Annotated in this window: 105 protein-coding genes, 1 tRNA gene and 1 pseudogene (1 of these 107 only partly in view); 69 read left to right on the top strand and 38 right to left on the bottom strand. The window is 59.2% G+C overall.

The window, feature by feature from the left end; all coding sequences use genetic code 11:
• Positions 1-684: 684 nt before the first annotated feature.
• From DXT96_RS00380 to DXT96_RS00450, 15 genes and pseudogenes are all read right to left on the bottom strand, one after another.
• A complete protein-coding gene (locus tag DXT96_RS00380; RefSeq protein ID WP_153513167.1) occupies positions 685-1,887 on the bottom strand; it encodes a flagellin in 1,203 nt (400 codons plus the stop codon).
• 372 nt (positions 1,888-2,259) lie between these two features.
• A complete protein-coding gene (gene fliP / locus DXT96_RS00385; RefSeq protein ID WP_052817083.1) occupies positions 2,260-2,997 on the bottom strand; it encodes a flagellar type III secretion system pore protein FliP in 738 nt (245 codons plus the stop codon).
• Positions 2,994-3,497, bottom strand: coding sequence for a flagellar basal body-associated FliL family protein (locus DXT96_RS00390; RefSeq protein WP_149898555.1), 504 nt, complete (start codon positions 3,495-3,497; stop codon positions 2,994-2,996). The genes fliP and DXT96_RS00390 overlap by 4 nt, the downstream gene beginning before the upstream one ends.
• A 27-nt stretch (positions 3,498-3,524) precedes the next feature.
• Positions 3,525-4,244 carry a flagellar basal body L-ring protein FlgH gene (flgH, locus tag DXT96_RS00395; protein ID WP_046800576.1) on the bottom strand — a complete coding sequence of 240 codons (720 nt, stop codon included), beginning with the start codon at positions 4,242-4,244 and terminating at the stop codon, positions 3,525-3,527.
• Positions 4,241-4,777: a MotE family protein gene (locus tag DXT96_RS00400; protein WP_153513168.1), complete on the bottom strand. Its 537-nt coding sequence runs from the start codon at positions 4,775-4,777 to the stop codon at positions 4,241-4,243. The genes flgH and DXT96_RS00400 overlap by 4 nt, the downstream gene beginning before the upstream one ends.
• Positions 4,774-5,829, bottom strand: a pseudogene (locus DXT96_RS00405) (flagellar basal body P-ring protein FlgI); the annotation flags it as partial. The pseudogene DXT96_RS00405 and the gene DXT96_RS00400, both read right to left, overlap by 4 nt.
• A gap of 62 nt (positions 5,830-5,891) precedes the next feature.
• A complete protein-coding gene (gene flgA, locus DXT96_RS00410) occupies positions 5,892-6,380 on the bottom strand; it encodes a flagellar basal body P-ring formation chaperone FlgA (protein WP_153513169.1) in 489 nt (162 codons plus the stop codon).
• 20 nt (positions 6,381-6,400) lie between these two features.
• Complete coding sequence (gene flgG, locus DXT96_RS00415) at positions 6,401-7,189, bottom strand: flagellar basal-body rod protein FlgG (protein WP_003503427.1); 789 nt, start codon at positions 7,187-7,189, stop codon at positions 6,401-6,403.
• An 18-nt stretch (positions 7,190-7,207) separates the two neighbouring features.
• The gene (locus DXT96_RS00420) at positions 7,208-7,543 is read right to left on the bottom strand and encodes a flagellar hook-basal body complex protein FliE (RefSeq protein WP_149898559.1); all 336 of its coding nucleotides are present in this window, start codon (positions 7,541-7,543) and stop codon (positions 7,208-7,210) included.
• The gene (gene flgC / locus DXT96_RS00425) at positions 7,540-7,959 is read right to left on the bottom strand and encodes a flagellar basal body rod protein FlgC (protein ID WP_153513170.1); all 420 of its coding nucleotides are present in this window, start codon (positions 7,957-7,959) and stop codon (positions 7,540-7,542) included. Before flgC ends, DXT96_RS00420 begins: the two co-directional genes overlap by 4 nt.
• Positions 7,960-7,962: 3 nt before the next feature.
• Positions 7,963-8,355 carry a flagellar basal body rod protein FlgB gene (gene flgB, locus DXT96_RS00430; RefSeq protein ID WP_149898561.1) on the bottom strand — a complete coding sequence of 131 codons (393 nt, stop codon included), beginning with the start codon at positions 8,353-8,355 and terminating at the stop codon, positions 7,963-7,965.
• 160 nt (positions 8,356-8,515) lie between these two features.
• Positions 8,516-9,079 carry a hypothetical protein gene (locus tag DXT96_RS00435; RefSeq protein ID WP_371418755.1) on the bottom strand — a complete coding sequence of 188 codons (564 nt, stop codon included), beginning with the start codon at positions 9,077-9,079 and terminating at the stop codon, positions 8,516-8,518.
• Positions 9,080-9,083: 4 nt separating this feature from the next.
• Entirely contained in the window at positions 9,084-10,490 is a 1,407-nt protein-coding gene (gene fliI, locus DXT96_RS00440; RefSeq protein WP_153513171.1) for a flagellar protein export ATPase FliI, read from the bottom strand.
• 11 nt (positions 10,491-10,501) lie between these two features.
• Positions 10,502-11,236: a flagellar basal-body rod protein FlgF gene (gene flgF / locus DXT96_RS00445; protein WP_149898564.1), complete on the bottom strand. Its 735-nt coding sequence runs from the start codon at positions 11,234-11,236 to the stop codon at positions 10,502-10,504.
• A gap of 1 nt (position 11,237) precedes the next feature.
• Positions 11,238-12,017, bottom strand: a complete 780-nt coding sequence (locus DXT96_RS00450; protein WP_149898997.1) for a DUF1217 domain-containing protein — start codon at positions 12,015-12,017, stop codon at positions 11,238-11,240.
• 185 nt (positions 12,018-12,202) lie between these two features.
• Here DXT96_RS00450 and motA point away from each other — a divergent pair, with 185 nt between their 5' ends.
• From motA to DXT96_RS00595, 29 genes are all read left to right on the top strand, one after another.
• Positions 12,203-13,075 carry a flagellar motor stator protein MotA gene (gene motA, locus DXT96_RS00455; RefSeq protein WP_149898565.1) on the top strand — a complete coding sequence of 291 codons (873 nt, stop codon included), beginning with the start codon at positions 12,203-12,205 and terminating at the stop codon, positions 13,073-13,075.
• Positions 13,072-14,031: a FliM/FliN family flagellar motor switch protein gene (locus tag DXT96_RS00460; protein ID WP_174373094.1), complete on the top strand. Its 960-nt coding sequence runs from the start codon at positions 13,072-13,074 to the stop codon at positions 14,029-14,031. The genes motA and DXT96_RS00460 overlap by 4 nt, the downstream gene beginning before the upstream one ends.
• 63 nt (positions 14,032-14,094) lie before the next feature.
• Entirely contained in the window at positions 14,095-14,634 is a 540-nt protein-coding gene (fliN, locus tag DXT96_RS00465) for a flagellar motor switch protein FliN (RefSeq protein WP_149898567.1), read from the top strand.
• Positions 14,635-14,661: 27 nt separating this feature from the next.
• A complete protein-coding gene (gene fliG, locus DXT96_RS00470) occupies positions 14,662-15,705 on the top strand; it encodes a flagellar motor switch protein FliG (protein ID WP_149898568.1) in 1,044 nt (347 codons plus the stop codon).
• A gap of 127 nt (positions 15,706-15,832) precedes the next feature.
• Complete coding sequence (gene flhB, locus DXT96_RS00475; protein WP_153513174.1) at positions 15,833-16,915, top strand: flagellar biosynthesis protein FlhB; 1,083 nt, start codon at positions 15,833-15,835, stop codon at positions 16,913-16,915.
• A 5-nt stretch (positions 16,916-16,920) separates the two neighbouring features.
• Positions 16,921-17,358 carry a hypothetical protein gene (locus DXT96_RS00480; RefSeq protein ID WP_046800591.1) on the top strand — a complete coding sequence of 146 codons (438 nt, stop codon included), beginning with the start codon at positions 16,921-16,923 and terminating at the stop codon, positions 17,356-17,358.
• Between the two features lie 306 nt (positions 17,359-17,664).
• Positions 17,665-18,981, top strand: coding sequence for a flagellin (locus tag DXT96_RS00485; RefSeq protein ID WP_153513175.1), 1,317 nt, complete (start codon positions 17,665-17,667; stop codon positions 18,979-18,981).
• 248 nt (positions 18,982-19,229) lie between these two features.
• A complete protein-coding gene (locus DXT96_RS00490; protein WP_153513176.1) occupies positions 19,230-19,880 on the top strand; it encodes a hypothetical protein in 651 nt (216 codons plus the stop codon).
• A complete protein-coding gene (locus DXT96_RS00495; RefSeq protein WP_153513177.1) occupies positions 19,877-21,157 on the top strand; it encodes a MotB family protein in 1,281 nt (426 codons plus the stop codon). The genes DXT96_RS00490 and DXT96_RS00495 overlap by 4 nt, the downstream gene beginning before the upstream one ends.
• Positions 21,154-22,443 carry a chemotaxis protein MotC gene (motC, locus tag DXT96_RS00500; protein WP_207134842.1) on the top strand — a complete coding sequence of 430 codons (1,290 nt, stop codon included), beginning with the start codon at positions 21,154-21,156 and terminating at the stop codon, positions 22,441-22,443. Before DXT96_RS00495 ends, motC begins: the two co-directional genes overlap by 4 nt.
• Positions 22,440-23,801: a flagellar hook-length control protein FliK gene (locus DXT96_RS00505; RefSeq protein WP_153513178.1), complete on the top strand. Its 1,362-nt coding sequence runs from the start codon at positions 22,440-22,442 to the stop codon at positions 23,799-23,801. Before motC ends, DXT96_RS00505 begins: the two co-directional genes overlap by 4 nt.
• Positions 23,749-24,315, top strand: a complete 567-nt coding sequence (locus tag DXT96_RS00510) for a lytic transglycosylase domain-containing protein (protein WP_153514118.1) — start codon at positions 23,749-23,751, stop codon at positions 24,313-24,315. The genes DXT96_RS00505 and DXT96_RS00510 overlap by 53 nt, the downstream gene beginning before the upstream one ends.
• 282 nt (positions 24,316-24,597) lie before the next feature.
• Positions 24,598-25,269: a transcriptional activator Rem gene (rem, locus tag DXT96_RS00515; protein ID WP_149898575.1), complete on the top strand. Its 672-nt coding sequence runs from the start codon at positions 24,598-24,600 to the stop codon at positions 25,267-25,269.
• Positions 25,270-25,373: 104 nt separating this feature from the next.
• Positions 25,374-26,654, top strand: coding sequence for a flagellar hook protein FlgE (locus DXT96_RS00520; protein ID WP_153513179.1), 1,281 nt, complete (start codon positions 25,374-25,376; stop codon positions 26,652-26,654).
• Positions 26,655-26,676: 22 nt separating this feature from the next.
• Entirely contained in the window at positions 26,677-28,170 is a 1,494-nt protein-coding gene (gene flgK / locus DXT96_RS00525) for a flagellar hook-associated protein FlgK (RefSeq protein WP_149898577.1), read from the top strand.
• Positions 28,171-28,173: 3 nt separating this feature from the next.
• Positions 28,174-29,277, top strand: coding sequence for a flagellar hook-associated family protein (locus DXT96_RS00530; protein WP_149898578.1), 1,104 nt, complete (start codon positions 28,174-28,176; stop codon positions 29,275-29,277).
• A gap of 34 nt (positions 29,278-29,311) precedes the next feature.
• A complete protein-coding gene (flaF, locus tag DXT96_RS00535; protein WP_045021979.1) occupies positions 29,312-29,656 on the top strand; it encodes a flagellar biosynthesis regulator FlaF in 345 nt (114 codons plus the stop codon).
• On the top strand, positions 29,653-30,102 hold the full coding sequence (gene flbT / locus DXT96_RS00540; RefSeq protein WP_046800601.1) for a flagellar biosynthesis repressor FlbT: 450 nt from the start codon (positions 29,653-29,655) through the stop codon (positions 30,100-30,102). The genes flaF and flbT overlap by 4 nt, the downstream gene beginning before the upstream one ends.
• The gene (gene flgD / locus DXT96_RS00545; protein WP_153513180.1) at positions 30,093-30,563 is read left to right on the top strand and encodes a flagellar hook assembly protein FlgD; all 471 of its coding nucleotides are present in this window, start codon (positions 30,093-30,095) and stop codon (positions 30,561-30,563) included. The genes flbT and flgD overlap by 10 nt, the downstream gene beginning before the upstream one ends.
• Positions 30,564-30,612: 49 nt before the next feature.
• Positions 30,613-30,879, top strand: coding sequence for a flagellar biosynthesis protein FliQ (fliQ, locus tag DXT96_RS00550; protein WP_046800603.1), 267 nt, complete (start codon positions 30,613-30,615; stop codon positions 30,877-30,879).
• 158 nt (positions 30,880-31,037) lie between these two features.
• Positions 31,038-33,125 (top strand): flagellar biosynthesis protein FlhA, encoded by a 2,088-nt coding sequence (flhA, locus tag DXT96_RS00555; protein WP_153513181.1) that lies wholly within the window; start codon positions 31,038-31,040, stop codon positions 33,123-33,125.
• Positions 33,122-33,877 carry a flagellar biosynthetic protein FliR gene (gene fliR / locus DXT96_RS00560; protein WP_153513182.1) on the top strand — a complete coding sequence of 252 codons (756 nt, stop codon included), beginning with the start codon at positions 33,122-33,124 and terminating at the stop codon, positions 33,875-33,877. The genes flhA and fliR overlap by 4 nt, the downstream gene beginning before the upstream one ends.
• Positions 33,878-33,890: 13 nt before the next feature.
• Positions 33,891-34,310, top strand: coding sequence for a hypothetical protein (locus DXT96_RS00565; protein WP_153513183.1), 420 nt, complete (start codon positions 33,891-33,893; stop codon positions 34,308-34,310).
• Positions 34,311-34,424: 114 nt separating this feature from the next.
• Complete coding sequence (locus tag DXT96_RS00570; protein WP_046800607.1) at positions 34,425-34,982, top strand: rod-binding protein; 558 nt, start codon at positions 34,425-34,427, stop codon at positions 34,980-34,982.
• Between the two features lie 29 nt (positions 34,983-35,011).
• Complete coding sequence (locus DXT96_RS00575) at positions 35,012-35,380, top strand: hypothetical protein (RefSeq protein WP_046800735.1); 369 nt, start codon at positions 35,012-35,014, stop codon at positions 35,378-35,380.
• On the top strand, positions 35,380-35,916 hold the full coding sequence (locus tag DXT96_RS00580; RefSeq protein ID WP_153513184.1) for a flagellar basal body-associated FliL family protein: 537 nt from the start codon (positions 35,380-35,382) through the stop codon (positions 35,914-35,916). The genes DXT96_RS00575 and DXT96_RS00580 overlap by 1 nt, the downstream gene beginning before the upstream one ends.
• A 199-nt stretch (positions 35,917-36,115) precedes the next feature.
• A complete protein-coding gene (locus DXT96_RS00585) occupies positions 36,116-36,814 on the top strand; it encodes a WecB/TagA/CpsF family glycosyltransferase (RefSeq protein WP_153513185.1) in 699 nt (232 codons plus the stop codon).
• Positions 36,815-36,902: 88 nt separating this feature from the next.
• A complete protein-coding gene (locus DXT96_RS00590; RefSeq protein WP_153513186.1) occupies positions 36,903-38,675 on the top strand; it encodes a GumC family protein in 1,773 nt (590 codons plus the stop codon).
• 77 nt (positions 38,676-38,752) lie between these two features.
• Positions 38,753-39,652 (top strand): bifunctional methylenetetrahydrofolate dehydrogenase/methenyltetrahydrofolate cyclohydrolase, encoded by a 900-nt coding sequence (locus tag DXT96_RS00595; RefSeq protein WP_153513187.1) that lies wholly within the window; start codon positions 38,753-38,755, stop codon positions 39,650-39,652.
• Between the two features lie 22 nt (positions 39,653-39,674).
• On the opposite strand, the gene DXT96_RS00600 is transcribed toward DXT96_RS00595, so the two are convergent.
• Positions 39,675-40,700 carry a LacI family DNA-binding transcriptional regulator gene (locus tag DXT96_RS00600; RefSeq protein WP_153513188.1) on the bottom strand — a complete coding sequence of 342 codons (1,026 nt, stop codon included), beginning with the start codon at positions 40,698-40,700 and terminating at the stop codon, positions 39,675-39,677.
• Positions 40,701-40,976: 276 nt separating this feature from the next.
• On the opposite strand from DXT96_RS00600, the gene DXT96_RS00605 reads away from it, so the two are divergent.
• The 8 genes from DXT96_RS00605 (at position 40,977) to DXT96_RS00640 (ending at position 48,702) form a co-directional block, all read left to right on the top strand.
• Entirely contained in the window at positions 40,977-42,338 is a 1,362-nt protein-coding gene (locus tag DXT96_RS00605) for an ABC transporter substrate-binding protein (RefSeq protein ID WP_153513189.1), read from the top strand.
• Between the two features lie 107 nt (positions 42,339-42,445).
• Positions 42,446-43,459 carry a carbohydrate ABC transporter permease gene (locus DXT96_RS00610; protein WP_194287513.1) on the top strand — a complete coding sequence of 338 codons (1,014 nt, stop codon included), beginning with the start codon at positions 42,446-42,448 and terminating at the stop codon, positions 43,457-43,459.
• A gap of 1 nt (position 43,460) precedes the next feature.
• The gene (locus tag DXT96_RS00615) at positions 43,461-44,621 is read left to right on the top strand and encodes a carbohydrate ABC transporter permease (protein WP_153513190.1); all 1,161 of its coding nucleotides are present in this window, start codon (positions 43,461-43,463) and stop codon (positions 44,619-44,621) included.
• A 37-nt stretch (positions 44,622-44,658) separates the two neighbouring features.
• The gene (locus tag DXT96_RS00620) at positions 44,659-46,314 is read left to right on the top strand and encodes an alpha-glucosidase family protein (RefSeq protein ID WP_153514120.1); all 1,656 of its coding nucleotides are present in this window, start codon (positions 44,659-44,661) and stop codon (positions 46,312-46,314) included.
• Between the two features lie 20 nt (positions 46,315-46,334).
• The gene (locus tag DXT96_RS00625; RefSeq protein ID WP_149898590.1) at positions 46,335-47,423 is read left to right on the top strand and encodes an ABC transporter ATP-binding protein; all 1,089 of its coding nucleotides are present in this window, start codon (positions 46,335-46,337) and stop codon (positions 47,421-47,423) included.
• 242 nt (positions 47,424-47,665) lie between these two features.
• Entirely contained in the window at positions 47,666-48,022 is a 357-nt protein-coding gene (locus DXT96_RS00630) for a hypothetical protein (protein WP_174373143.1), read from the top strand.
• Positions 48,023-48,142: 120 nt separating this feature from the next.
• Positions 48,143-48,406: a type II toxin-antitoxin system ParD family antitoxin gene (locus tag DXT96_RS00635; protein ID WP_153513191.1), complete on the top strand. Its 264-nt coding sequence runs from the start codon at positions 48,143-48,145 to the stop codon at positions 48,404-48,406.
• Entirely contained in the window at positions 48,403-48,702 is a 300-nt protein-coding gene (locus DXT96_RS00640) for a type II toxin-antitoxin system RelE/ParE family toxin (protein ID WP_371418756.1), read from the top strand. The genes DXT96_RS00635 and DXT96_RS00640 overlap by 4 nt, the downstream gene beginning before the upstream one ends.
• A 56-nt stretch (positions 48,703-48,758) precedes the next feature.
• On the opposite strand, the gene DXT96_RS00645 is transcribed toward DXT96_RS00640, so the two are convergent.
• From DXT96_RS00645 to DXT96_RS00670, 6 genes are all read right to left on the bottom strand, one after another.
• A complete protein-coding gene (locus tag DXT96_RS00645; RefSeq protein ID WP_153513192.1) occupies positions 48,759-50,123 on the bottom strand; it encodes a metallophosphoesterase in 1,365 nt (454 codons plus the stop codon).
• 219 nt (positions 50,124-50,342) lie between these two features.
• Complete coding sequence (edd, locus tag DXT96_RS00650; protein ID WP_153513193.1) at positions 50,343-52,163, bottom strand: phosphogluconate dehydratase; 1,821 nt, start codon at positions 52,161-52,163, stop codon at positions 50,343-50,345.
• Between the two features lie 123 nt (positions 52,164-52,286).
• Positions 52,287-52,985 (bottom strand): 6-phosphogluconolactonase, encoded by a 699-nt coding sequence (gene pgl, locus DXT96_RS00655; protein ID WP_153513194.1) that lies wholly within the window; start codon positions 52,983-52,985, stop codon positions 52,287-52,289.
• Between the two features lie 11 nt (positions 52,986-52,996).
• Positions 52,997-54,472, bottom strand: coding sequence for a glucose-6-phosphate dehydrogenase (zwf, locus tag DXT96_RS00660; protein WP_149898597.1), 1,476 nt, complete (start codon positions 54,470-54,472; stop codon positions 52,997-52,999).
• 136 nt (positions 54,473-54,608) lie between these two features.
• Positions 54,609-55,895: an FAD-binding oxidoreductase gene (locus tag DXT96_RS00665; RefSeq protein WP_153513195.1), complete on the bottom strand. Its 1,287-nt coding sequence runs from the start codon at positions 55,893-55,895 to the stop codon at positions 54,609-54,611.
• A 12-nt stretch (positions 55,896-55,907) separates the two neighbouring features.
• Positions 55,908-57,344, bottom strand: a complete 1,437-nt coding sequence (locus DXT96_RS00670) for a glutamine synthetase family protein (RefSeq protein WP_149898599.1) — start codon at positions 57,342-57,344, stop codon at positions 55,908-55,910.
• A 123-nt stretch (positions 57,345-57,467) separates the two neighbouring features.
• Here DXT96_RS00670 and DXT96_RS00675 point away from each other — a divergent pair, with 123 nt between their 5' ends.
• A complete protein-coding gene (locus DXT96_RS00675; RefSeq protein ID WP_153513196.1) occupies positions 57,468-58,652 on the top strand; it encodes an NAD(P)/FAD-dependent oxidoreductase in 1,185 nt (394 codons plus the stop codon).
• Positions 58,653-58,765: 113 nt separating this feature from the next.
• Here DXT96_RS00675 and DXT96_RS00680 read toward each other — a convergent pair whose 3' ends face one another.
• Complete coding sequence (locus DXT96_RS00680) at positions 58,766-59,212, bottom strand: hypothetical protein (RefSeq protein ID WP_246670513.1); 447 nt, start codon at positions 59,210-59,212, stop codon at positions 58,766-58,768.
• Here DXT96_RS00680 and DXT96_RS00685 point away from each other — a divergent pair.
• Entirely contained in the window at positions 59,199-60,071 is an 873-nt protein-coding gene (locus DXT96_RS00685; RefSeq protein ID WP_153513197.1) for a LysR family transcriptional regulator, read from the top strand. The genes DXT96_RS00680 and DXT96_RS00685 overlap by 14 nt on opposite strands.
• Positions 60,072-60,077: 6 nt before the next feature.
• Here the strand turns inward: DXT96_RS00685 and DXT96_RS00690 are convergent, their stop codons facing one another.
• Positions 60,078-60,335 carry a hypothetical protein gene (locus DXT96_RS00690; protein WP_003515151.1) on the bottom strand — a complete coding sequence of 86 codons (258 nt, stop codon included), beginning with the start codon at positions 60,333-60,335 and terminating at the stop codon, positions 60,078-60,080.
• A gap of 84 nt (positions 60,336-60,419) precedes the next feature.
• Positions 60,420-61,709: an isocitrate lyase gene (gene aceA, locus DXT96_RS00695; RefSeq protein WP_153513198.1), complete on the bottom strand. Its 1,290-nt coding sequence runs from the start codon at positions 61,707-61,709 to the stop codon at positions 60,420-60,422.
• Between the two features lie 254 nt (positions 61,710-61,963).
• Between aceA and DXT96_RS00700 the strand changes: the two genes are divergently transcribed.
• The 5 genes from DXT96_RS00700 (at position 61,964) to DXT96_RS00720 (ending at position 67,695) form a co-directional block, all read left to right on the top strand.
• The gene (locus DXT96_RS00700; protein ID WP_371418757.1) at positions 61,964-63,379 is read left to right on the top strand and encodes a short-chain fatty acyl-CoA regulator family protein; all 1,416 of its coding nucleotides are present in this window, start codon (positions 61,964-61,966) and stop codon (positions 63,377-63,379) included.
• A 151-nt stretch (positions 63,380-63,530) separates the two neighbouring features.
• Positions 63,531-64,628: a polyamine ABC transporter substrate-binding protein gene (locus DXT96_RS00705; protein ID WP_153513199.1), complete on the top strand. Its 1,098-nt coding sequence runs from the start codon at positions 63,531-63,533 to the stop codon at positions 64,626-64,628.
• Between the two features lie 172 nt (positions 64,629-64,800).
• Complete coding sequence (locus DXT96_RS00710; RefSeq protein ID WP_153513200.1) at positions 64,801-65,958, top strand: ABC transporter ATP-binding protein; 1,158 nt, start codon at positions 64,801-64,803, stop codon at positions 65,956-65,958.
• Positions 65,959-65,969: 11 nt separating this feature from the next.
• A complete protein-coding gene (locus DXT96_RS00715; protein WP_153513201.1) occupies positions 65,970-66,878 on the top strand; it encodes an ABC transporter permease subunit in 909 nt (302 codons plus the stop codon).
• Positions 66,879-66,882: 4 nt separating this feature from the next.
• Positions 66,883-67,695: an ABC transporter permease gene (locus DXT96_RS00720; RefSeq protein WP_046800630.1), complete on the top strand. Its 813-nt coding sequence runs from the start codon at positions 66,883-66,885 to the stop codon at positions 67,693-67,695.
• Between the two features lie 312 nt (positions 67,696-68,007).
• Here DXT96_RS00720 and DXT96_RS00725 read toward each other — a convergent pair whose 3' ends face one another.
• Both DXT96_RS00725 and DXT96_RS00730 read right to left on the bottom strand, forming a co-directional pair.
• Positions 68,008-69,672, bottom strand: coding sequence for an iron ABC transporter permease (locus tag DXT96_RS00725; protein ID WP_194287514.1), 1,665 nt, complete (start codon positions 69,670-69,672; stop codon positions 68,008-68,010).
• Between the two features lie 75 nt (positions 69,673-69,747).
• Positions 69,748-73,485, bottom strand: coding sequence for an ATP-binding protein (locus tag DXT96_RS00730; protein WP_153513202.1), 3,738 nt, complete (start codon positions 73,483-73,485; stop codon positions 69,748-69,750).
• A 314-nt stretch (positions 73,486-73,799) separates the two neighbouring features.
• Between DXT96_RS00730 and DXT96_RS00735 the strand changes: the two genes are divergently transcribed.
• From DXT96_RS00735 to DXT96_RS00745, 3 genes are all read left to right on the top strand, one after another.
• Positions 73,800-73,876: transfer RNA gene (locus DXT96_RS00735), tRNA-His, on the top strand.
• A gap of 227 nt (positions 73,877-74,103) precedes the next feature.
• Positions 74,104-75,738: a Ppx/GppA phosphatase family protein gene (locus DXT96_RS00740; RefSeq protein WP_153513203.1), complete on the top strand. Its 1,635-nt coding sequence runs from the start codon at positions 74,104-74,106 to the stop codon at positions 75,736-75,738.
• Positions 75,735-76,475 carry an RlmE family RNA methyltransferase gene (locus tag DXT96_RS00745; RefSeq protein ID WP_153513204.1) on the top strand — a complete coding sequence of 247 codons (741 nt, stop codon included), beginning with the start codon at positions 75,735-75,737 and terminating at the stop codon, positions 76,473-76,475. The genes DXT96_RS00740 and DXT96_RS00745 overlap by 4 nt, the downstream gene beginning before the upstream one ends.
• Here DXT96_RS00745 and DXT96_RS00750 read toward each other — a convergent pair whose 3' ends face one another.
• Positions 76,476-77,873 (bottom strand): MDR family MFS transporter, encoded by a 1,398-nt coding sequence (locus DXT96_RS00750; protein WP_149898611.1) that lies wholly within the window; start codon positions 77,871-77,873, stop codon positions 76,476-76,478.
• Between the two features lie 209 nt (positions 77,874-78,082).
• Here DXT96_RS00750 and DXT96_RS00755 point away from each other — a divergent pair, with 209 nt between their 5' ends.
• From DXT96_RS00755 to DXT96_RS00780, 5 genes are all read left to right on the top strand, one after another.
• Positions 78,083-79,084 (top strand): MBL fold metallo-hydrolase, encoded by a 1,002-nt coding sequence (locus tag DXT96_RS00755; RefSeq protein ID WP_194287583.1) that lies wholly within the window; start codon positions 78,083-78,085, stop codon positions 79,082-79,084.
• 180 nt (positions 79,085-79,264) lie between these two features.
• Positions 79,265-80,770 (top strand): IMP dehydrogenase, encoded by a 1,506-nt coding sequence (gene guaB, locus DXT96_RS00765; RefSeq protein WP_153513205.1) that lies wholly within the window; start codon positions 79,265-79,267, stop codon positions 80,768-80,770.
• Positions 80,771-80,884: 114 nt separating this feature from the next.
• A complete protein-coding gene (locus DXT96_RS00770) occupies positions 80,885-81,286 on the top strand; it encodes an MAPEG family protein (RefSeq protein ID WP_174373139.1) in 402 nt (133 codons plus the stop codon).
• A 150-nt stretch (positions 81,287-81,436) separates the two neighbouring features.
• Entirely contained in the window at positions 81,437-82,465 is a 1,029-nt protein-coding gene (gene adhP / locus DXT96_RS00775) for an alcohol dehydrogenase AdhP (RefSeq protein ID WP_149898614.1), read from the top strand.
• Between the two features lie 121 nt (positions 82,466-82,586).
• Complete coding sequence (locus DXT96_RS00780) at positions 82,587-83,462, top strand: dienelactone hydrolase family protein (RefSeq protein ID WP_153513207.1); 876 nt, start codon at positions 82,587-82,589, stop codon at positions 83,460-83,462.
• 265 nt (positions 83,463-83,727) lie between these two features.
• Here DXT96_RS00780 and moaB read toward each other — a convergent pair whose 3' ends face one another.
• The 4 genes from moaB to DXT96_RS00805 form a co-directional block, all read right to left on the bottom strand.
• Positions 83,728-84,273, bottom strand: coding sequence for a molybdenum cofactor biosynthesis protein B (moaB, locus tag DXT96_RS00790; protein WP_153513208.1), 546 nt, complete (start codon positions 84,271-84,273; stop codon positions 83,728-83,730).
• A 10-nt stretch (positions 84,274-84,283) separates the two neighbouring features.
• Positions 84,284-85,168: a 4-(cytidine 5'-diphospho)-2-C-methyl-D-erythritol kinase gene (locus DXT96_RS00795; RefSeq protein WP_153513209.1), complete on the bottom strand. Its 885-nt coding sequence runs from the start codon at positions 85,166-85,168 to the stop codon at positions 84,284-84,286.
• A gap of 6 nt (positions 85,169-85,174) precedes the next feature.
• Complete coding sequence (locus tag DXT96_RS00800) at positions 85,175-87,070, bottom strand: tetratricopeptide repeat protein (protein WP_174373061.1); 1,896 nt, start codon at positions 87,068-87,070, stop codon at positions 85,175-85,177.
• A gap of 142 nt (positions 87,071-87,212) precedes the next feature.
• Complete coding sequence (locus DXT96_RS00805; protein WP_149898619.1) at positions 87,213-88,229, bottom strand: polyprenyl synthetase family protein; 1,017 nt, start codon at positions 88,227-88,229, stop codon at positions 87,213-87,215.
• A 111-nt stretch (positions 88,230-88,340) separates the two neighbouring features.
• Between DXT96_RS00805 and DXT96_RS00810 the strand changes: the two genes are divergently transcribed.
• The 11 genes from DXT96_RS00810 to DXT96_RS00860 all read left to right on the top strand — a co-directional run bounded on the left by DXT96_RS00810 (position 88,341) and on the right by DXT96_RS00860 (position 99,154).
• On the top strand, positions 88,341-88,571 hold the full coding sequence (locus DXT96_RS00810) for a DUF2007 domain-containing protein (RefSeq protein ID WP_142841218.1): 231 nt from the start codon (positions 88,341-88,343) through the stop codon (positions 88,569-88,571).
• Between the two features lie 6 nt (positions 88,572-88,577).
• Positions 88,578-89,378: a tRNA1(Val) (adenine(37)-N6)-methyltransferase gene (locus DXT96_RS00815; RefSeq protein ID WP_371418758.1), complete on the top strand. Its 801-nt coding sequence runs from the start codon at positions 88,578-88,580 to the stop codon at positions 89,376-89,378.
• Positions 89,379-89,464: 86 nt separating this feature from the next.
• Entirely contained in the window at positions 89,465-90,334 is an 870-nt protein-coding gene (locus DXT96_RS00820; RefSeq protein WP_371418807.1) for a S49 family peptidase, read from the top strand.
• Between the two features lie 20 nt (positions 90,335-90,354).
• Complete coding sequence (locus tag DXT96_RS00825) at positions 90,355-90,549, top strand: NfeD family protein (protein WP_149898621.1); 195 nt, start codon at positions 90,355-90,357, stop codon at positions 90,547-90,549.
• Between the two features lie 100 nt (positions 90,550-90,649).
• Entirely contained in the window at positions 90,650-91,612 is a 963-nt protein-coding gene (locus DXT96_RS00830; RefSeq protein ID WP_194287515.1) for a glycine--tRNA ligase subunit alpha, read from the top strand.
• Positions 91,613-91,811: 199 nt separating this feature from the next.
• Complete coding sequence (locus DXT96_RS00835; RefSeq protein ID WP_236776548.1) at positions 91,812-92,105, top strand: hypothetical protein; 294 nt, start codon at positions 91,812-91,814, stop codon at positions 92,103-92,105.
• A 120-nt stretch (positions 92,106-92,225) separates the two neighbouring features.
• On the top strand, positions 92,226-92,777 hold the full coding sequence (locus tag DXT96_RS00840) for a LemA family protein (protein ID WP_137037139.1): 552 nt from the start codon (positions 92,226-92,228) through the stop codon (positions 92,775-92,777).
• Between the two features lie 87 nt (positions 92,778-92,864).
• The gene (locus DXT96_RS00845) at positions 92,865-94,142 is read left to right on the top strand and encodes a 3-phosphoshikimate 1-carboxyvinyltransferase (RefSeq protein WP_153513212.1); all 1,278 of its coding nucleotides are present in this window, start codon (positions 92,865-92,867) and stop codon (positions 94,140-94,142) included.
• A 22-nt stretch (positions 94,143-94,164) separates the two neighbouring features.
• Complete coding sequence (locus DXT96_RS00850) at positions 94,165-96,105, top strand: DUF2207 domain-containing protein (RefSeq protein WP_371418759.1); 1,941 nt, start codon at positions 94,165-94,167, stop codon at positions 96,103-96,105.
• A gap of 100 nt (positions 96,106-96,205) precedes the next feature.
• Positions 96,206-98,428, top strand: coding sequence for a glycine--tRNA ligase subunit beta (glyS, locus tag DXT96_RS00855; protein ID WP_153513214.1), 2,223 nt, complete (start codon positions 96,206-96,208; stop codon positions 98,426-98,428).
• A gap of 231 nt (positions 98,429-98,659) precedes the next feature.
• The gene (locus DXT96_RS00860; RefSeq protein WP_149899004.1) at positions 98,660-99,154 is read left to right on the top strand and encodes a DUF523 domain-containing protein; all 495 of its coding nucleotides are present in this window, start codon (positions 98,660-98,662) and stop codon (positions 99,152-99,154) included.
• A 58-nt stretch (positions 99,155-99,212) separates the two neighbouring features.
• Here DXT96_RS00860 and DXT96_RS00865 read toward each other — a convergent pair whose 3' ends face one another.
• From DXT96_RS00865 to purD, 3 genes are all read right to left on the bottom strand, one after another.
• The gene (locus tag DXT96_RS00865) at positions 99,213-101,036 is read right to left on the bottom strand and encodes a methyl-accepting chemotaxis protein (protein WP_153513215.1); all 1,824 of its coding nucleotides are present in this window, start codon (positions 101,034-101,036) and stop codon (positions 99,213-99,215) included.
• 327 nt (positions 101,037-101,363) lie between these two features.
• Complete coding sequence (locus DXT96_RS00870) at positions 101,364-101,873, bottom strand: plant virulence effector HPE1-like domain-containing protein (protein WP_153513216.1); 510 nt, start codon at positions 101,871-101,873, stop codon at positions 101,364-101,366.
• A 156-nt stretch (positions 101,874-102,029) separates the two neighbouring features.
• Positions 102,030-103,301 carry a phosphoribosylamine--glycine ligase gene (gene purD / locus DXT96_RS00875; RefSeq protein ID WP_153513217.1) on the bottom strand — a complete coding sequence of 424 codons (1,272 nt, stop codon included), beginning with the start codon at positions 103,299-103,301 and terminating at the stop codon, positions 102,030-102,032.
• A gap of 201 nt (positions 103,302-103,502) precedes the next feature.
• Here purD and DXT96_RS00880 point away from each other — a divergent pair, with 201 nt between their 5' ends.
• From DXT96_RS00880 to ubiA, 4 genes are all read left to right on the top strand, one after another.
• Positions 103,503-105,827, top strand: coding sequence for a Tex family protein (locus DXT96_RS00880; RefSeq protein WP_153513218.1), 2,325 nt, complete (start codon positions 103,503-103,505; stop codon positions 105,825-105,827).
• Between the two features lie 169 nt (positions 105,828-105,996).
• On the top strand, positions 105,997-107,253 hold the full coding sequence (locus tag DXT96_RS00885; RefSeq protein ID WP_153513219.1) for a cyclopropane-fatty-acyl-phospholipid synthase family protein: 1,257 nt from the start codon (positions 105,997-105,999) through the stop codon (positions 107,251-107,253).
• 235 nt (positions 107,254-107,488) lie between these two features.
• Positions 107,489-108,289, top strand: a complete 801-nt coding sequence (locus DXT96_RS00890) for a MipA/OmpV family protein (protein ID WP_153513220.1) — start codon at positions 107,489-107,491, stop codon at positions 108,287-108,289.
• 118 nt (positions 108,290-108,407) lie between these two features.
• Positions 108,408-109,361, top strand: a complete 954-nt coding sequence (gene ubiA / locus DXT96_RS00895; RefSeq protein WP_153513221.1) for a 4-hydroxybenzoate octaprenyltransferase — start codon at positions 108,408-108,410, stop codon at positions 109,359-109,361.
• A gap of 78 nt (positions 109,362-109,439) precedes the next feature.
• On the opposite strand, the gene DXT96_RS00900 is transcribed toward ubiA, so the two are convergent.
• Complete coding sequence (locus DXT96_RS00900) at positions 109,440-110,006, bottom strand: DUF6101 family protein (RefSeq protein WP_046800659.1); 567 nt, start codon at positions 110,004-110,006, stop codon at positions 109,440-109,442.
• Between the two features lie 367 nt (positions 110,007-110,373).
• On the opposite strand from DXT96_RS00900, the gene DXT96_RS00905 reads away from it, so the two are divergent.
• Positions 110,374-112,812, top strand: coding sequence for a DUF1217 domain-containing protein (locus DXT96_RS00905; RefSeq protein ID WP_153513222.1), 2,439 nt, complete (start codon positions 110,374-110,376; stop codon positions 112,810-112,812).
• Between the two features lie 68 nt (positions 112,813-112,880).
• On the opposite strand, the gene DXT96_RS00910 is transcribed toward DXT96_RS00905, so the two are convergent.
• Complete coding sequence (locus DXT96_RS00910; protein WP_149898634.1) at positions 112,881-113,831, bottom strand: LysR substrate-binding domain-containing protein; 951 nt, start codon at positions 113,829-113,831, stop codon at positions 112,881-112,883.
• A 203-nt stretch (positions 113,832-114,034) separates the two neighbouring features.
• On the opposite strand from DXT96_RS00910, the gene DXT96_RS00915 reads away from it, so the two are divergent.
• A complete protein-coding gene (locus DXT96_RS00915) occupies positions 114,035-114,328 on the top strand; it encodes a DUF1127 domain-containing protein (RefSeq protein WP_149898635.1) in 294 nt (97 codons plus the stop codon).
• A 190-nt stretch (positions 114,329-114,518) separates the two neighbouring features.
• Here DXT96_RS00915 and DXT96_RS00920 read toward each other — a convergent pair whose 3' ends face one another.
• On the bottom strand, positions 114,519-114,652 hold the 3' end of the coding sequence (locus tag DXT96_RS00920; protein WP_153513223.1) for a glutamate--cysteine ligase. It continues 1,240 nt past the right edge of the window; 134 of the gene's 1,374 nt are visible here — the last part of the coding sequence; its start codon lies off the right edge, out of view; its stop codon occupies positions 114,519-114,521.

A 114,652-nucleotide genomic window follows, 5' to 3' on the forward strand; every position in this document is an offset into this window, starting at 1 on the left:
AGAGACGCGGTCCTGCGTCGTTTCCATGTTCTGGCCGATGGAGCGCAGGGTCTGGAGCGCAGACATGGCTGCGACGTTGGTAAGAATGCTTGTCATGATAAATTTGCCCCTTGAATGGCTGATTAGAAAAGGGACATTCCGGTTTCACCGGGAACAGCGCGCAGCGTCATGCCTGCTAACCGGCTGATTTTTAAAGGTTAGCTCACCGTTTCGATGGCTCTAGCTAACCTTCATATAGTTAATTAACATCTAATGACTCTCTAAAAAAGTGCATTCAGAGTAATTGATCTTCAACCTTTGCGCGTGCGCGCGTGTAACCGCAAATGCTTAAAAAACAATAAAGCCGCACCCGTTTCCGGATGCGGCTTTGGTAGAGGAACAATACGCTCGGGTCAGCCTCCGTCGCGTTTGCCTTTTCACCTGATTGAAAGACGGTCAGCCCCCGCTTGCGATCCTGTGTCTCATGTCATTCCGGCCAGCGGCTATCCGCTTGTCCATACGCAAAATCTGACAGCCGATGCTTGCCAATTTCCTAATTTCACAGGGCATACGGCCCTTCGTTCAATTCGTGGTAAATGCTTTGAAAGCAGGGATGGTAAACGAAACATTGCGGTTTGCGGACCACTCCATAAAGCAAAACCGCGCCCTTTCGGGCGCGGCTCGGTTTTTGTAATTTCGGTCCGATTAACGGAAGAGCGACAGGATGTTCTGCGAGTCGCTGTTGGCGATCGACAGGGCCTGAATTGCCAGCTGCTGCTGCGTCTGCAGAGCCTTGAGGCGGGTGGACTCTTCGTTCATATCGGCGTCAACCAGGCGGCCGATACCCTTTTCCATCGTATCGGACAGCTTGGAGACGAAGTCTTCCTGCAGGGAGATACGCGAAGAAAGAGCACCGAGCTTTGCAGCGGCGGAGTTCATGCCTTCCAACTGACCATCGACATGCGAGATCAGGCTGTCCAGTACGTCTTCGTTAGTCGCCGTGGCGGCAAGGCCGAGACCGGTCTTGATGGTGTCGAGCTTGGTGATGTCGACCTTGGCGACCGAAGTGTCCGTTACGAACACGGCAGCCGTCGTGGTCAGAGCGGTCGGTGTGCCAGCGAGCGCAGTACCGGTTGCGTCCGTTACTTCCAGGAACTTGTTCGGTTCAACTTCCTTGAAGAACTTCGGAGTAGCGGCACCGTCCGTCCAGACGCTGTCCGATACCTTGGAAGCGGTCGCAGCAGCGGGCGGGGTCGTCGTTGCGGTGTAGTACTTGCCGTCCGTCCACTGGGCAACGGTTGCCTTCGTAGCGTTCTTGTCGAGAAGGCCCTGGTTTTTGCCGCTGGAGTCGACCAGCACGTTCGTGCCGTCAAGCTTGATATCCACAGCCTGCGTCTGGACGTTGCCGGAAGCGTCACGGGTGAACGAGCCAACGATCTGCTTGTCGATCGATACGCCGACTGCCAGATCGGCAGCAGCAGCACCGGCCTTGCCGATCGAGCCCTTCAGCCAGTTTTCACCGGAGAACGATGCGGAAGAGGTGATGGACGTCAGCTGATCCTGAAGCTGGGTGATTTCAGCCTGGATCTTTGCCTTGTCGGCGGTGGATTCCTTGGCGGTTACGAGCTTCTGCTTGATCTGGTCAACGACCTTGATCGCAGATTCCATACCTGCGTAGGCAGTGTCGATCTTTGCAGCGCCGAGGCCCAGAGCGTCGGAAACGGAGCCGAGGGCTGCATTGTCGGAGCGCATCGTGGTCGCGATCGACCAGTAAGCAGCGTTGTCGGAAGCGGTAGCGACCTTCATACCCGAAGAAATACGGCCCTGTGTGGTTTCCATGTTGCTGCCGATAGAACGCAGCGTCTGGAGAGCAGCCATAGAGGAGGCGTTGGTGAGAATGCTTGCCATAATATATTGTCCCTTGTTTTTACGAGATACTGGAATTGGGGACATTCCGGACTTCGTATTACCGGTCACAACGTTTCGGCTTCATGCCACTCGGTTCAGAGTTACTTGTCTCTTGAAACCAAACCCGCTGTGTGTAGGGAGAATTTCGCAGCGAAAAATTGCGTAATTATTAATTTGAGCACTAAGAACTACTGGAAAATACTTATGGTTACTGCGAAGTGTATTTAAATGGTAAGTTTTTAATTTAAAATTATAGTTATCCGACCCCTAGCAAAACTGGTAACCAAAGCCTTAAAACGCGAAAACCCCGCTGCCGTGGGGCTGCGGGGTTAATAAACAGGATTAACGAAGTTTATTTCGGCACAGATGCCGTCAGTTGAACGATCTGACGAGGCTGCCGACGAGCAGGTTCCAGCCGTCGATCAGCACGAAAAACAGGATTTTGAACGGCAGGGAAATGGAGGTGGGCGGCAGCATCATCATGCCCATGGCCATGGTGATGGTGGCGACGATCAGATCGATGACCAGAAACGGCAGGATGATCAGGAAACCGATCTCGAAACCGCGCCGGATTTCCGACAGCATGAAGGCCGGAACGAGCACGCGGTAGTCGACGACATTGTCGGTCATCACTTCCTGTCCGCGCTCGCGGGCGATATCCACGAACAGCTTCAGGTCCTTGTCACGCGTATTGGCGTTCATGAAGGTGCGGAAGGGCTCGGCGATGCGTCCTATCGCCTGCTGCTCGTTGATCTGGTTCTGCAAGAGCGGCTGCACGCCGTCGGTCCAGGCTTTGTCGAAGGTGGGCGACATGACGTAGAAGGTCATGAACATCGCCATCGACAGCAGGATCATGTTGGACGGGGTAGAGGCCAGTCCCATGCCGGAGCGCAGGATCGAAAAGGCGATCACGAAGCGCGGAAAGCTCGTGACCATGATCAGGATGCCCGGCGCGACGGAGAGAACCGTCAGAAGGCCGAAAGTGCGTATGATCCATGCCGCGACGGATCCGTCTATCTGTGTATTGAACAGATCAGACGGGAATTGCTGGGCGTTGGCAAGGCCCGGCAAGGCGAGGAGGACAGCGATGGTTACAAGAAATCGAATCATTCGATGACAAAGGTCCGGAACATGACCTTGGATACGCGCCCTTTCGAGCGCAGGTCAACTCGTTCCTGAAGGTCATCCTTAAGATATTGAAAGCCGCGCGGCCCTTCCAGCTGCTGAAGGGAAACGGTGCGCACATAGGCCATGATATCCTGATGGATATCCTCGGCCAGCCCAACTTCCACCGGCCCCTTGAACATCAGCGCCACTTCCAGCCGTACCCAGTTGGTCGAGGGGTAGGCGAGGTTGGTGGTGATGGGGTCGAGCTGAACGATGCCGTTCGCTTCGGCGGAGATTTTTTCGATGCCCTCGGCGCCCTTGCCCTTTTCAGCCGAAGCGGCCGGCGCGTGTGCTGCGGCTTCCGCGCCGGCGAGCTTGGGGGCGATCATGCCGCCCACCAGCCAGCCGCCGCCCGCACCGAGCAGCGTCAGGATCACCACGCCCACGATCGTCATGACGACCGGGGAGGACTTTTTCTTGCTCTCAGCCTGTTCGTTTTCCATGGTCAGTCCCGCTCCCGCAAACCGGCGTCAAAGCGGCGAGAACAGGTCGACGACCTGCTGACCGACCGGGGGTTGCTGCACTTCCGTCAGGCGGCCACGACCGCCGTAGGAGATACGTGCCTCGGCAATGCGCTCGTAAGAGATCATGTTCTGCGCATCGACATCCTGCGGCCTGACGATACCGCCGACATTGAGGATGCGGATTTCATGGTTGACGCGCACTTCCTGCGAACCGCTGATGATGAGGTTGCCGTTTTCCAGAATGCCCGTGACGACGGCGGCCACCATCAGCGTCAGCTTTTCGGAACGCTTGGTCTTGCCCTTGGCCTGGGTGTCGGTGTCGGAGCCGTATTTGATGTTGGAGTCCGCTTCCGGCGTCCAGCCGAAGATTTCCGCCTTGGCCTTCCAGTTCAGACCGCTGGAATTGGTGCGGTTACGCTCGGTCTCGTTGTCGAAATCGGCCTTGTCGTTGATCTGGATGTTGACGGTCAGAATGTCGCCGATGTTCAGCGCGCGCAGATCCTTGAACAAGGCGCCCTGGCTGTCGCTCCACAGCGAATAGCCGCTGGCCATATGTTTCGGCTGCTTGGGATACATGCCCATCTGCGGCGTCTGGCTGAATTGCAGGCCGCTGCCGATCGGGCTCATCGCCGGTGCGTTGCCGATTTCCTTCAGGGTCTGGTTGTTCTGGCAGCCAGCAAGCAGGGCAAGCGGCAGGAGGAGGGCCGGAAGACGACGCGTGCTCATGAAGGATCCTTCGAAGTGTTTTTGTCGGTTGCCTGCGACATGATGCCGGCGACGGTGGCGGCTTTCTGCGCATCCATCTCGCTGAGGATGAGGCCGGATTGGCGCGGCGGCAGCTGCATGATGATGGCGGCCGCAATCTCCACATGCATCTTCTCGAGCTGGGGTGCGGCGGCATCCGCCTTCATCGTCTTGTAGACATCGACGAGATTGGCTTTTGCCTGGGCTAGGAAATGTTCGCGGCGCGCCAGCCAGTCCTCATATTCCGCCTTGCGGTCTTCCAGCACGGAGATGCGCTCATTGACGTCGGCCTGAAGCTTTTCAAGCTCCTGCTTTTGCATCAGGTACCGCTGGTCGCGGGCCGCATCGGCGATATTGGTGCAGAATTTCTGGATTTCATCCTGCGTGCTGAGTTCCGAGACCACGTTCTGCTGGCTTTCGGCAGAAGCGGCCGGCAACAGCAAAAGCAGCGAGGCGACGACCGCGAACCGGGCAAGACCATTCGGAAAAGCTTTGTTTTTAAGATGTTCCATCATTGCAGCACAAGCTCCGCCTGAAGGGCGCCGGCGGATTTGATGCCTTGCAGGATGGATATGATGCCATCCGCCTTGAGCCCGATGCTGTTGAGACCGGCAACCAGCGTGCGAAGGTCAGGACCTTCGACGATGGCGACCTTGCTGCCTTCCTGCAGCGCCATGATATCCGTCTGCGGCTGCACGGCGGTCTGGCCGCGCGAGAAGGGCGCCGGCTGGATGACCTGCGGTGATTCCGTCACCTGCACGGTCAGTGTTCCATAGCTGACGGCAACGCGGGAGATGCGCACATCCGCGCCGATGACAATCGTGCCGGTGCGTTCGTTGATTACGACCTTGGCGGGCGTATCCGTCTCCACCGTCAGGTTCTCGATTTCCGCCATCAGCCGGGTGAGGTCAGCGGTGCGGGGTTTCTGTACCGCGATTTCCTGCGAATCGCGCGGCTCGGCGATACCATCGCCGTAACGGGCGCGGGCAAAGGCGTTGACAACGTCCGCGACACGCACCGCAGTCGAAAAATCGGGATTGCGCAGCTGAAGGACCAGATTGACTGAATCCTTGAATTTGGACGGCAATTCGCGCTCGATGATCGCGCCGTTCGGCACGCGGGCAGAGGTGGTCACACCCTGAGTCAGCGTCGCTGCATCGCCCTGCGCCGAAAAGCCGTTGACGATCAGTGCGCCCTGCGCGACCGCATAGATCTGCCCGTCAGCACCGGAAAGCGAAGTCATGATCAGCGTGCCGCCACGCAGCGAGGTGGCATCGCCGAGAGAACTGACCGTCACGTCTACACGGCTGCCGGGGCTGGCGAAGGGCGGCAGATTGGCCGTCACCATCACTGCGGCGATGTTCTTGGCGTTCGACTGGCCGCCCTGCGTGGTGATGCCGAGATTCTGCAGCATCGCGCGCATGGATTGTTCGGTGAATGGCGAGGAGCGCAGGCTGTCGCCCGTGCCCTGCACGCCAACGACGAGACCGTATCCGATCAGCTGGTTGTCGCGTCCGGCCTGCAGCGATGCGATATCCTTGATACGGGATGTATCGGCATGGGCCGCAGGTACGGGAAGGAACGGCTGGGCCGAAAACAGAATGGCCGCGGCCAGGATACGAAGCAATCTCATTTCGCCATCACCTGAATGGTTCCGTCTTTCATGACAGTGCCGCTGACCATCACGCCGGAATCGATGTTGCGCACCCGCACCACTTCACCAAGCGAGCCGTCCGTCATCGGCGTTCCCGACGCCATCAACGTCATGTTGCCGATGGTGAAGACGAGCTTGACGCTGGTGCCGCGCACGACCAGAGACGCTTCGCGCAGTGCGGCGACCGGGATCGTGCGGCCGGGAAGCAGGGTCTGCTTGGAGATCATGCCTTCGACTTCGCTGATATCGGTCGCGTAACCTGAGGAAATATTGGGATTGGTCACTTCCACCGGCTTCACCTGGTCGGACGAGATGGTCTCGCCCGGATAGATGGTGCGTGTGGGAACCAGCGCCATCGGCGCCTGCGCGAGAGCCGGCGCCATGGCAACCAATGAAAAGGCAGACGCCAGGCACATACGGACGAGCACCGTTCTGCAGCTGTTATTGTTTCGGCCAAACCTCATGTCCGCCTGCCTTTCCGTTCTTATTTCAGGTTCTTACTGACAATCGATGCCATTTCGTCAGCGGTGGTGATGACCTTGGAATTCATCTCATAGGCGCGCTGCGCCGTGATCAGGTCGGTGATTTCCTTGACGGCATCGACGTTCGAGCCTTCAAGATAGGACTGCTTGATGTAGCCGTAGCTCGGATCATCAGGCACACCGATGACCGCGTCGCCGGAAGCCGGCGTCTGGGCAAAAAGGTTGTCACCGAGCGGCTTCAGGCCCGCTTCGTTGGCGAAGTTGGCGATGGTCAGCTGGCCAAGTTCGGTGAAGTCAGCGGCGTTGCCGATACGGGCCGTCACCTGACCCGTGCGGGTAACGGTGATGTCCTGCGCGTCGGTCGGGATATTGATGTTCGGAATGACGTTGTAGCCGTCGACCGTCACCAGATTGCCGTCGGCATTCTTGTTGAAGGCGCCGGCGCGGCTGTAGAGCGTCGAACCGTCGGCCGCCTCGATCTGGAACCAGCCCTGTCCGATAATCGCCACGTCGAGCTTGTTGCCGGTTTCGATCAGGTTGCCCTGGGTGTGGATGTTACGCACGGCCGAAGTCTGCACGCCGAGACCGATATTGGCGCCTTCCGGCACGATGGCCTGATTGGCGCGGTTCGGCACGCCCTGCATGCGCTCGGTCTGGTAGAGCAGATCGGTAAACTCAGCACGCGCGCGCTTGTAGCCTGTGGTGTTGATGTTGGCGATGTTGTTGGCGATGACTTCCAGATTGGTCTGCTGGGCGTCCATACCGGTGGCGGCGATTGCAAGAGCTCTCATATCAATATTCCCGCTGGGCTAGATCTGCATCTTGGTAATGTCGAGATAGGCCGACACGATCTTGTCGCGCAGCGCGATGGCGGTCTGCAGCGATTGCTCGGCCGAAAGCACGGCATCGACCACTTCACGCGTGTTCGCCTTGCCCTGAATGCCTTCGAAGGAGGCGACTTCCGCCTTCTTCAGGTTGTTCATCGCATCCAGCGATACGTTGCCGAGAACGCTTGCGAAGCTTGCGCCCGTCTGCTGGGCCGGCGTCGTCTGCTGGCTGCCGAAGACGCTTTCCGTCAGCGAGGAGATGTCGCTCGCGCCGCGCGTGAGCGAAAGAGAACCGAGTTGCTTGATGCCGTCGATCATTGTGATGCCTTCAGAAGGTCGATGGTGGAAGCGACGAGGTCGCGTGTCTGGCGGATGACCTGAAGGTTGGCGTCATAGCTGCGGTTGGCTTCGCGCATGTCGGCCATTTCAATCAGGATGTTGACATTCGGCATCTTCACCATGCCGTTGGTGTCGGCGGCCGGGTTGCCGGGATCGTATTCGTGAACGAAATCGCCACGGTCGACACCGAGCTTCTTCACCGTCACGCGGTCCACGCCGGTGGCGCGGTCGAGCTCCTGGCCGAAGGTGACCGTCTTGCGGCGATAGGGGTCGGCGCCGGGGGTGTCGCCGGTCGATCTGGCGTTGGCGATGTTTTCGGAAACGACGCGCAGTCGGGTGGACTGCACTTCCAGGCCGCTGCCCGCGATCTTGCTCGCCGCACTCAAGGGATCCATAGCTTACCTCTTAACCGTCATCAGCATCATGCGATGGAAGGATTTGACCAGATTGGCGTTCAGGTCGTACTGCCGCTTGATCTCGCCGGTCTTGGTCATTTCTTCAGCAAGCGCGACCGAATTGCCGGATTCCTGCATGCCGATCTCGTTATTGATCGGGTTGTCGCGCACGGCGATAGTTTCGCTGAGGTCGCTTGCACCGAAATGGGCGGGATGTGTCTTTGCCATGCCGACCTGCTGGCTGGTGGCCTGCATGACCGCTTCGAAAGGGTTGACATCCTTGGCGTGGAACTTGGGGGTGTTGGCGTTGGCGATGTTGGTCGCCACGACTTCCTGCCTCACGCTCAGCCATTCCGCTTGGCGGGATGCCAGATCGAACAGTTGAATCGGTTGCATAGACTTCTCCATCTCGTATGGCCCGAACCTACGGGGCTAATCTTGCGTCAGACTTGCGGAGAAGGGCGAAGGCACCAAACGGCGGAAGAACCGGTATGTGTGAAACAAAAAAGGCGCGCCGGCAGATGCGGCGCGCCTTTTTTGAGGGAAGAAAAACCGTCTATTTTTCAGGACGATAGGTTTTTCCGGAAGAAGTCTCGATCTGCCATTCACCGCTGCGCTGCTCGATCTTGGTCAGAAGCGCATTGTCGGGCAGGGTGGAGCCGACCCGCACCATATACATGCCTGATCCATCCTCGATCAGCGCGCGACCGTTTGAAACATGCAGCAGGCGGAACGAGGTCTGGCCGGGGAAGGGCTGATCTTCCACACCGGCGGCGAGATCGTTCTGCTTTTCCTTGCCGCTGGCGTTGACTGTCGCCGTCGTCAGCATGTCCGGCAGTTCGCCCGGCGGCGGCATGTCTTCCTTGTTGCGGTTGGTCATGGCCATCGGCGAAACGCTGAAGACCTCCCGGGGGCCTGTGTGAGGCAGGTCGCGTGTACGGTCACCGCCCGCCACCTTTATCCCAAACTTGTCTTCGTTGAAGAACACGTACCAGGGAAAAAATGCGGCGGCAGCGGCAAGCCCTATTCCCGTCCAGGCCAGAATGCGGTCGAGCGTGAAGAAAGGCGGCTGCGGCCGTGCGTCCTCGACGTCGCCATTGTCGATTTTTTTCTTTTTCACGGCGTCAGCCTCTCATTCTCGGGTTTACCTGCGGCTGATTATTCTGCGCTCCGCCCCGTAACGCCGTCGCCAGATCGGCATAGGCGTCCTGCGCTGCCGGTTCGTTCGGAAGCTGTTTCAGCGTTTCGTAGATGATCGGGACCTGCTTTATCGCCATGTCGAGATCAGGATCGGTGCCGGGCCGGTAACCGCCGATGAGGCGCAGATCCCGCGTTTCCTCGAAGCGATGCACCAGCGCCTTCAGGCGCGAGACCAGTTTTTCCTGATCCGGCGTCCATGCCTTCTTGGCGAGACGCGAGATCGAGGCGAGCGGATTGATCGGCGGATAACGGCCTTCTTCGGCAAGGCTGCGGTCCAGCACGATATGACCGTCGAGAATGCCACGGGTCGAATCGGCGATCGGATCGTTGTGATTGTCGCCATCCACCAGAATGGAGACGATGGCGGTGATGGTGCCGGTGCCTTCAGCGCCCGGTCCCGCCCGCTCCAGAAGGCGCGGCAGCTCAGTGAAGACCGAGGCCGGGTAACCGCGCGCCACCGGCGGCTCGCCGGAAGCAACCGCCACTTCGCGGATCGCATGGGCGAAACGGGTGACGCTGTCGATGATGAGAAGGACGTTATCGCCCTTGTCGCGGAAGTGCTCGGCAATTGTGACGGCGGAAAGCGGGGCCATCTTGCGCAGCATCGGGCTTTCATCGCTGGTCGCAACGACTGCGATGGACTTGCTCATATTCTCGCCCATCGTGTCTTCGATGAATTCGCGCACTTCGCGTCCGCGTTCGCCGACCAGCGCAATCACCACCTTGTCGAAAGCGTCGGCCTTGGCGAGCATCGACAGCAGCGTGGATTTGCCGACGCCCGAACCGGCGAAAATGCCGAGACGCTGGCCGAGGCACAAAGGCGAGAAAATATCGATTGCCCGCACGCCGGTCTTGAAAGGCGTCTCCACCCGCTTGCGCGTCATCGATGGCGGCGCATTGTTGGAAATCGACCGGCGTTCTGTACCGGAGGAAAGCGGCCCCTGGCCGTCGATGGGTTCGCCCAGCGCATTGATGGTGCGCCCACACCAGCTGTCGTCAGGCGCAACACGGAAAGCGCCCTTGCGGATGACGGTGTCGTGGATGCCGATCGGTTCGCCCGGTTCGATGGGGCAGACGTAGCAGATGTCCGGCTCCACGCGCACCACTTCGCCGAGATGGATGCCGGTCGCACTGCGGTGGGCGACGAACTCGCCGAGCCGCACATGCCGCGACAGGCCGGACACCGTATAGTGTCCTGCGGCAATGGTGCGGACATGGCCGCCCGGCGCCACCGAAAACTCCGGATCGGCATAGTGCCCGGTGAGACTCGCCAGTTGCGCGAGCTTCGGTGAAATGGCCTCAGCCGAGAGCATGGGGTCCGGCATTGTCATACATCAGTTCCTTAACGCGCGCCGCCAAGCGTCTTGATGCCTTCGCCGAAGGTGGATTCGGTGTCGCGCATCAGCGAGGAAATGCTCTCAAAGGCCCGGTTGACCTGAATGAGCTGCGTCATCTGGGAAATGCCGTTGACGTTCGACTGTTCGAGATAACCCTGAACGACGCCGACCTCGTGATCGTTGACGACCGGTGTCGGCTGAGCAACGGGTTTCACGCCGCTATTGGGATGGCGCAGGAAACCTTGCGAGAAATCCGCCTTGAAGATGCCGAGCGTGGCGACGATGTTTTCGTTCTGCCTGATGGCACCGTCGAGGCCGACGGTGATCGGTCCGCCATTCGGATTGAGCTGGATGGGACCGCCGCCGGAGTCAAGAACGGGATAACCGTTCGAGGAGATCAGCGCGCCGTCCGGGCGCATGGTGAAACGGCCGTCACGGCTGAGAATCGGGCCATCAGGCGTGTCCATCGAGAACCAGGCGTCGCCCTTGATGGCAAAATCAAAGGAATTGCCGGTCTGCTCGAAAGCACCCTGGCGAGTGGAGAGATAGTCGTTGCCCTGTGAAACGAAGGCCACTTTGGCATTCATGTCATTGTGGTTCTTGGCGACCATTTCGTCGAATTTCACTTCGGAGCCACGGAAGCCGACCGTGTTCACATTCGCCATATTATCGGAAATGGTGGTGAGACGGCGCTCCAGCGCGATCTGCGAGGACAGGGCGACATATAGTCCGGATTGCATATCATTTGCCTCCGAGTTTCAGGGAGTTGATGGAAATCAGCAGGTCCGGGGAAATACCGTAGCCGCTGGAGGAGCCGAAAACGGCCAGGGGGTCGTAGGTCGTCGAGGGGTTTTGCATTTCCCACATGATGGTGAAACGCTCGAGCAGCTTGCCGACCTTCTCAGGATCCTGCAGATCCTTGATCTTGATGGATTTTTCGATAAGAGCGGCCTGTTTCTCGACACTCGCAGCGGCAAATTCGTCGGGCAGGTTGAAGGCTGTGCGGAACACCTGCGCGAGCGCATCGTCGGCCAGGAAATCCATGCCTGATTTGATCGTCGGCGCCTTGCGCTCGAAATAAAGGGCAAGCCGGACACCGTTATTGTCATCGCCGGCTGTCTGTTCCAGCGTCTGGCGGGTATATTTCTCGATGGTGCCCGATTGTGCCGCCTCAGTCGCGGTCGCAGCTTTTCCCAACTCCGCAAAATTCAGCGATTTCGCCAGATCCGCGTAACGATTGTCGGAAAGCTTGTTGGCGAAGGCATTCTTGTCCGACGTGCCTTCGGTCAGCACCTTGCGGATGAAGGCTTTGGCATAGGCCATATCTTCGAGGCCGTGAGCTTTCAGCGCGTAATTATAAAGGCGTGTATCGGCCATGAAGTCGTCGATGGATTTCACATCGCCGATTTTTGCGCGGTAATATTCGGTTTCGCGCGCCACGTCGGGCTGCTTCGACACGCGCTCAAGCGACTTGCCGATGTCCTGACTGATCAGTCTGTAGCTGGTGTAGGTGGAAGTCACTGAACCGCCGCTCTCGTTTGATCCCGATCTCAAGGCGCACGTCCGCCTTTGCCGGCATATTGCCGTAGCTTGCTTGTGCGAAACTGATTGCTGGAGAAGCATGAAAGAGGCGTAGCGGACAGGTTCACGCAAGCCACATTTTCTAGAGATGTCGGCATGGAACACTGTTCGGGCGTGGTCGATCAATGAATATTGTAATTGGACTTATAATCACCTTCGGCTGCATCATCGGCGGCTACATGGCGATGGGCGGCCATCTGGACGTCCTCATTCAGCCGTTCGAACTGTTGATTATCGGCGGAGCGGGGCTTGGCGGCTTCATCATGGCGAACCCGATGAAGGTCGTGAAAGATTCGGGCAAGGCGCTCGGCGAGGCCTTCAAACACTCGGTTCCGAAGGAGCGCAACTATCTCGACGTGCTCGGCGTGCTTTATTCGCTGATGCGCGACCTGCGCACGAAATCGCGCAATGAGATCGAAGCCCATATCGACAATCCGGAAGAATCCTCGATCTTCCAGTCGGCGCCTTCGGTTCTGAAGAACAAGGAACTGACCTCGTTCATCTGCGACTATGTCCGCCTCATCATCATCGGCAATGCCCGCAGTCATGAGATCGAGGCGCTGATGGATGAGGAAATCGAGACCATCCTCAATGACAAGCTGAAACCTTACCACGCGATCACCACCATGGGGGATTCCTTCCCCGCCATCGGGATCGTCGCGGCGGTTCTCGGCGTCATCAAGGCCATGGGCAAGATCAACGAATCGCCCGAAGTGCTGGGCGGCCTCATCGGCGCCGCACTCGTCGGCACCATGCTCGGCATCATCCTATCCTACTCGATCTGCAACCCGCTCGCGTCGCAGGTCAAGATCGTCCGCTCCAAGCAGCACCGCCTCTACATCATCGTCAAGCAGACACTGATCGCCTACATGAACGGCTCGGTGCCGCAGGTCGCACTTGAATATGGCCGCAAGACCATCTCCAACTACGAGCGGCCGTCCATCGACGCCGTCGAGCAGGAGATGATGAATCCCGGCGGCGAAAACAAGGCGGCATGACCATGGCAAAAGCTGCAGCGCAAAGAGCCCCCGCCATCGACACGGCCCTGCTCGCGCAACTCACCGGCGGGCTTTCCGATCGCAAGACGATCGCCAGGATCGGCTCCGATATCGGCCACCTCTACAGCGAATTCCTGCCTGATATCTTTCACAGCGAGACCGGCATCGCGATCGACGTCGAATATATCGGTTCCGAATCGGGGCTGATGACCGATCTCATCGCCAATGTCGGACAGAACGTCTCGATTGCCGATTGTTCGCTGCGCAACTGGTGCCCCAATTTCATGATGGCGGTCGGCAACGGCTTCGTCATCGCGCTCATGGAGCGCATGCTGGGTGCGGCGCCAGACACCATCGGCGACCCGGATGAACGCAGCCTATCGCATATCGAGCTTGACCTTGCGGCCATGGTTCTCGGCCGCATCGCGGGTGTCCTGCGTTCGGGCGTCAACGCGCCGGGCGGCTTCGAGGCGACAATCGACCCGCCGTTCAGCGCCAACGGAAAGAGCGCCTTCGACGAGATGATTGCCGGCCTTTACGGCGTCACCATCCGCATGAAGATCGATATCGGCAAGGTTTCGTCCGAGTTTTCTCTCATCGTGCCGCAGCGGCCCCTGCTCAAGACCTCCATCGTCGCGCCCAAAGCTTCGGCCCAGGCGCTGAAGAAGCAGGAGGAATGGATGGAGATGATCTCGCAGCAGGTGAAGAGATCGCAGGTAACGCTCGAGGCGCGCATCAAGCTTGAAACGCTGACGCTGCGGACAATTTCCAAACTGGTGGCCGGCGACGTCATTCCGTTTCAGGATCTGAAGCAGGACGATATCGGCGTCGAGGTCAGCGCCAACGGCTCCAAGCTTTATAATTGCGAATTCGGCAAGTCCGGTGACCGCTACATGGTTCGGGTGAAGAACAATGTCAGCACGGACGACGAGATTTTGCGACATCTGATGGGTTAAATCCTGCCCGCCCTTTTGGGTTCTGGGCAGGCTGACGCAAGTTTCAAAGGGAATAATCAGCGCATGGCTACGAAGAAAACACCTGTGACCGATGATGCGGAGCTGCCGTCGCTGGAAGATGCCGGCGACCTCGACCAGGCTATCGGCGATCTGCGTGGCGTCCTCAAGACGGATGCGGAAGGTTCGCTGTCCGATTTTGGCGACTTCGGCGATTTCGGAAGCACGGAAGATGCTTCCATTGATACCGATCTTTCCGCCTTCGGTGGCGGAGCGGCCGGTTTTGCGATGGACGATTTCACTGCGGCCCCGCAGGTCGCGGGTCTGAAGGCGCCGCTCGGCAGCGGATTGTCCGAAAACATGGAAATGATCATGGACATCCCGATCGATGTCCAGATCGTTCTCGGCACCAGCCGTATGCTGGTTTCGGGCCTGATGAACCTCGAAGAGGGTGCGACGATTGCGCTTGACCGCAAGATCGGCGAGCCGGTCGAAATCATGGTGAATGGCCGCCGTATTGCGCGCGGTGAGATAACGGTACTTGAAGACGACGATACGCGCTTCGGCGTAAAATTGATTGAAGTAATGAGTACGAGAAAAGCCTGATCCCTGTGGGGACGGAGAGGAAAGACCATGATGGACTTCGAGGATTTCGGTAACCCGCTGGCAGGGAAGCCGTTGTCTCAGACCGACAAGGCGGCCGCGGTGCTGCTTGCCATGGGCAAGGGCGTCGCCGGCAAGCTGCTGAAGTTTTTCACGCAGCACGAATTGCAGATGATCATTTCCTCGGCTCAGACCCTGCGTGTCATTCCTCCCGACGAACTTGCCCAGATCGTCGCGGAGTTCGAAGACCTGTTCACCGAAGGAACGGGTCTGATGGACAATGCCAAGGCAATCGAAAGCATTCTCGAAGAAGGTCTGACCCCTGAAGAGGTGGACAGCCTTCTCGGCCGCCGTGCGGCCTTCCAGGCCTATGAAGCGTCGATCTGGGATCGCCTGCAGGAAGCCGAGCCGGAATTCGTCGGCAAGTTCCTGCTGCGCGAGCATCCCCAGACCATCGCCTACATCCTCTCCATGCTGCCCTCGTCCTTCGGCGCCAAGGTTCTTCTGACCATTCCCGAAGAGCAGCGCGCCGATATCATGAACCGCACGGTGAACATGAAGGAAGTGAGCCAGACGGCCGCCCAGATCATCGAGAAGCGTGTGGTCAACCTCATCAACGAGATCGAAGCGGAACGTAATGCAGGCGGCTCCACCAAGGTTGCCGATCTGATGAACGAGCTGGAGAAGCCGCAGGTCGACACGCTGCTCAGCTCGCTCGAAACGTTGAGCAAGGAAGCAGCAAACAAGGTAAAGCCGAAGCTCTTCCTCTTCGACGACCTCATGTTCATGCCGCAGCGCAGCCGCGTCATGCTGCTCAACGATGTTTCTGCCGATGTTCTGACGATGGCGCTGCGCGGCGCCACGATGGAAATCAAGGAATGTGTGCTGTCCAGCATCAGCCCGCGCCAGCGCCGCATGATCGAATCGGATCTCGCCGTACCGCAGGCCTCGATCAATACCCGCGAAGTGGCGATCGCCCGCCGCGCGGTGGCCCAGGAGGCGATCCGTCTGGCCAATTCCGGCCAGATCCAGCTGAAGGAAGCCGGAGCGGACGAACAATCGGCGGCTGCCTAAGCGGAAGCCGGTTGATAACTCGCCCTTCGGGCAGAGCCGGCCATTGCGATGGCCGGTCTCGAGCGCTAGTTTCGGGATGACGGCCTGCCGGGATCGGCGGGCCTTTTTTTGATCCCGGGAACGTGCCTTGGCAGACGATGAGGACAAGGACAGTAAAACAGAAGCCCCGACGGAGAAAAAGCTCCGCGATGCGGCTGAGAAGGGCAATCTTCCCTTCTCTCGGGAAGTGCCGATCTTTGCTTCGTCGCTCGCATTTTACTGTTATCTGGTCTTCTTTCTGCCCGATGGCGCCGGCCGTCTTGGCGTCACGCTGAAAGACCTGTTCGGCCAGCCCGACCAGTGGGACCTCAGCACCCGGCCGGATGCCCTGTCGCTGCTTTATTTCCTCGGCACTTCCATGGCCTATCTGCTCATGCCGGCCATGATCATGTTCATCATCTTCGGCCTTGCCTCGTCGTTTCTCCAGAACCTGCCGTCGCCAGTGCTTGAGAGGGTGCGCCCGCAATGGTCGCGCATCTCGCCCGCGAAGGGGTTCACGCGCATCTACTCCAAGCAGGGCTTCGTGGAATTCGGCAAGTCGCTGTTCAAGATATTGATCGTATCGATCATCATGTTCATGTCGCTGCGCGGCGATTTCTACGGCCTGATCGACCTGATGTTTTCCGATCCGCAAGTGATTTTCGTCAAGGTTGTCGAACTCGTCAAAAAAATGATGGTCGTGATCCTGTTTTCGACCGCATTGCTAGCCGCCGTCGACCTTTTGTGGACCCGCCACCACTGGTTTAGCCAGCTGAAGATGACGAAGCATGAGGTGAAGGAAGAGTATAAGCAATCGCAGGGCGACCCGGTGGTCAAATCCCGCCAGCGCTCAATCGCCCGCGATCGCGCCCGCCGTCGCATGATCAACAACGTGCCGCGCGCAACACTTGTCATCGCCAACCCGACACACTTTGCGGTGGCGCTGCGTTACGTGCGCGAAGAAGGCGATGCGCCTGTCGTCGTCGCCAAGGGTCAGGACCTTATCGCATTGAAAATCCGCGAGATTGCGGAAGCAAACAATATCCCCGTTTTTGAAGATCCGCCGCTCGCACGCTCCATGTTTGCGCAAGTCTCGATCGATAGTGTGATTCCACCAGCCTTTTACAAGGCTGTGGCTGAGCTCGTTCATCGGGTTTACGCCATGAAGTCATCGAAAATACGGGTTCAATAAAACCAATGAAAAAATCCGCCTATTCTGAACAGCGGGAAATGATCGTCGCAGAGGCGATCAACCCGATCGCCACCGAATTACGATTGCTAGACCCGGCAGACCTGATTTCGCTGCTCAGATTCGAGTGCTATGGCAGCATCGCCGACCTCGTCTCTTCAGCCGCGGAGCTTTATTATCATCCCGGCACGATCAATTTCGGTGCGGGTGGCGAATACAAGCTCGAATGGGAAGGCGCCCCGGAGATCGTTCTTGATCTCGAAATCAAACCGAAGGGCGCCACGGTTTATGCGCAATTGATCCTCGCCAATGAACATGCGGCGGTCGAGATCAATCATGTTTCGTTTCAGAATCCTTCGGAAAACCCGGATGAGAACACCGAGTTCCTGCGCAGAAGCCTGATGGCGGCCCGATTCGTTCCGGCCCATCAGGGCGAAGCGGCCTGAACCACACCACCGATATTGTCATCGATTGATCGTTGCGACCGCTAAAATGGCGGCCGCGACGGTTTTGTTTTATCGCTTTTTCGCCCGACCTTGCCTGAAGCCTGCCGCTTTATGCAAAACCGCTCTGGGGAAGCGAGGAACGCCTTGCAAATCAGCGTTGTTGTTTGGTACCTATCGAATTAACGATTTGTTAACGAACGGCAGGTCGCGGTGGCTCATTTCAACCATCGCCGATGCGCATGATGCTCCTGCTCGTTTTCGGCGCTGCGCCGGATTTTTTCTTATATTTTGAATTGGGTGGAACCCATGACCAGCATTATGACCAATGCGGCGGCAATGGCCGCGCTGCAAACCTTGCGCATGATCGACAAGAGCCTTGAGACAACGCAGGCGCGTGTCTCCTCCGGTTACCGTGTCGAGACGGCGGCGGATAACGCGGCCTATTGGTCTATCTCAACGACCATGCGGTCCGACAATACGGCGCTTTCGGCCGTACAGGATGCGCTGGGTCTTGGAGCCGCCAAGGTCGACACTGCTTTCGAGGCCGTTGAAAGCGCCATCGAGACGGTCAAGTCTCTTAAGGCGAAGCTGGTCGCCGCCTATGGTGTGGGCAGCAACCGAACGAAGATCCAGGAAGAAATCAAGCAACTTCAGGATCAGCTGAGAAGCATTTCCGAATCGGCCTCCTTCTCCGGCGAAAACTGGCTTCAGGCGAAAATCGGCGATGGCAAGACGCCGGCGGCCGAAGAGCCGATCATCAAGAAGATCGTTGCTTCGTTTACCCGCACCGCTGCAGGCGCGGTGGGCGTAACGACGGTCGATTATTCGCTTGATTCGAGCACCGTGCTGTTCGATCTGAGCGGCGGAAAATTTGGCATTCTCGACACCGAGGCCCGCTTCCTACGTAAGAATGAAGCGACAGTGACGATGCGCACGACGGACACGCCTGCATCACCTGCGCTTCCTACGGTCACCGACAAGAATTATGTGGTCGCTACGCTGAATGACAGCGAAGTGGCTGCTTTGGCTGGCTTCAGTCTCAAGGCAACAGGCATCTACACCAATGCTGGCAGTACCCAGGGATATTTGAAGATCGGTGATGGCGTCTGGGTGAAACTCACCTCCACGGATCCCGCAAGTGCCGCCGCTCCAACCACCGACAGCACCACTCTGGTCGCAACGACGACATCGCCGAACACCAACTGGTACTACGACGTTTCCGCTGCAGTCGATCCCGACACCCGCAAACTCGGTATCTCGGTATCGACGCTCGACATCAACAAGCTGACCGACCTCGCCCAGAAAATGGGAACGATGACCGGAGAGCAATATACCGAAGCCAACGTGCTGGATGCGATGATGTCCTTTGTCGACGGACAGCTTGAAGCGATGACCAGCGCGGCATCCAGCCTTGGTTCGCTGCAGAGCCGCATCGACATGCAGGAGAACTTCGTCTCGAGCCTGATGGACGTGATCGACAAGGGCATCGGCCGTCTCGTCGATGCGGATATGAACGAGGAATCGACCAGGCTGAAGGCGCTGCAGACGCAGCAGCAACTCGGCATCCAGTCACTTTCGATCGCCAATGCCAATGCGGAAAATATCCTCCAGCTCTTCAAATAACGGGTCTGGCCCGGCGTGGGCGGGTGCGAAGACAAGGCGCGGGCTTCCGGAACAGGCCGCCTTCATCCTCGCACAAGTTTGAACACCTAACGTCGGGGTAATATCGGCTGGATCGCATGGCGTGATCCGGCCGGAATAATCGAAGAGACGGGCAGGGTAGCAAGGATGACGATGGTGCCGCCAAACGGCTTAAATCGCAGGCAAAGAAACATGTCTCGCCTCTCTGGCCAGTTTTGCCGGGGGCGTGCATGAGCGCCTCCATTGCAAGATATCTCAAGGATTTCGGTGACAGCCAGCCCGCCGGGCTGGCGTTTGGCGATCCGCTGGCGGATGCCGAGGGCATGTCCGGTTTCGGCGATGTCGCTACCGGTTTCGATGAATTCGAGACCGTCGATGTCGAAAGCGAAAAGCAGGCTGCCTATGCCCGTGGCCGCGACGATGCGACCCGGGAAATCACCGAGAAGATGCAGGCCGAGCGGGACGCGTTATTGGCTTCCCATGCGGCCGAACTGGAGGCCCTGCGTTCCGTCTATCTCGAAGAAATCGCGGTTTTCCTGTCCCGCGGGCTGCGCGAAGGCATCGATGCGATCGCGGCCAATCTCAGCGAACAGACTGCCGGTATCCTTGCCCCGGTTCTGACGGAAGAGCTGTCGCTCAAGGCGGTTTCGGCGCTGGCGGATGTCGTGCGCGCTTCCATGCCGGATGGCGAGGCTGTCACGATTGTCGTCAAAGGTCCCAGAGATTTGTTCGAGCATTTGAAGGCCCAACCGGGCTTCGAAGAAGAAACGATGAAATTTACCGAGACCACGGACATCGACCTTTCCGTCGAACTGGGTGAAAGCGTGTTTGTGACCCGCATGTCGGCCTGGGCGTCCAGTCTTCGCAAGGTGATGAAATGAGTGAAGGCGAAAATCACCACCACGGCAAAAACGAGATCATCATCGTCAAACGCCACAAAGGCGGGCACGATGGCGCCCATGGCGGCGCGTGGAAAATCGCTTACGCCGACTTCATGACGGCCATGATGGCGTTCTTCCTCGTCATGTGGCTGGTCAATGCCGCCAACGAGGAAACCAAGGCCTCGGTCGCCAGCTATTTCAATCCGATAAAACTGTCCGATGAAAAACCCTCGTCCAAGGGGCTGGAAAAGCCCGTGGACAAGGAAGAGGGTGTTGAGAAAAAGGACCAGTCGAATATCAAGGCGGAAAAGGTAACCCAGGGCTCTGCCGCGGCGACGGGTGAGGATCTGACGTCCCAGACTGGCGAACAGTCGAATTTCTCGGAAGCCGACTTCTTCGAGAACCCCTATTCCGTGCTGGCGGAAATTGCCCAGCAGGTCGGGCAGCAGGCCAATGTCAGCGCCAAGGGTGAGGGCGGTGCAGCTGATTCCGGCCCGGCGACGGGCGCAAGCGGCGGCGAGGCCTATCGCGATCCCTTCGATCCCGATTTCTGGACCCAGCAGGTGAAGATCACCCGCGCCGACCAGCAGCAGAACCCGACGGAGCCGCAGCAGACGGCGGAGAAGCAGCAGGATGCGGCCAAGGACGCCGAAGCGGTGTTAGCCGCAGCATCTCAAAAGCCCGCTGATCCTTCGCAAGATGGCAAGCCGATGGAAGTTGCGGCCGTTGTGCCGCAGCAACGCCCGGATGCCATCGAGCAGGCAGCACTTGTAAAACCGCAGCCGGATGAGAAGCAGGCGACTGACGCCGAATGGCAAAAAGCCGACACGCTGCGCGAAGAGATCGAGAAGCAGATTTCAGGCATTACCGGCAAGCTCTCTGAAGGCCTGGTGGTGACGCCGGCCGAAGGCGGATTGCTGCTGACCATTTCCGACCAGTCGGAGACGCCGATGTTCAACGTCGGCTCGGCCGTGCCTCGCGGCGAAATGGTTCTGGCCATGGAAAAGATCGGTAAATTGCTTCAGGAGCGGGGCGGCAGCGTGGTGATCCGCGGCCATACCGATGGGCGGCAGTTCAAGGGCGAGGCCAATGACAACTGGCGACTTTCGATGGATCGTGCGCACAGCGCCTATTACATGCTAGTGCGCGGTGGTCTCTCCGAAGAGCGGGTGAAGCAGGTTTCTGGTTTTGCCGATCGCAGATTGCAGGTGCCGGCAGACCCTCTGGCGGATGCCAACCGCCGTATCGAAATCCTGCTTGAGGCCGATCGGGGGTGAGTGTGACGAAATCCTCGAAACGCTGGCTTTTTCTCGCGGCGACGCTTTGCGGTCTCGGTGCCGAGCCGATCAAGGCATTCTCGCAATCGCAAGACAGCCTCATGCCCTATGCCATGTTGCGCTCTCTGCAATTCGTGCAGGATTCGGTCGCCATGGGCGACCATTCGGCAACGGAAATGCAGCGGTTCCTGCTCCAGACGATCGATGAGCGGCTTAAAAGCGCGCCGTCGGCGATCTTCAAGGATCCGCGTAATGTCGATGCGGCGCTTGTCTATGCCATGAGCGGCGGCAATCCGGCGACGCTGGAATTGCTGGTCGCGCGCGATGTGGACGGCAATTTCGACAGCCGCGTCGCCGATATCCTGCGCAAATACCTCTCGGGCAAGGGTACGCTGGTGGCGCAGAGCATTGCAGCCATGGTGCCTGAATATCGCGGCACGCGGATCGGTGCCTACCTGGCACTGATCGGCGGCAATGTGACGATCCCGCGTGATCCGCTGGCCGCACTCGGTTTTTACGACATAGCCCGGCTGGAAGCACCCGGCACCATCGTGGAGGAGGCGGCCCTTCGCCGCTCGCTGGCAATTGCGGTTGAAGACGGCGATGCGGCGCGCGGTGTCGATTATGCGCAGCGCTATGCGCGGCGCTTCCTGCATTCGCCCTATGCCAGCCAGTTTGCGGATCTTCTGGTCTCGCTGGTGATCAAGCGCGCCGATTCCATCGGGGAAGAGACGATCCAGGAAACATTCGCCATGATGGACACGGAAAGGCAGAAGGAAGCCTATCTGCGTCTCTCCCGTCTTGCGGCGATCAGCGGCAAGGACGGGCTGGCGCGTATGGCGGCGCTGAAAGCGAAAGCTCTGTCTCCCGCCCTGCCGGACCAGCCGGAAGTGCAGGCAAATCTTTATGAAAGCCTTTCCAACATCGGCACGCCCGATGTGGTGAGCGCAATCGAGACAATCGTGCAAATCCCCGAAGGACAGCTTTCAGATCGCGACAGGGCGCTGCGGGATGCGGCAAGGACGATCGCCGAGCAGGTGGTCCGCCCACCCTCGTTGCAGCCGGGGCTTCCTGGCACCGAGGCCGGCGCTGCGATTACCCAGCAGGACGCCAGACAGAACCCATCCTCGAATGGGACAGCTGGCACTGAAGAAAAGAGCATATGGCGGGTTGAAACCCACAAGGCTGACGATGAGGGCGAGGATGTGCGGCAACTCGTAACGAGCGGCCGCAGCAAGCTTGATGAAATCGACAGCCTGTTGAAGAAAGGCGAGGGGGCACCATGATCGACGGAACCGTCAACGCGATAGTGAATGCACCATATAATGATCCACGCGCCGGCAGCGCCGGGGTGAGGGACGACGCCAAGGGCGGAAGTTTCGGCGAGGCGCTGTCCACCATTCGCGACGAGCGCCCAACGCAGGCACCGCATTCGCGGCATCAGCAGGAAGCAGGTTCGGCTGAGGAGCAGCACGCGCAGCCCGAAGGTGGCGAAGAAGAAGCAAAGACGCCGGTCAAGCGGCCTTCGACCTTCCTGAATGTAATCGGCAACGACCATTCCGCAGAAGGCCGCAGCCATGAGACGGCAGGCGAGCTTCAGAACGCTGGGAAGCCGGCGCGCACACCGGCTGAAAACGGCAAGACCGGCAAGAAGCTAAAGGACGACGCCGACAAGGATACGGAAACGACGGCGGATGCCATTGATCCAAAACTGGCGGATCTGAATACGATCGCGACCAATGTCGGCGATATCGCAACAGCCAAGACACCGCTTGAGGAAATCGCGCAGGCGATCGCCGGCAAGGCCGACCCGGTAAAGTCCGACAGGACCGAGACCGTCCGTGGCAAAACGGAGCCTTCGCCCAAGGACATGCCGACACGAGCCGAGCTTGCTGGCAATGAGGCCGAATCCGACTCGGATAGCGAAAACGGCGCTTCGGCATTCCGCTTCGCCTCCGCGCGTTCAGGCACGTCCCGCGCACTCGATATGAGCACGGTCCAGCGCGAAGGCCGCGTTGAATTCGATGCCCGGGAAAGAACCGGCAAGGCGGCCGATACCATAACTGTTCTCGATTCACGGCGGTTCATCGGCCTGGCGCCCTCGACCAACGCATCGGCATTGACCGGTCTCATCGCTAATGATCCGGAATGGGTCAGCGCCATGCAGCCCGGTTCGTCGCTGTCCAACGCCGCTGCCCAGAGCAGCACCGGTAAGGTCGTCCATACGCTGAAGCTGCATATGACGCCGATCGAGCTTGGATCGGTGACGATGTCGCTGCGCCTGGCCGGTGACGAGCTCGCCGTTCACATGACGGTGGAGAGCGTTGCGGCCTATAAAAAGCTTCAGGAAGACAGCAAGAGCATTCTTGATGGCCTGAAAGCGCAGGGTCTGACGGTCGATAACATCACCATCAGCATCGCTTCTTCCGACAAGAGTGACCAAACGGGCACACAAGGCAACAATCAGCAAAATCAGCAGGCGCAGCAACAGGGCCAGCAGGCCGCCGCAGGCCGCAACCGTGACGAGTCCGGCGCACGGGACGGCCGACAGGGCAATGGTGATAATTTGGGGGTGCATAATGAAGGCATGGATGGCGCTCTCGGCTCTGGCCGTTCTTCTGCTGACAATGGCGTCTACCTCTGAAAAAGCCTCGGCTTCGGCAACATCAGGTGTCTGTGAAAGGGAAATCCAGTCCGCCGCCCGCAAATATGGCGTGCCGGAGGGAATTCTCTATTCCGTTGGCCTGACTGAGACGGGCCGCAAGGGGCGGCTCGATCCCAATGCTATGAATATTGAAGGAAAACCGGTATTTGCGGCATCCACGGAGGAGGCATTGACCACTTTCGAGGCGGCGAAGCGCAATGGCGCCAAGCTGATCGATCTCGGATGCATGCAGATAAACCACTATTTCCATGGCGAAAACTTCACATCGGCGCGCGAAATGTTCGACCCGCGCCGCAATGTCGAATATGCCGCCATGTTCCTGCGCAATCTCCACAACAGGCATGAAACCTGGACCATGGCGGTCGCCCGTTACCATGCCGGCCCCAATAACGATCCGGCGCAGAAGAAATATGTCTGTCGGGTGATCGCCAATCTGGTGGCGACGGGCTACGGGAAATGGACCGTCAACGCGAAAAATTTCTGCGACGGATAACAATCTTTGGTTGTTTTCGGGTGTCCCGAGACTCGTCATGATAAATGTGGCCAGAGATTGATCGAAAAAAGGCGCTGCAAGCGGTTTTTTTGGGATTTTGAAATTTTTACACAAAAATTTTGTGCCATATATGGTTAACAACCACTATATATAGATCAAATCGGCACAAAATAGTTAATCAATTATTAATATCTATCGATGATTTCCTACAGTTGTCGCTGAATCCCCCGATTCTTATCAATGCCTCATTGGAAAACACCACACTGATTCGGAGGCGGACGAATGATCGTAGTGGTTGATGAGCGCGAGCTCGTTAAAGACGGCTATACATCTCTATTTGGGCGTGAGGGCATCCCCTCAACCGGGTTCGATCCGGTTGAATTCGGGGAGTGGGTCTCGACGGCTGCGGACAGCGATCTGGCGGCCGTGGAGGCCTTCCTGATCGGCCAGGGCGACCGGAGCTTCTCTTTGCCGAAGGCGATCAGGGATCGCACGACGGCGCCGGTTATCGCGGTCAGCGACCAGCCCTCGCTGGAATCGACGCTGGCGCTGTTCGACAGCGGCGTCGACGATGTCGTGCGCAAGCCGGTTCACCCCCGTGAAATCCTGGCGCGTGCGGCGGCGATCCGTCGCCGGCTGCAGGTCATCTCCAACTTCACCGATGCCGGGCCTATCAGGGTTTTCTCCGATGGCCGTGATCCGGAAGTCGGTGGTGAAGTATTTCCCTTGCCGCGCCGCGAGCGCCGCATCCTTGAATATTTGATCGCCAATCGCGGACGCCGCGTTTCCAAGACGCAGATTTTCAATGCCATCTACGGCATCTTCGATGATGACGTCGAAGAGAATGTCGTTGAAAGCCACATCAGCAAGCTGCGTAAGAAGCTGCGCAAGAAGCTCGGTTACGATCCGGTCGATTCCAAGCGGTTCCTCGGCTACAGCATTGATTGGCAATGATCTTCATTGACCCGCGTGGTCTTTTTCAAGCGCGGTATTTCAGACAGCTTCACGCAAGCCAAACGCTTTACCTTATCCCTGAAGATGACCACGAGGGTTTTTGAATGAGTATTTTCGGCACTATGCGAACCGGTGTGTCCGGCATGAATGCGCAGGCGAACAAGCTGGGCACCGTGGGCGACAACATCGCCAACGCAAGCACCACCGGTTACAAGCGCGCATCGACGTCGTTCTCCTCGCTCGTTCTGCCCTCCTCGTCGGGCAGCTATGCCTCCGGCGGCGTGCAGTCCAACGTACGCTACAGCATTTCGGAGCAGGGCAACCTCTCCTACACCACCTCGAGCACCGACCTTGCCATTCAGGGCAACGGCTTCTTCGTGGTTCAGGATGGTGCAGGCACGCCTTACCTCACACGCGCCGGCTCCTTCGTGAAGAATGCCGAAGGTTATCTGGAAAACGCAGCGGGCTTCCAGCTGATGGGTTACCCCTACGGCTCCAACCCGCCGGCTGCCGTCGTTAACGGCTTTACCGGTCTTGAGGCCATCAACGTCAACAATTTCGGTCTGACGGCATCGCCCTCGACGCAGGGTAGCTTCCCGGCCAACCTGAACCGTGATGATCCGATCGTGCCGGGGGCATCGCTTCCGAGCACCAATTCCGCGACTGCGACGGTTGGTAGCAAGACGTCGTTGACGGCATTCGATAGCGGCGGTGCTAAGGTTCTCTACGATTTCTACTACACCAAGACCGGTGCTAACACCTGGGAAGTGGCAGTTTATCGTCAGGATCAGTCGACTAACGGCGGTTTCCCCTATACGGCGACAGCACCGGTTACCCTTGTTCAGGCAAAAGTGGATCTGACCTTTGATCCTGCCACCAACAAGCTTACGACCGCCTCGCCCAAGTCCATCACCATCAATGACGGTAACAGCGGTGTGGCGCAGTCGATCAATATCGACCTGTCGGAAATGACGCAGTTCTCCTCGAAGTTCACGCCCGGCACGGCGATCCTGAACGGTAATGGTCCGAGCCAGATCAAGGATGTCGAAATCGGCAAGGACGGCGTGGTGACGGCAGTCTATCAGGATGGCGGCCGCCGCAACATCTATCAGCTGGCAGTGGCCACGGTGCCAAGCGTCGACAACCTCAGCCCGCAGAACGGCAACGTTTATCTGCCCAGCAACGAGTCGGGTGTCGTCACCATCGGCTTCCCGCAGACGGGCAGCTTCGGCTACATCCAGAAGGGTGCACTGGAAGGTTCGAACGTCGATATCGCCAGCGAACTCACCGACATGATTGAATCCCAGCGTATCTATACTGCGAATTCGAAAGTCTTCCAGACCGGGTCGGATTTGATGGATGTCCTGATCAATCTGAAGAGATAAGAATTCTCACGAGGACAAATGAATGTCGCTCACGTCAGCAATGAATACTGCGCAGTCGATTTTCAATAATACAGGTAAGCAGACAGACGTTACTTCGAAAAATATTGCCAATGTCGGCAATGCGAATTACGTCAAGCGAACCGCCATTCTCGGCACGACCATGGCCGGAGCGAGTATCGTCTCCAATGGCCGTGCCCAGAATGAAAGTCTTCTCAGGCAGACGATCTCCAGCGCCTCGCTGGCCACCGGTCAGAACACCGTTCTGACCGGCCTTGAGGAGATGAAGAGCATTTTCGGCGGCAACAATTATGAAAGTTCGCCGTCTACCTACATGAAGGAATTGCTGAAGAGCCTTAGCGGTTACGCCGCCAAGCCGAGCAATGCTGCCCTTGCGGCGACGGCTGTGACCTCGGCTGCGGATGTCGCCAGTTCCCTGAACAAGGCGTCTTCCGAATTGCAGGCGATGCGTCTGCGTGCCGACAAGGAAATCTCCCTTCAGGTCGACAAGCTGAATGGCCTGCTTGCAAAATTCGAGGAAGCCAATAACGAGGTCAAGGCGCAGACGGCGATCGGCGGTGATCCGAGCGATGCCCTTGATCAGCGCGAGACCTTGTTGAAGGACATTTCGTCCATCATGGGCATCAATGTCGTCAATCGTCCAAACAATGATGTGGCGCTTTATACGACGGAAGGCGCGACCCTGTTTGAGGTCGTGCCGCGCAAGGTCACCTTCAAGGCACAGCCGGGCTACGATGCGACGACCACGGGCAATGCGATCTACGTAGACGGCGTGGCGCTCAAGGCCGGCAACGGCAGCAACACGACAGCGGAAGGGTCGCTGCAGGGTCTGATGCAGGTTCGCGACGATCTGGCGCCGACCATGCAAAGCCAGCTCGACGAAATCGCCCGCGGCCTGATCAGCATGTTTGCCGAAAAGCCGATCACGCAGCCGGCGCCGCCCGCGACGCCCCTGACGGCGAAGCCTGGCCTGTTCACATGGGCGGGAGCAACGGCAACAAGCGAGATTCCTCCCGCTGGCGTTATCGTTCCGGGACTTGCTGCCAGCATTAACGTCAACTCCGCGTTAATTATTTCGAAAGGTGGAAACCCGGAATTGTTGCGCGACGGCGGCATCAACGGTACCGCTTATATTGTCAATACCACAGCGACGGGTGGAACCGGCTTTTCCAACCTGATCGACAGCTATGTGACCGCATTCGACGCGCCCATGAGTTTTGCCGCGTCGACACGTATCGATACGAATACCAGCATCCTGAAATACGGCACCAACTCGATGGGTTGGCTCGAACAGGAACGGTCCGGTGCGACTTCGGCGAACGAAGCGAAAAGCGCGCTTTATGAGCGCTCCGCCGCCTCCTATTCGAACAACACGGCGGTGAGCCTGGATGAGGAGCTGTCGCTGCTCATGGATATCGAGCAGTCTTACAAGGCAGCCACCAAGCTGGTGACCACAGTCGATGAAATGCTCAAGTCCTTGATGGACATGGTGAGGTAAAAGATGAAAACGTCCTTCATTTCATCGCTGGCGATGCAAAACAGCATGCGCAGCACCATCCTCAAGGCCCAGCTTGAGATGACCAAGCTCAATACCGAACTGACGACGGGCAAGCATGCGGATCTCGGCGTCACGCTCGGCGCCAATACGGCCCGCAGCCTCGATCTCAATCGGGATGTGGAGCGGATTTCTTCGCTTGTCACGGTCAATTCCTTTGCCACGCAACGTCTTGAATCGTCGCAGACGGCATTGGATGGCATGGCAAAGGCTGCCCAGGAGATCCTCGGCGTTCTGGTGCCGAATACGAGCAGCGCGCAGCCCACGCTTGCCACCGTCAACCAGAAAATTACCAATGCGCTCAACAATTTCACCAGCTTCGCGAACACCGCTGTCGATGGCGAATATCTGTTTTCCGGTACGAATACGGATGTGAAGCCGGTCGATGACTACTTCGCCGATGGTTCGACGCTGAAGACCGCTTATAATGATGAGCTGAACCATTTCATGGCGACGCAGACGCCGCCGGTGGGCAGCATCGCCAACCTGTCCAAGGATCAGGTCAACGCCTTCATGACCCATATGGAAGGCGTATTCAACGGCACGACGACGGTCACCAACCCGCCGCATGGCAGTCTCACCGCCGGTCAGAACGTTGATTTCTGGACGACGTTCGGCTCCAAGGCCAGCGACACCAACATGACGAGCCGGATCAGCCAGAACGAAGTGATCGAGACATCGACCAACAGCAATTCGCAGGGCATGCGTTATTTCGCGATGACGGCAATGACGGCGATGACCTTCCTCGACGACAAGGTTCCGAGCGGCGTTCGTGAAGCTGTCGCCACCCGCGCAGTTACGACGATCGGTACCGCGATCGATGGTTTGAACCAGCAGGCCAGCGGCCTCGGCCTCTCGCAGGAACGCGTCAAAAAGTCGAACGACTCTTTGGCCGCGCAGAAGAAGATCATCGAGACGCATCTGCTGGATATCGAAGGTATCGATACCTACGAAGCGAAGACCCGTCTCGACCTGCTGCAGCAGCAGATCGAAATCGCCTACAGCCTGACATCGCGTCTGCAAAAAATGAGTCTGGTGAACTACCTCTGATGAACAGGGGTGGCGGCAGATAAAGGATACATGAATGTACCAGTTTTCCTACGCCGAAATCATGGAGGATGGTGTCGCAGACGCGAAAGATCGCGAGCGACAGGCGTTGACCAAATCGATCGAACTGCTTGTGGAGGCAAAGGATAGTTCTTCCCAGCGCCATACGATCGAAGCACTTTTTTACACTCGGCGGGTTTGGATCCGCTTCATTGAGGACCTCAAGCAGCCGGATAACCAACTGGCTATGGAACTGAGGGCCAATCTGATCTCGATCGCGATCTGGATTTTGAAAGAGTGCGAACTGATCCGGAAACGTCAGTCGACGAATTTCCAGGGCATAATTGACGTGACAACCATCATCAGGGATGGACTGAAATGAAAAGTACACTTCGAATCTCGCTGAAATCTGGCGAAAAGATTTTCATCAACGGCGCGGTCTTGCGGGTGGATCGCAAGGTGGCGCTCGAATTCCTGAACGATGTCACGTTCCTGCTTGAAAACCACGTGTTGCAGCCGGAGCAGGCGACAACCCCGCTGAGGCAGCTTTATTTCATCGCACAGATGATCCTCATCAACCCGGAAGGGCGTGAACAGTCGACGAACATGTTCCGCAAGTCCGTTAGCATGCTGCTGAACTGCTTCCAGCATGATGAGATATTGGCGGAACTCAAGCGGATCGACGGGCTGGTTGCCTCGGGCAAGGCTTTTGAGGCGCTGAAGGCTATTCGCGGTCTTTATCCGACCGAGGAAAAAATCCTCAACAATCAGGAAATGACCCCCGCAACGATCGAACAGATTCGCAAGGAGATCGCACCATGGCGGTAGATGCAGTCACGTCGGCAGCCTCCAATCCCTGGGCTAATGCCGGGGCGAGCAGCAATGACAAGAGCGCGGCCTCGCTGAATTACGACAGCTTCCTGAAGCTTCTCATCGCCCAGATGAAGAACCAGGATCCGACCAGCCCGATGGATGCCGGCCAGCAGATGTCGCAGCTGGCAAGCTTCTCGCAGGTCGAGCAGACGATCAAGACGAACACCCATCTGAAGAGCATGCTGCAGGCGGAAGCCCTCACACGCGCTTCCGATCTGGTCGGCAAGACGGTCAAGAGCGCCGATGACAAGGTCACCGGTGTGGTGAAGGAAGTCGAGGTCTATTCGGACGGCGTTGTCGCCATTACCGAAGCTGGTGACAAAGTGCTGCTGCAGGCCGGTGTGAGCTTCTCGAACGGCCCGATCGCGACTACATCTGATGGCGATACCGATTCGGATAAGCCTGCCGGTTCGTGATAATGTAGGGGCGGTATGACACCGCCCTTCTGGAATAAAGGATGCGACGATGAACGAGGCCGATGCGCTTGATATCATGCAGGCAGCAGTCTGGACTGTTCTCGTCGCGGCCGGTCCGGCCGTTCTGGCTGCCATGATCGTCGGTGTCGCCATTGCCTTCATACAGGCCCTGACCCAGGTTCAGGAAATGACGCTGACGTTTGTTCCTAAAATCGTGACGATCATGCTCGTCCTTGGCATTGCCGCCCCCTTTGTGGGTGCGCAGATCGGCCTTTTTTCCAATCTCGTCTTTTCGCGCATCCAGTCCGGCTTCTGACATTTGTGCGCTGCGGATGCCACCCTCGCGCAAGCTTCAGCGGCTAGTGATAGGCTGAAGCATCGGACCGAATTGCGCGCGTAATTTCGAAAAGCCGATGCCGCGAACCGTGCGGCGGCTTTTCCGTCGCCCTTCTCATGAAGAGACAGGACGATTTTATGGCGCAACCACCAGTCATCTCCTTGCCCAAAGTAAGTCCGAGCATGCGTGATGTCGGTTTCGCATTGGGCATCATTTCGATCCTTTGCGTCCTGTTCCTGCCCATTCCGGTCTTTCTGGTGGATATCGGACTGGCGTTTTCGATCGCACTTTCCGTCCTTATCCTCATGGTGGCGCTCTGGATTCAGCGCCCGCTGGATTTCTCGTCTTTTCCGACCGTGTTGCTGATCGCGACGATGATCCGCCTGTCGCTGAACATTGCGACGACGCGTGTCATCCTTTCACATGGCAATGAGGGAGCGACGGCGGCGGGTGGCGTGATCGCCGGTTTCTCCAGCCTCGTGATGTCTGGCGACTTCGTCATCGGTCTGATCGTCTTTCTGATTCTGATCACCGTCAACTTCATCGTCATCACCAAGGGTGCGACGCGTATCGCCGAAGTCGGCGCGCGCTTCACGCTCGATGCCATCCCCGGCAAGCAGATGTCGATCGATGCGGATCTGTCCGCCGGTATCATTGATGAAAAGGAAGCGCAGCGCCGCCGCCGTGAGCTGGAAGAGGAAAGCTCGTTCTTCGGTTCGATGGACGGTGCCTCGAAATTCGTCCGCGGCGACGCGATCGCCGGCCTCATCATCACCGCGATCAATGTTTTCGGCGGCATCATCATCGGTTATTTCCGTCACGGTATGCCCATCGGCGAAGCTGCCGACGTTTTCGTCAAGCTTTCGGTCGGTGACGGTATCGTCTCGCAGATCCCGGCCCTTATCGTCTCGCTGGCGGCGGGCCTTCTGGTGTCTCGCGGCGGCACAGCCGGCTCCACGGATCAGGCTGTCGTCAATCAGCTGAGCGGTTATCCTCGCGCTTTGATGGTTTCGGCCATGCTGATGGGGCTTCTTGCGATCATTCCGGGCCTGCCCTTCCTGCCCTTCATGTTCCTGGGCGGCATCATGGCTTTCGGCAGCTGGTATATTCCGCGCCAGGCCGAGGCCGAAAGCGCCCTGCTGCGCCAGGAAGAAGCGAACAAGGTTTTCCAGACCAGCGAAGCGGAGAAGGATTCGGTCAAGCAGGTGCTGAAGACGTCCGAAATCGAACTGGCGCTGGGCAAGCAGGTTTCGACACGGCTTCTCGGCGCACATCAGGAACTGGCCTTCCGCGTCGGCAAGATGCGCAAGAAATTCGCAAGCCAGTACGGTTTCGTCGTGCCGGAGATCAAGGTCTCCGACGACATCATGATCCCGGAAAAAGCCTATCAGATCCGCGTCCACGGCACGACCATCGCATCGAGCAATCTGCGTGTCGGCGATGTTCTTGTCGTGACCGGGGCAGGGCGCAAGCCGAGCATTCCCGGCGACGAAATCCGCGAACCTGCTTTCGGCATGCCGGCCGTCTCGATCCTTGAGACCTTTACCGAGGATCTGAAGCGCGAAGGCTTCCACCCCATTGATAACGTCTCGGTGGTGCTGACGCATCTGAGCGAAGTCATCCGAAACAACCTGCCACAGCTCCTGTCCTACAAGGACGTCAAAATCCTCATCGACCGGCTTGATCCCGAATACAAGAAGCTGGCCGACGAAATCTGCTCGTCGCACATGTCCTATTCCGGCCTGCAGGCGGTTCTGAAACTGCTGCTTGCCGAACGCGTGTCGATCCGCAACCTGCATCTCATTCTGGAAGCGGTTGCCGAACTTGCGCCGCATGTGCGCAAGACCGAGCAGATCGTCGAGCATGTGCGGGTGCGCATGTCGCAGCAGCTCTGCGGCGATCTTGCCGACAATGGCGTGCTGCGCGTCCTGCGTCTCGGCAACAAGTGGGACATGGTCTTCCATCAGGCGCTGAAGCGCGATCAAAAGGGCGAGATCGTCGAATTCGACATCGATCCCCGCCATCTCGAAGAGTTTTCCGAGCAGGCGTCGAAAGTTATCCGTGAATTCATGGATCGCGGACTGCCCTTTGTCCTTGTAACCTCGCCGGAAACGCGGTCCTATGTGCGCATGATTATCGAGCGACTCTTTGCGACCCTGCCGGTTCTTTCACATGTGGAACTGGCGAAGGGGCTGGAGATCAAGATCCTGGGCGCCATTTCATGATAACCGACCCGCAAGGGACAATTATCGCATTGTTCCTTGCCATTTGCCGTATCGGCGCCTGTTTCATGACCATGCCGGGCTTTTCCAGCTCGCGTATTTCGCCGCAGATCCGCATGTTGCTATGCGTCGCAGTGTCCATGGCGCTTCTGCCGATCCTTTGGGATTCGATCTACCCGAAAATCTCCGGTGCAAGCCAGGGTACCGTGGTCGGCATCATCGCCTCGGAGATCGCCATCGGCGCGATGTATGGCTTGATCGCGCGGTTTTATACGCTCGGTTTTCAGTTCACCGGCGCGCTCATCGGCAACTCCATCGGTCTCAGCGCTCCGGGTGGTGCGGATGTCATCGAGGACGTGCAGGAAAACCAGATATCCAACTTCATCACCTTCGGTGGTTTGCTGGTGCTGTTCATGCTGGATTTCCACCATATCGTCCTGAAGGCGCTGGTGGATTCCTATACCGCTACGCCGGTCGGTGCGCTTATCAGCGGCCAGAAAATGCTGATCACGCTCACCGATACGCTGCGGGCGACCTTCTCCATCATGCTGCGGCTCGCCAGCCCCTTCGTGATCTACGGTCTGATGTTCAACGTCGCGGTTGGTCTCATCAACAAGCTGGCGCCGCAGATTCCGGTTTACTTCATCTCGACGCCTTTCGTTCTGGCAGGCGGTCTTTTCATGCTTTATTTGTCGGTCGCGGCCCTCATCCGTCAGTTCGTGGATGGTTTCGGCCCGGTCTTCATCGGTTTTTGATCTGGAGAAAGCCATGGCTTCGGACAAGCGCTCAGCAAAACTCAAGCGTCTGGTAACGGTCCAGCGCCACATGGAAAAAATGGCCGAGGTGGAGCTTGCCGATACCACCCGCGTGCGTACCGAAGTGGCGCAATCCATGGACAACGTGCTGGAAGCCATGAGTTCCATGGAGCCGGTGCATCAGACGTTTTCCAGACATTATTCGGATCGTTACGGCCGCCTTGTCGTCAAGGACCGCCAGCTTGCCGGCGTGCAGCAATTGCAGGAAAACAAGGTGCTGAAGGAAAAGACCAAGGCCGATCGGCTTGAGGACAGAATGCATCTTGCCCGCGATCTCGAGGATCGCGAGGCCGACGACAATGCAATCTATGATCTGCTTGAAATAACAAACGCATCTCGGACACCAGCCTCCAGCAAGGTTGGCGATCCATAGTCCGTTCCATTGTTGCATCGCGGGCGTTCGAAAGACGTCTCCGGCGATGTTTCTTGATTGAACGGACGTGTCGGCTTTCCATGCCACACGTTCGTCAGCTCGGGAGATCGGGACGTGGCGATATCGGTTATAAGTGATCTGGTGATGGATGTGGTGCGCGCTGCGGACCCCCAGGAAGTACAGATCGCCCAGGAAAAACTCAAAGCGAACAAGGCGGCTTTTGCCGCAACCAGCCTTGCAGATGCGGGCAAGGGCTTTGGCGCCGCCGTCGATATGCTGGATGGCGCCTCTTCGAAGGCGGGCCTGGGCGATACCAATATTCGCTCGGCGCGCACGGAGATTCCTGAAACCTACCGCAAATATGAAGCCTCGGTTCTCCAGACCTTCGTTGCCAACATGCTGCCGAAAGACAGTGAGGAAGTTTATGGCAAGGGTAATGCCGGCGAAATCTGGAAAAGCATGATGGCGGAACAGTTTGCCGACACGATCTCCCGAAATGGCGGCGTCGGCATTGCGGAGCAGGCCTACAAGGATGCGTTGCGGAAAGCCGAAAGCAAAGGCATCACCGACGTATCGATGAATGAAAAAGACCATAATGCTGCAATTCGGATGGTGGCGGAGTTCGAGCGGCAGGTCCTCGGCGTTTCCAATGATAAAACGGACGAGGCTTGAGAATGAAAAACCTTAACGAGGAGACAAGCATGGACCTTATGTCGAACGACCACCGTATCCAATCCGTTCTCGGCCGCCTTGAGATGATCATCGACAATGAGAACGATAATATCGGTAAGGATCCGCAATTCGACTTTAAGGTTTCCAACGCCCATAAAAGCCGCTGCCTCTATGAACTCACCATGCTGTTTCGCGACACACCGCGCGAAGACATCGCCGGTGGTTATCTGGAGCAGGTAAAGGGCATCAAGTCCAAGCTCGCAACCAATGCCAGCCGCGTTGAGGCGCATCTGAACGCTGTTCGTGCTGTTGCGGACCTGCTGAAGAACGCGATCCAGGAAGCCGATACGGACGGCACCTATTCGCAGGAACAGTTCATGTACGGTGCCGCCTCCTGATGTTGAAGCTTCTTCTCACCGGCGTCTGGGTTTGCGCCGTCACGCTCGGCGCGGTGTATTTCTCCGTCCAGATGGCGACGGCGCCGGGAGATGAGGCGGGCGCGAAAAAGACCAATCTGCAATTGGTCAAGGGTGAAAGCATCACCATTCCCGTCATCAATGATGGCGGGGTGAACGGCTATTTCCTCAGCCGGATTTCGCTGCGCGTCGACAAGGACAAGATGGCGAAGATCGAGCTGCCGGCAACGCAGCTGATGACCGACGAATTGTTCACCCTTCTGGCGGGTTCCTCCATGGTCAACATCGCCAATATTTCCACCTTCGATCCCGAGGCCTTCAAGCAGCGCATCCGCGAGGGGCTGAACAAGAGGCTGGAAGACGAGGTGGTCGAGGATGTGCTGATCGAACAGCTGGATTATCTGTCGAAGGCCGATATTCGCGAGCAGAACGGCAATGGCACACCCCGTTCGGTCAAGATCGTCGAGGGCGAGAAGGCCGAAGCTGGAAAAGAAGCCGCCGCCGCGCCCAGCTACTAACGTCGCAGGGGGCGGCTCACGCGCCCGCCGACGGACGGTTTCCCGGTCTGGTTAACCGTTCCTTTGCACGAGCCCGAATATTCGAGCGATTGCTTTCAGCATAACTTCAACCTGCACCTGTATAAACAAACCCATGAGCCGCCGTCCCGCTACCATGCGCCGGATTGGCGGTGGTGGGTTTGGCATTCGGGGGTTGGCAATGAGTTTCGCGTCAGGTTTTGCGCGGCCGGGATCGCAACGGAATATCCACGGACTGCGTGTCTGTGATCTCGACTGGAATGGGGCACTGGAACTGGTCAGCGGCCGGGCTTCGGCTTGCGAAGGGCACACGATGCTCTCTTTCCTCACCATCGATAAAGCCAGACTGTCGCTTAAAGATATCGCTTACCGCGAGATTCTGGAAAGCTGCCTGCTTCTGCCGCAGGGCAAGGCGATGAATGCCGCCGCCCGTGTGGAAAATGGCAAGCCTCTGCCTGTTGTCATCGATGGTGTCGCTTTCGTCATGGCGCTTCTGACCTATATGGCGGTGCCGAAACGGATTGGTGTTGCAGGCGACGATGCGGCGCAGCTTAGTGAAGTGCTGGCAAAGCTGCGCGCCCATGCGCCATGGCATGATTTTGTGATGCTGGGCCGGGACGCCTCCGGGGTGAAGGTCGATATTCTGCTTGCCGGCATGAGCGGTGAAAATCAGGAAAAATGGTTGCACCGAACCGTCAGCCGTCAGGATGTGCGCGTCGCAATCGCGGTCGGCCCATTGTTCAAGGTGCTGTCGTCCGAAGTGGCGGGCATGCCGGAAATCTTTCGAAAGCTGCATATGAGCTGGCTTTACAGCCTCTGTGCTGAACCGTGGCACATTGCGCTCGGTAAAGCTGAGACGGGCTCTCGAAGCCCACGTTAACCATTTGTTTGCCACGATCCTTTAACCTCTCGTAAGGTTTTGACAGTCGCCCGTTGCGGGCGGCACCGAGCGTGGCAGACGGCTTCAGATGGTTGATAACAGTCCGGATATGATGGCGATCCGCCCCGACGAGGACGATGTCGCCGTACCCCCGTCGCAATGGCGCAGACATTGTCTGCGGCTTTTGACTGCTGGTTGCGTCGTTGCCGCTACCGTTACCTGCGCGGCCCTTCCGTTGCTGCTGATCGATTCCGGCTTTCGCGGATATGTTTCGCAGGCCCGGATCGAGGTCACCCAGGCGTCCTATGATGCGCCCGATGCGACCCGCTTTTTGGCGATGGCGCGACGCACCCTGTTATCTCCCGCCGGGCTTGACCGGATCAGCGGCGATCTGAAGCTGAAACCCGCCGATATGGTGGGCGTTCGCAATCAGGGTGAGCTTGGCCTGCTCGTCGATCTTTTGACAGGCGCGGACGCACGTCCGCTTTCGCCGCGAGAAGCACTGAATGGCGCGGTGGGTGAGGCGATACGGCTGGAACTGACGCCGGATGAAAATACGCTGATCGTGACTGCGAAGGCCGCGACGCCGGAAGGCGCGATGCGGCTGACCGATTATCTTTCGATGCGGGTCATGGCGGATGGCAAGGCCGGCACCATGACGCCCGCCATGCGTGAGACCGAGCGGGCAAGGACAAGGCTGGACGAGGCGGAAGCGGCATTGAACGGCTTCCAGATGCGCCATGGCGATGCCGTTCTCTCGGAAGTGCAGCAGCTCGAACAGCAATTGCGTGAGGTGAACGACAGCCTTGCGGGCAGCACACAGTACCAGCAGTCGCTGCAGGCGGATTTGACGCTGGCCTCCGCCCTCAAGCCGAATGATGTTTTGTCGAAGCCTTTGCCGGCCGGCACGGCTTTCGCAGCGCTTGAGGATATCAGGCAGAAACACGCGACCGCCAGCATGGCGCTTGCCAGTGTCTCGGTTGATTATGGCCCGAAACACCCGCGCCGCATCGCCGCCCAGAATGCGGTGGATGCCGTACAGGCGCTGGCGGCTCCCGCATTGCGCCAAGTGGTTGAAGGTTTGCGGGTGGATGAAAAGCGCATCGCCCAGGAGATTGCGACCGCGAATGGCGAGCGTAAGAAGCACCTTGACCGCTTAGAGGCTCTGGGCGTCGCTCCCGGTGAGCTTTCGCGATTGCAGGCTGAGCTTGAGACAGCGAGAAATGCCTATCTGGAAGCGAGCGAGCGCCGTGAGCTGTCCTCTTCCTCGACGCCCGCCATCGAAACCCGCCTTGCAAAGAAGGCTGGACCGGGCGAACTGTCGCGTGATCTGACGCAGGCGGCGATGATGGCAGGTGGCGGCGGACTGATCGGTCTGCTGGGCAGCCTTTATCTTCTGAGCTATCGTCGCCATGACGAGGAGCAAGAGGACGCGCTGGTCGTCGAAAATGAAGCGCAACTTCCCGCTTCCATGGATGGGCCGGAGCAATCGCTGCAATTTTCCGAATTCGAGCAAATTGAGCCGGCGGTTTTCGATGATCTGGAAGTCCTTGCCGCAGACGATTACGTCCAGCCTGAAGACGCCTTCGCAGACTATTATGCCGAAGCTGCAAATGATGCCGATGATATGCCGCTGGACGAGCGCGTGCGGCAGGTGCTGATGGGTAACCGAACGGTCAGAAGCGCCACTCAAATGTCATCGGAGCTCCCGCCATTGCTCAATGAAGCCCTTGCCGGACACTTCGATCATGAACAGGCCGAAGCCGAGGAGTTGGCGGAATTGAGACGCGAGCTGGCGCATCTAAGAGAGCGTCTCGCCGATTACGCCGATCACCAGGACGACTACCGCAAAACTGCCTGACGAGGCTGTATTTTTGCTTGCATTCCTGCAAAGGGGGCACCATACGGGGCCAACGTAATCCAGCAGGAGCAAGACGCATGGCAGTTGTGATTGACGGGAAGGCGAAGGCGGCTTCGGTAACGGAGGCGGTCCGCATATCGGCAGAAGCGCTTGAGACGGAAAAGGGCGTGAAGCCCGGTCTCGCGGTTGTCATCGTCGGTAATGATCCGGCCAGCCATGCTTACGTGAACTCCAAGAGCAAGATGGCCAAGCAATGTGGTTTCAACTCCGTCCAGCACACGCTGCCGGAAGAGACGACGCAAAGTGAGCTTCTGAAGCTGGTTGGCGAACTGAACGCCGATGCCTCCATTCACGGCATTCTGGTGCAACTTCCCCTGCCGAAACACTTCAATTCCGATGAGATCATCCAGTCGATCCTGCCCGAGAAGGACGTAGACGGCCTGAGCGTGTTGAACGCCGGCAAGCTGGCGACGGGCGATCTCGCCACCGGGCTTATTTCCTGCACGCCGGCCGGCGCCATGCTTCTGGTGCGCGGCATTCACGGCGACGATCTCTCCGGCCTGAATGCCGTCGTCATCGGCCGCTCGAACCTGTTCGGCAAGCCGATGGGCCAGCTTCTTCTCAATGCCAATGCCACGGTGACGATGGCGCATTCGCGCACCAGGGATCTCGCCACCGTCTGCAAGACGGCCGATATTCTCGTGGCGGCCGTTGGCCGCGCGGCGATGGTGAAGGGCGACTGGGTGAAGCCAGGCGCAACCGTCATCGATGTCGGCATCAACCGTATTCCTGCTCCCGAAAAGGGCGAAGGCAAGTCGAAGCTGGTGGGTGATGTCGCCTTTGACGAGGCAAGCGCCGTTGCCGCTGCCATTTCGCCCGTTCCGGGCGGTGTCGGCCCGATGACGATCGCCATGCTGATGGCCAACACCGTCATCGCCGCTTATCGTTCGCTGGGCAAGACAGCGCCGACGTTCTGAGTTTTTGCGATCAGGCCGGCTGCTACGCTTTTGGAGCCGGCCCCGTCGAAGAGCGCACCACAAGCTCCGCCTTCCAGAGTTCCTGATGCGGTTCCATTTGCCCGAACTTGATCCGATTGATCAGGCGTTGACCGACGCGCACGCCCGCGGCCCGGAGCGATGAGCGGGTGGTGGTGAGCGGCACGGAAAAATTATCCGGCTTCAGCAGCGGCAGCACGTCGTCATGGGCGATCAGCGAAATATCCCTGCCGGGTTTTAAGCCGCGCTGGTTGAGCGAGCGGATCGCGCCGAGCGCAAGCGCGGTACTGGCGCAGAGAATCCCGGTCGGCTTTTCCGGCCGGGACAGCAGCGCCTCCATACCGAGATAACCTTCCTCATCCGTCATGCTGCCATGTCTTTTATTGTTCGGGTGCAGGGTCAGGCCGTTCGCAGCCAAGGCCTTCTCCACCCCGAGACAGCGCCGATAGGTGAAATCATAACCCTCCGGGCCGTTCAGAAGCCCAATGCGCGTATGGCCAAGCTGGAGGAGAAGCTGGGTCGCATCGCGAAACGCACCCTCATTATCCACATCGAGATAGGGATAATTCTCCTCCACGCCGACGGACCTGCCATGCACGAGGAAGGGCAGGGAGAGCGACTGCATCATGGCGATGCGCGCATCGTTCTTTTTCATATAAGCGAGATAGATGCCATCGACACTGCCGCTTGCCGCCAGCCCGCGCAGCGCTTCGCGTTCCTTCTCCGGCTCCGTCGGCATGATGACGAGGTGAAATCCGCTGCGCGACGCTTCTTCGCCAAGGCCGCTCAGGAATTCGCCGAAATGCACGTCGGAGCGGTGGTGTTCGCCAATCGGCATGACAAGCCCGATGGAGCCGACCTTACCGGTCGCCAGCCGTTGTGCTGCGGCATTCGGGCGATATCCCGTCTTTTCGGCGGCCTCCATGACACGGCGGCGTGTCTCGGCGCTCACCTCGGGATAACCGTTGAGCGCCCTGCTGACGGTGGTCTGCGAAATGCCGAGCAGTTGCGACAACTGTTTCAGGTTCATGTCCGTATTTCCTCCATGCGCGCGCCTCGGGAAACGGCAAAAGCCTCTCCTCAGATTCCCAAAGCGCTTTAGATTTTTACCAGCCTCTGCCGCTTTTCTCAATCGAAAACGATAGCCGCCTTTCTAAATAAATATGACTATTCGCAAGGCATCGTAACCTTTCCGTAGAAACAGCCTCTTGACTCTTTCTCAATGACAATGAGATGAATAGGCAGCCAAAGCGCTTTGATTGGAAGAGGACGCTTTGAGGCTTTTATGTGATGGGAGGTAAATCACATGCGGAAGACTCTTTTGGCGACGGCGGCTTCGATGTTGCTGCTGTCGGGTGCGGCTTTTGCCGCCGACCTGAAATTCGCGCCCGGCGGGGACGCCAAGTTCAACTGGAAAAGCTACGAAGACTTCAAGGCGGCCCATGCCGACCTGAAGGGGCAGACGCTGACGATTTTCGGGCCATGGCGTGGTGAGGACGAGGCCCTGTTCCAGTCCGTGCTTGCCTATTTTTCCGATGCGACCGGCGTGAATGTCCGTTATTCCTCGTCGGAAAATTACGAACAGCAGATCGTCATCGACACGCAGGCGGGCTCGCCGCCCAATATCGCCATCCTGCCGCAGCCCGGCCTTCTGGCCGATCTCGCCGCCAAGGGCTTCCTGGTGCCGCTCGGCGACGACACGGCCAAATGGGTCGAGGAAAATTACGGCGCCGGCAAGTCCTGGGTCGATCTTGGCAGCTACAAGGGCAAGGACGGCAACAAGGCTTATTTCGCATTCCCGTTCAAGGCCGACGTGAAATCGCTCGTCTGGTACGTGCCTGAGAACTTCGAGGAAGCGGGCTATAAAGTTCCCGAAACCATGGAAGACCTGTTCAAGCTGACGGACCAGATCGTCGCCGATGGCGGTACGCCCTGGTGCATCGGTCTCGGTTCGGGCGGTGCGACCGGCTGGCCGGCAACCGACTGGGTGGAAGACTTGATGCTGCGCACGCAGCCGCTCGACGTCTACCAGAAGTGGACGACGAACGAGGTCAAGTTCACCGATCCGGCTGTAGTCGAAGCGATCAACGAATTCGGCAAATTCGCCAAGAACGAAAAATACGTGAGCGGTGGCGTGGCGGCGGTCGCCTCCACCGACTTCCGCGATAGCCCCAAGGGCCTCTTCGACATTCCGCCGAAGTGCTACCTGCATCATCAGGCGTCCTTCATTCCGTCCTTCTTCCCTGAGGGCACCAAGGTCGGAACGGATGCGGATTTCTTCTACATGCCGACTTACGCGTCCAAGCCTGAACTCGGCAAGCCGGTTCTCGGCGCTGGCACGCTCGTCACCGTCACCAAGGAAGCGCCTGCCGCCAAGGCATTCGTCGAATTCCTGAAAACCCCGATCGCCCATGAAGTGTGGATGGCGCAGTCCAGCTTCCTGACGCCGTATAAGGGTGTGAATGTCGACACCTATGCCAACGAGCAGATGAAGCGCCAGGGTGAAATCCTCACCACGGCGACGACCTTCGGTTTCGATGGTTCCGACCTGATGCCCGGCAAGATCGGTGCCGGCGCATTCTGGACCGGCATGATCGATTTCGTCGGCGGCAAGTCCGCCGATCAGGTCGCGGCCGATATCCAGAAGGCCTGGGACGGCCTGAAGTAAACATACCGGATCAGGCCCGGCGGCTTGCTGCTGCCGGGCCTTTACCAAAGGAACGGCCCGACGACCGCATAAATCAGCGCGGCGCGGAAAGGATCAAGGGAGGGACCATGGCTCAACAACTCGTTTCTGCCATCGGCGTCATGGTGGCAGGGGTTTTTGCCTGCGCCGCCTATTATTGGCTATCCGACAAATTGTTGCAGGTCATCTTTCCCGTCCGCTCGGGAGACGTGCTGCAGGCATCGCGCAATCTCAACCGCCGCGCGGCGGTTCGGCCATGGCTGTTTGTTGGCCCCGCCTTGATCCTGCTTCTCGTCTATCTGGTTTATCCCGTTGTCGCGACGCTGATCCTGTCGTTTTACGACCGGACAGGCAGCGAGTTCGTCGGCCTTGCCAATTACCGCTGGGCGTTCTTCGATGCCGGTTTCCGCCAGTCGATCTTCAACAACATCCTCTGGCTCGCCGTCGTGCCGGCCGCCTGTACCTTCTTCGGCCTCGTCATCGCCGTCATGACCGACCGCATCTGGTGGGGCAATATCGCCAAATCCATCGTCTTCATGCCGATGGCGATCTCCTTCGTCGGCGCGTCCGTCATCTGGAAGTTCATCTACGAATACCGTGCCGAAGGTCAGGTGCAGATCGGCCTTCTGAACGCCGTCGTCGAGTTTTTCGGCGGCAGTCCCGAGGTTTGGATTTCCATGCCCTTCTGGAACAATTTCTTCCTGATGGTCATCCTGATCTGGATTCAGACCGGTTTCGCCATGGTCATCCTTTCGGCAGCGCTACGCGGTATTCCGGAAGAGACCATCGAGGCTGCGGTCATCGACGGTGCCAATGGCTGGCAGATTTTCTGGAAAATCATGGTTCCGCAAATCTGGGGCACCATCGCCGTCGTCTGGACGACGATCACCATTCTCGTTCTCAAGGTCTTCGACATCGTGCTGACCATGACCAACGGCCAGTGGAACACCATGGTCCTCGCCAACCTCATGTTCGATTGGATGTTCCGCGGCGGCGGCGATAGCGGCCGAAGTGCCGTCATCGCGCTCATCATCATGGCGGCCGTCACCCCGATCATGGTCTGGAACATCCGCCAGGCCAACCGCGAGATGGAGGGTCGCTGAGATGAATATCGTCAAACGCCTGCGCCGCGTCGGCCTGCCGCGCCTCATCGTCCATGCCAGCGTGCTGGTCGTAGTGCTTCTCTGGCTGTTGCCGACACTCGGCATTCTCGTCAGCTCGCTGCGCGACAAGGACCAGATCACCGTCTCCGGCTGGTGGACGGCCTTCTCAAGCTCTGAACAGACGGCGGCCGTTCGCCTTGCCGATGCCACCGTCCAGAAGCAGGATGGCAGCCGTTACGTCATATCAGGCAATGTCTTCGAAAACGGGAAGGGCGGCAAGGTCGCAGCCTTTGGCGTTCGCGTGCAGGAACCGACGGCTTTCAAGGCCGGCGAAGCCGCGGACATTGGCGATGGCGAGACGCTGCTCGTCAACGAAGACGGCACTTACGAATATAGCAAAGCCTCAAGCTTCGAAGGCTCTCGCGGCAAGCGCGTCTATATTTCCGTCGCCACGCCGCCTGTCTTCACGCTCGACAATTATCGCACGGTCCTGACCTCGGAAGGCATCGGCCAGTCCTTCGTCAACTCGCTGACGGTGGCCGTTCCCGCAACCGTCATCCCGATCCTCATCGCCGCCTTTGCCGCCTATGCTTTGTCATGGATGAACTTTTCCGGCCGTAATCTCCTGATTGCCATGGTGGTGGGCCTGATCGTCGTGCCGTTGCAGATGTCGCTGATTCCGCTGCTGCGGCTCTATAATGAAATCGGCACTATCTTCGGCGTGCCGTCCAAGACCTATGCCGGCATCTGGCTGGCGCACACCGCCTTTGGCCTGCCGCTCGCCATCTATCTGCTGCGCAACTATATTTCCGGCCTGCCGAAAGAGATCATCGAAAGCGCCCGGGTGGATGGCGCGAGCGATTTCGAAATCTTCGTCAAGATCATCCTGCCGCTGTCCTTCCCCGCACTTGCCTCCTTCGCCATCTTCCAGTTCCTGTGGACCTGGAACGACCTGCTCGTTGCCATGGTTTTCCTCGGTACGCAGAAAGACGAGCTGGTGCTGACCGGTGCGCTCAACGCGTTGCTCGGTTCACGCGGCGGCAATTGGGAAATCCTTACCGCCTCGGCTTTCGTCACCATCATCGTGCCGCTCGGCGTCTTCTTCGCCCTTCAACGTTATCTCGTGCGTGGCCTGCTGGCAGGCTCCGTCAAGGGAGGCTGATAATTCCATGAACGCCCATACCAAACAGGACACTTCCATGATCGCTCCGGTGACTTCCGCTTTGACGCCCAACAAGGACTGGTGGCGTGGTGCGGTTATCTATCAAATCTACCCGCGTTCCTATCAGGACTCCAATGGCGACGGCATCGGCGACCTCAAGGGCATCACCGACCGGCTGGCGCATATTGCCGGCCTCGGTGCGGACGCCATCTGGATTTCCCCCTTCTTCACTTCGCCAATGAAGGACTTCGGTTACGACGTCTCGAACTATGTCGATGTCGACCCGATGTTCGGCACGCTCGCCGATTTTGACGGCCTGATTGCCGAAGCCCACCGCCTCGGCATCCGCGTCATGATCGACCTCGTTTTGTCGCACACCTCCGACCAGCACCCATGGTTCGTGGAAAGCCGCGCCAGCCGCAACAATGCGAAATCGGACTGGTATGTCTGGTCTGACGCCAAACCGGATGGCACGCCGCCCAACAACTGGCTGTCGATCTTCGGCGGTTCGGGCTGGCAGTGGGATCCGACCCGCATGCAATATTACATGCACAACTTCCTGACCTCACAGCCGGACCTCAACCTGCATAACGCAGAAGTCCAGGAAGAACTGCTGAACGCCACCCGCTTCTGGCTGAAGCGCGGCGTCGATGGTTTCCGCCTCGACACCATCAACTTCTATTTCCATGATCTGGAATTGCGCGACAACCCGGCGCTGGCACCCGAGCGCCGCAATGCCTCCACCGCGCCTGCGGTCAACCCCTATAACTTCCAGGAACATCTCTACGACAAGAACCGCCCTGAGAATATCGCCTTCCTGAAGCGCTTCCGTGCGGTGCTGGACGAATTCCCTGACATTGCCGCCGTCGGCGAAGTGGGCGACAGCCAGCGCGGCCTCGAAATCGTCGGCGAATATACCTCCGGCGACGACAAGATGCAGATGTGTTACGCCTTCGAATTCCTCGCACCCGATGCGCTCACCCCGCAGCGCGTTGCCGATGTGCAGGCGGATTTTGCCAGAGCAGCACCGGAAGGCTGGGCCTGCTGGGCTTTCTCCAACCACGATGTCGTGCGCCACGTCAGCCGCTGGGGCGAGCATGTCGAGGACAAGCACGCCTTCGCAAAGGTTCTCTCAGCACTTTTGATGACGCAGCGCGGCTCCGTCTGCATCTATGAGGGTGAGGAACTCGGCCTTACCGAAGCCGATATCGCGTTTGAGGATTTGCAGGACCCCTACGGCATCCAGTTTTGGCCGGAATTCAAGGGCCGCGATGGTTGCCGCACGCCGATGGTGTGGGATGCGGGCCATGCACAGGCCGGCTTCTCGACGTCGGACAAGACCTGGCTGCCCATTCCGGCCGAGCACAGGCAGAATGCCGTCAGCGCCCAGCAGGGCAACGAGGCCTCGGTGCTGGAGCACTATCGCCGCTTCCTCTCCTTCCGCAAAAAGCATCCGGCATTCGCCAAGGGCGGCATCGAATTCCAGCCGGTTGAGGGCGAGATTTCGAGCTACACCCGCACGCTCGGCAATGAAACCGTTCTGTGCCTCTTCAATCTGTCTGCAACGCCGGCAAAAGCCACGCTGCCGGAAGGGAACTGGGAGGTTCTCGAAGGCCACGGCTTTGCAAGCGGCCTTGAGGGCAGAAGCGTCGAACTTCCAGCATGGGGCGCTTTCTTCGCCCGTTACGCCTGACAGATGAGGGAGGAACACCCATGACAAGTCTCGTTCTCAAGGACATCCGCAAATCATACGGGCAGGTAAAAGTCCTGCACGGCATCGATCTGGAGATCGAACAGGGCGAATTCATCGTCTTCGTCGGGCCATCCGGCTGCGGAAAATCGACACTGCTGCGCATGATCGCCGGTCTGGAGGAAATCACCGGCGGCGAGATGTTCATTGATGGCCAGCTGGTCAATGAAATCCCGCCGTCGCGCCGGGGCATTGCCATGGTGTTCCAGTCCTATGCGCTTTATCCGCATATGACGGTTTACGACAACATGGCCTTCGGCATGAAGATCGCCAAGGAGAGCAGGCAGGAGATTGATCGCCGCGTCCGTGCCGCTGCCGAAATCCTGCAACTGACGCAATATCTGGAGCGTCTGCCCAAGGCTCTGTCCGGTGGCCAGCGCCAGCGTGTCGCCATCGGCCGCGCCATCTGCCGCAATCCCAAGGTCTTCCTGTTCGATGAACCGTTGTCGAACCTCGATGCGGCGCTGCGTGTCGCCACACGCATCGAAATCGCCAAGCTCAACGAGCAGATGGCCGAAACGACGATGATCTACGTCACCCACGATCAGGTGGAGGCGATGACGCTGGCGGACCGCATCGTCGTGTTGAATGCCGGCCGGGTGGAACAGGTCGGCCCGCCGCTGGAGCTTTACGAAAGGCCGGCCAATCTCTTCGTGGCCCGCTTCATTGGCTCGCCCGCCATGAACATCATTGCGGCAAAGATTGCCGGAACCGGTGAACGCACCTCGATCGAACTGGCTGGAGGCAAGACACTCGCCGTCACTGTTCCGACGCCCGCAACCGAGCAAGGCAAGGCCGCGAGCTTCGGTGTCCGGCCGGAAGATCTGAGCATCGTCACCGGCGATGACTATCTTTTCGAAGGCAAGGTCTCGATCGTCGAGGCTCTGGGCGAAGTGACGCTGCTCTATCTTGAGGCTCCGAAGGGGCAGGAGCCGATCATCGTCAAGATACCGGGCATCCTTTCCGTCGCAAAGGGTGAAACCCTGCGGTTTGCAGCACCGCAGGAAAAGCTCCATCTCTTCGACGCCGAGGGCAAGACCTACCGTCCGTAATCGCTGGCGATATCTACAGACATGCCCCGGAACCTCGCCGTTCCGGGGCTTTTTTGTGAGTTTTTGCCACTGTGGAAAAACATAGGGAATGTCCCGCTTCCGGTCTGTTTGAGACAAGTCTGATATGAATTGTTAAAGACTATGGCCTAGTCTTGATCTCTCAAGAGAGCATGGGAGTCCGGGACGTGCAGAGCAGTGCGGGTGTCATCAGGAACAATTACCTGAGCAAGGAAGAATCCTTCATGTACGACCGCGAAGGCCGGTTTCGTATGGAAGACACCATGAATGCGGCGCGCATCGAATATACCGAAAAAGCCGTCATGCACATGGCGGCGCGGCGCTGCGATGTCATCCGCATCTCCCAGACCGAAGCGGTGCTGGCGCTGCTGACCAAATACAGCCTGCCGAACCAGTTCTATCTCGATATTCCCGACGCCCGCATCACCAAGATCGGCTGCGTGATGTTGCGCGTCAACGCCAACAACACCATCCACGTCCGCTTCCTGCGCATGTTGACGCAGAAGGAACTGGACCGCGTTTTCGTGTTCAGCACGCACCCAGGGCACAAAGACCGGAAGCTCGATATCCGGTCTTTCTGAGCAATCTTCCAGCTATCGGTAGAACGGCCGGATCGGCCAATCTGTTGCTCACCGACATCTCCCGTCATTGCTAACTATTATCACTGGATGGTATAAGCAAAGGATAGAGAGGATATCGGCATGTCGAGCAGTGCGAATCTCGGTGATCACCTTGAAAACTATGTTTCCGATCTCGTGAAGTCGGGGCGATATAATTCCCGCAGTGAAGTACTGCGCGAAGGCGTTCGGCTGGTGGAAGAGCGTGAAAAGAAACTGGCCGCTCTGGATGCCGCCATTGCGCGTGGCGTCGCTGATGCCGATGCGGGCCGCGTCACGCCGATCGGGGACGTCGTATCGGAGCTGAACGCCAAGTATCGGAAAATGGCAAGAGAACGCGGCTTGTGATCGTCGTTCTGACCGACGAGGCCAAAACTGACCTTGAACGTATCGGTGACTTTATCGCATCCGACAATCCGCGGCGGGCTGAAACATTCGTCGGCGAATTGCTTGACCGGTGTTTAAGGCTGGCGGAAATGCCGCGCGCATTCCCGCTTGTACCCCGCTACGAGCAAACTGGCATCCGCCGTCGTCCTTATGAAAACTATCTCGTTTTTTATCGCATCGCTGAGGCACGTGTGGAAATTCTGCATATTCTGAATGGTGCGCAAGACTACGAATCTATTCTTTTTCCGCAAGATTAGGGTCACGCAAACCCGCAATGATTGCCTCGGCGTTTTGCCGAAGCGAAGAAGCTGGCTTAAGAAAGCCCGCCCAGAACCGTCTGCTTCAGTTTCACATCCGGCACCTCAGCGAAGGTCAGATCGCTGCGCCCGAAATAGGATTTCTGGTTGGTTGCCGACCAGTCGTTGCAGACCAGCTTGTAGCGTTGTTTCGTTTCCGGCTTTTCCGGCATGGCGTAGAGATAGTCGCCGGTGCGCGCAGCGAGCGGAATGTCGCCATCCTGGTTGCAACGCTCAAGGATTTGCGTCAGCGCTTCGCCATCCACTTCCGTCACCATCAGCTTGCCGTCGAAACGCAGCGAGGCGTTGAAATCGTAGCGGCGAATATCGCCCTGCGGCAGACCGGCGCCGAGCGACGTATGGCCGATGAAACCGACATCCGCGCCAGTTTTCGCAGCGATAAGCTGCGCCACATGGCGGCCGGCCTCATCGACAGTCATTGCCTTGGCGGATTTACCGACAACCGCCTGTTCTTCTGCCGTCAGGTGCTTTTCGAGCGTCTGTTCGATCAGGCTTTTGAGGGCCGGGGAGGCGGGAGTGTCGCTATCGATCGCGATCGTTTCAATGGCTGGAGCCTTGCCGGGGGTGGTGATGGTCGCAACCGTCATCGAGGTGCACCATGAGCCGGTATGGACATAACGCGTGGCACCCTGTTCATGCACGAAGTTCAGGTGATCGTGACCGCCGACCAGCAGCGTGCCATCCGGCAGCAGCGGCAGAATATCGCGGTCGGCAACGACGCCGGCATGGCTGAGAACGATGTTAATCGCATCCGGTTTAACGATTTGCGGAAGATTGGCCTTCGCCCATTCGACCGGCTGCGGGATGTCGAGCAGCTCGCGCGTCGCCTTCGGATAGGTGTTGATCGCATTGGTGGCGAGACCCGTCACGATGATTTGCCGCCCGCCGACGCTCACCTCGGCACTATCAGGCGCATAGGGCTTTCCGTTGCGCTTATCGATGATGTTAGACAGAACGGTGATACCGAGTGCCTGGGCGCGGCTGACGAAATTGGCAAGATCATTATCGATATCGGGCTCATGATTGCCGATATTGATGACGGTGGGGGCGAGCTTGGCGAGTGCAGCGAGAAACGTCCATTCGATTTCGCCGGCCGAACGGGTGGCCACCGCATTGCCCAGTTCGAACAGGTCGCCATTTAGCAGAATGATGTGGGGCGCCTTGTCGGCAGCGATGCGCGTTTCGATGGCCGCAAGAAGCTGGCCGATGCGTTCATAGGCCGAATGCAGATCGGAGATGACGATGGTGCGCAGGGCCACGTCCTGCGTCATCGCTGGTGTTGCCAACGCAATCAGCGGCAGCACGGCGGTGCCGGCCATAAGCTTCAGCACATCGCGGCGTTTGCTTGAGAAAATTGTCATGTCCTGGCCCCATCATCCGAAACTGCACCGTCGTCCCACGGTTGCTCGAGAAGGCCCTATAGGGCGATCATCACAGCCGCATGACAAGTGTGACTTTTAAGAAATGGGAAATAAAGCTGTTTCTGCGCCGGATTATCAGGGGCGAGAAAGTGCGGTGAAATGATACCGCAAAGCAGGGTTGAGAGGCGAAAGCCGTATCGGCCTTCGCCTCTCAAAAAATCAATGGAAGAGCACGCTGGCGCCCTGATCGGCCGGGCCGGCATTGCGGCGGAAGGGGGCGAAAAGTTCGCGGCCCATGCCCCATTCATTGCCGGAAAGATCGGCGCGTGCCGGTTCGCGCTTTGCCAGTTCGGCAGCGGAAACGAGAACTTCCAGCGTTCCGGAAATAGCATCGAGACGGATGATGTCGCCATCGCGGATGAGCGAGATCGGCCCGCAATCGGAAGCTTCCGGCGTGACGTGGATGGCGGCCGGCACCTTGCCGGAAGCGCCGGACATGCGCCCGTCCGTCACCAGCGCCACCTTGAAACCACGATCCTGCAACACGCCGAGTGGCGGCGTCAGGCGATGCAGTTCAGGCATGCCGTTGGCCTTCGGCCCCTGGAAGCGGACGACGGCGATGAAGTCGCGGTTGAGCTTGCCGTCCTTGAAGGCATCCTGAAGTGCCTGCTGGTCGTCGAAGACGATCGCGGGTGCTTCGATAATGTGGCGTTCCGGTTTGACGGCGGAAATCTTGATGACCGATTTGCCGAGATTGCCCGTCAGCATCTTCAGGCCGCCGGTCGGCTGGAACGGCGTTTCGATGCTGGAAAGCACCTTCCGGTCGTGGCTCTGCTCGGGGGAGGGCTGACGCGCGACCGCGCCCTTTTCGTCCAGCATGGCATCCACGGTATAGGCTGCGAGACCCTGTCCGAAGACGGTGCGCACATCGTCATGCACAAAGCCCTGTTTCAGAAGCTGCTTGATGAGGAAGCCCATGCCGCCGGCGGCGTGGAAGTGGTTCACATCCGCAAGCCCGTTGGGGTAGACGCGGGCGAGCAACGGCACGATATCCGAGAGATCGGAAATATCCTGCCAGGTGAGAATGATGCCGGCGGCGCGCGCCATGGCGATCAGGTGCATGGTGTGGTTGGTGGAACCACCCGTCGCATGCAGGCCGACGACGCCGTTGACGACCGACCGTTCATCGATCATCTCGCCCGCCGGCGTAAATTCATTGCCCTGCGCGGTGATGGCGAGCGCCCGCTTGGTCGCTTCGCGCGTCAGCGCGTCACGCAGCGGTGTGCCGGGGTTGATGAAAGAGGAGCCGGGCATATGGAAGCCCATGATCTCCATCAGCATCTGGTTCGAATTGGCGGTGCCGTAGAAGGTGCAGGTGCCGGGGCCATGATAGGATTTCGATTCCGCTTCCAGAAGCTCCTCGCGCCCAACCTTGCCTTCGGCATAAAGCTGGCGGATGCGGGATTTCTCGTCATTCGGCAGGCCTGATGTCATCGGGCCGGCGGGAACGAAGACGGCGGGCAGGTGACCGAAGGCGAGTGCCGCGATCACGAGGCCGGGCACGATCTTGTCGCAGACACCGAGATAGACGGCGGCGTCGAACATGTTGTGCGACAGGCCGATGCCGGCAGCCATGGCGATGGCATCGCGGGAAAACAGCGACAGCTCCATGCCGGGCTGGCCTTGTGTCACGCCATCACACATGGCCGGAACGGCACCTGCCACCTGGGCGATGCCGCCAGCTTCTTTGGCCGCATCACGGATGATCGCGGGAAAGATCTCATAGGGCTGATGTGCGGAGAGCATATCGTTATAGGCGGTGATGATGCCGAGATTGGGAACCCGGTCGCCGGCAAGGATGTCCTTGTCGGCGGGGGAACAGACAGCAAACCCATGTGCGAGGTTGCCGCAAGACAGAACGGAACGGTGAACGCCTTTTGAGACCTGCAGCCGCAACCGCTCGAGATAGGTCTCGCGGTAGGGCTTGGAACGTTCGACGATGCGGGCGGTGATGGCCTGAATGCGGGAATCGGCGGACATGGGCGTTCATCCTGTTCGTTGGTCGGCAACCGGCGTTCCGGGAGGTGAACGGCCGGTTGTCGTGTTTCTGTCTTCATGTCTTCGGGCGTTTTCGCGGGCCGCGGTTACGGCAGCCGCGTTGGCTTATGGCGCCCAGTATATGTCGACGGGCGTTTCTGCCCGGTTCAGCAAGGCGCGGATCGGCATTTCGTCCTCATCCTCACCCGACTGCGCTTTTTCAAGCGTCGCTTTCTTGGCCGCACCTTCGATATGCAACACCAGAAAATCGGCGTCATGCAGGCTTGAGAAGTTGAACGTCAGCCGCTCCTCACCCGCATTTTCCGCCGCCATGGTCAGAACACCACGCGGTTCGTCGAGGTCGAGCGCCTCATAGAGATTGTCTCCGCCGGGGAAGAACGATGCCGTGTGGCCATCCGTTCCCATACCCAGAATGACAACGTCGAAAGGATCGCAGATCGCCTCGGTCTTGACGGTCGCGAGCGTTGCCGCATCCTCCGGCGAGGCCGCCGGCTGGAACAGCGGCACGAAATAGGCCGCCTTTGCCTTGTCCTGCAACAGGTTATCGGCAACGAGGCGATGGTTCGAACGGTCGCTTTCCGGCGGCACGAAACGTTCGTCCACCAGCGTCACGCTGATATTGGGCCAGTCGAGATCGTGTTTGGAAAGCGCCTGAAAGAACAGCTTGGGCGTCGAGCCGCCGGAAACGGCGATGCTCGCCGTGCCGCGCTCCTGCGTTGCGGCCGAAAGGCGGCTGGCAACTTCAGTTGCCAGCGCGGAGGCGAGCTCAGTGGCGCTGTCGAAGACATGCAATGTCTCACTCATCTCCGTCATCCTCAATCTCCATCGTGCCAGGTGCGGCCGTCACGCTCGATGAGCGCGATCGAGCCGCTCGGACCCCAGGTGCCGGCAGTATAACCCTGCACGCCCTGCGCCAGATCTTCCCAGCTCTTGAGAATGGGGTCGACCCAGTCCCATGCCGCTTCCACTTCGTCGCGGCGCATGAACAGCGTCTGGTTGGAGCGGATGGTGTCCATCAACAGCCGCTCATAGGCATCGGGGCTGCGCACGTTGAAGGCTTCGGCAAAGCTCATATCCAGCGACACCTGACGCAGGCGCATGCCGCCCGGGCCGGGGTCCTTGATGAGGAGCGACTGCTTGACGCCTTCATCCGGCTGCAGGCGAATGACCAGCTTGTTGGCCTCGATCTTGCCTGCCGCATCGTCGAAGATCGAATGCGGGATCTGCTTGAAGGTGACGACGATTTCCGAAACGCGGGTCGCAAGGCGTTTGCCGGTGCGGATGTAGAAGGGCACGCCGGCCCAGCGCCAGTTGGCGATTTCGGCCTTGATGGCGACAAAGGTTTCGGTGTTGGAAACGCCGCCTTCCAGCTCTTCCAGATAGCCCTTCACCGGACCACCGGCGGAAGCGCCGGCGCGGTACTGGCCACGAACGGTCAGCTTTTCGACATTGCTGGTGTCGATAGGCTTCAGCGAACGCAAAACCTTGAGCTTTTCGTCACGCACGGCTTCCGATTTCATCGAGGCGGGCGGTTCCATGGCCACGAGGCAAAGCAATTGCAGAATATGGTTCTGCACCATGTCACGCAGCGCGCCGGCCTTGTCGTAATAACCCGCACGGCCTTCAAGACCGACGGCTTCTGCAACCGTGATCTGCACATGGTCGATGTGGGCGGAATTCCACAGCGGCTCGTAAAGCGCGTTGGCGAAGCGCAGCGCCATCAGGTTCTGCACTGTCTCCTTGCCGAGATAGTGGTCGATGCGGAAGATCTGCTCTTCCTTGAAGACGTGGCCGATGGTGTCGTTCAGTTCCTGCGCCGAAGCAAGGTCACGGCCGATCGGCTTTTCGACGACGATGCGGGTCGAGCGGGTGATCAGCTTGTGTTCGCGGATCCTGTCGGCAATGTCGCCGAAAATGCCCGGCGCGACGGCCAGATAGAATGCGCGTATGCGCTCTTTGCCCTCATCGAGCAGCTTCTTCAGCACGTCCCAGCCATTGCTGCCCTTGGCATCAACAGGCACATAGAAAAGCCGGTTGAGGAACAGCGTGACCTGCGCGTCGTCATATTCGCCGGCCTTCAGGTGCTCCTTCAGCGCGTCCTGCGCGAATTTGCGATATTCCTCATGGCTCATGACCGAACGCGACGCACCGATGATGCGGGTCGGCTCCGTGAACTGGCCTTCGACCTGCCGGTGATAAAGGGCCGGCAGAAGCTTGCGCTCGGCAAGATCGCCCGTGCCGCCGAAAACGACACAATCAAAAGGTTCAACAGGAATGATCTGACTGCTCATATCGATTCTCTCGATCTTCAAAGGTTGGGGCATCAATAATCTAATCGATTTAAAAATGCCAGACTCAGTTATGTGAAATTATGAATTTTGGCTTTTTTCGCCCGTTCTGTTTCGGTAACCGGCTGTAAACATTATCCTAAAACCTGTCCCGCAATGCGTACCATGACAATGCCAGAAAAAGCAGCGGCGCACGAAGAGATGCCCCGCCGGGGAAGGACGGCACCTTCAGACGCGCGAAGGGCGCCAGCATGTCCTGTCTGCCGAGAACGAGATCGGCATAGAGCTTGCCGCAATAATTCGACAGCATCACCCCATGGCCGGAATAACCGCCGATGGAGGTGACGCCCGGCATGACTTCGCGCACGAACACTTGCCGCGGCAGGGTGATGCCGACGGAGCCGCCCCAGGAATGGGTGATGTCGATATCCTTCAGCGCGGGATAGATTTCAGCGATTTGTCTGCGAATATGACTGGAAATGTCACGCGGCGTATCGGCGGTATAGGCCTCGCGTCCGCCGAACAGCAGCCGGTTGTCGGCCGTCTTGCGGAAGTATCGCACCACGAAACGCGAATCCGCTACGGCTTCCTTGCCGGGAATAATGTCGGGAAAAGCGTCGAGCGGCGCTGTCGCACCGATGAAGGAGCGGATCGGCATAATATGGGCGGCCGTCACCGGTTCCAGATTGCCGATATAGGCATTGGTCGCAATCAGCACCTTTGTCGCGGTAAGCGTGCCGAAGGGCGTTTCGATGATGGTCTTGCCACCGGATTGGTGGATGGAATTCGCCGGTGTCATTTCGTAAATGCCGGCACCCGCAGCTTTCGCCGCCTTTGCCAACCCGACCAGCAGCTTCAGCGGATGGATATGGCCGGTGCCGGTATCACGCGTGCCGCCAAAATAATGGGTGGAGCCAACGCATTTGCGCGCTTCGCCGCGTTCCATGTAGGAAATATGCGGGTAGCCGTAGCGATTGTTCATCGCATCGGCGCTTTTGCGGTAATCGTCCTCATAAGCGGCCTTGTGCGCCACATAGAGCTGCCCCGGCAGATATTCCATGTCGATGCCGCGATTGCTCGCGAAGTCGCGCACGTAGTTTTTGGCATCCTCGGCAATGTCGAACAGCACCTTGGATTGCTCGAAGCCGATCTGTTCTTCCATCTCGTCGGGAAACGAGCGTTGGCCGGTGCCGAACTGGCCGCCGTTGCGGCCCGACGCGCCATCGCCGAAACGATGCGCCTCTATGAGGGCGACCGAGACGCCGTTTTCGGCGAGGTTACACGCGGCTTGAAGGCCGGTATAACCGCCGCCGATGATCGCGACATCCACCTGTTTCGAGCCGTCGAGCGCGGAATAGTCCGGCCGCTCGCCGACGCTTGCCTGATACCAGGAAATTCCGGGCGCAATCGGGCTTTGCCATGTCATGCTCGGGCTACCTCACACGTTGAGAAGCAGGAATTCCCGCTCCCACGGGCTGATAACCTGCATGAAGGTTTCGAACTCCCCGCGTTTCAGGCCGGCGTAAAGGCCGACGAATTCATGGCCGAACACCCGGTCGAACTGCTCTTCGCCTTCCAGCAGCGCCACGGCCTCCAAAAGCCCGCGCGGCAGGTCGATGGAACCTTCGTTGGCCGTCTCGGCGGTCGGTTCGGTCGGTTCGATATTGTTGACGATGCCAAGCCAGCCGCAGCCAAGCGACGCAGCAAGCGCGAGATACGGATTGGCGTCGGAACTCGGCAGGCGGTTTTCGACGCGCCGCGCCTGCGGGCTGGAAATCGGCACCCGGAAGGCGGTCGTGCGATTATCGTAGCCCCAGGCATTGTTGACCGGGCAGGCCATGTCGGGCGTCAGGCGGCGATAGGAATTCACGTAAGGCGCGAGCATGACCAGTGCGTTGGGAACGTAACGCTGCATGCCGCCCACGAAGGAGAAGAACTCCTTGGAGGGGCCGCCATCCTTGTTCGAGAAAATATTGCGGCCGCTATCGATCTCCACCACCGACTGGTGGATATGCATGGCCGAACCCGGCTGTCCCTGCATCGGCTTGGCCATGAAGGTGGCGTAGATACCGTGCTTCAGCGCCGCCTCGCGGATGGTGCGCTTGAACAGGAAAACCTGGTCGGCAAGCTCGATCGGGTCACCGTGGCGCAGGTTGATTTCCAGCTGCGCCGGGCCTTCCTCGTGGATCAGCGTGTCGATCTCGAGGCCCTGTTTTTCCGAGAAATGATAGATGTCGTCGATCAACTCGTCGAACTCGTTGATGCCGGCGATGGAATAACTCTGCCCGCCGACGATGGAGCGGCCTGAACGGCCCTTCGGCGGATGCAGCGGATAATCCGGGTCGTCGTTGACCGCGACGAGGTAAAATTCGATTTCCGGCGCCACGACCGGCTTCCAGCCCTTTTCGGTATAAAGCGAAACCACATTCTTGAGCACGTTGCGCGGCGTGTAGGGAACGGAATTGCCCTCGGCATCCACCACGTCGCAGATCACCTGCGCGGTCGGGTCGCTCTCCCACGGCACGACGGACAGCGTGGACAGATCAGGCACAAGCTTCAGGTCGCTGTCGCGCGGCTCATAGCGGAAATTCGCGGTCTCATCGGGATATTCGCCTGAGATCGTATGGCGGTAGAGCGCAGACGGCAGGGCAAGCGATGTATCGCCCGTGAACTTCGCCGTCGGCATCATCTTGCCGCGCGCCACGCCGGCAAGGTCGGGGGTGATGCATTCTATATCCTCGATCCCGCGTGCTCTCAGCCATTGCGCGGCTTCGCGCCAGGTGGAAACGCCACGGGTGGAGGAAAGGTCGAGGGGAGGTGTCTTTGCCATGGTTGCCTGTTTCTTCGGGCGGAGCATGGTTTTCTTCGGGGGCATGTATCACCGGGTCTGTGTTTCGACTGGCGCCATCATAACCGTAGTTTGGCAATTGGCGAGGGGGAAAGCGCCATTGACAATGGGCGGCACTTCGAAAAGAGGAAAGGAAACGGATCGGATGGAATGATGACAGAGAAATGTGACGTGCTGATTTTGGGGGCGGGCGCCGCCGGCATGATGTGCGCCATCCGCGCCGGCCAGCGCGGCCGCTCCGTCATCATTCTCGACCACGCGAAAGCGCCGGGCGAAAAGATCCGCATCTCCGGCGGCGGCCGCTGCAATTTTACCAATATCCATGCCGGGCCGAAGAACTACCTCTCCGCCAACCCGCATTTCGCCAAATCCGCGCTCGCCCGCTACACGCCGCGCGATTTCATCGCGCTGGTGGAAAAACACCGTATTGCCTGGCACGAAAAAACACTCGGCCAACTGTTCTGCGATGACAGCGCCAAGGATATTATCCGCATGCTGCTTGGCGAAATGCAGGCGGTGAATGCGAAGCTGGGGCTCGAAACGTCGGTTTCGGCGGTCGCCCGTGATGGCGGGCGTTTTCGCGTAACGACTTCTGGCGGCGTCATCGAGGCGGAAAGCTTAGTCGTTGCGACGGGCGGCAAGTCGATCCCGAAAATGGGGGCGACGGGTTTTGCCTATCAGATCGCCGAGCAATTTGGTTTGGCCCTCATCGAGACACGTCCTGGCCTCGTGCCGCTGACGCTCGATCCTGCTGCACTCGAAAAGCTGAGCCCGCTTGCCGGTGTCGCCGTTCCAGCCGAAATTTCCCACGGCAAGACGGCTTTCAACGAAGCATTGCTATTCACCCATCGTGGTTTGAGCGGCCCGTCGATCCTGCAAATCTCCTCCTATTGGCGCGAGGGCGATACGATCCGCCTGAAACTGGAGCCGGGGCGGGATATCGTCGCACTGCTGAAAGAGGCCAAACAGAAGAACGGCCGCCAGTCGGCCCAGACCGCCCTTGCGGAAATCCTGCCGAAACGGCTTGCCCAGCATGTGGTCGAACAATCCGGCCTGACCGGCAATCTCGCCGATATGTCCGAAAAGGCTCTTACAAAGCTGGCCGCACAGGTGCAGGACTGGCAGATCAAGCCTGCCGGTTCGGAAGGTTATCGCACGGCGGAAGTTACGCTTGGCGGCGTGGACACCACTGGCCTCGATTCCCGCAGCATGGCGGCGAAATCGATGGCCAACCTCTATTTCATCGGTGAATGTGTTGATGTGACCGGCTGGCTGGGTGGTTATAATTTCCAGTGGGCCTGGGCATCGGGGCAGGCGGCGGGCGAATTTGCCTGAAACCACGCCCTGTTAACATCTTGTTAATGGGCGCGGAGTCATCCTGATAGAATGCCAGCAAAGCCGGGTCATCCAATGATCCCGCTGCACATGATGTCCTGCTGGAGAGGCTCTTAACAGGGCATGGGTCGGTTGAGTTTTTCGTCAGGAGCCCGCGCATGAACAGATCTGCACATCGCCGCCCTCGCGCCATTGCCATCGCCCGCGCTGAAAGCGAGAGCCGGCAGGTGGCCCTTCGCCTGAGCGTTATCGCAGCCGGCGCTATCGCCACCCTGATCGCTTTCTTTTACTGACCGACCGCTCTTCGCCCTCATCATGCTGATCAGCGCGCTGAAAAGCCGCCACAGCCGTGATGCCTGCGCCATGTCGGTATAAAATTTCTCTTCCTGCTGAATGGCCTCGCGCCGCGTGCGCGGCTGCTGGTTTTCGATGATGGCCCGGGCTGCAAAAATCGCATGCATATCACTCTCCTCGTAATGCGGAGGGCCATGATGCGCGCCGTTTTTTGATTTATCTGCGCAAGAAAATGCGCTACGTTTTTCACCAATGAAAAACGTCACTTGGGATTCCTACCAGCTTTTCCTCGATGTGTCACGCGGCGGCGGCTTGACGGGTGCTGCCGCCGTGACGGGTTTGAGCCCCGCAACCGTGGGACGCCGCATGGTCGAGCTCGAAGAACGCGTCGGCAAGGCCCTGTTCCAGCGCAGCCAGGCTGGATATGCGCTGACAGCGGATGGCCATGTGCTGTTCGACCGGCTGCAGGCGATGGAGAGTGCGGCGAAGGATATCGAAGGGTGGCAGAAGGCGTCATCGGCATCTTCTGTCGTGCGTATTGCCGTCGGCACCTGGAATGCTTGGCTGCTGACCGGAAATTTTTCCGCCATCTGCACGGATCGCGATGATTTCCGCATCGATCTTTTTATTGCCGAACAGAGGGCGTCTCTGGCCCATCGCGAAAACGATATTGGCATCCGCGCTTTCGAACCGCAGGAAAAGAACCTGGCCGCCATCAAGACGGGGGAGGTGGCCTATGCGCCCTACAGGCTGCGCAACGCCGCCACTTCCGTTGCTGACCGTTGGCTGGCGGTGGCGGAGGAAAGCGCGATTTCCACCTATTTGCGCTGGCCGCATGAAAACCGGCAGAATGATATTGTGGTAACGGTGAACCGGCCGACGGCGCTGCTCGATCTGACACTGGCCGGGGCAGGGGTTGCCGTGCTTCCCTGTTTCGTCGGCGATGCCGATGCGCGGCTGATGCGTGAGGGCGGCGAGATCGAACCGCTTCGCCACAATCAGTGGATCGTGATGAACAATGACGATCGCCACCGCCGCGATATCAGGACGGTGGCGGACCGGATGACCCGTCTCATCAAGGGACATTCCGATTTATATGCCGGGCGCAAGAGCCGCCCGGCTTGAAGCATTTCAGGCTGCGGCACTTCCCTGCGCGACGATGACCGGGATCAGCAGATCGCCCCAGTTGCCGCCGCCACCGTGATGGCGGGCCGAGCGGACCAGTTCGACGGAAACGCCGGCCTCGACGGCTTTCATGACGGCCTGGTTGAGGCGGTGCAGATCATTGGCCAGCATGCGGATGGCGACCTGCTGATCCTGCGTCATGGCGGATGACTGCTCCTCGGCGCGTTCCTTAACATGGGTCTTGATGGGGTTATGGGCATTCATGGCATTTCTCCTCTCATTATTGGTTGGGGTTCTTGATGCGATTTGCAAGCCCTTCCCGGCGACGGGAAGGGCATTTAGGGAGCTTTATTCCGCCGCGGGGCGGAACTGGTCGTGCTCGGTGGATTCCTTCATGGCGGTGGTCGAGGACATGCCGCCAGAGATCGCCACGGACACGGCGTCGAAATAGCCGGTGCCGACTTCGCGCTGATGTTTGGTGGCGGTGTAACCGTTCACCTCAGCTGCGAATTCCGCTTCCTGAAGCTCGGAATAGGCCGCCATCTGCCGGTCCTTGTAACCGCGCGCCAGTTCGAACATGCCGAAATTCAGCTGGTGGAAACCGGCAAGCGTGATGAACTGGAACTTGTAGCCCATCGCGCCCAGTTCGCGCTGGAACTTGGCGATCGTCGCGTCGTCGAGGTTCTTTTTCCAGTTGAACGACGGCGAGCAATTGTAAGCGAGTTTCTTGCCGGGATGCACCTTGTGCACGCCTTCCGCAAACCTGCGCGCCTGTTCGAGATCCGGCTTTGATGTCTCGCACCAGATGAGATCGCAATAGGGCGCATAGGCCACCGCGCGGGCAATGCAGGGTTCGAGACCGTTCTTGACCTGATAGAAGCCCTCGACGGTGCGGCCGGCATCGTAATCCACGAAAGGCTGGTCGCGCTCGTCGATATCTGAGGTCAGAAGCTTGGCGGCCTCCGCATCCGTGCGGGCGATGACCAGCGTCGGTACACCCATGACATCAGCCGCAAGCCGCGCCGCCGTCAGGTTGCGGATATGCGCCGCCGTCGGGATCAGAACCTTGCCGCCGAGATGGCCGCATTTCTTTTCCGATGCCAGCTGGTCCTCATAGTGAACACCCGCCGCACCCGCTTCGATAAAGGCCTTCATGATCTCGAAAGCGTTGAGCGGACCGCCGAAACCGGCCTCCGCATCGGCAACGATAGGCGCGAACCAGGTATCGACCGAAAGGCCCTTGCCTTCCGCCGTCTCGATCTGGTCGGCACGCTGCAAAGTGCGGTTGATGCGCTTGGCAAGCTCCGGCGCGGCATTGGCTGGATAAAGCGACTGATCCGGATACATCGCAGACGCCGTATTGGCGTCTGCCGCAACCTGCCAGCCGGAAAGATAGATCGCCTTCAGCCCGGCGCGAACCATCTGCATGGCCTGATTGCCGGAAAGCGCGCCGAGCGCATTGACGAAACTCTCCTCGTTGATCAGCTTCCACAGCCGGTTAGCACCCATTTCGGCCAGCGAATGACGGATTTCGACGGAGCCGCGCAGCCGCTCCACGTCGGCGGCGTTGTAGGTACGCTCGATGCCGTCAAAACGCCCCTGTGGTGCACCCGGAACAAGTTTGTAAAAATCCGTCATACTTCTCTCTCCCATGACAAGTGTAGTTTCGGAAGCGGCCTGTCATCAACATCGTGAAGCGCCGTTCGATGTGACTACATTTACATTTTTGGAGATTTAAGCGCCAGAAGAAACATAAAAACAGTGACTTGAAAGAGGTTATCCTGTAGGATGCATGACAGGGTAGCGCTGTAAAATTGTAAATTTTGTAAAAGCGATGCTCTAGCGAGTTTGTAACAGACTTGTATGAGTTGACGGGATGGAGGGGTGACACTGTGTCGGAAAACAAGATTTTTGCCGGCCCGCGCGTGCGCCGCATTCGCAACGGTCTGGGGCTGACGCAAACCGCCATGGCCGAGGCGCTGGCGATCTCGCCCTCCTATCTCAATCTCATCGAGCGCAACCAGCGGCCGCTCACCGTGCAGCTGCTGCTGAAGCTTGCCTCGGTTTACAAGGTCGATCTTGATGACCTGCAGGGAGAGGGCGCCGGATCCGCCGGGCAATTGCGCGAGGTTTTTGCCGATCCGCTGCTTTCGGGCGAGGTGCCGTCGCCGCAGGAACTGATCGAGGTTGCCGATGCCGCGCCCAATGCGGCGAGCGGCGTCCTCAAGCTCTACAGGGCCTACCGGGAGCAGGCGCAGCGCCTTTCCGACCTGTCGGATCTTCTGGCGCGGGAGGGGCATGAGACCGCGCTCTCCTCCACCCGCCTGCCGATCGACGAGGTACGGCATGTCTTTGAAAACCGGCCGGCCTATTTCCATGCCATCGATGCGGCGGCGGAAGACCTCCATAAACAATTGTCGTCAGGCGACGACCTCGCCTCCGGTCTGCGCGCATGGCTGCAGAAAAACCACGGCATCGTGGCCAGAACCCTGCCGGTGCACGCCATGCCCAATCTGCGGCGGCGTTACGATCGCCATTCCATGCGGCTGTTTTTATCCGAGCGCCTGTCGCAGCCGGATCAGATCAGGGAAATGGCGATGGAGACCTGTCTTCTGGCGCTTCGCGAAGAGATTGGCGGGGAACTGGAGGCGCTGAGCCTGAAAGGCGAGGAGGCGCGGCGCATCGCCCGTTTCGAACTGGCACGATATGCCGCCCATGCCTTGATGATGCCCTATGGTGCATTCCTTGCCGCCGCCCAGCGCGCAAAATATGACCTCGATGTTTTGCGGTCGCGCTTCAATGTGTCGTTCGAACAGGCCGCTAGCCGGCTCGTCAGCCTGCAACGGTCGACAGCCGCGGCAATCCCGTTTTTCCTGATGGAGATCGACAATGCCGGCAACCGGTTCCGCCTTGCGGGTGCCGGCGGTTTTCCGAGGGCGCGGTTCGGCGGCCTCTGTCCGCGGCTCAATATCCATGCGGCTTTCGCCCAGCCGGGGCAAGTGCTGGTGGAAGCGGTGGAAATGCCTGACGGTGACGCCTTCCTGACGGTTTCGCGCACGCTGGAAGGCCCACAGGCCGGGTTTGGCGAAAGGGTAAGGCGCACGGCCATGCTTCTAGGTTGCGATCTCAATCAGGCTGGAGAGACGGTTTATGGCCCCGCTGCTTCGGGCGCGCCACCCGTCGCCGTCGGCCCCTCGTGCCGTCTCTGCGAAAGACAGGGCTGCCTGTCGCGCGCCGAAGCGCCGCTGACACGGCCGCTGGGGCTCGATGAAATGGTCACCGGTCTCAGTGTTTTCGACTTCCAGTAGGTGTTTCCATTCGCTTTTTTGTGACCGGAACACATTTGGTTGAAAATGCTGTGCTGCACATTTCCCGCTTGCTCCCTTTTGTTTTCCTTTCTAGTCTCGCTAAAAAAGGGGATCACGCTTCCGTCGTGAGGATGCGTTAACAGGAGACATCATGAAAAACCGTTCTCTCCGCCTGACCTTGGCTCTCACCACCGCGCTCGTTGCAGCAGGCTCGGCAATGGCCCAGGAGAAGGTCGTCCACGTCTATAACTGGTCGGATTATATCGACGAATCAGTGCTTGCCGATTTCACCAAGGAAACCGGCATCAAGGTTGTCTATGACGTGTTCGACAGCAACGAACTCGTGGAAACCAAGCTTCTGGCCGGCAGCTCCGGTTATGACGTCGTGGTGCCTACCGGCCCCTTCCTCGCCCGCCAGATCAATGCCGGCGTGTTCCAGAAGCTCGACAAGTCCAAGTTGCCGAATCTGAAGAACATGTGGCCTGAAGTCTCCGAGCGTCTGGCGAAATACGACCCCGGCAACGAATATGCCGTCAACTACATGTGGGGCACCACAGGCATCGGTTATAACGTCGCCAAGGTGAAGGCCGCTCTCGGCGATGTTCCCGTCGATAGCTGGGATATTCTCTTCAAGCCGGAAAATGCCGAAAAGCTGAAATCCTGCGGCATCAATATTCTCGATGCGTCGGACGAGACCTTCGCGATTGCCATGAACTATCTCGGCAAGAACCCGGACAGCAAGGAAACGGCCGATCTGGAAGCCGGCGGCGAGGTCTACAAGAAGATCCGTCCCTCTGTGAAGACGTTTAATTCCTCCGCCTATATCGATGAGCTGGCGAATGGCGATAGCTGCATCACCATCGGCTGGTCGGGCGATATCCTGCAGGCGAAGAGCCGCGCCGAGGAAGCCAAGAACGGCGTCGAAGTGAACTACATCATCCCGAAGGAAGGCACCTATATGTGGTTCGACAACCTTGCCATCCCCGCGGATGCCAAGAATGTCGAGGAAGCGCATGCCTTCATCAACTTTCTGATGCGGCCGGAAGTCATCGCCAAGGCGTCGAACTATGTTCAATACGCCAATGGCAACCTCGCCTCGCAGGCGTTGATGGACGAGTCGGTCGCCAAGAACCCCGCTGTCTATCCCGATGCCGAAACGATGAAGAAGCTCTTCACCATCTCGCCTTATGGACCGAAGGAACAGCGTGTTTTGAACCGCGTCTGGACGCAGATAAAGACTGGCAGCTGACACCGCAGCCCGCTGGTTGAGGAACGGCCGGCGGGCCTGTTTCTCTGATGCTTTTGCCGGCAGGTCACGTTACCTGCCGGTGCTGCCCGCCCCAGGCATCCGACCGAAAATAGATGCGGTTTTCGGTCCGATGCTCAAATCGACAAGACCAACGGGATTTGAGGTAGGGTGCATGGCGAAAACTCTGGGGCCGGTCAAACGTAAATTCAGCCCGTGGGACAACCCCGATGCGGTGCCCTTCATCCGCTTTGAAAACGTCACCAAGCGTTTCGGCGATTTCGTCGCCGTCAACAATCTGACGCTTGATATTTACGAGCGCGAGTTCTTTTCGCTGCTCGGTCCCTCCGGCTGCGGCAAGACCACGCTGATGCGGATGCTGGCCGGTTTCGAGGAGCCGACCGAGGGCCGCATCCTGCTGCAGGGCAAGGATATTTCCGGCGTGCCGCCCTATAAGCGCCCGACGAATATGATGTTCCAGTCCTATGCGCTTTTCCCGCATATGTCGGTGGAAAAGAACATCGCCTTCGGGCTGGAGCAGGACGGCCTGCCGAAGGCAGAAATATCTTCCCGCGTCGAGGAAATGTTGCGGCTCGTCAAGCTAACGGAATTCGCCAAACGCAAGCCGAGCCAGCTTTCTGGCGGCCAGAGACAGCGCGTGGCGCTCGCCCGATCGCTTGCCAAGCGACCGAAGGTGCTGCTTCTGGACGAACCGCTCGGCGCGCTCGACAAGAAGCTGCGCGAAGAAACCCAATTCGAGCTGATGGACATCCAGACCAATCTCGGCCTCACCTTCCTCATCGTCACGCACGATCAGGAAGAGGCGATGACGGTATCGGATCGCATTGCGGTCATGGACAAGGGCAACGTCGTGCAGGTGGCGACGCCGGCCGAGATTTACGAGGCGCCGAACACGCGCTACGTCGCTGACTTCATCGGCGACATCAATATTTTCGACGCCAATGTCGTCGCCAACGCCTCAGACCTCGGCAAGCCGGGTCTGGTGACGCTCGATTGCGACGGGTTGAAGGTGACGGTGGAGCAGGAATGCGCCGCTGCGAACGGCAGTCAGGTGGCTTATGCCATCCGCCCGGAAAAGGTCCGCATCTCGCTCGACCAGCCCGCCGACATTGCCGTCAATTCCGCCTATGGCGAGGTTTGGGATATCGGTTATCTCGGTGACTTTTCGGTGTTCATCGTCAAGCTTGCCGATGGCCGTGTCCTACGCGCCGCGCAGGCCAACGTCTCTCGTCTCGTCGATCGCCCGATCACCTTCGGCGATATGGTGTGGCTTAACTGGAAACCGGATTCAGGTCTTGTCCTGACACGCTGAGGGAGGCTTTCATGGCGATCACAACTCCCGAAAACCGGCAAAGCCCCTGGCGCTGGCTGGTCGTTGCGGTTCCCTATTTCTGGCTGCTGCTGTTCTTCGCAGCGCCGTTTTTCATCATCTTTAAGATCTCGCTGTCGGATACGGCCATATCCATGCCGCCCTATACGCCGGTCTTCGAAGGATTTTCGAAGCTCGGCGCGTTCTTCTCGCAGCTGGATTTCGAGAATTACCTGTTCCTGACGGAAGACCCGCTCTACATCGACGCCTACCTGTCGTCGCTGCGTATCGCCTTCATCTCCACTTGCCTACTGCTGCTCATCGGTTATCCCATGGCGCTGGCCATGGCGCGCGCCCCTTCAGCGGTGCGGCCGACACTGGTGATGCTGGTGATCCTGCCGTTCTGGACCTCGTTCCTCATCCGCGTTTACGCCTGGATCGGCATTCTGAAGCCCGAGGGACTGCTGACGGTGCTGTTCCAATGGCTCGGGTTTCTCGGCCCCGACCAGCAGGTCAACATTTTCCGCACCGAGACGGCGATCTTCATCGGCATCGTTTATTCCTATCTGCCCTTCATGGTACTGCCGCTTTATTCGGCGCTGGAAAAGCTGGATAACACGCTTTTGGAAGCGGCCGCCGATCTCGGCTGCCCGCCATGGAAGGCCTTCTGGAAGATTACCTTCCCGCTGTCCCTGCCGGGTGTCGTCGCTGGTGCGATGATCTGCTTCATCCCGATAACAGGCGAATTCGTCATTCCCGATCTGCTCGGCGGCGCGCAGACATTGATGATTGGCAAAACGCTCTGGACGGAATTTTTCGGTAATCGCGACTGGCCATTGGCATCCGCCGTGGCCGTGCTGCTGCTGCTGTTGCTGGTGGTGCCCATCGCCATCTTCCAGAACCAGCAGAAGAAGGTGGGATGAGGCCATGAAGCGCGGAAAATTCGACATCACCGTCCTGACGCTCGGTTTTGCCTTTCTCTATATCCCGATCATCATCCTGATCGTTTATTCCTTCAATGCCTCCAAGCTCGTCACCGTCTGGGGTGGCTTTTCGCTGCAATGGTACAGGTCCATGTGGTCGAACCAGGGGTTGATGGATGCGGCCTGGGTGACGCTGCGCGTCGGTATCCTTAGCGCCACCATCGGCACCATCCTCGGAACGCTGGCGGCGCTGTCGCTCACCCGCTTTGCGCGGTTTCCGGGACGTGTGCTGTTTTCCGGCATGATCTATGCGCCGCTTGTCATGCCTGAAGTCATCACCGGCCTGTCGCTGCTGCTGCTGTTCGTCGCCGTCGGGGTGGATCGCGGTTTCTGGACGGTGGTCATCGCCCACACCACCTTCACCATGTGTTATGTGGCAATCGTCGTGCAGTCGCGCCTGCTGACCTTCGACCGCAGCCTCGAGGAAGCAGCGCTCGATCTCGGCTGCCCGCCGGTGAAAACCTTCTTCCGCATCACCCTGCCGCTGATCTTCCCCGCGGTCATCGCCGGTTGGATGCTGGCCTTCACGCTATCGCTCGACGATCTCGTGATCGCCAGCTTCGCCACCGGCCCCGGCGCAACCACGCTGCCGATCAAGATTTACTCGCAGGTACGCCTCGGCGTGACGCCGGAAATCAATGCCATCTGCACGATCCTCATCGGCCTCGTGACGATCGGCGTCATTGTCACCTCCATCACGTCCAAACGCACCGAACTGCAGAGGATGCGGGACGAACACGCCGCCGCCCGCAACTGATTATCGGCTCGGCTCCGATTTCTTCGCGTTACTGTTGAAATCGCAATAAAATTAGAAACCTATAATTTAGTTTTGGAACTCTACGGTCTCAAAATAGGAATTATCGTCGGTGATTGCTCGATTTTGGTTTTAACCGCTTGTTAATAGGAGTTGGCGGAAAGTAAACCTAACGCAGGGTTGTCAAATTTCTGACGACCGGGATTGATAATTTCCATATGGCGAGGTTGTCCCCCTTTCTCTCGTTAAAAAAAGCACAACTAATACAGGCGGCCGAAAGGCCGCCTTTCTTTTTGCCGAGATACCGGGCGCGGCTCAGCTGTTTTCCGGATGATCCATCGATTTCGAGACGAGAAGCACGGGAATAAGCCCGGCAATGATGATGATGATTGCCGGAACGGCGGCATCCTGCACCCTGGAGCGGGATGCATCCTCATAGACCAGCGTGGCGAGCGTGTTGAAACCGAAAGGCCTGAGCAGGATGGTCGCCGGCAGTTCCTTCATGGATTCGATCAGTACGAGCAGAAAAGCAGTCAGCGCCGCCGGCCGCATGTTCGGCAACAGTACCTTGAACAGCGTTTGCAAACGATTGCGTCCAAGCGTCCGCGAGGCCATGTCGATATGCGGCGAGAGCTTCTGGAAACCGGCATCGAGCGTGCCTTCCGCCATAGTCATGAAACGCACGCTATGGGCATAGATGATGGCGAAGGCTGTGCCGGAAAGCAGCAATCCACTTGAAAACCCGAAATGCGAACGAATGAACCCGTCGACCCCATTGTCGAGGCTGGCGAGCGGAATAAGCACGCCGATGGCAAGCACCGTTCCCGGCACGCCATATCCCATGGAGCCAAGGCGGGCCGCGACCTTCGATGTGCGCGAGCGCTCGGTTCGAATGGCGTAGGAAAAGATGAAAGCCGCGATCAGGGTGACGAAAGCGGCGGAGAGCGAGACCTCGAGGCTGTGGCCCAGCGCTTTCAGAAGTTTCGGTGCAAACAGCGCATCCAGCCGCTTGGCGGCATAACCGCCAAGCACGATGACGGGAATGAAAAACCCGCTTGCCACGGGCAGGAAGCAGAACAGGCTCGCACAACAGCGCCGCCAGCCGGTCAACATCTTCAGCCGGTGGCGCTGCGCCATGCTCGTCGCTTTCGGCGCACCGAAACGCTGTTTCTCACGCGCATTGCGTTCGATGAAGATCAGCGCGCCAACGATGATGAGGATGACGGCGGCGATCTGCGTCGCATTGGCGAGATTGCCGCGATTGAGCCAGGTCTCGTAAATGGTGAAGGTCAGCGTCTGGACACCGAGATATTCGACTGCACCGATATCGTTCAGCGTCTCCATCAAGACTAGCGAAAGCCCGATGGCAATCGCCGGCCGCGCCATGGGCAATTGTACGGAAAAGAACACGCTTAGCGGCTTTGCGCCAAGCGTGCGGGCCGCTTCCGCCGCAAACCGGCCCTGCATGGAAAAAGCGGCGCGAGCCGAAAGATAGACATAGGGATAAAGCACCGAACTCAGGACGATCACCGCGCCGCCAAGCGAGCGTATGTCGGGAAACCAGTAATCGCGGATGCTGTGATAGTCGAAGGCGGCGCGAATTGCGCTCTGAACCGGGCCGGTGAAATCGAGGAATTCGCCGAAAGCATAGGCGGCCAGATAGGAGGGAATGGCCAGCGGCAGCACAAGTGCCGCAGACAACAGACGCCGAAGCGGAAATTCGAATGTCGTGACGAGCCAGGCGCAGGCAATACCGAAAAACGCCGTCGTCGCGGCCGTCATCCCCAGCAACATGAACGTGCGAAACCCCGCACGCGGCAGAACGTTGGCGAGAAGATGTTGCCATCCATCGGTACTGCCGGTGAGCGCCAGCCAGAAGATCGCCAGAATCGGCATGGCGGCAATGGCCGCGACGATGACCGCCGCGACAGGCAGTATCGAAACGCGTTTTGTGGCTGGAAGGGAAACCGTCATGGGCATGCGGGCCTGTCTTGCGAAAGCCGTGATCGGCGATCATGATGCCGGTGGCTTTCGCATTGCTACGCCCGCATGGCCTCAGTTGGCAAGAACCCGTTGCGATGGAAAGGTGATTTCCACCAGCGTGCCTTCATTCGGCGTCGAGGTGATGGAGAAATTTGCCCGGTTGGCATCCACCATCGCCTTGGTCAGTGGCAGGCCAAGCCCGGTGCCGTCGCCGCGCACGCGCTTGCTGGATGAGGCCACCTGCCGGAATGGCTTCATGGCCTGTTCCAGCTCCGCCCGCGTCATGCCGATGCCGGTGTCGCGAATGCGCAGCGCCACGCTGCCATTCGCCTCATAGGCGGTGGAAACGACGATCTGGCCGCCCGACGGCGTGAAGCGGATGGCGTTGGACAGGATGTTCAGCACGATCTGCTTGATCGAGCGCAGGTCGGCAACGATCTGTGGCACGGATTGCGACAGTGCGGTGCGGATGATGACACGCTGATTGTTGGCCTGCGGCTGCACCAGCGAGACCGCTTCGGCCACCGTCTCGTTCAACGGCACGGCGATGAAATCCACATCCATCTGCCCCGCCTCGATCTTGGAAATGTCGAGCAGATCATTGACGATGTCGAGCACGTGCCGGCCGGAACGGCCGATATCATTGGAGTATTCCGCATAACGCGGATGACCGATCGGCCCGAACCGCTCGGTCGCCATCATGTCGGCAAAGCCGATAATGGCGTTGAGCGGTGTGCGGATTTCATGGCTGACGCGCGCCAGGAAATCGGTCTTGTGGGCATTGGCGGTTTCCGCTGCCCGCTTGGCGTTGCGAAGTTCTTCCTCCGTGCGCTTCCACTGGGTGATGTCGCGGATGACGGCGCAATAGCCATGCGAGGATTTAAGCCGCCCGATGGTCATGAACAGTGGCAGGAACCCGCCGGATGCTTCGCGGCCGATCACCTCGCGGCCATCATTCAACACACTGGCCACACCGTTATTGGCAAGGCCGGAGAGATAATCCAGCACGGCGCGCTGGCTCTCATGCGCAAACAGGGTGACGAAGGGCTTGCCGGCGATTTCGCCATTGTCATAGTTGAACAGCGCGCTGGCGGAACGGTTGAGCGAGCGGATTTCGCCGCTGTCTCCCAGTAACACCACGCCGTCGGTGGCGGTTTCCAAAATGGAATGCAGTTCCTCGACTTCACCCTGCAGCACGGAAACGCTGCCGGCTTCTGCACCCGCTGTTGCTGCCGTATTTTCGTTGGCTGCTGCAACAGGCGTCTGTTTTTCTTCCAGCGGAATCAGCGACAGCATCAGTGCCTTGGTTTCTTCCCAGCGGATGGACTGTAACCGCGCCTTGACCGGAATGATGTCGTTTTCGGCACTGACCACGACCATGCCGCCCTCATTGTCAGGCATCTCGTCCAGTTCCTGCCGCTGCAGCAGCGCTTCCAGCCCGCCCACATCCTGGAGTTCCTCAAGCGAGGTGTAGCCCGTCAGCCGCAGGAAATCCGGATTGGCGTGGATCAGCCTGTCGCCGGCATGGACAAGAAGCGCTACCGGCATTTGATCCAATGTCTCGGCCGTCAGGACACCGGCGGGGCGAGGGGGAGGGCTAATCATCGCAGCAGCAATATCGGCCGTCGGCTGCAAGTCCGTAGCGGTTTCTTCCTTCTCGCCGGTATCGATTTCATTTGTCGGTGTGGGGGCAGCAGCCGGCCGCTCACCACGAACATAATCGGCGAAGAGGTCGTCCTCCTCCACTATTTCCGTCGCCTTGGCAGGCTCTTGAACGTTCTGCGTTTTGTCCACCGGCATTTCCGGGGCGATATCTTCGCGACTATCCTGCGGAACCGGTTCGGCGGAACGAGCCTCTTCGTCCGCTTTGCGGTTCTCGTCGGCCAGGGTATCGATGGGTGCAAGCGTCCGGCCGATTTCCCGGAAGGCAGCCTGTTCGCCTGCGGTCAAACCCTCGCGTGAGCGCGAACGGCGGTCCTCCAGATGAACGACCTTGTCGGAATAGGACGGCTCGGGCGCTCGAACGGTCGCCGGCACGGGTGCTTCTAATTCCGGCGGGCTGTAATCGTGACGTTGGTCTTCGGCCGAAGCCTCGCCCGTCGTTTCGTCAGCTTCCACCGCCGGGGCCCCGTCTTCGGCCTCGTCATCCTCATCGATAAAAGCCAGCAATTCGCGGCTTTCATCCACGGCATCCAACTGCGGCGAAGCTTCGGTCTGAAAAACATCTTCCGCGTTCAGGAAGGTAAGGCCGGTGGCATGCGGATCTTGCGCGGCGTCGGCAAGCCGCACGATGCCGAAACCCCGGAAACCGTCGAATTCACGCGAGCGGGTATAGGTGGGCAGGGCGGCGAGGTCGATCGGCACCATCAGGGAGGTGCCTTCCACCGGCCAATAGATCGTCTTGCCCGACCACGTGTCGCGACGGCTAAGAAGTTCGCGAATCTTGCCATCCGGATCAAGGTTGAAAAGTGCGGCCACATCGGCAAAGCCCATGCCTTCGACAGCCGCCGCCTTTGCGCCGACAGCTTCTGCGAATTCATGCGAAATCGAGCTGAAGCGCCCCTCGGCATCGATTTTCCAGACGAAACGGGATGCCCGCGCACCGGCATTAAAGACAAAAGCCGGTGCTTCTTCTGCTGCGTCCGTTTCCGCCGGAATATCCTCTTCCGTCGGCACAGCGGCCTGCGCCGTCACGGTTTCGGCGATCTCTTCCGCTGGTACGCTTTCAGCTTCTTCCGACACCTCTTCAGCATGGTCGTGACCGGTGGCACGGTCGATTGCCGGCGCCTCTGCCTCATCCGCATCGAGTTCGAAGAGATCGGCAATATCGTCGGTCATCGCCTCCTGCGCGGCGGCATCGGCATCTTCGACAGGGATATCCAGTGGGGCCTCGGCCTGTTCTTCTGCCGGCAAGGGAAGGGCGTCCAGTTCCTGTTCGGCCACAATCTCGTCTTCGCCATCGGCGTGCAGTTCCGGCACGTCCTCCACATCCTCGATACCGGCAACGGCATCAAGCACGGAATCAAAGGAGGCCGCGGCGGCGACAACAGGTGCGGCCTCCGCGACTGGCAAATCGGGCTGAACGGCAGCCGGGGTTTCCTGCGGCTTGTCTTCGGCAAAGCCATTGACAGGATCGAGTGTGCCAAGCGCGGTCTCGACCACGAACATCAGGTTGAGTTCGGGCGACGTCGTGATCTGGCCGGTCGCCGCCGGCAGATAACCCTTGCCGGTCGGCACGGGGCGCTTGACGAGATGACCGGACTGGCCGGCGGCCATGCGCACCAGCGTCCTTGCCGTGTGCGGCGTAATGCCGAGAGAGGGGAAGCGCGGCGAAGCAGCAACGATCTCGTTGTCGCCATTCAGAACCGCCATATGAATATCGGGGTCGTCAAAACCTTCGATCATGCGCCGGGCGCATTCCGTGGTGTCCGGCGCGGCCTGGTCGGTAAGGGCGGAAAACAGTACTGCTGGCTGGCCCGGTTCTGCTTCAATGATTTCCGCCCTGGCGGTCACGGCAATGCTGCGGAAACCGGCATTGATGCGAATGGTAAACGGCAGGCTGTCGCCCGCCTGGGAAAGCCGCGCCGCCGTCGCCGCCAGCTGCCGGAAGGTCACATCCTGCCGCTTCGGGCCCTGTTCCAGAAAATCGTAGACCATCGGCGTGCCGAACAACGCCGCACCCCGGCCGTTGGCCCAAAGGGCGCTCTGAAGGTCGAGCGAGAACAAAGCCATCGCCTCGCCGCGCCCGAAACCTTCACGCACCCGTTCATGCACTGCTATATCGATAAAGGGATACTGGACGGCGGGCATGTCGAAACCTATTCTGGCACTACCGGACCTTGCGGGCTTTTCAGCCTCCTCATGAAGCTGAAAGGTAAACCCGCTATGGCACCACGTTAACAGAATTTTAAATAACTTCACAGGCCGGCGGGGTCCACCATCCGGCGGATGAATCGCCAAACAGAGTTAACATGAACAGGCCTTGCCTTCGCCCGTTATCCGTCTCGGCGCAATGAAAGCGCTTGCCTTTCGATGCCTTTTTTCGCAAAATTCACTGAGGCACTTGCAAATGGGGGAAACACCTTTTATGTCACCCCCCGTGACGCCGCTTCGGCGTTTCATGTGCGGTTGTAGCTCAGTTGGTTAGAGCGCAGGTTTGTGGCACCTGAGGTCGGTGGTTCGACCCCACTCAACCGTACCATTCCCTTCTCCCGATAAGTTCAAATGCTACAAGGACTTACCGGGAGATGGGAGTATTTTTCTCCCCGCCTGATATCCCGATTTTCAGACATCCCCGGAAATAATCACAGCGATTTCGGCAGTCAGCACCCGCGCTTCCTATCGCATGTGAACCGTTGCCGTTTTCGGTTCGGGAAAAACCATTTGGCTAAAATCTCTTGCGCTGGTATTGTCCACCCAACGAAACCTATGAAAGCCAGCAGCATAGCGTCTTTGCTTGTGCGCGGCGAAATGGACAAGACAGTGATCGACCCCGGAAACGGCCCAAAGCCGTCGGACCAAGGGGCATCGGTGGCGGACAAAGGGAAAGCGAAGCGATCCCGTCGTGGCAAGAAACACAAGCGTGACGGGAAACCCCGTGACACCGCTGTGCTGTCGCATGATGTTGCCGCGGATGTTCCGGCCGGTTCCCCTTACGTGTCGGCTCTCGAGCCGGATGCCGAACCGCGCAAACGAAAGCGCCGGCGGCGTTCTCGCGGCAAAGGCGCGTCCTCCCAGCAGAGTGCGCCTGCATCTGGTGAACAGGCGCAGGTTCCAATTGCAACGGACGCCATAAATCCAACCACTGCACCGCCCGGCGGTGTTCGCAAATCGCGCAACCGCAAGCGGGTTCACCGCGATCCGCGTGGTCGCGATCCGCAGGGGCGCCCGCTGGTTCCCTCTCCGGCACCAAGACATGTCGGCAAGCAGAACGGTCGTGCCAATGGGGCTTCCCATGAGCCACACCGGCAGCAATCAGACATGTCCGCGCGACACACGGGTCGTCAGCACGAGCATGGCCAGGACACGCCGGCAGATATGTATGCGGCGCTCGATCTCGGCACCAATAATTGCCGCCTGCTGATCGCGCAGCCGACAAGGCCCGGCCAGTTCCGGGTCGTTGATGCCTTTTCGCGTATCGTCCGGCTGGGCGAGGGATTGGTATCGACCGGCCGCCTTTCAGACGATGCTATGGATCGCGCGGTGGAGGCCCTCAAGGTCTGTGCCGCGAAACTCGCGGGTCGTCCCATACGGCGCATGCGGCTCATTGCCACCGAAGCTTGCCGCGCGGCAATCAATGGTGAGGAATTTCTGGCGCGTGTCACCCGCGAAACCGGGCTCAGGCTCGAAATCATCAGCCGTGAAACGGAAGCCCGCCTTGCGGTCTCGGGTTGCGCCTCGCTTGTCGGGCGTGAAGCACGCTCCGTGGTGCTGTTCGATATCGGCGGCGGATCGTCGGAAATCGCCGTCATCAAGGTCGGCGAAAACCGCTCGAACCGGCTCGCCAACCACATCACCCACTGGACCTCGCTGCCGGTCGGCGTCGTCACGCTTTCGGAACGCCATGGTGGCCGCGATGTGACGCCTGACGTGTTTGCGGCCATGGTGCGGGAAGTTGAAGGGCTGCTGGATGCCTTCCATTGCCCGCCTCTCGCACCGCTTGTGCATCACGAGGATTTCCATCTGATCGGAACATCCGGCACGGTGACGACGCTTGCGGGTGTTCATCTCGATCTGCCGCGCTATGATCGCCGCAAGGTGGATGGCCTCTGGCTTTCCGATGCAGAGGTAACCGCCATGCAGGACAAGCTGCTGGCATGGGATTTCGCTGGCCGCGCCGCCAATGCCTGCATCGGTCCTGATAGGGCCGATCTGGTTCTGGCGGGCTGCGCCATTCTTGAGGCCATTCGCCGCCGCTGGCCGTCACGCCGCATGCGGGTGGCCGATCGTGGCCTGCGTGAAGGTCTCTTGACGGATATGATGGCGGATGACGGCGCATGGCGGCGCAACCGCATAAGGCGCATGCAGATCGTACGGCAGGACAGAACAGAAGGTTTGACATGAGCAAGGCGCCGACAAGCACCAATCGTACCGGCCGAAAGATCGGCCAGAAGGTCAAGAAGACCAAGCTCAAGGCCTCATCGCGCCGCTGGCTGGAACGTCATATCAACGACCCCTATGTGCAGCGCGCCAAGCTGGAAGGCTATCGCGCCCGTGCCGCCTTCAAGCTTCTGGAAATCAACGACAAGCACCAGATTCTGAAGGGCGCGACGCGCATCATCGACCTTGGCGCCGCACCCGGAAGCTGGTCGCAGATCGCTTCCAAGGTGACGGATTCGACTGAGGATGATATCCGCGTCGCGGCCATCGATTTTCTCGAAATCGATCCGATCCCCGGCGTGAAGATCCTGCAGCTCGACTTCCTCGACCCGACCGCACCGGACCAGCTGATGGAAGCTGTCGGCGGCACGCCCGATCTTGTCTTGTCGGATATGGCGGCGCCAACCACGGGCCACCAGAAGACCGACCACATCCGCACCATGCATCTGTGCGAAGTCGCGGCCGATTTCGCCGTTCAGGTGTTGGCGGAAGGCGGCCATTTCCTGGCCAAGACCTTCCAGGGCGGCACGGAAAAGGCGCTGCTGGACATGCTGAAGAAGAACTTCAAGCAGGTCCTGCACATCAAGCCGGCGTCGTCACGCTCGGAATCGGTCGAGATGTTCCTGCTTGCCAAGCACTTCAAGGGCCGCAGGAACGAGCCCGCTATCGATGCCGAAGCCGGAGAGGCTGCTGAAGACTGATCATTCCGCCGGTTGCGAAACCTTGCCGCGGTGGCCGGAGACGGCCGCACCGGCCTGTGCGTCCATGCGGATGATCGGCACGATGGCGAACAGCGACACCAGCGCCACGATGGTGAAGGCGATGTGGAAATCGGCAAGCTGCAGATGCGTGCCTGACATTGCACTGCTGACTTCCAGAATGGATGCGGCGAAAGCCACACCCAGCGCCAGGCTGATCTGTTGCATCACCGAGGCCATCGAGGTTGCCTGACTGGCCTGGCTGTCTTCGATATCGGAATAGCTGAGTGCGTTCGATCCGGTGAAAAAGAACGACCGGGCAAATCCCGCCGTGACCAGAAAGATCATGATCAGCGGGTAGGGTGTTTCCGGTGTGAAGAAGCTGTTGGCAAGCGTCGTGAACGCGCCGACGACGCCCGCTCCGATCAGCGTTGACCTGAATCCTGTTGCCGCAAACACGCGCTTGGCCATGAATTTCGTGGTGATCGCACCGATTGCGCCGGCAAAGGTGATCATCCCTGATTGGAACGGGTTAAGCCCGAAGCCGATCTGCAGCATCAGCGGCATCAGGAACGGAATGGCGCCCGTCGAAATGCGGAAGATGGTGCCGCCTACGGAGGCCGCCCGGAACGTCGCATTCTGAAAAATGCGGAAATCCAGAATGGGGGCGGGATGGCGCGCGGCATGGCGCACGTAAAGAAAACCGCAGATAAAACCGATGATCGTCGAGGCGATGCCGATGGCGGGCGGCAGTGCCGGCAGGCTGACCACTGACACGCCGAAGACAACGCCGGAGGCGGCGATACCGGACAGAATGAAACCCTTGCCGTCCATCGGCGGCGGATTGGTGGTTTCGATTTCCGGCAGGAAGATGGTCGACAGCCAGATGCCGATAATACCGATGGGCACGTTGATCAGGAAAATCCAGTGCCAGGAAAAATAGGTGGTGATGAAACCGCCGATCGGCGGGCCGGTAAGCGGCCCCACAAGCGCCGGTATCGTCAACAGCGCCATGGCGGAAACGAGTTCGGTCCGTTTCGTCGTTCGAAGCAGAACGAGACGGCCGACGGGTGTCATCATCGCCCCGCCCATGCCCTGCAGGAACCGCGAGAGCACGAACTCGAACACCGACGACGAGACCGCGCAACAGATCGACCCCACCACGAAGACGCCGATGGCGAAACGAAAGATTTTTTTTGCGCCGTATTTGTCGGCCATCCAGCCGCTGATGGGAATGAAGATCGCCAGCGACACCATATAGGCGGTCAGCGCGAGCTTGAGGGTGATCGGGCCGACATTGAGGTCTGCTGCAATCGCCGGAAGCGAGGTGGCGATGACGGTGGAGTCCATCTGCTCCATAAAGAGAGCGACTGCCAGGATGAGGGGGATGATGCGGTTCATGGGGCTGCCTGCGGCTTTCCGCTGCGACAAAGGTGTCTCTCGTTCCTCCTACGCCTGATGGGACCGCTTGCCAACATGTTAATTGTCTATTTCTAACGCTCCGATCAAACCTGCGTGAGGCCGGTTTCCTTGAAACTTTCTCGCTCTATTGTCCGTTGGGTGAGTTCAGTTGGTGATAACGGCCAGTTGGCGAAATCGGAGACAAGATGATGACCCAATCCTTGAGCATGAGCAGACGCGGCCTCATCGGTGCAGCCGGCGCAACCGTCCTCGGTGCGCCGCTGCTGATGGCGCGCACCGCAACCGCCCAGACCAACCAGCCGCAAACCTCCATGGAGATAAAGCACGCCATGTCGCCGGAAACCAACCGCTTCAAGCTCGGCAATTTCGAGGTGCTGGTGGTGAAGGACGGCGCGCGCGCCGCGCCAAACCCTGGTGAGACCTTCGGCACGGATCAGTCGGCGGAGACGGTCGGTAAATTGCTGGAAGATAATTTTCTGCCGAAGGAGCAATTCGTCAATTCCTTTTCGCCGGTTCTCATCAATACCGGCACAGACCTTGTGTTGTTCGATACCGGTTTCGGCGAGGCCGGCCGTGGGGCCGGCAATGGCCGCCTGATCGAGGGCATGGCGGCGGCCGGTTACACGCCGGAGGATGTGACCGTGGTGGTGCTGACCCACATGCACGGCGACCACATCGGCGGACTGATGGAAAAGGGCGCGCCAGCCTTTTCGAAGGCGCGTTACGTGGTCGGCCAGGCGGAATATGATTTCTGGACGGATGAGAAGCGGGTCGGCACGCCTGCCGAGGGTGGGCACAAGGGCGTTATCGCCAACGTCAAGCCGCTTTCGGAAAAGGCGACCTTCATCGGCGACGGCGCCAATGTCGTGTCCGGCATCACCGGCATTGCGGCCTTCGGCCATTCACCGGGCCACATGATCTTCCGGGTCGAATCGGAAGGTAAACAGCTGATCCTGACGGCGGATACGGCAAACCATTTCGTCCTGTCGCTGCAGAGGCCCGATTGGGAAGTGAAATTCGACATGGACAAGGCGGCTGCGGCTGCCACCCGCAAGAAAGTCTATGACATGATCGCCACCGACCGGCTGCCTTTCCTTGGCTATCACATGCCTTTCCCGTCCGTTGGTTACGCGGAAAAGCTGGATACGGGTTATCGTTTCGTGCCGAAGTCCTACCAGTTCGACATCTGATATCTGCTGCAATGCAGCAACAGGGAGAACCCGGAAGTCCATTCCGGGTTTTTTCTATTCCCTTCCTGTCATGAACGTGTTACCAGCCCTCGCCAACTTCCAAGCAATCCTTGCAGGGCGCCGGGGTGAACTTTTCGTTCCGGGACGGCCACGCATTTTTCATTATGAAGGAATTTGGTCATGGCACGCATCATTCAAACACCCACTGGTTTGGACGCTCTCACATTTGACGATGTGTTGCTGCAGCCCGGGCATTCCGAAGTTATGCCGGGACAGACGAATATCGCCACCCGCATTGCCCGCGATATCGATCTCAACCTGCCGATCCTGTCTTCGGCCATGGATACGGTCACGGAAGGCCGTCTTGCCATCGCCATGGCCCAGGCCGGCGGCATCGGCGTCATCCACCGCAACCTCACCCCCATCGAGCAGGCCGAAGAAGTTCGGCAGGTGAAGAAATTCGAAAGCGGCATGGTCGTCAATCCGGTCACGATCGGCCCGGATGCGACGCTTGCAGAAGCGCAGGCTTTGATGAAGGCGCACGGCATTTCCGGCATTCCCGTGGTTGAAAACGGCGGTTCCGGCGGCCACAAGAACGGCCGCCTTGTCGGCATCCTGACCAACCGCGATGTGCGCTTCGCCTCCGATCCGCAGCAGAAGATCTACGAGCTGATGACCCGGGAAAACCTGGTCACGGTCAAGGAAAGCAGCGTCGATCAACAGGAAGCGCGCCGGCTGCTTCATAAGCACCGCATCGAAAAGCTGCTGGTTGTAGACCCCAAGGGCAATTGCGTCGGCCTCATCACCGTCAAGGATATCGAAAAGTCGCAGCTGAACCCCAACGCCACCAAGGATGCGCAGGGCCGCCTTCGCGCCGCCGCCGCCATCAGCGTCGGTGCCGATGCCATCGAGCGCGCCGAGCGCCTCATTGATGCCGGCGTCGACCTTCTGGTCGTTGATACAGCACATGGCCATTCGCAGCGCGTGCTGGACGCCGTCGCGCAGGTCAAGAAGATGTCGAACTCTGTTCGCATCATCGCCGGCAATGTCGCCACCGCCGATGGCACCAAGGCGCTGATCGATGCCGGTGCTGACGCCGTCAAGGTCGGTATCGGTCCCGGTTCCATCTGCACCACCCGCATCGTCGCCGGTGTCGGCGTGCCGCAGCTGGCGGCTGTCATGGCTTCTGTTGAGGCGGCCAACGCTGCCGATATTCCTGTCATCGCCGATGGCGGCATCAAGTTTTCGGGCGATCTGGCCAAGGCGATCGCCGCCGGCGCTTCCGCCGTCATGATCGGCTCGTTGCTCGCCGGCACGGATGAAAGCCCGGGCGAAGTGTTCCTCTATCAGGGCCGTTCCTTCAAGGCCTATCGCGGCATGGGCTCCGTTGGCGCCATGGCCCGCGGTTCGGCAGACCGTTATTTCCAGGCGGAAGTGCGCGATACGCTGAAGCTCGTGCCTGAGGGCATCGAAGGTCAGGTTCCTTACAAGGGTCCGGTCTCCGGCGTCCTGCATCAGCTGGCCGGCGGCCTCAAGGCCGCCATGGGTTATGTCGGCGGCAGCAACATCAAGGAATTCCAGGAGCGCGCCACCTTCGTGCGCATTTCCAGCGCCGGCCTGCGTGAAAGCCACGCCCATGACGTGACGATCACCCGCGAAAGCCCGAACTATCCCGGCGCGGTTTGATCTTTCAAACCGAATCCGTAAAAAGATAGACTGAGTATTTGGCGCTCCCCGATTCCAGCCGGATCGGGGAGCGTTTTCATGATTGGGAGAGAAAGCATGTCACCGACGACCGCAATGTTCTGGCCGATGATCGCCCATGTCTTTCTCGTTTTCGGACTTTACATACTGCTGCTCTACCGGCGTAAAAAATACACCTTCACGGATCGTGAATCGGCCATCCGGCTTCGCGACAAGAGCGAGGAAGCGCGGGAAAGCTATCTGGTAAACCGCAATATCGCCAACCAGTTCGAACTTCCCGTCCTGTTCCACATCGCCTGCCTGCTGCTTTACATCACCGATGCGGACAATATCGTCACCATCGTGCTGGCCTGGTTGTTCGTGCTGTCGCGTTACGCCCATTCTTATGTTCATGTCACCAGCAATCGTCTCCGCCATCGTGGGGCATTGTTCGGCATCGGCTTTGCCCTTCTGGTCTGCCTGTGGGGCTGGCTCGCCATTTGGTTGGCTCTGGAGTGAAACAGCATCGTCAGGTTGCTCCATAAGTGAGACAGTCGACGCCTCCAAAATAAGCCGATTTGCGATGGGTCAATTCCATGACGCCCCATCCCCGTTAATCTCTGCCCCGCCGTCGAGGATTTCAGGCGAGCAGAGATTGAGGAGTATGTCATGACAAAAACAATGAAGGCAGCCGTCGTCCGCGCGTTTGGGAAACCGCTGACCATCGAGGAAGTAGCGATCCCGGATCCCGGTCCCGGTGAAATTCTCATCAATTACAAGGCGACGGGCGTTTGCCACACCGACCTGCACGCCGCAACGGGCGATTGGCCGGTCAAACCCAACCCGCCCTTCATTCCCGGCCATGAAGGTGCCGGCTACGTAGCGAAGATCGGCGCTGGTGTCACCGGCATCAAGGAGGGCGACCGCGCCGGCACGCCGTGGCTTTACACTGCCTGCGGGTGCTGCATCCCCTGCCGCACGGGGTGGGAGACGCTGTGCCCGAGCCAGAAGAATTCAGGCTATTCCGTGAATGGCAGCTTTGCCGAATATGGCCTTGCCGATCCGAAATTCGTCGGCCGCCTGCCTGACAATCTCGATTTCGGCCCGGCCGCACCCGTGCTTTGCGCTGGCGTCACCGTCTATAAGGGTTTGAAGGAAACCGAAGTCAGGCCCGGTGAATGGGTGGTCATATCAGGCATTGGCGGGCTTGGTCACATGGCGGTGCAATATGCCAAGGCCATGGGCATGCATGTCGTTGCCGCCGATATTTTCGATGACAAGCTGGCGCTTGCGAAAAAGCTGGGAGCAGATGTCATCGTTAACGGCCGTGCGCCTGACGCGGTGGAGCAGGTGCAGAAGGCAACCGGTGGCGTCCATGGCGCGCTGGTGACGGCAGTCTCCCCCAAGGCCATGGAGCAGGCCTATGGCTTCCTGCGCTCCAAGGGTACAATGGCGCTTGTCGGCCTGCCGCCGGGCTTCATCTCCATTCCGGTGTTCGACACGGTGCTGAAGCGCATCACGGTGCGTGGCTCCATCGTCGGCACACGGCAGGATCTGGAGGAGGCTCTGACCTTCGCCGGTGAAGGCAAGGTCGCCGCCCACTTCTCCTGGGACAAGCTGGAAAATATCAACGATATCTTCCACCGCATGGAAGAAGGCAAGATCGACGGCCGTATCGTTGTGGACCTCGCCGCCTGAGGCGAATGACAGGGCCTGCGGCGCTCACGCAAAAGTGTGGCGCCGTCGCCGCCCGCTGCGTTCCCCGCAGGGCGATCTGCGTTATCCTGCCCGTCGCATCCGCGTTCAAGGAGGACAGGCGATGGACAAGCCCAAGATTACGCAGGCCATGATCGACGCTTACGATGAATATACCCATCTCAGCCTCGACCGCCGTAAATTCATGGAAAAGCTCACCCTTCTTGCCGGGTCCGGTGCGGCTGCGGCCGCCATCGCACCGCTTCTTTCCGCCAGCAGCGCCCATGCGGCCATCGTCGCGCCTGATGATGCGGGCATCGTTGCGGAAGAGGTGACCTATCCCGCCCCCGGTGGCGAAATGAAGGGTTATCTCGTTACGCCGAAATCGGTGTCCGGCCCCATCGGCTCCGTCATCGTCATCCACGAGAATAGAGGACTGAACGATCATATCCGAGATGTGGCAAGGCGTGTGGCGCTTGCCGGTTTCCGGGCGCTAGCCGTCGATTTCCTCTCGCCGCAGGGCGGCACGCCGGCGGATGAGGACAAGGCGCGGGAAATGTTCAGCGGTCTCGACATGGACGCAACGGTCGCCAATGCCGAGGCGGGCCGGGTGTGGCTGGCCGCAAGGCAGGGCGCGAACGGCAAGGTTGGCGCGGTCGGCTTTTGCTGGGGCGGCGGGCTCGTCAACCGCCTCGCCACCAAATCCGCAGGCCTGAACGCCGGCGTTGCCTATTACGGCCAGCAAGCGCCGGCAGCCGATGTGCCGGCCATCAAGGCACCCTTGCTTTTGCAATATGCGGGTCTTGATGAACGCATCAATGCTGGCATCGATGCCTATAAGAAAGCGCTGGAGGAAAACGGCAAGACTTTCGAAATTTTCGTCTATGACGGCGTCAACCATGCCTTCAACAATGATACGTCCTCGGCGCGCTATGATAAGGCCGCCGCTGATCTCGCCTGGGGGCGGACGGTGGAGTTCTTCCGGAAGTATCTGGCGTGATGGGTTTTCGGCCACGCATCTCGTCTTCTCGCCGGTGGGGAAGGCGTTGTCCATTGATAGCGAGCCGAAGGCGCGTGTGGCTTACCCCCTCTGCCCTGCCGGGCATCTCCCCCACAGGTGGGGAGATCGATATGCCGTAAGGTCTCGCCCATCTCAAGCTTGAGAATGAAGTGGCGGTAGCGCCTCCTGCCGATCTCCCTCCTTGTGGGGGAGATGCCCGGCAGGGCAGAGGGGGGTAAGCCACACGCACCCTCAATCGGCTGCTCTAAACCCCACCAGCCCCACGCTTCAAATGCTCATCCAGCCTAGGCATGATTTCCACGAAATTGCACGGCAAGTGGCGATAGTCGAGCTGCGCCTTGAGAATGCCATCCCACGCATCCTTGCAAGCCCCCGGTGATCCCGGCAGCACGAAGATGAACGTGGCGTTCGCCACGCCGCCGGTCGCGCGTGACTGGATGGTGGCGGTGCCGATCTTTTCATAGGAAATGCGGTGGAAGATGGCGGAAAAGCCGTCCATGCGCTTTTCGAACAGCGGCTCCAGCGCTTCCGGCGTCACGTCGCGGCCGGTAAAGCCGGTGCCGCCGGTGGTGATCACCACATCCACGCCGTCGGCAAGTGTCCAGTCGCGCACGGTGTTGAAAATGGCTTGTCTGTCATCCGGCACGATGGCGCGGGCGGCGAGGCGATGCCCGGCCTCCTCGATCCGGGCGACGAGCGTATCGCCGGACTTGTCGTTCTCCAGCGTGCGGCTGTCCGACACGGTCAAAACCGCAATGCCAAGGGGAATGAAGGGTCTTTCGCCTGCCATGGCCTAATCCTCAAATGGTTCGCGTCGCCTGAAAATACCAGCCGGGGCGTTTCTTCCGAAGCGATGTTTCCGCGTTTCGGGCGGTATCGAAGGAATGAAAAACCCCGAAGCAGGTCGCACCCGAACCGGACATGCGGACAAGCGCGGCACCTTCCTGCGACAACATGCCGACGATCTCGCCGATTTCCGGCAGCAATGTCTGCGCGGGTGGTTGGAGATCGTTGCGGCTTTGCGCCAGAAAATCCATCCAGCCAATTGTCGCATGTGCCGGCAGGCGGGGATTGGTCTTGTTCTGCAAGCGTCGGAATATATCCGGCGTCGAGACGGCTTTCAGCGGGTTGGCGAGCACCAGAAAGAGGCAGGGCAGATCGATGACCGGTTCGATCTCCTCGCCAATGCCGCGTGCGATGAGGGGCCGGCTTTCAAGGCACATCGGCACATCCGCGCCGAGTGTGAGCGCGATTGAGGCGAGCCCTTCCGGCTCTATCGTAACATGCCAGTGCCGCAACAACGCCCGCAGCGTCGCTGCTGCATCCGCCGAACCGCCGCCGATGCCGGAAGCCACCGGCAGGTTCTTTTCGAGGTGAATGGCAACTGGAGGGCCTGGCTGACCCGTGGCCGCAAGCGTATCACGCAGCCTGTCCCGGGCGCGGGTGACGAGATTGTCGCCGCCATCTCCCGTACGCAGAAGATCGCCGAAAGGCCCCGAAATCGAGAAGCTATCGGCATCGGCATCGCGAATACGGATCACGTCACCGGCTTCAGTGAATGTCACCAGCGTTTCAAGCAGATGATAACCATCCGCCCGCTGGCCGGTTACATGCAGTGCCAGATTGATCTTGGCCGGGGCCGCCTCGATGGTCTCGGTGGCCCCGGAAACTTCATGCACGCGCATGCGGCGTCAGGATTTCTTGTCCGGGGCAGGTGCAGGAGCCGGTGCCGGAGGAGCCGGCGGTTGCGGCGCGGCTTCCTTCTTGGCGGTGTTTTCGGCGTCCTTTTCAAGCGGCGGCAGGCCGTTGGCGATCTTTTCCTTCACCTTGGCCTGGTCCACATCGTCGCTATCGCCGATCAAGGCGCGGTTCCACTGATAGACGGCCTCGATCTTGCGGCCGACACGCCAATAGGCGTCACCCAGGTGGTCATTGATGGTCGGATCGCCGGCCTTGAGTTCGATCGCCCGCTCCAGTTCGGTCACGGCCTCATCGAAGGCGCCGAGGCGATAATGCGCCCAGCCAAGCGAATCGACGATGTAACCGTCATTCGGGCGAAGCTCGACGGCGCGGCTGATCATCTTCATGCCGTCGTCGAGATTGATGCCCTTGTCCACCCAGGAATAACCGAGATAGTTCAGCACCTGCGGCTGTTCCGGGTTCAATTCCAATGCGCGCTTGAAATTCGGTTCGGCCTTGTCCCATTGCTTCAGGCGCTCATAAGCGATGCCGCGCTGGAAGAACACCGACCAGTCGGATTTCTGCGGCACGGCGCCGATCACCTCGATGGCCTTGTCGTAATTCTCGGCCATGGCCTTGTAGTCCTTGGCATCGGAAAGCACGCTGCCATAGGCGAGATAAGAGCGGACGTCCTTCGGATCGGATTCGAGCAGGGATCTGAGATGCTGGCGCGCCTCATCCACCTTGCCGGTCTGCGCCAGCGTCAGTCCGAGCTGCAGCTCGGAGATGCGGTACATCGGCGAATCCTTCGGCACTTCGCGGTAGAACACGATGGCGCGTTCGGGCTGCTTCATGGCCTCGGCAAGACCGCCGAGAAGAATAAGCGTGTCGGGGCTTTTCTTGTCGAGGGCGCGGGATGTCTGCAAATAAAGCGTGACGATCTCTTCGGCACCTTCGCGGTTCAGCGCGCCGGCGATGGAGAACATCACGGAAGCAGCGCCTTCGACGGCATTGGTGATCTGCTGTTCTGGCTTCTCACCCTTTTCGATTGCTTCGCGAAGCGCCTTGAGAGGCGCATAATTCGGCGCGAAAGTGTCGCCGACCGCAATCGCGTCGAGCGCCTTCTGCCTGTTGCCGGCGGAAGCCTCCAGGCGGGCAAGCGCCATCACCGCGCGCATATAGGTGTCGGAAGCAGTCGCACCGCCTTCGCGGTCCGTCACCGCTTCGTTGAGGCTCTTGCGGGCGACGTCGGTGTTGCCGGAGACAAGGGCGATGGCCGCCGCATTGTACTTCTGGAAAATCGAAATCCAGCCCGGACCCTTCATGTTGTTGACCAGCGCCAACGCTTCCTTCGGCTTGCCGGAACCGGCACGCGCCCAGGCGGTCAGCAGCGTGTTGACCATGCGGTCGAGATCGTTGGGGCCGGTATATTTCAGGATTTTCTCGGCCTTGACGAATTCCTTGTCCTTGATGGCGTCGAGACCGCGCACGATGGTCGTCACGCGCTCCACCGACGTATCGTCCTTCATCGAATCGGCGATCTTGGCGCCAGCCTCGAAATTGCCGCTTAGCAGTTCGGCGATCATCAGGCGCTGGCGGATTTCGGTATTGGCCGGATCATATTCCAGCGCCTTCTTGTAGAGCGAAATCGCGGTCGGATAATCCTGATCGACATCGGCATTGCGCCCGGCAAGGAAAGCGCCGGAGAAGGTGTTCACCTTGCCGGGATCGAAAGTGACAGCCTTCTCTTCCGGTTTCGTCTTCGTCTCCGCAAAGCCCGGGCTTGCGCCCGCGCCGATTGCGAGAGCGGCGGCTAGAGCCGCGCTGCAGAGAAGACGGAGTGCTGGTTTACGCCGCATGAGGGAACCTTTGCCTTTGTGCGAATGCACGGAAAAATCAGTTTCCATTGTTTGGTCACGATAGAATGGCTTTTTTGAAGCAACCCCGCAAGAAATTATGGCCCGGCCACAATCCCGCCTTGCGAAGAATCTGGCCCGAAACAGCGGGCGGATGGTCCTGTCCATCCGCCGTTTGTGTGGGCCTTGAGCCTCAGTTCAGACGCTCGATGCAGAAGTCGATCACTTCCAGAAGCGCATTTTTCCATGGGGTCTGCGGCAGCGGCGCAAGCGCATCACGGGCAATGGTGCCGTAGTGCGTGGCGCGGCCGATCGTATCGCCAAGACCATTATATTTGGTGATCAGGCCCAGCGCCTTTTCGAGGTTTTCGTCGCTGCTTTCGCCCTTTTCGATGGCGTTACGCCAGAAGGCGCGCTCATCCTGCGTGCCGCGACGATAAGAAAGGATGACCGGCAGCGTGATCTTGCCCTCGCGGAAATCATCGCCGGTATTCTTGCCGAGATCGGCAGACTTGCCGCCGTAATCCAGCACGTCATCGACGAGCTGGAAGGCGAGGCCGAGATTCATGCCGTAGGATTTCAGCGCGCTGCGGGTGGCCTTGTCGGTTTTCGCCACGATCGGGCCAACTTCTGCCGCCGCCGCAAACAGGGCCGCCGTCTTGGCGCGAATCACCTGAAGATAATCGTCCTCGGTGGTTTCCATGTTTTTGGCGACCGAAAGCTGCAACACCTCGCCTTCGGCGATCACTGACGCGGCGGTAGACAACACGTCGAGCGCATCGAGCGAGCCGACATCCACCATCATGCGGAAGGCCTGGCCGAGCAGGAAGTCGCCGACGAGAACGCTCGCCTGATTGCCCCAGATGGTGCGGGCGGTGGACTTGCCACGGCGCAGGTCACTCTCATCCACCACATCGTCATGCAGCAGCGTCGCCGTATGCATGAATTCCACGCTGGTGGCGAGCTTGATGTGATGGTCGCCCTCGTAACCGAACATCGAAGCCGAGGCGAGCGTCAGCATCGGCCGCAGGCGTTTTCCCCCGGACGAGATCAGATGGTTGGCCACCTCAGGTATCATCTGGACATCGGAACCGGCTCTGGAAAGGATAAGCTGGTTCACCCGTTCCATGTCGGCACGGGTCAGGTCGACAAGCGGCTTGACGGATGCGAGTTTGTTTTTGCTTTCTTCAAGCGGTATGACGACGCCCAAGGGACAGGACTCCTGTTCGAATTTGGATTCGACAATAAAAACTGGCGCCTTGCGCGGCAAGGGGCGAATTGCCGCTAGCCATTCAAAAAGATGGGAATTTAGGGCTTATCCATGCGTGAACTGATCCGTACCAACGATGCCGTGCTGCTCTCCTTCGCCGAAAGCCTGATGAAGGACGCCGGCATCCACTGCCTTGTCGCCGATCAGGCGATGAGCATTCTGGAGGGTTCGCTCGGTCTTTTGCCCCGAAGGTTCCTCGTGGAAGAGGACCGTGCCGATGAGGGCCGGCGCATCCTCATCGATGCCGGGCTGGGGGACGAGTTGCGGGGCGAAGAGGCTTGAGGCGACGTGGGCGACGATATTTCCGAAACGATTGATGCCTTTCACCGGGGTCGGTTTCACATTCTCCAGCCCAAGGGCAGGGGGCATCGGGCGGGCATGGACGCCATGCTTCTGGCCTCGCTGGTGGCGGATGACCGCCCCTGCCGGATCGCCGATCTTGGTGCGGGTGCAGGTGCAGCGGGTTTTGCGGTTGCCGCCCGGCTGGAGACGGCCGAGGTAACGCTTTACGAACGTTCGCCGGAAATGGCGGATTTTGCCCGCCGCAGCCTGTTGTTACCGGAAAACGCTGCCTTTTCTGCTCGGGTGAGCGTGCGCGAGGCCGATGTGACCCTGCGTGCCAGAGCGCGCGTCGAGGCTGGTCTGCCGGACGGGTATTTCCACCACGTCATCATGAACCCGCCCTACAATGATGCGGGTGACCGCCGCACGCCCGATTCTCTGAAGGCCGAAGCCCACGCCATGACGGAAGGCCTGTTCGAGGACTGGATCAGGACAGCAAGTGCGATCGTGGTTCCTGGCGGACAGCTTTCCCTGATTGCAAGGCCGCAATCGGTGGCGGAGATCATCGCCGCCTGCGGCGGCCGCTTCGGCGGCATCGAGATCACCCTCATCCATCCACGTCCCGGTGAGGACGCGGTGCGCATGCTCGTCACCGCCATCAAGGGCTCGCGGGCGCGGCTGTCTTTCCGGGCGCCGCTCATCATGCACGAGACCGGCAGCCATGCCTTTACCCCCTTTGTGGACGACCTGAGCAATGGCCGCACAGCCTATTGCCGTAATGTAAAGGCAATCAGACCCGGCTTATAAATATCGCCGTTCCGCCGGCCGCACCATTGTGTTTTCCGGGGCGATACATACATGCCTGACGAACAGGCATATGCTGCGAGGATTGAATTGTGGGTTTTTTGAAGTATCTGGTACCGAAACGCTTTCGCAAAAAAGAACTCGTCATCCCTGTCGTGCGTATGCATGGCGCGATCATGGCGGGCGGCAGCCAGTTTCGTCCCGCGCTTAATCTAGCCTCCCATGCACCGCTGCTTGAAAAGGCCTTTGCCATCAGGGATGCGCCGGCCGTCGCCATTTCGCTCAATTCTCCCGGCGGCTCGCCGGTCCAGGCGCGGATGATCTATAACCGCATCCGCCAGCTTGCCGAGGAAAAGGAGAAGAAGGTCCTGATCTTCGTGGAGGATGTGGCGGCTTCCGGCGGTTACATGATCGCGCTTGCCGGTGATGAGATCATCGCCGACCCCACCTCCATCGTCGGTTCGATCGGCGTCGTCTCCGGCGGCTTCGGTTTTCCGGAAATGCTGCGGAAGATCGGCGTCGAGCGCCGTGTCTATACCGCCGGCGAAAACAAGGCGATCCTCGATCCCTTCCAGCCGGAAAAGGAAGGTGACATCGATTATCTGAAGTCGCTGCAGGTGGAAATCCACAATGTTTTCATCGACATGGTCAAGATGCGCCGCGGCTCGAGACTAAAGGACGAGCCCACATTGTTTTCCGGCCTCTTCTGGACCGGCATGCGTAGTCTGGACCTCGGCCTGATCGACGGGCTGGGCGACATGCGGGAGGTTCTGCGCCGCCGTTACGGCGAAAAGGTCAAGCTCCAGCTCGTCAGCGGCGGGCGCTCCTTGTTCGGCAAAAGGGTGCCGGGCGTCAATGCGGCACTTGGCCTGAATACCGGGACGCTGGCGGCTGGCGCGGTCTCGGGTCTTGCGGAGGCTGCCGAAGAAAAGGCATTGTGGTCGCGTTTCGGTCTTTAATGTCGCGGGAATAGGGCCTTATGGCGCAGCTTATTACAATCATCCTTCTGGTGGTGGGATCCATCATCCTTTACCGCCGCTTCGTGCGCGACGCGCAAAAGCTATCTGCAAAATCGAAACTGCGCGAAAAAGAACGCGAGACCGGCGCCATCGGCACGCTGATCAAGGACCCCGAAACCGGCGAATATCGCGTCAAGCGCGAGGATGAGGCGTAAGCCGGCGGCTTTACGCATAAAACCTTGACCCTCAGGCCACGCCGTGGCACCAGTCCGCATCCGAAGTAAGTCTATGCTTACTTGTCCTCCAAACGCCGCGATGACTGCAATGACCGATATTCCCGACCATATGAACCCGAAGCGTTCCTTTCAGGCGCTGATCCTGACGCTGCACAATTACTGGGCCGACAAGGGCTGCGCGGTGTTGCAGCCTTACGATATGGAAGTGGGCGCGGGTACATTTCATCCGGCGACGACCCTGCGCGCACTCGGGCCGAAGCCGTGGAAGGCCGCCTATGTGCAGCCTTCGCGTCGTCCTTCCGACGGTCGTTACGGCGAAAACCCCAACCGTCTGCAGCATTATTACCAGTATCAGGTCATTCTGAAGCCCAACCCATCCAACCTTCAGGAACTCTATCTCGGTTCGCTGAAGGCCATCGGCCTTGATCCCCTGCTGCACGATGTGCGGTTCGTCGAAGACGACTGGGAAAGCCCGACGCTGGGCGCCTGGGGTCTTGGCTGGGAATGCTGGTGCGACGGCATGGAAGTGTCGCAATTCACCTACTTCCAGCAGGTCTGCGGCATCGAATGCTCGCCGGTTGCGGGCGAACTGACCTATGGTCTGGAGCGTCTGGCCATGTATGTTCAGGGCGTCGACAATGTCTACGACCTCAACTTCAACGGTCGCGAGGGCGAAGACAAGATTTCCTATGGCGACGTCTTTTTGCAGGCCGAACAGGAATATTCCCGCCATAACTTCGAATTTGCCGATACCGGCATGCTGCATCGCCACTTCATCGACGCGGAAAAGGAATGCCAGGCGCTTCTCGCCGCCGGCGCGCCGGGTGATGATGACAACCAGCGCCTGCACAAATGCGTCTTCCCGGCCTATGACCAGTGCATCAAGGCCAGCCACGTCTTCAACCTGCTGGATGCGCGCGGCGTGATCTCGGTAACGGAACGCCAGAGCTATATCCTGCGCGTGCGCACGCTGGCGAAAGCCTGCGGCGAAGCTTTCCTGCTGACGGATGCGGGTGGGTTGAACTGGAATAAGGCCGCCTGATTTCTGAAGTCAGGCACTTGTCGGAAATCTTGGTGAATTTGGAAGGCCGTTCTTGACGGCCTTTTATTTTATGTGGATTGGTATCCTGAATATAGTGATGGATTTAACGATGAATAATATTAGAAATTTCTGTTTTTTATTTGTGTTTATACTCGGATGCATGCTCGGAAATAGTGCGAATGCGGAAACGTCAGAGTGGATGAGCGGCAAGGACGCCTTTTCCCGTGCAGACAAGCTACGCTCTTTCGGAATGATCGTCACCCGCATGGATTGCAAGGACAGCGGCCAGCGAACGCTTGATGTGGGCAGCGCGCTCGTTCGCATGCACTACACGCGCAACACGGAAATGCGCGACTGGGTCATAGACGGCTGGAACCATCTGGAAGAAAACAAGAACTATTGGGCCGAGCGCGGCTACAGGCTTGCCTCCCACACGCTTTTTGTCCGCAAGGCCTCCGGGCTGAAATTGTATTGTACCGTCTTTTATAAATAACGGATGCCTGTTTCGCGCAGCGTGTCTCTCCCGGCAAAAACGGACAGAATGAGCGAAGCCCCATGACTTTGCGGTAATGAGCGGCTATCGTGCGCGCAACGAAGCTGGGAATCGCAATTCATGTTCATCACGCTGGCAATCATCGCGGCAATCGCGCTCTATGTCGTCTTCATCTATAACGGCCTCGTCAAAGCTCGGCAGATGAAGGAAGAGGCGTGGTCGGGCATCGACGTGCAGCTGAAGCGCCGCGCCGATCTCATCCCCAACCTCATCGAGACCGTGAAGGGGTATGCGGCGCATGAAAAGAGCACCTTCGAGGAGGTGATTGCCATGCGCAACCGGGCGCAGGCCGTGCCGGCTGGTGATGTCGAAGGCCGCGCCCAGGCGGAAGGCCTGCTGTCGCAGGCGCTCGGTAAACTCTTCGCGCTCGCAGAAGCCTATCCCGATCTCAAGGCCAACACGAATTTTCTGGAATTGCAGCGCTCGCTTGAAACCATCGAAGGCGAACTCCAGATGTCGCGCCGTTATTACAATGGTGCCGCGCGCGATCTCAACGTCAAGGTGGAAAGCTTCCCGTCCAATCTGGTCGCCGGCCAGTTCGGGTTTTCCAAGGCACCCTATTTCGAGATCGACAATCCGGCCGACCGTGCCGTGCCGACCGTTAAATTCTAAGGACACCGTTCTTCTGACGGTTTAAAACCTCCCGCTCAAATTCCGATAATCCGGCTCCGCGCCGCATTCTTTGACAAGACGACGATCATGATCGAACTGACCATCACCCCGCCCGGCCACCCCCTTTCCGGCAAGGTCGAGCCGCCCGGCTCCAAATCCATCACCAACCGCGCGCTCCTGCTCGCCGGCCTCGCCAGGGGCAAAAGCCACTTGTCCGGCGCGCTGAAAAGCGATGACACGCTTTATATGGCCGAAGCCCTGCGCGAGATGGGCGTGAAAGTCACCGAGCCTGATGCCACCACCTTCGTGGTGGAAGGGACTGGCGTGTTGCAGCAGCCGGAAAAGCCGCTTTTCCTTGGCAATGCCGGTACCGCTACGCGCTTCCTCACCGCCGCAGCCGCGCTTGTCGATGGTGCCGTCATCATCGATGGCAACGAGCACATGCGCAAACGCCCGATCATGCCGCTGGTGGAGGCGCTACGCGCCCTCGGTGTTGAGGCGGACGCGCCGACCAGCTGCCCGCCCGTCACCGTGCGCGGCAAGGGCATGGGTTTCCCGAAGGGCAACGTCACCATCGACGCCAACCTCTCCAGCCAATATGTGTCAGCACTTCTGATGGCCGCCGCCTGCGGCGACAAGCCTGTCGATATCATCCTCAAGGGCGAGGAAATCGGCGCGAAGGGCTATATTGACCTCACCACATCAGCCATGGAGGCCTTCGGCGCGAAGATTGAGCGTGTTAGCAACGCCATCTGGCGCGTGCACCCGACCGGTTACACCGCGACCGATTTTCACATCGAGCCGGATGCTTCCGCCGCCACCTATCTCTGGGGTGCGGAACTGCTGACCGGCGGCGCGATCGATATCGGCACGCCCGCCGACAAGTTCACCCAGCCGGATGCCAAGGCCTATGATGTCATGGCCAAGTTTCCCCATCTGCCCGCCGAAATCGACGGCTCGCAGATGCAGGACGCCATTCCGACCATCGCGGTTCTGGCCGCTTTCAACGAAACGCCGGTGCGTTTCGTCGGCATCGCCAACCTGCGCGTCAAGGAATGCGACCGCATCCGTGCCGTCTCGCTCGGGCTCAACGAAATCCGTAACGGTCTGGCGCATGAGGAAGGCGACGACCTGATCGTACATTCCGATCCCGCACTGGCGGGCCAGACGGTGAATGCCTCCATCGATACCTTCGCCGATCACCGCATCGCCATGAGCTTTGCGCTGGCGGCGCTGAAGGTCGGCGGCATCGCCATCCAGAATCCGGCCTGCGTGGCCAAGACCTACCCGGCTTACTGGAAAGAGCTCGCCTCGCTCGGCGTCGAGTACACGGAAAAGGAAAGCGCTGCCGAGCCGCAGCACTGAAACTGGCTGGAGGAAACCGCCCGTGAAGACCATCGCCGCAAGATTTCTCGCGCTGTTCGTCTTACTGGGCGTGGCCTTTCCGGCCTTCGCGGAGGAATTCATCCGTTCCTACCATTCCGTCGTCGAGGTGGCGGCGGATGGCAAGCTGGCGGTGACGGAAACCATCACCGCGCGCGCCGAAGGGCAGAACATCAAGCGCGGCATCTTCCGCGATTTCCCGCTTTACGCGCTGGATGCGAATAACCGCCGCACGAAGGTGGATTTCAACGTTGTTTCGGTGGAGCGGGATGGCGCGCCGGAAAACTGGCGCACCGAAAATATCGATGGCGGCATCCGCATCTATACCGGCAGCGCCGACCGTTTTCTGCCGACCGGCGAGCATGTCTTCCAGATCACCTATACCACCGCCCGGCAGATCCGTTATTTCAGCGATTACGACGAACTCACCTGGAACGTCACCGGCAATGGCTGGCAGTTCCCGATGGGCGAGATTTCCGCGACCGTGGTTCTGCCTGAGGGCGTTAAGGCGACAGACACCAACGTCTTCACCGGACCACTCGGTGCAAAAGGTAAGGATGCCCGCGTCCTCAGCGAAGGCAACGAGGTGTTCTTCGCCTCCACCCGCCCGTTTTCGGTGGGTGAGGGCATGACGGTTGCCGTCAAGCTGCCGAAGGGCGCTATCGCCGCACCCGACACCTCGCAGGAAACGGGCTGGTGGCTGCGCGACAATCTGGCCATCCTGCTTTCGGGCGGCGGGCTTTTTGTCGTGCTGCTCTATTACCTGCGGGCGTGGTTCGCGGTGGGCCGCGATCCGGCCAAGGGCGTGATCGTGCCGCGCTGGGATGCGCCGGAGGGGCTTTCCCCCGCTCTGGTCAATTATGTCGATAACAGGGGTTTTTCCGGCGCGGGCTGGACCGCGCTTTCCGCTTCCGCGCTTGATCTCGCGGTCAAAGGCTATGTCGTTCTGGAAGACCTGAAGAATTCCATCGTCATCCGCCGCACCGAAAAGGAAAGCGCCGCCGATCTGCCGACCGGGCAGAAGACACTGCTCTCCTCCATCGGCGGCCCGGGCGAAACACTGACCATCGACAAGGCCCATGGCACGCAGGTCGAAAAGGTCGGCAAGCAGTTCCGCGCGGCGATTGAAAAAGAGCATCGCGGCAAATATTACCATAGCAATTCCGGTTATATCTTTTTCGGTATCTTCTTCAGCGTCTTCATTGTCGTTGCGACGCTGGTGTTTGGCGATCTCGATGAAATCGCCATTGCCGCCGTGCTGGTTTTCGGCTTTTTCGCATTGTTCTTCAGCATCCTGTCTATCGGAATCGGTCGGCAGTTCTCGCGCGGCGCATCGCTGAAAAAGCGGATCGGCGGCATCGTCATGCTGGCCTTTGCCGGTTTCGTCGCTTTCTCGGTCATCGGCGGCATCGCCACGCAGGTCCTGCTGGATGTGACGCATGATACGAAATCGCTGGCGCTGGCGGCCATTGGCGGCATCATCCTTACCAATGCGCTTTTCCTGTTCCTGATGGGCGCGCCGACGCCGCTTGGCCGCAAGCTGATGGACGGTATCGAGGGCCTGAGAACCTATCTGACGCTGGCGGAAAAAGACCGGATGAACATGGCGAGCGCGCCTGCCATGTCGCCGCAACATTTCGAGACCTTGCTGCCCTATGCCGTCGCGCTCGGCGTTGAAAAACCGTGGAGCCGCACCTTTGAAACATGGCTTGCGACAGCCGCCGCCGGTGCTGCCGTGGCAAGCTATGCACCCGGCTGGTATGCGGGCAGCAATTACGGCAGCTTTGGCGACAGGATCGGCGGTTTCTCCTCGACCATGGCGAGCACCATCGCCTCCACCATTCCCCAACCCGTCAGTTCGTCCAACTCCAGCTTTTCTAGCGGTGGCGGCGGCGGCGGTTTTTCCGGCTCGGGCGGCGGCGGCGGTGGCGGCGGCGGCTGGTAATGCCCGCGCGCGGTAATTTAACCGAATGCATTGGTGACTTTTGCTGCGTTGCTTGCTAAGCCGACCGCAATCGTCCGACAACAGATAAAGTCCTGATCCCATGCCCGATCTTCTGCTTGAACTCCGCTCTGAGGAAATCCCCGCCCGCATGCAGCGCAAGGCGGCGGGCGATCTGAAGAAACTCGTCACCGACGCCTTGGTGGAGAGAGGGCTGACCTACGAAGGCGCGCGCGAATATTGGACGCCGCGCCGCCTGACGCTGGATATTCGCGGCCTCAACGCCCGCTCCGCCGATGTGCGCGAGGAAAAGAAGGGTCCGCGCACCGACGCCAATGAAAAGGCGATTGAAGGCTTTTTGCGCGGCGCTGGCTTGAGCGATATCTCGGAAGCGCAGGTCGTTTCCGATCCGAAGAAGGGCGATTTCTACATCGCCATCATCAACAGGCCCGGCCGACCGGCGGAAGAGATCATCGCGGAAGTGATGCCCGGTATCATCCGCTCTTTCCCATGGCCGAAATCCATGCGCTCCGGCCCGGCCTCCATGCCGAAGGGCTCGAGCTATGCCGGCATCGAAGGCAAGGGCTCCGAGAGCCTGCGCTGGGTGCGCCCGCTGCAATCCATCGTCTGCCTGTTCGGCCCCGAACATGACGAAACGCAGGTCATTCCGTTCGTTATCGACGGCATCGTCGCCGGCAATGTCACCTATGGCCACCGTTTCCATGCACCCGGCCCGATCACCGTGCGCCGTTTTGAGGATTATGTCTCGAGCCTCGAAAAGGCGAAGGTCATTCTCGATGCGGAGCGCCGCAAGGATATCATCCTGCACGACGCCAAGGATCTGGCCTTCGCCAATGGTCTCGATCTGGTCGAAGACGAGGGCCTGCTGGAAGAGGTCTCCGGCCTCGTCGAATGGCCGCAGGTGCTGATGGGCACTTTCGAGGAAGACTATCTGCAGATCCCGGCGGAAATCATCCGCCTCACCATCAAGACCAACCAGAAGTGTTTCGTCACCCGCAATCAGGGTGCGGAAGAGGGCCTTTCCAACCGCTTCATCCTGATCTCGAATATCGAGGCAAGCGATGGCGGCAAGGAAATCATCCACGGCAACGGCAAGGTCGTGCGCGCCCGCCTGTCGGATGCCCGCCATTTCTGGAACCGCGACCAGGGCGATCTGCCTGATCTGGAAACATTGAAGGATTCGGCTGCGAAATTCGGCCTCGATCTCAAAAAGCCGCTCGACCAGCGCATGGCGAAGCTCGATGCGCTGAACGTGACATTCCATGCCAAGCTTGGTTCTCAGGGCGAACGCGTTACCCGCATCCGTGAACTGGCGAAGGCGCTGGCCCCCGTCGTTGGTGCCGATGAAGCGCTGGTAGACCGCGCCGTGGTGCTGGCCAAGGCCGACCTGCGCACCGAAGCCGTCGGCGAATTCCCCGAGCTGCAGGGCCTGATGGGCCGCAAATATGCGGCACTTCAGGGCGAAAACGAAAGCGTCGCTGCGGCCATTGAAGACCACTACAAACCGCAAGGCCCATCCGACCGCCTGCCGGCAGACAAGGTAGCGATCACGGTTGCGCTGGCCGACAAGCTCGACACCCTCGTCGGCTTCTGGGCCATCGATGAAAAGCCGACCGGTTCGAAGGACCCCTTCGCTCTTCGCCGCGCGGCGCTGGGCGTGGTGAGGATTATTCTGGAGCGGAATGTTCGGCTGCCAATAGCGGATATTTTTGAACCATGGCTAAAGCACGTTACGGAAAACGTGACTTTCGCGAAAAATCCAGATGACGTCATGTTCGAAGTGGAGGCTGATCTTCTGGCCTTCTTCCATGACCGCCTGAAAGTCTACCTCCGCGACCTCGGCGCCCGTTACGATCTGATCGACGCGGTTCTGACGCCGGAATCCGATGATCTCCTGATGATCGCCCGCCGTGTCGAGGCGCTCACCGCCTTCATCACCGGCGAGGATGGTCGTAACCTTCTGGCGGGCGCCAAGCGCGCCACGCAGCTTCTGGCCGCCGAGGAAAAGAAGGGCACCGTGGTTGCGGATGGCGTCTCTGAAGAGCTTTTGAAGCTCGACGCCGAAAAGGCGCTTTACGCGGCGATCAAGTCTGCCTCTGCCGATGCCGCCAAGGCCGTCGAAGGTGAGGATTTTCGTTCCGCCATGCAGGCGCTTTCGACGCTGCGCGCGCCCGTCGACAAGTTCTTCGAGGATGTGCTCGTCAATGACGAGGACGCCGCCATCCGCGCCAACCGTCTGGCGCTGCTGAAGGCCATCCGCGAAGCGACCGGTACGGTTGCGGATTTCTCGAAGATCACGGGGTGATGGGTTCGGGGGTGAAAGGCGACGGTTGCGTGCGTGGTTCACCCCCCTCTGTCCTGCCGGACATCTCCCCCTCAAGGGGAGAGATCGACCCGTGGCGACGTGTCGATCATCTTCGACGGTGAAAATGTTGCGGGGAGCGCCCCTCTTGCCGATCTCCCGCCTTGAGGGGGAGATGCCCGGCAGGGCAGAGGGGGGTAAGCCGCAGCTTCAGCTCCCGCAGGATGTTTCCCATTGACCCAAACGCCTCCCAAAATCCTCATCAGCGCCTGCCTCCTCGGCCAGCCCGTCCGTTACGACGGCAAGGGCAAACCCCTGTCCCACCCTGCAATAGAGCGCTGGCGAAGCGAGGGCAGGCTGGTAACGATCTGTCCGGAGATGGCGGGTGGTATGCCCGTGCCGCGTCCACCGGCGGAAATCGAGAGGGGTGCGTCTGGTCTTGATGTGCTGGAGGGCCGCGCCCGCGTGCTGGAGGTGACCGGTGGCGATGTCACCGCGCAATTTATTGCCGGTGCGGAAAAGGCGCTTGCCTTTGCCAAGGCCAATGGCTGCACCCATGCGTTGCTGATAGACGGCAGCCCGTCCTGCGGGTCGGTCGCGATCTATGATGGTTCGTTCTCCGGCCTCAAACATCCGGGCAACGGCGTGACGGCTGCGCTGCTTGAGCGTGCGGGCATTTCGGTCTTTTCGCCAGCCGACATCGACAGGCTGGATGCTCTGACACGTTGAAACGAAAAGCGCCGGAGTTTCCCCCGGCGCCGTTTTTGATCGATAGCCTCAAAGCGTATCACCCCGCCATACGCATCTGCTCTGCCATGCCGTGAAGCTGGTGTCCGGAAGAGACGCGGAAGCCGCGGATGAGGTTCAGCAGCTCTTCGGTGTCCACGGCCAGCGCCTCTGCCGAAGCCGTGGTTTCTTCCGCCATGGCGGCATTATGCTGGGTGGCGACGTCGAGCTGGTTCAGCGACGAAGAGATCGAGCGCAACGTGGTGTCCTGTTCGGCGGCCGAATGGGCGATCTTGCTGACGATCTCGTTCGCCGATTTGATCTGGTCCGAGATGCGTTTCAGCGCTTCTCCGGTCTCGCCGACAAGGCGCACGCCGTTTTCCACCTGGGCGGAAGATCGGGAGATCTGGTCCTTGATCTCCTTGGCAGCGGCGGCGGATTTCTGCGCCAGCTCGCGCACTTCCTGCGCCACCACGGCAAAGCCCTTGCCGGCCTCACCGGCACGCGCTGCCTCCACACCGGCATTCAGCGCCAGAAGGTTGGTCTGGAAGGCGATGTCGTCGATCACGCCGATGATGTTGGAAATCTGGTCGGAAGACTGTTCGATGCCGCTCATCGCTGATATCGCCTCTTCCACCACCCGGTCGCTGCGCATGGCCTCCGAGCTGACGGTGGTGACGCGCTTGGCGGCGTCGGCTGCGCCTTCCGCCGTCTGGCGCACCGCAACGGTCAATTCGTCCAGTGCGGCCGAGGTTTCCTCAAGGTTCGCGGCCTGCCGTTCGGTGCGCTGCGAAAGCTCGTTGGAGGCCTTGCGGATTTCCTCCTTGGAGCCGCCAATATCGATGCTCTTGGAATTCACCTTGGCCATGGCCGCATCAAGATGCGTCAGGGCCTCGTTGAAATTGTCGCGCAGCGCCGCATAGCGATTGCCGAGATCGCCGCAGCGCACGGTCAGATCGCCGCCGGCCAGCTTTTCCAGTGCCTCGCCGATGGTGGTGACGACGCGGGCCTGCAATGCGGCTTCGTCGCGCTGCATGTAGAGATTGTTCTGGCGTTCCGTGTCGAGCTGGTCCTGCTGTTCTTCCTGCCGGCGCTGCATGGCGTGGCGCTCGCGCACCTTGTCCTGCAGCGAGGCGGTGGCTTTCGCCATCATGCCCACCTCGTTGGTAAGGCCGGTATGGGGAATGGCAAGCGAGACGTTCTCATTGGCCACTTCGCCAAGCGCGCGGTGAATATCGCCGAGCGGTCTGGAAATGCCGCGAATGACGTAGAAAGCGGCGGCGAGCGCCAGCACGAAGATGGCGGCACCGATGGACAGCGCCTTCATCACCTCGCCGCGAACCTGCGCATTCAGATCATCGATGTAAACGCCGGTCACGACCACCACCTGCCAGGGCTCGAAGGCAAGTGCGTAAGAGCTTTTGGCGTAATCATTGCCTTCCATGCCGGGCTTTGGACCGTAGAAATCCGTCTGGCCGCCGCCGTTGCGGCCAAGCCGAACCAGCTCGTCACGATAAGCGAAGCCTTTGCTGTCTGGCTTGCCCCTGTAGTTTTCGCCGACCCGCTTGGCATCGGGATGGAACTTCATCGTCACGTCATAGTCGTAACCGAACAGATAGCCATCAGGGGTGAACCTGATGGCGCTGACGGTGGCGTAAGCCTGTTTCATGGCTTCTTCCCGCGACAGCGTTCCGGCCGTTTCCTTGTCATGGAAGGATTGCAGAATGGAAATGGCCGATTGCACCTGCGTCCGCAACATGCCGTAGCGTTCCTCATAGATCGCATCGGTGGCGGATTTCAGCTGGTAGAAGGTCGCTACGGAGAAGGCGGCCATAAGGGCCACCACGAGCACGATCAGTTGACGGGAGATGGAGAGGTTCTTCATGGGCGCTCACAAGCGTTTTGCATCGCGGCCTGAAAAGGTCGCGCGCTGCCGAAGTTTCGGAAATGGGAATAGCGCCTGATGCGCGGTGAAGGGCCTGAAAAGCGAGCGTCCGCCTCAGGCCTCATATTGTGCTGCATTGCACCATGAAGTCACTTAGCGGCCAAAAATTTGAATAAATATTTAATTAGCAAAAGCTTTATCAGCTTGGCTGACAGAATAACGGCCGGAAAATATATTATTCCCCGAATGGTTGCTGAGAGCTACGATAAATACAGCAATGACGCGATTATTTGACGTTTGTCAGGAAAGCGCGCCGAGTACTGCCCGTCAGTTGCCACGCAATTTGAAATCCGGGAATACGGGTGCGGTGACCGCCGAGGCGCTGATCGAAGCTGCGGCATTGTCGGCAGAGATTTCCTTGACGCCGGCGGTCGTCGTCGTCACGTCGATGCCGGCAGGTGTCGAAACCGTTTCTTCCGGGTGCGCCACGGGTTCGGCATCGTCATAGGTTGCGATTGCGGTGCTGGAGGTTTCCGGCATCCATGCGGGATTGGTGCTGACGAAGGTAACCGGCGCACCGCCGAGCCATGCTTCGGTGCGGATAAGTGTGCGTTTTCCGTCGATTTCGCGCATTTCCGAATGCTGCGTTCCCGGCTCGATGGACGGAATGGCATAACCCTGCGCTGGCGTTTTGTCTTTCACGGGTTCGCAGCCCGTGCAGTCACGGCGAATGAAGCTGCCGTTGCTGGCATGGACGCCATTGATATATTCGATGGAAGACGCCATGGCCGACCCGCTGGTCAGCGCGATAATGGCTGTCAAAAGAAGACGACGCATCGAAAAACCCCCGAAATAACCGCAAAACCCGTGGCACAGGCACGGCGCGTCATTCAATATTCGGGCAAATATTACCGGTCTTTCGTTTCCATCGGGTCAGCAAACTTGGTAAAAATTGAACGAAATATTCGTTCTCAACGCTGTCTGCTTTAAGTATCAGGCCTTTTCGCGGGCCACGGCCTGCCAGCCGATATCACGGCGGCAGAAGCCGTTTTCCCATTCCACTTTGTCCGTCAGTGCATAGGCGCGTGCCTGCGCCTCCGTCACGTCTTTTCCAAAAGCGGTGACGTTCAGCACACGTCCGCCGGTCGCGACAAGCTGGCCATCCTTCAGCGCGGTTCCGGCATGGAACACCTTTGCCTCTTCGCTGGCATCGGGAATATGGGCGATCGGCGTGTTCTTGTCGTAAGCGCCGGGATAACCCCTGGAAGCCAGAACGACGGTCAGCGCCGCATCGTCACGCCATTCCGCCTGCACCTTGTCCAGAGTACCGGTGGCGGTGGCGTAAAGGATCGGCAGAAGGTCGCTCTTGAGGCGCATCATCAGCACCTGGCACTCGGGATCGCCGAAGCGCACATTATATTCGATCAGTTCCGGACCTTTGGCGGTGATCATCAGGCCGGCGAAGAACACGCCCGAGAAGGGATTGCCGTCCTTGGCCATGCCTGAAATCGTCGGCTCGATGATCTCCTTCATGGTGCGCTCCACCATGGCTGGTGTCATGACGGGGGCGGGGGAATAGGCGCCCATTCCGCCGGTATTCGGGCCGGTGTCGCCATCGCCCACACGCTTGTGATCCTGCGCGGTGGCGAGCGCCAGCGCCGTCTTGCCGTCCGAAAGGCAGAAGAAGCTCGCTTCCTCGCCATCGAGAAAGGCTTCCACAACCACCTCGGCACCGGCAGCACCAAACGCGCCGTCGAAACACTCATCGATGGCGGCAAGGGCTTCGTCTTCCGTCATCGCCACGGTCACACCCTTGCCGGCGGCAAGCCCGTCCGCCTTGATGACGATGGGCGCGCCCTGTTCACGGACATAGTCTTTCGCCGGTTCGGCGGCCTTGAAACGCTGGTAAGCGCCGGTCGGAATATCGTAACGGGCGCAGAGATCCTTGGTGAAACCCTTGGAGCCCTCAAGCTGGGCGGCTGCCTTCGAAGGTCCGAAGGTCGCGATGCCGGCGGCGCGCAGATCGTCCGCCAGACCCGCCACCAGCGGCGCTTCCGGGCCTACGATCACAAAATCGATCGATTTTTCTTTCGCAAAAGCGATGACGGCGGCGTGGTCTTCCACGTCAAGCGCCACGAGCGTCGCGTGGTCGGCAATGCCGGGATTGCCGGGTGCGGCGTAAAATTCTTCAAGCAGGGGAGACTTTGCGATTTTCCACGCCAGCGCATGTTCGCGTCCGCCGGAACCGATCAACAGAACTTTCATGGTCAACACCCCTGCAAATTCGCCAGTAACCTTGTGTCAGCGGCGTTAAGGGCAGGGGGGCGAAAGGTCAAGGAGAAAGCACCGCAAAGGCCTGTCTTTCCCTTGATCGCCGCCTTTCCTGTGGAATCGTTCCTGCCTCTTGTTGTCACGCCACAATCAGACATTATGTTCGCCGCTCCAGACGTCACATCAGAGAACCTCATGACCGCAGATAATGCCCGCCTCGCCACGCTCATCGCTTCTGAAATCAACGCCCGTCCCGATCAGGTAAAGGCGGCGGTGGGCTTGCTGGACGAGGGCGCGACCGTTCCCTTCATCGCCCGTTACCGCAAGGAGGTGACCGGCGGCCTCGATGACACCCAGCTTCGAACGCTGGCGGAACGCCTTGTCTATCTGCGGGAACTCAATGCGCGCCGCGCCTCCATCGTCGAGACCATCAACGGTCAGGGCAAGATGACGGATGCGCTGATGGTCAAGATCATGCAGGCTGGCACCAAGGCGGAGCTGGAAGACCTTTATCTGCCCTATAAGCCCAAGCGCCGCACCCGCGCGGAAATCGCCCGCGAACGTGGTCTCGGCCCACTGGCGGAAGCCATCTGGGAAAACCGCGCTAGCGATCCGGCGAAACTTGCAGAGGCCTATATCAAGGACGAAGTGGCCGATGTGAAAGCGGCGCTCGAAGGCGCGCGCGACATCGTAGCGGAAACCATGACGGAAAACGCTGATCTCCTCGGGCGTCTGCGCGACTACATGCGCCAGAACGCCATTTTCCGCGCCAAGGTGGTGGATGGCAAGCAGGCGACGGGCGAAAAATTCTTCGACTATTTCGATCATTTCGAACGCTGGGCGACGGTGCCGGGCCACCGGGCGCTGGCCATGCTGCGCGGCTGGAACGAAGAAATTCTGACGCTGACGATCGATGTCGATGCTGACGACCCGTCGCCGGTGAAGCCGGCCCAGCGCACCGTCGCGGCCGCCTTCGATATCCGCAATGCCGGCCCCGCCGATCAGTGGCTGATGGAAGTGGCGGGCTGGACCTGGCGGGTGAAGCTCTCCATGTCGCTGTCGCTCGATCTCATGCGCGAAGTGCGCGAACGGTCGGAAGAAGAGGCGATCAACGTTTTCGCCCGCAACCTCAAGGATTTGCTGCTGGCTGCACCTGCCGGTTCGCGCGCCACCATGGGCCTCGATCCCGGCATCCGCACTGGCGTCAAGGTGGCCGTGGTGGACGGCACCGGCAAGCTGCTCGACACATCGACCGTTTATCCCTTCCAGCCCAGGAACGACGTGCGCGGCGCGCAGGCGGAACTCGCCCTGCTCATCCGCAAGCACAATGTCGAACTGATCGCCATCGGCAACGGCACCGGCAGCCGCGAAACGGAAAAGCTGGTCGCCGATCTTCTGGCGCAGATGCCGGCCTCGGCGTCGGGAACAAAGCCAACCAAGGTCATCGTTTCGGAGGCGGGCGCTTCTGTCTATTCCGCGTCGGAACGGGCGGCGGCGGAATTCCCCAATCTCGATGTTTCCATCCGCGGAGCCGTCTCCATTGCGCGGCGCCTTCAGGATCCGCTGGCGGAACTGGTGAAGATCGAACCAAAATCCATCGGTGTTGGTCAATACCAGCACGATGTCGATCAGGGCCGGCTCAGCCGCTCGCTCGATGCTGTCGTGGAAGATGCGGTGAACGCCGTCGGCGTCGATCTCAATACGGCCTCGTCGCCGCTTCTGGCGCGGGTCTCCGGCCTCGGAACTTCGATTGCCGACGCTATCGTTGCCCATCGCGACCAGACCGGCCCCTTCGCCAGCCGCAGGGAGTTGCTGAAAGTGCCGCGCCTTGGTCAGCGCACGTTTGAGCAATGCGCCGGCTTTCTGCGCATCCCGAACGGCAAGGAGCCGCTGGATGCGTCTTCGGTGCACCCGGAAGCCTATGGCGTGGCGAAAAAGATCGTCGCTGCCTGTGGCCGCGATCTGCGCACGTTGATGGGTGATAGCGCCACGCTGAAGGGGCTCGATCCGAAGCGCTTCATCGATGAACAATTCGGTCTGCCGACCGTCAAGGACATCATCGCCGAGCTGGAAAAGCCCGGCCGCGACCCGCGCCCGAGCTTCAAGACGGCGACTTTTGCCGATGGCGTGGAAGAAATCACCGACCTGAAGCCGGGCATGTTGCTGGAAGGCACCGTCACCAATGTCGCCGCCTTCGGCGCATTCGTGGATATCGGCGTGCATCAGGACGGGCTGGTGCATGTCTCGCAACTGGCCGACCGTTTCGTGAAGGATCCGCATGAGGTCGTCAAGGCGGGCGATGTCGTCAAGGTGCGAGTCGTCGAAGTGGATGTGAAGCGCAAGCGCATCGGTCTCACCATGCGCAAGGATGGCGGAGAGGCGGCACCGCAGCCGATGCGCGAAAAGGGCAATGCGAGTGCCATGCGCCACGCGACATCCAAGCCGCAAGAACGCAACGAGGGGTCGCAATCCGGTGGTGCCCTTGCTGCAGCGCTGGCCGAGGCAATGAAGCGACGCTGACCTAAGGTTGAAATGATTTTTTACCGAAAAGCCCTGTCGGATACCCCGGCGGGGCTTTTTATTTGATGAAATCGTTCAATTTTTTTGAAATAAGACTATCTTGAAACTTGTGCCGAAAGGAATACGGTCAACGGAATTGATAAGTGAGACTTAGCAATTTGGGGGTGCCATGGCGTCGTCTCTGCATGTTCTTCTCGAAAAGATAATCAAGATCGGTGATCTTGCCGTCCATAGCCCGCAGGGCAGCCGCACATTTGGCGACGGCACCGGAAAACGGGTTGTTCTGAATTTCACCGACGAAGCCGCCATGCAGGAGATCGCCGCGGATCCTGCATTGAAGTTAGCCGAAATATATATGGAAGGCCGTATGACCATCGCCGAGGGCGATATTTACGACTTTCTGGCGCTGGTCAAAGGCAATACGCTGAGCGAGGCGCTGTCCTTTGGCATGGTCTGGCGAGGTATGGCGCGCATCATCGCCGCCCGTATCAGGATGCGCCTGCCGGTCAATCACAACAAGAGCAACGTCGCCCACCACTATGATCTGAGCGCGAAGCTGTTCGACCTCTTCCTTGATGAGGACTGGCAATATTCCTGCGCCTATTTCAATCCGCCCGGCATCAGCCTTTCTGAGGCGCAGGTGGCCAAGAAACGCCACATCGCCGCCAAGCTGATGACGGAGCCGGGCCAGAGCGTGCTGGAAATCGGCTCCGGCTGGGGCGGCATGGCGATGTATATTGCCGAAAGTGTGGGTGCCGATGTCACCGGCATCACGCTTAGCGAAGAGCAGTTGCGCGTTTCCCGCGACCGGGCGGCAAAACGTGGGCTTTCAGGCAATGTCCGCTTTGAATTGCAGGATTACCGTTACCTGCCGGCCTCGAAGAAATTCGACCGTATCGTCTCCGTCGGCATGTTTGAACATGTCGGACCGACGCACTACCGCGATTATTTCGACAAGGTGGCGGAGGTGCTCGACGACAAGGGCGTGATGGTGCTGCACTCCATCGGTCAGCCCTCTCCTGCACTGGCGACAAACCCCTTCATCGAAAAATATATTTTCCCCGGCGGTTATATCCCTTCGCTTGCCGAGGTGCTGCCGGCGATCCAGAAGTCGGGGCTACTGGTGAAAGACATCGAAATCCTGCCGATGCACTATGCCCACACGCTCAGGCATTGGCGTGAACGCTTCGTGGCGCGCAAGGCGGAGGCGGTGGCGCTTTACGACGAGCGTTTCTTCCGCATGTGGGAGTTTTATCTGGCGGGGTCGGAAATGGCCTTCACCCATGAAAATTTCCATATTTTTCAGATCCAGCTCGCCAAGGATCGCGATGCCGTTCCGCATAATCGCGACTATATCGCTGGCAACGAGGCGAAGCTGCTGGAGTTTGAAAAGACCCGTCCACCGCTGGAGAAGGTGACGTTCTGAAGAAGCTGAGCGGCGAGCGTTTCTGCACACGCGACGTCATCCTCGGGCTTGTCCCGAGGATCTATCCGCCTCGCGGAAATCGGGCGGTAGCAGATGCTCGGGACAAGCCCGAGCATGACGAAGAATGGGTTTCGGACCTTGTCACTTCCCTCGCACGCGCTGGTTAATGGAATGGAAAGACAATCCCTCTAATTCTACGGGCACCTGTCTGTATTGCGTTTCTGGGGTTCTTTTCATGTTCAAGCCATCAGCGGCAGTCGCCGCCTGTGTCATGTCGCTTTTTGCCGTGGGCAACGCCCATGCCGAAGGCTGGTTTTCCGGCGACTGGTATCTGAAGCTCGGCGGTGCGGGTTTCACTGCGCCGAAATATCAGGGCGACAACAAGAACGAATTCGGCTTCTCGCCGATCATTTCGCTTGGCCGTCAAGGGCAGGGCGCGCGTTTCACCTCGCGCAACGACAGTGCTTCGATCTCGCTTCTGGACAACGGCCCGATCAGCATGGGTCTCGCCGGCAAACTGGTTTCTCCGCGTGACGAAGGCGACTCTTCCGATCTGAAAGGCATGACCCGCATCAAGCGCGGTGGCGAGCTTGGTGGTTTCGCCGAGGCCTATCCGACCGACTGGCTGCGTGTTCGCGGCGAAGTCCGTCAGGGTATCCGCAGCCATAGCGGCGTTGTCGGTGACGTCGCCGTCGATGCGTTTACCGATATTGCGCCCGGCATCCAGATTTCCGCCGGCCCGCGCGCCACCTGGGTCAGCAGCAAATATAACGAGCGCTATTACGGCGTGAGCGCGGCACAGACGGCAGCCGGCGCGCCTTCGCCCTATAGCCCGGGCGGTGGCCTGCATTCCGCCGGCGTCGGTGCCGCCATCACCTGGAAGGTTACCGAAAACGCCGAAGTCGGCTCGTTTGCGGAATATCGCCGTCTCACCGGCGACGCCGCCGACAGCTCGCTGGTGCGCGAGCGTGGTTCGAAAAACCAGTTCATCATCGGCGTTCAGGCAAGCTACAAATTCAATTTCTCGCTCCCCTGAGGCGACGCGAACAAGGTGATACAAAGCCCCGACGCGAAAACGCTGCGGGGCTTTTTTGTGGGCGCGGCCAATGCTGAAATCCGTTCCGATTCGCCCGCCAATGCTGTAGAACCATCCCATGGTTCACCACAGCGATTTATCAGACCGCGTTTCCGACGCGCCATCCAACAACTGGGTCTATCGGATTTTGCCGAGGTCCCTCTGGCCCTATGCGCAGCTCGCAAGGTGGGATCGCCCCATCGGCTGGCAATTGCTGATGTGGCCCTGTTTCTGGTCCGCCGCCCTTGCTGCCAATGCTGCGACGGTGAGCGGCGGCTTTTCCTGGGGCACGCTGATCTGGCACCTGGTGCTGTTCTTCATCGGATCGGTGGCGATGCGCGGTGCCGGCTGCACCTATAATGATCTGGCCGACCACAAGATCGACATGGCCGTAGCGCGCACCCGTTCCCGGCCGCTGCCATCCGGCCGCGTGACGAGGCTACAAGCCAAGTTATTCATCGTGTTGCAGGCGCTTGCCGGATTTGTGGTGCTTTTGCAGTTCAACGGCTTCGCAATCGCGACAGGCGTCTTCTCGTTGATCTTCGTGGCGATCTATCCTTTTGCCAAGCGCTTCACCAACTGGCCGCAATTTTTCCTCGGCCTTGCCTTTTCGTGGGGTGCGCTGATGGGCTGGGCCGGGCAGTTCGGATCGATCGCCTGGCCGGCTGTCCTGCTTTATGTCGGCTCGATCGCCTGGACGATTGGTTATGATACAATCTATGCCCATCAGGACAAGGAAGACGACACGGCAGTCGGCATCGGTTCGACCGCCCTGCTGTTTGGAGAAAACACACATCGCTGGCTGGTTTTTCTTTATGGCACAGCCCTTGCCATGATCGCCCTGTCCTTCTGGGGCGCGGGTGTTAACGTCATTGCCTATAGCGGCCTTGCCGCCGCAGCCATTATGCTGTTCCGTCAGGTCTGGGTGCTGGATATCGACGACGTCGAGCAATGCCTCGTATTGTTCAAATCCAACAACCGTGTCGGCGTGATGATTTTTGCCGGCCTCATCCTGCCGCTTCTGCTGGCCTGAAGCCGGAAACATAAGATGCAAAAAAGCCCGGCCGCTTCGTTGCGCGCCGGGCTTTTGATTTGTTTTTGCTGACGATTATCAGCTGCGGGCGATGATTTCCTTGCCCTCGATCTTCATGCTCATGCCGAGCGAACCGGTGGAGCGGCGAACGAGGAAGCGCGGGCGGCGATCCGCGAAATAGGAATGGCGGCGGCGCGGACGGGTATTCTGGGTGCGCACCTTGCCGAGATGTTCTTCCAGCGGGCGGGCAACGCCATCGGCTTCCACCATCAGCATGGGAATGCGGTAGGCTTCGGACCAGCTGCGCCAGTCGGCGGCGATATCGCAGAGATCATGGGCGACCAGCAGCGGAACGCAGAGATCCGGGTCATCATGGTGAAGTTCCAGCGTCACGGTTACCTGACCGTCACCATGGTCGATGGCGCGGGCTGCAACACCCTTGAAGGCGCGGGCTGGCAGGGCGAAAGACAAAGGCAGGCCGGAAGAGGAAAGAACCTTTCTCAGAACGGCGCCCCGTTCATCGAGCGTCACGGCGACGTCGGTCGCGCCGTTGCCTTTTCCATAGGTGACCTGTTGCGGAAAACGTGCCGGGTCGAGTCTGAGTGTGGCAACGGCCCAGTCGGGCTTCAGAACGGTCTTGGTCATGTTTAATCTACCCTTGTTTTACCTGAGAGCCGGTTTCCGGTCTTCTCATCGGGACTTTTCGTCCTCTGATGTCAGGAGATTATCCGCCGCATGTTCGAGACTGCTTAAAAATCGCGGTTAAGAAAACTTTGCATTCCCAAATGGTTAGCAAAACCAACTGTGGCATGGTTTCGTTTGGGTAAAGCGGATTGAGACAATGCGGTTTTTATCGTCCCTGGAAATGTGCTCTTTCAAGCTCCGGGCAAGGAGCGTCATGCATAGTCCTGCCAAGGCTTGCCGTGCGTCCGGATGGGGCGTGTTGGGTGGATTTAAAAACCGGAACCTCGATGTCCCCGAAGGGATACGCGATGTTTCAGAGGGCATTCAGATGGTATCGACGTATCTCAGCTACGACCTCATCAACCGCGATATGAAGACAAGCATTTCGCGCGTGGCGCAGCAGGGCCTCACCGAGCGGCAGACGAAATATTACAAGGAAAACATCGGCAATGTGAAAAGCGTCGATGATTTCCTCAATAACTATCAGCTCTATTCCTACGCCATGGATGCCTTCGGTCTCGGCGAAATGACCTATGCCAAGGCCTTCATGAAGAAGGTGCTGGAAAGCGATCTGAACGACCAGAACAGCTTCGCCAACAAGCTGACCGATGAGCGCTACCGCGAATTCGCCGCAGCCTTCAACTTCACGGCGTCTACGAAGACCGTCCAGACGGAGGCCCAGCTCGACAAGATGATCGGGCTTTACGGTACGTCGATATCCGATCTTGATAACAGTCTTTCGGAAGAAACGCGTTATTACAAGGCTATCATCGGCTCGGTCACCAATGTGGATCAGTTACTGCAGAATGACAGGACCCGCGCTTATATTTTTCAGGTCTTCAGCATCGATGAGAAGACCTATACCTACGCGCATATCAAGGGTTTGATGACCAGCGACATCGCCGATCCCGACAGCTACCTCAACCAGAAATTTGGCGCCGCCTATAATGACGCGGTCGAAAAACTGGCGATGAAGGGCAATATCGAACTTCACGGCCAGGTCACGGCCCGCATTACCGCCATCGACACCTCGCTTGCGGGGACGGACCTGACGGCTGAGCAGCGTACTGCGCTCGAAGCGGAAAAGGTGACGAGGCAGGATCAGCTGACGCAGCTTGAAGCCGTGTTGCCGCCGAAGAGCGAGTGGCAAGCAAAGCTCGCCGCCATCACGGCGGAGCAGACGACGCTGTCGAATGCCGTCACGCAATATAACAAGATGGCGCAACTCGCTGCCGCCTTCGAGTTCAAGAATGACGGCACCGTGGCCGCCGGCGGAGCGCAGAAGGCCGACAATGTCAAAGTGATGACGGATGCCTATATCGCCAGTGCACCGCGCGTAACGCCGACGGTCGCCACCCTGAACAGGGATTATTTCGAATCGAAGATCGGCTCGATCAAGACCGTGGCCGAACTGACCTCGGATGCGCGCCTTCTCAACTATATCAAGGTCGCCTTCGATCTGAACGACGTGACGATCGTGACGGCGACGATCGAGAATATTCTGACCAGCGATCTGAGTGACCCGACTAACTACATCGCGACCTTCGGCAAGAACGACAAGCGCTACATCGCCATGAGAAATGCGTTCAATTTCCAGACGGACGGAACGCTTGCCGCCGGCACGACACCGCAGACGACGTTGCAGACCGCGACCACCACCAACGGCTACATGACCCATTATAACGACAAGGATGACGCCGCCGACGAGAATGCGCTCAAGCTATTCAAGAGCGACATCAGAAGCGTCACATCCGTCAAGGATTTTCTCGATAGCAGCGCGGTCTATAACTATGCGCTGAAGGCGGTCGGTCTCGATCCGGCCAAGGTGAATGCCAGCGATATCCGCAAGGTACTCACCAGCGACCTGCAGGACAAAAAGAGCTTCGTTTATACGCTGAAGGACGAGCGCTACGTCAAGCTGGCCGAGCTTTTCAATTTCAAGTCCGACGGGAGTCTGGGGTCTCCGGTGCTGGCCCAGTCGGAAATCGAAATGCAGACCATGTCGGCCGATTATATCAAGAAGAAGTCGGCTTTCGGCACGGAGAAGGACAAGGAAGCGGCCAAGAAAGAATCGGAATATTTCACCGCCGAGATGCAGAAGATCAAGACGCTCAAGGAATTCCTGGCCAATGATCGCCTGACGAAATTTGCGATGGAATCGCTTGGCATCGATCCGAAAAGCGTGACGAAAGAACAGTTGGGAAAGATATTCTCTTCCAAGCTGGATGATGGCGAAAGCTACGTCAACAAGGAGATGGACCCGGTCTTCCGCCGCCTCGTCACCGCCTTCAACTTCGATACGGACGGCAATATCCTTCACGAAGATCGCAGTTTGATCCAGACGCGGCGTGGTCTTTACGAGACACTGGACAATTACCTGACCCAGACGCTGGAAACCCAGGCAGGTGAAGAGAATGCCGGCGTGCGCCTGGCGCTCTATTTCAAGCGCATGGCGGCAGGAACGACGTCCTATTATTCCATCCTCGCCGATACCGCGATCCAGAACTTCATCAACACCACCTTCGGCATTCCCTCCGAACTCGGCAACGCTCCGGTGGATACGCAGGTAGCGATGATGAAGAAATATTTCGACATTGAGGATTTTCAGGACCCGGAAAAGGTCAAGAAACTCGTCGCCCGTTTCACCATCATGTACGACAATGCGCAGAACACCACAGATCCGATCATGATGCTGTTTAATGGCAGCGGCTCGGCGGGTATCAGCGGCGAAACGCTGCTGGCGGTTGCGTCGTTGCGCGCGCAGTAAACAGCAGCGCGCAAACGCGCAATGAAAAGGCCGGGATTTGCCCCGGCCTTCGTATTTGTACTATTCGCTTACCATCCCGGCAGCATATGCCCGGCACGCAGGCGCGGCATCTTCGGGTAGGTCTTCACATCATTATCCAGCTCGTCGGCGACGTTCATCGGCGAGATATTGTCGAGGCAGGCGGTGATGTGGTCGGTAATGGCGTTTACCAGCGAGGGCGATAGGCCCGGACGTTTCATCAGGCCTATCTGCACCGGCGGCAGCGGTGGGAAACCGTCGGCGGCGGTCAGCACCTTCATGCCGGTACGCAGCGCCGATTCCGGCAGCACCGAGACGGCCATGCCGGCCAGCACGGCGGCGGCGACCACGGTGGAGGACCAGCTGGTGAACAGAACCTGATAATCTCGCCCGTCGGCATCGAGCGCCGAGCAGGCAAGCTGCCGCCAGTGGCAATCGCGCCGGCCGACGGCAAGCGGCACCGGCGCGTCGTCCTTCAGCGGATGGTTGGCGGAAGCGACCCAGCAGAGCGGTTCGGTGCGCACCACATCCGAGGAGCGGGCGCGGGGATTGTGGGTGACGAGCGCGATATCCAGCTCCCCGCGCGCCATTTTTTCAGCAAGGCTGACCGAAGGTTCGCAGACGATATAAAGCTCGACATTTGGATGGGTCTTGGCGAAACGGCCGATGATTTCAGGCATGTACCGGTCGGCATAGTCATCCGGCGTGCCGATGCGCAACGTGCCCTCAAGCCGGTTGTCGTCAAAAGCGGCGATTGCCTCGTTGTTGAGACGGATGATACGGCGGGCGTAATTCATCAGCTTTTCGCCCTCCGCCGTCAGGCGGTTACCGCGCCCGTCCTTGGCGAACAGCTGTTTGCCGATCCGCTCCTCCAGCCTCCGCATCTGCATGGAGACGGCAGATTGTGTCTTGAAAACGCGGTCGGCGGCCTTGGTGAAGCTGCCCGTATCGATAATGGCGATAAAGGTGTGCAGCTGGTCGATGTCGAGGGGTGCGGACATGGAAACTCATCCATCAGAATGATTGATGTCTCATATTAGAAACATTCGTTGGACTGATCAATAGTCTTGCGACATTTTGACTTCAAGCAAATCAATCTCAACCACGGGCCGGCGAAATGTCAGGTCCCCAACCCAAGGCAGCTTCTCGCGCGTGGTGCGTCGGGGGCGGTGCCGCATCGTGCCGTTACGGAAGGATAAGTGTCATGCGCACGGCAGAACGGAGAATGGAACTGGAACTTGCAACCACAAGGCAGAGCGACACCCTGCGTCGCATCGTCTTCGGTGGCGTTTGGGCCGTGAAAACGTTTTTGCAGCGCATCTACAACCGTATCGCCGCCAATGGGCTGACCGAGCTTGACGACCGCCTTCTTGCCGATATCGGGCTGGCGCATTCGGATGTGCGGAACGCGCTTAATACCGGCCTGTTCGAAGATCCGACCGCTCATCTGACCCGCGCCGCACGCGAGCGGGCAGTGACACGGTTCAAGACGCTGTAGATCACGTTCGGACAATTGCGGCAGACCTCCAGCGGCCGGAATTGCTCCGAACAGACAAGGTTTTCCCCGCAGGGTGATTTGCCAATAACCCTGCCTTTGCCCGGTGCCAGGCCCTCGCGGCCACACCGGGTTTTTTTGTGGCTCTGATTAAAGTTTCCGCAGGCAAAAGCGCTGGGCGGTTCTGCCTGCTCTAATACTGATATTCCTCGAACACTGGCAGCACCGAGCCGCCCCAGCGTCCATTATAGAGCGCCAGCAGGTCTTCGGCGAGCGTGGTCTTCTTGGCCAGCACCTCGTCCAGCGATGACAGGAACACGGTCTCGT

Origin of the sequence: Agrobacterium sp. ICMP 6402 (assembly GCF_009498615.1) — a bacterium.
Classification (GTDB): Bacteria; Pseudomonadota; Alphaproteobacteria; order Rhizobiales; family Rhizobiaceae; genus Agrobacterium; species Agrobacterium burrii.

What these genes read in the sequence shown, in the direction of transcription:
- aceA (WP_153513198.1), bottom strand. Translation starts at nt 61,709, where the DNA reads ATGACGGATTTTTACAAACTTGTTCCGGGTGCACCACAGGGGCGTTTT.
- DXT96_RS00505 (WP_153513178.1), top strand. Translation starts at nt 22,440, where the DNA reads ATGATCGACGGAACCGTCAACGCGATAGTGAATGCACCATATAATGAT.
- flhA (WP_153513181.1), top strand. Translation starts at nt 31,038, where the DNA reads ATGGCGCAACCACCAGTCATCTCCTTGCCCAAAGTAAGTCCGAGCATG.
- flgK (WP_149898577.1), top strand. Translation starts at nt 26,677, where the DNA reads ATGTCGCTCACGTCAGCAATGAATACTGCGCAGTCGATTTTCAATAAT.
- DXT96_RS00755 (WP_194287583.1), top strand. Translation starts at nt 78,083, where the DNA reads ATGACCCAATCCTTGAGCATGAGCAGACGCGGCCTCATCGGTGCAGCC.
- DXT96_RS00600 (WP_153513188.1), bottom strand. Translation starts at nt 40,700, where the DNA reads ATGAACCTGAAACAGTTGTCGCAACTGCTCGGCATTTCGCAGACCACC.
- DXT96_RS00380 (WP_153513167.1), bottom strand. Translation starts at nt 1,887, where the DNA reads ATGGCAAGCATTCTCACCAACGCCTCCTCTATGGCTGCTCTCCAGACG.
- DXT96_RS00590 (WP_153513186.1), top strand. Translation starts at nt 36,903, where the DNA reads ATGGTTGATAACAGTCCGGATATGATGGCGATCCGCCCCGACGAGGAC.
- edd (WP_153513193.1), bottom strand. Translation starts at nt 52,163, where the DNA reads ATGTCCGCCGATTCCCGCATTCAGGCCATCACCGCCCGCATCGTCGAA.
- DXT96_RS00865 (WP_153513215.1), bottom strand. Translation starts at nt 101,036, where the DNA reads ATGAAGAACCTCTCCATCTCCCGTCAACTGATCGTGCTCGTGGTGGCC.
- fliN (WP_149898567.1), top strand. Translation starts at nt 14,095, where the DNA reads ATGGCTACGAAGAAAACACCTGTGACCGATGATGCGGAGCTGCCGTCG.
- DXT96_RS00575 (WP_046800735.1), top strand. Translation starts at nt 35,012, where the DNA reads ATGGACCTTATGTCGAACGACCACCGTATCCAATCCGTTCTCGGCCGC.
- flbT (WP_046800601.1), top strand. Translation starts at nt 29,653, where the DNA reads ATGAAAAGTACACTTCGAATCTCGCTGAAATCTGGCGAAAAGATTTTC.
- DXT96_RS00690 (WP_003515151.1), bottom strand. Translation starts at nt 60,335, where the DNA reads ATGAATGCCCATAACCCCATCAAGACCCATGTTAAGGAACGCGCCGAG.
- DXT96_RS00670 (WP_149898599.1), bottom strand. Translation starts at nt 57,344, where the DNA reads ATGCCCCCGAAGAAAACCATGCTCCGCCCGAAGAAACAGGCAACCATG.
- DXT96_RS00480 (WP_046800591.1), top strand. Translation starts at nt 16,921, where the DNA reads ATGAAAAAATCCGCCTATTCTGAACAGCGGGAAATGATCGTCGCAGAG.
- flgC (WP_153513170.1), bottom strand. Translation starts at nt 7,959, where the DNA reads ATGGATCCCTTGAGTGCGGCGAGCAAGATCGCGGGCAGCGGCCTGGAA.
- flgB (WP_149898561.1), bottom strand. Translation starts at nt 8,355, where the DNA reads ATGCAACCGATTCAACTGTTCGATCTGGCATCCCGCCAAGCGGAATGG.
- DXT96_RS00495 (WP_153513177.1), top strand. Translation starts at nt 19,877, where the DNA reads ATGAGTGAAGGCGAAAATCACCACCACGGCAAAAACGAGATCATCATC.
- DXT96_RS00460 (WP_174373094.1), top strand. Translation starts at nt 13,072, where the DNA reads ATGACCATGGCAAAAGCTGCAGCGCAAAGAGCCCCCGCCATCGACACG.
- DXT96_RS00810 (WP_142841218.1), top strand. Translation starts at nt 88,341, where the DNA reads ATGCGTGAACTGATCCGTACCAACGATGCCGTGCTGCTCTCCTTCGCC.
- guaB (WP_153513205.1), top strand. Translation starts at nt 79,265, where the DNA reads ATGGCACGCATCATTCAAACACCCACTGGTTTGGACGCTCTCACATTT.
- DXT96_RS00610 (WP_194287513.1), top strand. Translation starts at nt 42,446, where the DNA reads ATGGCTCAACAACTCGTTTCTGCCATCGGCGTCATGGTGGCAGGGGTT.
- DXT96_RS00685 (WP_153513197.1), top strand. Translation starts at nt 59,199, where the DNA reads ATGAAAAACGTCACTTGGGATTCCTACCAGCTTTTCCTCGATGTGTCA.
- DXT96_RS00900 (WP_046800659.1), bottom strand. Translation starts at nt 110,006, where the DNA reads ATGACCAAGACCGTTCTGAAGCCCGACTGGGCCGTTGCCACACTCAGA.
- DXT96_RS00740 (WP_153513203.1), top strand. Translation starts at nt 74,104, where the DNA reads ATGAAAGCCAGCAGCATAGCGTCTTTGCTTGTGCGCGGCGAAATGGAC.
- DXT96_RS00800 (WP_174373061.1), bottom strand. Translation starts at nt 87,070, where the DNA reads ATGGAAACTGATTTTTCCGTGCATTCGCACAAAGGCAAAGGTTCCCTC.
- glyS (WP_153513214.1), top strand. Translation starts at nt 96,206, where the DNA reads ATGCCCGATCTTCTGCTTGAACTCCGCTCTGAGGAAATCCCCGCCCGC.
- DXT96_RS00620 (WP_153514120.1), top strand. Translation starts at nt 44,659, where the DNA reads ATGATCGCTCCGGTGACTTCCGCTTTGACGCCCAACAAGGACTGGTGG.
- DXT96_RS00885 (WP_153513219.1), top strand. Translation starts at nt 105,997, where the DNA reads ATGGCGTCGTCTCTGCATGTTCTTCTCGAAAAGATAATCAAGATCGGT.
- DXT96_RS00770 (WP_174373139.1), top strand. Translation starts at nt 80,885, where the DNA reads ATGTTCTGGCCGATGATCGCCCATGTCTTTCTCGTTTTCGGACTTTAC.
- flgD (WP_153513180.1), top strand. Translation starts at nt 30,093, where the DNA reads ATGGCGGTAGATGCAGTCACGTCGGCAGCCTCCAATCCCTGGGCTAAT.
- flgH (WP_046800576.1), bottom strand. Translation starts at nt 4,244, where the DNA reads ATGAGCACGCGTCGTCTTCCGGCCCTCCTCCTGCCGCTTGCCCTGCTT.
- DXT96_RS00520 (WP_153513179.1), top strand. Translation starts at nt 25,374, where the DNA reads ATGAGTATTTTCGGCACTATGCGAACCGGTGTGTCCGGCATGAATGCG.
- fliG (WP_149898568.1), top strand. Translation starts at nt 14,662, where the DNA reads ATGATGGACTTCGAGGATTTCGGTAACCCGCTGGCAGGGAAGCCGTTG.
- pgl (WP_153513194.1), bottom strand. Translation starts at nt 52,985, where the DNA reads ATGAGTGAGACATTGCATGTCTTCGACAGCGCCACTGAGCTCGCCTCC.
- DXT96_RS00730 (WP_153513202.1), bottom strand. Translation starts at nt 73,485, where the DNA reads ATGCCCGCCGTCCAGTATCCCTTTATCGATATAGCAGTGCATGAACGG.
- DXT96_RS00745 (WP_153513204.1), top strand. Translation starts at nt 75,735, where the DNA reads ATGAGCAAGGCGCCGACAAGCACCAATCGTACCGGCCGAAAGATCGGC.
- DXT96_RS00400 (WP_153513168.1), bottom strand. Translation starts at nt 4,777, where the DNA reads ATGATGGAACATCTTAAAAACAAAGCTTTTCCGAATGGTCTTGCCCGG.
- DXT96_RS00580 (WP_153513184.1), top strand. Translation starts at nt 35,380, where the DNA reads ATGTTGAAGCTTCTTCTCACCGGCGTCTGGGTTTGCGCCGTCACGCTC.
- zwf (WP_149898597.1), bottom strand. Translation starts at nt 54,472, where the DNA reads ATGAGCAGTCAGATCATTCCTGTTGAACCTTTTGATTGTGTCGTTTTC.
- DXT96_RS00630 (WP_174373143.1), top strand. Translation starts at nt 47,666, where the DNA reads ATGTACGACCGCGAAGGCCGGTTTCGTATGGAAGACACCATGAATGCG.
- DXT96_RS00870 (WP_153513216.1), bottom strand. Translation starts at nt 101,873, where the DNA reads ATGCGTCGTCTTCTTTTGACAGCCATTATCGCGCTGACCAGCGGGTCG.
- DXT96_RS00565 (WP_153513183.1), top strand. Translation starts at nt 33,891, where the DNA reads ATGGCTTCGGACAAGCGCTCAGCAAAACTCAAGCGTCTGGTAACGGTC.
- DXT96_RS00795 (WP_153513209.1), bottom strand. Translation starts at nt 85,168, where the DNA reads ATGCGCGTGCATGAAGTTTCCGGGGCCACCGAGACCATCGAGGCGGCC.
- DXT96_RS00615 (WP_153513190.1), top strand. Translation starts at nt 43,461, where the DNA reads ATGAATATCGTCAAACGCCTGCGCCGCGTCGGCCTGCCGCGCCTCATC.
- flaF (WP_045021979.1), top strand. Translation starts at nt 29,312, where the DNA reads ATGTACCAGTTTTCCTACGCCGAAATCATGGAGGATGGTGTCGCAGAC.
- DXT96_RS00845 (WP_153513212.1), top strand. Translation starts at nt 92,865, where the DNA reads ATGATCGAACTGACCATCACCCCGCCCGGCCACCCCCTTTCCGGCAAG.
- DXT96_RS00840 (WP_137037139.1), top strand. Translation starts at nt 92,226, where the DNA reads ATGTTCATCACGCTGGCAATCATCGCGGCAATCGCGCTCTATGTCGTC.
- fliR (WP_153513182.1), top strand. Translation starts at nt 33,122, where the DNA reads ATGATAACCGACCCGCAAGGGACAATTATCGCATTGTTCCTTGCCATT.
- DXT96_RS00635 (WP_153513191.1), top strand. Translation starts at nt 48,143, where the DNA reads ATGTCGAGCAGTGCGAATCTCGGTGATCACCTTGAAAACTATGTTTCC.
- DXT96_RS00510 (WP_153514118.1), top strand. Translation starts at nt 23,749, where the DNA reads ATGGCGCTCTCGGCTCTGGCCGTTCTTCTGCTGACAATGGCGTCTACC.
- DXT96_RS00830 (WP_194287515.1), top strand. Translation starts at nt 90,650, where the DNA reads ATGACTGCAATGACCGATATTCCCGACCATATGAACCCGAAGCGTTCC.
- DXT96_RS00905 (WP_153513222.1), top strand. Translation starts at nt 110,374, where the DNA reads ATGGTATCGACGTATCTCAGCTACGACCTCATCAACCGCGATATGAAG.
- fliQ (WP_046800603.1), top strand. Translation starts at nt 30,613, where the DNA reads ATGAACGAGGCCGATGCGCTTGATATCATGCAGGCAGCAGTCTGGACT.
- DXT96_RS00720 (WP_046800630.1), top strand. Translation starts at nt 66,883, where the DNA reads ATGAAGCGCGGAAAATTCGACATCACCGTCCTGACGCTCGGTTTTGCC.
- DXT96_RS00595 (WP_153513187.1), top strand. Translation starts at nt 38,753, where the DNA reads ATGGCAGTTGTGATTGACGGGAAGGCGAAGGCGGCTTCGGTAACGGAG.
- DXT96_RS00880 (WP_153513218.1), top strand. Translation starts at nt 103,503, where the DNA reads ATGACCGCAGATAATGCCCGCCTCGCCACGCTCATCGCTTCTGAAATC.
- DXT96_RS00715 (WP_153513201.1), top strand. Translation starts at nt 65,970, where the DNA reads ATGGCGATCACAACTCCCGAAAACCGGCAAAGCCCCTGGCGCTGGCTG.
- DXT96_RS00915 (WP_149898635.1), top strand. Translation starts at nt 114,035, where the DNA reads ATGCGCACGGCAGAACGGAGAATGGAACTGGAACTTGCAACCACAAGG.
- DXT96_RS00645 (WP_153513192.1), bottom strand. Translation starts at nt 50,123, where the DNA reads ATGACAATTTTCTCAAGCAAACGCCGCGATGTGCTGAAGCTTATGGCC.
- fliP (WP_052817083.1), bottom strand. Translation starts at nt 2,997, where the DNA reads ATGATTCGATTTCTTGTAACCATCGCTGTCCTCCTCGCCTTGCCGGGC.
- DXT96_RS00420 (WP_149898559.1), bottom strand. Translation starts at nt 7,543, where the DNA reads ATGATCGACGGCATCAAGCAACTCGGTTCTCTTTCGCTCACGCGCGGC.
- flgG (WP_003503427.1), bottom strand. Translation starts at nt 7,189, where the DNA reads ATGAGAGCTCTTGCAATCGCCGCCACCGGTATGGACGCCCAGCAGACC.
- rem (WP_149898575.1), top strand. Translation starts at nt 24,598, where the DNA reads ATGATCGTAGTGGTTGATGAGCGCGAGCTCGTTAAAGACGGCTATACA.
- purD (WP_153513217.1), bottom strand. Translation starts at nt 103,301, where the DNA reads ATGAAAGTTCTGTTGATCGGTTCCGGCGGACGCGAACATGCGCTGGCG.
- DXT96_RS00705 (WP_153513199.1), top strand. Translation starts at nt 63,531, where the DNA reads ATGAAAAACCGTTCTCTCCGCCTGACCTTGGCTCTCACCACCGCGCTC.
- flgA (WP_153513169.1), bottom strand. Translation starts at nt 6,380, where the DNA reads ATGAGGTTTGGCCGAAACAATAACAGCTGCAGAACGGTGCTCGTCCGT.
- DXT96_RS00835 (WP_236776548.1), top strand. Translation starts at nt 91,812, where the DNA reads ATGAGCGGCAAGGACGCCTTTTCCCGTGCAGACAAGCTACGCTCTTTC.
- adhP (WP_149898614.1), top strand. Translation starts at nt 81,437, where the DNA reads ATGACAAAAACAATGAAGGCAGCCGTCGTCCGCGCGTTTGGGAAACCG.
- DXT96_RS00530 (WP_149898578.1), top strand. Translation starts at nt 28,174, where the DNA reads ATGAAAACGTCCTTCATTTCATCGCTGGCGATGCAAAACAGCATGCGC.
- DXT96_RS00605 (WP_153513189.1), top strand. Translation starts at nt 40,977, where the DNA reads ATGCGGAAGACTCTTTTGGCGACGGCGGCTTCGATGTTGCTGCTGTCG.
- DXT96_RS00585 (WP_153513185.1), top strand. Translation starts at nt 36,116, where the DNA reads ATGAGTTTCGCGTCAGGTTTTGCGCGGCCGGGATCGCAACGGAATATC.
- moaB (WP_153513208.1), bottom strand. Translation starts at nt 84,273, where the DNA reads ATGGCAGGCGAAAGACCCTTCATTCCCCTTGGCATTGCGGTTTTGACC.
- DXT96_RS00890 (WP_153513220.1), top strand. Translation starts at nt 107,489, where the DNA reads ATGTTCAAGCCATCAGCGGCAGTCGCCGCCTGTGTCATGTCGCTTTTT.
- DXT96_RS00675 (WP_153513196.1), top strand. Translation starts at nt 57,468, where the DNA reads ATGATGACAGAGAAATGTGACGTGCTGATTTTGGGGGCGGGCGCCGCC.
- fliI (WP_153513171.1), bottom strand. Translation starts at nt 10,490, where the DNA reads ATGACAATGCCGGACCCCATGCTCTCGGCTGAGGCCATTTCACCGAAG.
- DXT96_RS00665 (WP_153513195.1), bottom strand. Translation starts at nt 55,895, where the DNA reads ATGACATGGCAAAGCCCGATTGCGCCCGGAATTTCCTGGTATCAGGCA.
- DXT96_RS00390 (WP_149898555.1), bottom strand. Translation starts at nt 3,497, where the DNA reads ATGGAAAACGAACAGGCTGAGAGCAAGAAAAAGTCCTCCCCGGTCGTC.
- DXT96_RS00710 (WP_153513200.1), top strand. Translation starts at nt 64,801, where the DNA reads ATGGCGAAAACTCTGGGGCCGGTCAAACGTAAATTCAGCCCGTGGGAC.
- DXT96_RS00485 (WP_153513175.1), top strand. Translation starts at nt 17,665, where the DNA reads ATGACCAGCATTATGACCAATGCGGCGGCAATGGCCGCGCTGCAAACC.
- DXT96_RS00725 (WP_194287514.1), bottom strand. Translation starts at nt 69,672, where the DNA reads ATGCCCATGACGGTTTCCCTTCCAGCCACAAAACGCGTTTCGATACTG.
- DXT96_RS00780 (WP_153513207.1), top strand. Translation starts at nt 82,587, where the DNA reads ATGGACAAGCCCAAGATTACGCAGGCCATGATCGACGCTTACGATGAA.
- DXT96_RS00825 (WP_149898621.1), top strand. Translation starts at nt 90,355, where the DNA reads ATGGCGCAGCTTATTACAATCATCCTTCTGGTGGTGGGATCCATCATC.
- motA (WP_149898565.1), top strand. Translation starts at nt 12,203, where the DNA reads ATGAATATTGTAATTGGACTTATAATCACCTTCGGCTGCATCATCGGC.
- DXT96_RS00910 (WP_149898634.1), bottom strand. Translation starts at nt 113,831, where the DNA reads ATGTCCGCACCCCTCGACATCGACCAGCTGCACACCTTTATCGCCATT.
- DXT96_RS00625 (WP_149898590.1), top strand. Translation starts at nt 46,335, where the DNA reads ATGACAAGTCTCGTTCTCAAGGACATCCGCAAATCATACGGGCAGGTA.
- flgF (WP_149898564.1), bottom strand. Translation starts at nt 11,236, where the DNA reads ATGCAATCCGGACTATATGTCGCCCTGTCCTCGCAGATCGCGCTGGAG.
- ubiA (WP_153513221.1), top strand. Translation starts at nt 108,408, where the DNA reads ATGGTTCACCACAGCGATTTATCAGACCGCGTTTCCGACGCGCCATCC.
- DXT96_RS00750 (WP_149898611.1), bottom strand. Translation starts at nt 77,873, where the DNA reads ATGAACCGCATCATCCCCCTCATCCTGGCAGTCGCTCTCTTTATGGAG.
- DXT96_RS00490 (WP_153513176.1), top strand. Translation starts at nt 19,230, where the DNA reads ATGAGCGCCTCCATTGCAAGATATCTCAAGGATTTCGGTGACAGCCAG.